Source organism: Bradyrhizobium sp. CCGB20 (genome assembly GCF_024199855.1).
Lineage (GTDB): Bacteria > Pseudomonadota > Alphaproteobacteria > Rhizobiales > Xanthobacteraceae > Bradyrhizobium.
The window spans coordinates 8,756,305-8,870,009 of record NZ_JANADN010000001.1; the positions used below are offsets into that span (position 1 = coordinate 8,756,305).

The 113,705-nt window shown below is 65.1% G+C and carries 105 protein-coding genes, 1 tRNA gene and 1 other RNA gene (2 of these 107 only partly in view); 48 read left to right on the forward strand and 59 right to left on the reverse strand.

Going from position 1 to position 113,705, the window contains the following annotated elements:
• A protein-coding gene (locus NLM15_RS41295) for an aliphatic sulfonate ABC transporter substrate-binding protein (protein ID WP_254123727.1) crosses the window boundary here: on the reverse strand, positions 1-759 show its 5' portion. 195 nt of this gene lie to the left of the window's left edge; the window shows 759 of its 954 coding nt (coding positions 1-759); it begins with the start codon at positions 757-759; its stop codon lies beyond the left edge, outside the window.
• A 16-nt stretch (positions 760-775) separates the two neighbouring features.
• Positions 776-997: a hypothetical protein gene (locus tag NLM15_RS41300; RefSeq protein WP_254123728.1), complete on the reverse strand. Its 222-nt coding sequence runs from the start codon at positions 995-997 to the stop codon at positions 776-778.
• Positions 998-1,389: 392 nt separating this feature from the next.
• Here NLM15_RS41300 and NLM15_RS41305 point away from each other — a divergent pair, with 392 nt between their 5' ends.
• Entirely contained in the window at positions 1,390-2,121 is a 732-nt protein-coding gene (locus NLM15_RS41305) for an SDR family NAD(P)-dependent oxidoreductase (protein ID WP_254123729.1), read from the forward strand.
• Between the two features lie 178 nt (positions 2,122-2,299).
• Here NLM15_RS41305 and NLM15_RS41310 read toward each other — a convergent pair whose 3' ends face one another.
• Genes NLM15_RS41310 through phnG form a run of 9 tightly spaced genes read right to left on the reverse strand, consistent with a single transcriptional unit; the run spans position 2,300 to position 9,283 of the window.
• Positions 2,300-2,911, reverse strand: a complete 612-nt coding sequence (locus NLM15_RS41310; protein WP_254123730.1) for a pyridoxamine 5'-phosphate oxidase family protein — start codon at positions 2,909-2,911, stop codon at positions 2,300-2,302.
• 25 nt (positions 2,912-2,936) lie between these two features.
• A complete protein-coding gene (gene phnN, locus NLM15_RS41315) occupies positions 2,937-3,533 on the reverse strand; it encodes a phosphonate metabolism protein/1,5-bisphosphokinase (PRPP-forming) PhnN (RefSeq protein WP_254123731.1) in 597 nt (198 codons plus the stop codon).
• Positions 3,530-4,687, reverse strand: a complete 1,158-nt coding sequence (locus tag NLM15_RS41320; RefSeq protein ID WP_254123732.1) for an alpha-D-ribose 1-methylphosphonate 5-triphosphate diphosphatase — start codon at positions 4,685-4,687, stop codon at positions 3,530-3,532. The genes phnN and NLM15_RS41320 overlap by 4 nt, the downstream gene beginning before the upstream one ends.
• A gap of 12 nt (positions 4,688-4,699) precedes the next feature.
• Complete coding sequence (phnL, locus tag NLM15_RS41325; protein ID WP_254123733.1) at positions 4,700-5,398, reverse strand: phosphonate C-P lyase system protein PhnL; 699 nt, start codon at positions 5,396-5,398, stop codon at positions 4,700-4,702.
• A 22-nt stretch (positions 5,399-5,420) separates the two neighbouring features.
• Positions 5,421-6,218, reverse strand: coding sequence for a phosphonate C-P lyase system protein PhnK (gene phnK, locus NLM15_RS41330; RefSeq protein WP_254123734.1), 798 nt, complete (start codon positions 6,216-6,218; stop codon positions 5,421-5,423).
• Positions 6,211-7,101 (reverse strand): alpha-D-ribose 1-methylphosphonate 5-phosphate C-P-lyase PhnJ, encoded by an 891-nt coding sequence (locus NLM15_RS41335; RefSeq protein WP_254123735.1) that lies wholly within the window; start codon positions 7,099-7,101, stop codon positions 6,211-6,213. The genes phnK and NLM15_RS41335 overlap by 8 nt, the downstream gene beginning before the upstream one ends.
• Complete coding sequence (locus NLM15_RS41340) at positions 7,098-8,201, reverse strand: carbon-phosphorus lyase complex subunit PhnI (protein WP_254123736.1); 1,104 nt, start codon at positions 8,199-8,201, stop codon at positions 7,098-7,100. The genes NLM15_RS41335 and NLM15_RS41340 overlap by 4 nt, the downstream gene beginning before the upstream one ends.
• Positions 8,202-8,205: 4 nt before the next feature.
• Positions 8,206-8,814 carry a phosphonate C-P lyase system protein PhnH gene (phnH, locus tag NLM15_RS41345; protein ID WP_254123737.1) on the reverse strand — a complete coding sequence of 203 codons (609 nt, stop codon included), beginning with the start codon at positions 8,812-8,814 and terminating at the stop codon, positions 8,206-8,208.
• 4 nt (positions 8,815-8,818) lie between these two features.
• Positions 8,819-9,283, reverse strand: coding sequence for a phosphonate C-P lyase system protein PhnG (gene phnG / locus NLM15_RS41350; protein ID WP_254123738.1), 465 nt, complete (start codon positions 9,281-9,283; stop codon positions 8,819-8,821).
• Between the two features lie 119 nt (positions 9,284-9,402).
• Here phnG and phnF point away from each other — a divergent pair, with 119 nt between their 5' ends.
• Entirely contained in the window at positions 9,403-10,131 is a 729-nt protein-coding gene (gene phnF / locus NLM15_RS41355) for a phosphonate metabolism transcriptional regulator PhnF (protein WP_254123739.1), read from the forward strand.
• 133 nt (positions 10,132-10,264) lie between these two features.
• Here the strand turns inward: phnF and phnE (NLM15_RS41360) are convergent, their stop codons facing one another.
• From phnE (NLM15_RS41360) to phnC, 4 genes are all read right to left on the reverse strand, one after another.
• Positions 10,265-11,113: a phosphonate ABC transporter, permease protein PhnE gene (gene phnE / locus NLM15_RS41360; protein ID WP_254123740.1), complete on the reverse strand. Its 849-nt coding sequence runs from the start codon at positions 11,111-11,113 to the stop codon at positions 10,265-10,267.
• Positions 11,110-11,994, reverse strand: a complete 885-nt coding sequence (phnE, locus tag NLM15_RS41365; RefSeq protein ID WP_254123741.1) for a phosphonate ABC transporter, permease protein PhnE — start codon at positions 11,992-11,994, stop codon at positions 11,110-11,112. The genes phnE (NLM15_RS41360) and phnE (NLM15_RS41365) overlap by 4 nt, the downstream gene beginning before the upstream one ends.
• 78 nt (positions 11,995-12,072) lie before the next feature.
• Complete coding sequence (phnD, locus tag NLM15_RS41370) at positions 12,073-13,008, reverse strand: phosphonate ABC transporter substrate-binding protein (protein ID WP_254123742.1); 936 nt, start codon at positions 13,006-13,008, stop codon at positions 12,073-12,075.
• A gap of 57 nt (positions 13,009-13,065) precedes the next feature.
• Positions 13,066-13,875, reverse strand: a complete 810-nt coding sequence (gene phnC, locus NLM15_RS41375; RefSeq protein ID WP_254123743.1) for a phosphonate ABC transporter ATP-binding protein — start codon at positions 13,873-13,875, stop codon at positions 13,066-13,068.
• A gap of 174 nt (positions 13,876-14,049) precedes the next feature.
• Between phnC and NLM15_RS41380 the strand changes: the two genes are divergently transcribed.
• From NLM15_RS41380 to NLM15_RS41390, 3 genes are read left to right on the forward strand one after another with little or no spacing between them, the layout of a single operon-like run.
• Entirely contained in the window at positions 14,050-14,721 is a 672-nt protein-coding gene (locus NLM15_RS41380) for a chloramphenicol acetyltransferase (protein ID WP_254123744.1), read from the forward strand.
• A complete protein-coding gene (locus NLM15_RS41385; protein ID WP_254123745.1) occupies positions 14,718-15,911 on the forward strand; it encodes an alpha-D-ribose 1-methylphosphonate 5-triphosphate diphosphatase in 1,194 nt (397 codons plus the stop codon). The genes NLM15_RS41380 and NLM15_RS41385 overlap by 4 nt, the downstream gene beginning before the upstream one ends.
• Before the next feature lie 18 nt (positions 15,912-15,929).
• The gene (locus tag NLM15_RS41390) at positions 15,930-16,628 is read left to right on the forward strand and encodes a DUF1045 domain-containing protein (RefSeq protein ID WP_254123746.1); all 699 of its coding nucleotides are present in this window, start codon (positions 15,930-15,932) and stop codon (positions 16,626-16,628) included.
• Positions 16,629-16,631: 3 nt separating this feature from the next.
• Here NLM15_RS41390 and NLM15_RS41395 read toward each other — a convergent pair whose 3' ends face one another.
• The 7 genes from NLM15_RS41395 to NLM15_RS41425 all read right to left on the reverse strand — a co-directional run bounded on the left by NLM15_RS41395 (position 16,632) and on the right by NLM15_RS41425 (position 24,220).
• Positions 16,632-17,225 (reverse strand): hypothetical protein, encoded by a 594-nt coding sequence (locus NLM15_RS41395; protein WP_254124699.1) that lies wholly within the window; start codon positions 17,223-17,225, stop codon positions 16,632-16,634.
• An 83-nt stretch (positions 17,226-17,308) separates the two neighbouring features.
• A complete protein-coding gene (locus NLM15_RS41400; protein ID WP_254123747.1) occupies positions 17,309-18,709 on the reverse strand; it encodes a selenium-binding family protein in 1,401 nt (466 codons plus the stop codon).
• Positions 18,710-19,049: 340 nt separating this feature from the next.
• On the reverse strand, positions 19,050-19,991 hold the full coding sequence (locus NLM15_RS41405; protein WP_254123748.1) for a dihydrodipicolinate synthase family protein: 942 nt from the start codon (positions 19,989-19,991) through the stop codon (positions 19,050-19,052).
• Positions 19,992-20,118: 127 nt separating this feature from the next.
• Positions 20,119-22,200 carry a methyl-accepting chemotaxis protein gene (locus NLM15_RS41410; RefSeq protein WP_254123749.1) on the reverse strand — a complete coding sequence of 694 codons (2,082 nt, stop codon included), beginning with the start codon at positions 22,198-22,200 and terminating at the stop codon, positions 20,119-20,121.
• A gap of 121 nt (positions 22,201-22,321) precedes the next feature.
• Entirely contained in the window at positions 22,322-23,092 is a 771-nt protein-coding gene (locus NLM15_RS41415) for an enoyl-CoA hydratase (protein WP_254123750.1), read from the reverse strand.
• Between the two features lie 12 nt (positions 23,093-23,104).
• A complete protein-coding gene (locus NLM15_RS41420; RefSeq protein WP_254123751.1) occupies positions 23,105-23,566 on the reverse strand; it encodes a MarR family winged helix-turn-helix transcriptional regulator in 462 nt (153 codons plus the stop codon).
• Between the two features lie 45 nt (positions 23,567-23,611).
• Positions 23,612-24,220, reverse strand: a complete 609-nt coding sequence (locus tag NLM15_RS41425) for a TetR/AcrR family transcriptional regulator (RefSeq protein ID WP_375166918.1) — start codon at positions 24,218-24,220, stop codon at positions 23,612-23,614.
• 142 nt (positions 24,221-24,362) lie between these two features.
• Between NLM15_RS41425 and NLM15_RS41430 the strand changes: the two genes are divergently transcribed.
• A complete protein-coding gene (locus tag NLM15_RS41430) occupies positions 24,363-25,622 on the forward strand; it encodes an HlyD family secretion protein (protein WP_254123753.1) in 1,260 nt (419 codons plus the stop codon).
• Positions 25,570-27,183: an MDR family MFS transporter gene (locus NLM15_RS41435; protein ID WP_256565556.1), complete on the forward strand. Its 1,614-nt coding sequence runs from the start codon at positions 25,570-25,572 to the stop codon at positions 27,181-27,183. Before NLM15_RS41430 ends, NLM15_RS41435 begins: the two co-directional genes overlap by 53 nt.
• Before the next feature lie 38 nt (positions 27,184-27,221).
• Here the strand turns inward: NLM15_RS41435 and NLM15_RS41440 are convergent, their stop codons facing one another.
• From NLM15_RS41440 to NLM15_RS41460, 5 genes are all read right to left on the reverse strand, one after another.
• A complete protein-coding gene (locus NLM15_RS41440; protein ID WP_254124703.1) occupies positions 27,222-28,892 on the reverse strand; it encodes a tannase/feruloyl esterase family alpha/beta hydrolase in 1,671 nt (556 codons plus the stop codon).
• An 89-nt stretch (positions 28,893-28,981) separates the two neighbouring features.
• Positions 28,982-30,439 carry a GntP family permease gene (locus NLM15_RS41445; RefSeq protein WP_254123754.1) on the reverse strand — a complete coding sequence of 486 codons (1,458 nt, stop codon included), beginning with the start codon at positions 30,437-30,439 and terminating at the stop codon, positions 28,982-28,984.
• Positions 30,440-30,442: 3 nt separating this feature from the next.
• On the reverse strand, positions 30,443-31,462 hold the full coding sequence (locus tag NLM15_RS41450; protein WP_254123755.1) for a patatin-like phospholipase family protein: 1,020 nt from the start codon (positions 31,460-31,462) through the stop codon (positions 30,443-30,445).
• A 109-nt stretch (positions 31,463-31,571) separates the two neighbouring features.
• Positions 31,572-32,816 (reverse strand): phosphoglycerate dehydrogenase, encoded by a 1,245-nt coding sequence (gene serA / locus NLM15_RS41455; RefSeq protein ID WP_254123756.1) that lies wholly within the window; start codon positions 32,814-32,816, stop codon positions 31,572-31,574.
• 119 nt (positions 32,817-32,935) lie between these two features.
• A complete protein-coding gene (locus tag NLM15_RS41460) occupies positions 32,936-34,168 on the reverse strand; it encodes a rhodanese-like domain-containing protein (protein WP_254123757.1) in 1,233 nt (410 codons plus the stop codon).
• Positions 34,169-34,366: 198 nt separating this feature from the next.
• Here NLM15_RS41460 and NLM15_RS41465 point away from each other — a divergent pair, with 198 nt between their 5' ends.
• The gene (locus NLM15_RS41465) at positions 34,367-35,035 is read left to right on the forward strand and encodes a hypothetical protein (protein WP_254123758.1); all 669 of its coding nucleotides are present in this window, start codon (positions 34,367-34,369) and stop codon (positions 35,033-35,035) included.
• A 13-nt stretch (positions 35,036-35,048) separates the two neighbouring features.
• Here NLM15_RS41465 and NLM15_RS41470 read toward each other — a convergent pair whose 3' ends face one another.
• The 3 genes from NLM15_RS41470 to NLM15_RS41480 all read right to left on the reverse strand — a co-directional run bounded on the left by NLM15_RS41470 (position 35,049) and on the right by NLM15_RS41480 (position 39,714).
• Positions 35,049-36,230 carry a PepSY domain-containing protein gene (locus NLM15_RS41470; protein WP_254123759.1) on the reverse strand — a complete coding sequence of 394 codons (1,182 nt, stop codon included), beginning with the start codon at positions 36,228-36,230 and terminating at the stop codon, positions 35,049-35,051.
• Between the two features lie 63 nt (positions 36,231-36,293).
• Entirely contained in the window at positions 36,294-38,627 is a 2,334-nt protein-coding gene (locus tag NLM15_RS41475) for a TonB-dependent siderophore receptor (protein WP_254123760.1), read from the reverse strand.
• Between the two features lie 202 nt (positions 38,628-38,829).
• Positions 38,830-39,714 (reverse strand): dihydrodipicolinate synthase family protein, encoded by an 885-nt coding sequence (locus tag NLM15_RS41480; RefSeq protein ID WP_254123761.1) that lies wholly within the window; start codon positions 39,712-39,714, stop codon positions 38,830-38,832.
• Between the two features lie 180 nt (positions 39,715-39,894).
• On the opposite strand from NLM15_RS41480, the gene NLM15_RS41485 reads away from it, so the two are divergent.
• Together NLM15_RS41485 and NLM15_RS41490 are read left to right on the forward strand one after the other, a co-directional pair.
• Positions 39,895-41,307, forward strand: coding sequence for an FAD-binding oxidoreductase (locus tag NLM15_RS41485; protein WP_254123762.1), 1,413 nt, complete (start codon positions 39,895-39,897; stop codon positions 41,305-41,307).
• Positions 41,308-41,315: 8 nt separating this feature from the next.
• Entirely contained in the window at positions 41,316-41,981 is a 666-nt protein-coding gene (locus NLM15_RS41490; RefSeq protein ID WP_254123763.1) for a GntR family transcriptional regulator, read from the forward strand.
• Between the two features lie 65 nt (positions 41,982-42,046).
• On the opposite strand, the gene NLM15_RS41495 is transcribed toward NLM15_RS41490, so the two are convergent.
• Together NLM15_RS41495 and NLM15_RS41500 are read right to left on the reverse strand one after the other, a co-directional pair.
• Positions 42,047-42,211: a hypothetical protein gene (locus tag NLM15_RS41495; protein WP_254123764.1), complete on the reverse strand. Its 165-nt coding sequence runs from the start codon at positions 42,209-42,211 to the stop codon at positions 42,047-42,049.
• Between the two features lie 148 nt (positions 42,212-42,359).
• Complete coding sequence (locus NLM15_RS41500) at positions 42,360-43,316, reverse strand: DMT family transporter (RefSeq protein ID WP_254123765.1); 957 nt, start codon at positions 43,314-43,316, stop codon at positions 42,360-42,362.
• A 192-nt stretch (positions 43,317-43,508) separates the two neighbouring features.
• Between NLM15_RS41500 and NLM15_RS41505 the strand changes: the two genes are divergently transcribed.
• Positions 43,509-45,530: a YgiQ family radical SAM protein gene (locus NLM15_RS41505; protein WP_254123766.1), complete on the forward strand. Its 2,022-nt coding sequence runs from the start codon at positions 43,509-43,511 to the stop codon at positions 45,528-45,530.
• A gap of 17 nt (positions 45,531-45,547) precedes the next feature.
• On the opposite strand, the gene NLM15_RS41510 is transcribed toward NLM15_RS41505, so the two are convergent.
• Positions 45,548-45,841, reverse strand: coding sequence for a DUF718 domain-containing protein (locus NLM15_RS41510; protein WP_254123767.1), 294 nt, complete (start codon positions 45,839-45,841; stop codon positions 45,548-45,550).
• Positions 45,842-46,259: 418 nt separating this feature from the next.
• Between NLM15_RS41510 and NLM15_RS41515 the strand changes: the two genes are divergently transcribed.
• The gene (locus tag NLM15_RS41515) at positions 46,260-46,718 is read left to right on the forward strand and encodes an Rrf2 family transcriptional regulator (protein WP_254123768.1); all 459 of its coding nucleotides are present in this window, start codon (positions 46,260-46,262) and stop codon (positions 46,716-46,718) included.
• Positions 46,715-47,428, forward strand: coding sequence for a class I SAM-dependent methyltransferase (locus tag NLM15_RS41520; protein ID WP_254123769.1), 714 nt, complete (start codon positions 46,715-46,717; stop codon positions 47,426-47,428). Before NLM15_RS41515 ends, NLM15_RS41520 begins: the two co-directional genes overlap by 4 nt.
• Before the next feature lie 166 nt (positions 47,429-47,594).
• On the opposite strand, the gene NLM15_RS41525 is transcribed toward NLM15_RS41520, so the two are convergent.
• Entirely contained in the window at positions 47,595-48,224 is a 630-nt protein-coding gene (locus NLM15_RS41525) for a CPBP family intramembrane glutamic endopeptidase (protein ID WP_254123770.1), read from the reverse strand.
• A 421-nt stretch (positions 48,225-48,645) separates the two neighbouring features.
• Between NLM15_RS41525 and NLM15_RS41530 the strand changes: the two genes are divergently transcribed.
• Entirely contained in the window at positions 48,646-49,080 is a 435-nt protein-coding gene (locus NLM15_RS41530) for a hypothetical protein (RefSeq protein WP_254123771.1), read from the forward strand.
• Between the two features lie 159 nt (positions 49,081-49,239).
• Here NLM15_RS41530 and NLM15_RS41535 read toward each other — a convergent pair whose 3' ends face one another.
• Together NLM15_RS41535 and NLM15_RS41540 are read right to left on the reverse strand one after the other, a co-directional pair.
• A complete protein-coding gene (locus NLM15_RS41535; RefSeq protein ID WP_254123772.1) occupies positions 49,240-49,737 on the reverse strand; it encodes an ABC transporter substrate binding protein in 498 nt (165 codons plus the stop codon).
• Between the two features lie 320 nt (positions 49,738-50,057).
• A complete protein-coding gene (locus NLM15_RS41540) occupies positions 50,058-50,255 on the reverse strand; it encodes a hypothetical protein (protein ID WP_254123773.1) in 198 nt (65 codons plus the stop codon).
• Between the two features lie 259 nt (positions 50,256-50,514).
• Here NLM15_RS41540 and NLM15_RS41545 point away from each other — a divergent pair, with 259 nt between their 5' ends.
• Both NLM15_RS41545 and NLM15_RS41550 read left to right on the forward strand, forming a co-directional pair.
• Positions 50,515-51,690: an AraC family transcriptional regulator gene (locus NLM15_RS41545; protein ID WP_254123774.1), complete on the forward strand. Its 1,176-nt coding sequence runs from the start codon at positions 50,515-50,517 to the stop codon at positions 51,688-51,690.
• 9 nt (positions 51,691-51,699) lie between these two features.
• On the forward strand, positions 51,700-52,722 hold the full coding sequence (locus NLM15_RS41550; protein WP_254123775.1) for an LLM class flavin-dependent oxidoreductase: 1,023 nt from the start codon (positions 51,700-51,702) through the stop codon (positions 52,720-52,722).
• Positions 52,723-52,747: 25 nt separating this feature from the next.
• On the opposite strand, the gene NLM15_RS41555 is transcribed toward NLM15_RS41550, so the two are convergent.
• From NLM15_RS41555 to NLM15_RS41580, 6 genes are all read right to left on the reverse strand, one after another.
• Positions 52,748-53,206 (reverse strand): hypothetical protein, encoded by a 459-nt coding sequence (locus tag NLM15_RS41555; protein ID WP_254123776.1) that lies wholly within the window; start codon positions 53,204-53,206, stop codon positions 52,748-52,750.
• A 10-nt stretch (positions 53,207-53,216) separates the two neighbouring features.
• Positions 53,217-53,435, reverse strand: a complete 219-nt coding sequence (locus tag NLM15_RS41560; RefSeq protein ID WP_254123777.1) for a hypothetical protein — start codon at positions 53,433-53,435, stop codon at positions 53,217-53,219.
• A gap of 226 nt (positions 53,436-53,661) precedes the next feature.
• Positions 53,662-55,224, reverse strand: a complete 1,563-nt coding sequence (locus tag NLM15_RS41565) for a hypothetical protein (RefSeq protein WP_254123778.1) — start codon at positions 55,222-55,224, stop codon at positions 53,662-53,664.
• A gap of 78 nt (positions 55,225-55,302) precedes the next feature.
• Complete coding sequence (locus tag NLM15_RS41570) at positions 55,303-56,448, reverse strand: glycoside hydrolase family 5 protein (protein ID WP_254123779.1); 1,146 nt, start codon at positions 56,446-56,448, stop codon at positions 55,303-55,305.
• 2 nt (positions 56,449-56,450) lie between these two features.
• Entirely contained in the window at positions 56,451-58,604 is a 2,154-nt protein-coding gene (locus NLM15_RS41575) for a GumC family protein (protein ID WP_254123780.1), read from the reverse strand.
• Positions 58,605-58,750: 146 nt separating this feature from the next.
• Positions 58,751-61,921, reverse strand: a complete 3,171-nt coding sequence (locus NLM15_RS41580) for an autotransporter outer membrane beta-barrel domain-containing protein (RefSeq protein ID WP_254123781.1) — start codon at positions 61,919-61,921, stop codon at positions 58,751-58,753.
• A gap of 379 nt (positions 61,922-62,300) precedes the next feature.
• Here NLM15_RS41580 and NLM15_RS41585 point away from each other — a divergent pair, with 379 nt between their 5' ends.
• From NLM15_RS41585 to NLM15_RS41610, 6 genes are all read left to right on the forward strand, one after another.
• The gene (locus NLM15_RS41585; protein ID WP_254123782.1) at positions 62,301-63,563 is read left to right on the forward strand and encodes a cation:proton antiporter; all 1,263 of its coding nucleotides are present in this window, start codon (positions 62,301-62,303) and stop codon (positions 63,561-63,563) included.
• A 337-nt stretch (positions 63,564-63,900) separates the two neighbouring features.
• Entirely contained in the window at positions 63,901-68,727 is a 4,827-nt protein-coding gene (locus NLM15_RS41590) for an NAD-glutamate dehydrogenase (protein ID WP_254123783.1), read from the forward strand.
• Positions 68,728-68,777: 50 nt separating this feature from the next.
• Complete coding sequence (locus NLM15_RS41595; RefSeq protein ID WP_254123784.1) at positions 68,778-69,098, forward strand: hypothetical protein; 321 nt, start codon at positions 68,778-68,780, stop codon at positions 69,096-69,098.
• 188 nt (positions 69,099-69,286) lie between these two features.
• Positions 69,287-69,757 (forward strand): aminoacyl-tRNA deacylase, encoded by a 471-nt coding sequence (locus tag NLM15_RS41600; protein WP_254123785.1) that lies wholly within the window; start codon positions 69,287-69,289, stop codon positions 69,755-69,757.
• Positions 69,758-69,870: 113 nt separating this feature from the next.
• The gene (locus NLM15_RS41605) at positions 69,871-70,290 is read left to right on the forward strand and encodes a CBS domain-containing protein (protein ID WP_254123786.1); all 420 of its coding nucleotides are present in this window, start codon (positions 69,871-69,873) and stop codon (positions 70,288-70,290) included.
• A 182-nt stretch (positions 70,291-70,472) separates the two neighbouring features.
• Entirely contained in the window at positions 70,473-71,501 is a 1,029-nt protein-coding gene (locus NLM15_RS41610; RefSeq protein WP_254123787.1) for an alpha/beta fold hydrolase, read from the forward strand.
• A 54-nt stretch (positions 71,502-71,555) separates the two neighbouring features.
• Here the strand turns inward: NLM15_RS41610 and NLM15_RS41615 are convergent, their stop codons facing one another.
• From NLM15_RS41615 to NLM15_RS41630, 4 genes are all read right to left on the reverse strand, one after another.
• Positions 71,556-71,930: a hypothetical protein gene (locus NLM15_RS41615; protein ID WP_254123788.1), complete on the reverse strand. Its 375-nt coding sequence runs from the start codon at positions 71,928-71,930 to the stop codon at positions 71,556-71,558.
• Between the two features lie 109 nt (positions 71,931-72,039).
• A complete protein-coding gene (locus tag NLM15_RS41620; RefSeq protein ID WP_254123789.1) occupies positions 72,040-72,822 on the reverse strand; it encodes an alpha/beta fold hydrolase in 783 nt (260 codons plus the stop codon).
• Between the two features lie 188 nt (positions 72,823-73,010).
• Positions 73,011-73,087 (reverse strand) — tRNA-Arg (locus NLM15_RS41625).
• 262 nt (positions 73,088-73,349) lie between these two features.
• Complete coding sequence (locus NLM15_RS41630; RefSeq protein WP_375166919.1) at positions 73,350-74,852, reverse strand: ATP-binding protein; 1,503 nt, start codon at positions 74,850-74,852, stop codon at positions 73,350-73,352.
• Between the two features lie 362 nt (positions 74,853-75,214).
• On the opposite strand from NLM15_RS41630, the gene rpmH reads away from it, so the two are divergent.
• The 12 genes from rpmH (at position 75,215) to NLM15_RS41690 (ending at position 86,095) form a co-directional block, all read left to right on the forward strand.
• Positions 75,215-75,349: a 50S ribosomal protein L34 gene (rpmH, locus tag NLM15_RS41635; protein WP_008542748.1), complete on the forward strand. Its 135-nt coding sequence runs from the start codon at positions 75,215-75,217 to the stop codon at positions 75,347-75,349.
• A gap of 28 nt (positions 75,350-75,377) precedes the next feature.
• Positions 75,378-75,794 carry a ribonuclease P protein component gene (rnpA, locus tag NLM15_RS41640; RefSeq protein ID WP_254123790.1) on the forward strand — a complete coding sequence of 139 codons (417 nt, stop codon included), beginning with the start codon at positions 75,378-75,380 and terminating at the stop codon, positions 75,792-75,794.
• Between the two features lie 16 nt (positions 75,795-75,810).
• Positions 75,811-77,652, forward strand: a complete 1,842-nt coding sequence (yidC, locus tag NLM15_RS41645) for a membrane protein insertase YidC (protein WP_254123791.1) — start codon at positions 75,811-75,813, stop codon at positions 77,650-77,652.
• 112 nt (positions 77,653-77,764) lie between these two features.
• Positions 77,765-78,418, forward strand: a complete 654-nt coding sequence (gene yihA, locus NLM15_RS41650) for a ribosome biogenesis GTP-binding protein YihA/YsxC (protein WP_254123792.1) — start codon at positions 77,765-77,767, stop codon at positions 78,416-78,418.
• Entirely contained in the window at positions 78,418-78,777 is a 360-nt protein-coding gene (locus NLM15_RS41655; protein WP_254124710.1) for a DUF423 domain-containing protein, read from the forward strand. The genes yihA and NLM15_RS41655 overlap by 1 nt, the downstream gene beginning before the upstream one ends.
• A 107-nt stretch (positions 78,778-78,884) precedes the next feature.
• A complete protein-coding gene (gene argB, locus NLM15_RS41660; RefSeq protein ID WP_188103057.1) occupies positions 78,885-79,772 on the forward strand; it encodes an acetylglutamate kinase in 888 nt (295 codons plus the stop codon).
• A gap of 68 nt (positions 79,773-79,840) precedes the next feature.
• Entirely contained in the window at positions 79,841-80,827 is a 987-nt protein-coding gene (locus NLM15_RS41665) for a DUF1036 domain-containing protein (RefSeq protein WP_309144959.1), read from the forward strand.
• A 207-nt stretch (positions 80,828-81,034) separates the two neighbouring features.
• Positions 81,035-81,724 carry a pyrimidine 5'-nucleotidase gene (locus NLM15_RS41670; RefSeq protein WP_254123794.1) on the forward strand — a complete coding sequence of 230 codons (690 nt, stop codon included), beginning with the start codon at positions 81,035-81,037 and terminating at the stop codon, positions 81,722-81,724.
• Between the two features lie 190 nt (positions 81,725-81,914).
• Complete coding sequence (dapD, locus tag NLM15_RS41675; protein ID WP_254123795.1) at positions 81,915-82,760, forward strand: 2,3,4,5-tetrahydropyridine-2,6-dicarboxylate N-succinyltransferase; 846 nt, start codon at positions 81,915-81,917, stop codon at positions 82,758-82,760.
• A 145-nt stretch (positions 82,761-82,905) separates the two neighbouring features.
• Complete coding sequence (locus NLM15_RS41680; protein ID WP_254123796.1) at positions 82,906-83,550, forward strand: DUF805 domain-containing protein; 645 nt, start codon at positions 82,906-82,908, stop codon at positions 83,548-83,550.
• Complete coding sequence (dapE, locus tag NLM15_RS41685) at positions 83,547-84,713, forward strand: succinyl-diaminopimelate desuccinylase (RefSeq protein ID WP_254123797.1); 1,167 nt, start codon at positions 83,547-83,549, stop codon at positions 84,711-84,713. Before NLM15_RS41680 ends, dapE begins: the two co-directional genes overlap by 4 nt.
• A gap of 206 nt (positions 84,714-84,919) precedes the next feature.
• A complete protein-coding gene (locus NLM15_RS41690) occupies positions 84,920-86,095 on the forward strand; it encodes an IS481 family transposase (protein WP_254116040.1) in 1,176 nt (391 codons plus the stop codon).
• A gap of 53 nt (positions 86,096-86,148) precedes the next feature.
• On the opposite strand, the gene truA is transcribed toward NLM15_RS41690, so the two are convergent.
• From truA to def, 3 genes are all read right to left on the reverse strand, one after another.
• Positions 86,149-86,886, reverse strand: coding sequence for a tRNA pseudouridine(38-40) synthase TruA (gene truA, locus NLM15_RS41695; RefSeq protein WP_254123798.1), 738 nt, complete (start codon positions 86,884-86,886; stop codon positions 86,149-86,151).
• Positions 86,886-87,809 (reverse strand): methionyl-tRNA formyltransferase, encoded by a 924-nt coding sequence (gene fmt / locus NLM15_RS41700; RefSeq protein WP_254123799.1) that lies wholly within the window; start codon positions 87,807-87,809, stop codon positions 86,886-86,888. The genes truA and fmt overlap by 1 nt, the downstream gene beginning before the upstream one ends.
• A gap of 144 nt (positions 87,810-87,953) precedes the next feature.
• A complete protein-coding gene (def, locus tag NLM15_RS41705; RefSeq protein WP_254123800.1) occupies positions 87,954-88,478 on the reverse strand; it encodes a peptide deformylase in 525 nt (174 codons plus the stop codon).
• 170 nt (positions 88,479-88,648) lie between these two features.
• Here def and NLM15_RS41710 point away from each other — a divergent pair, with 170 nt between their 5' ends.
• Together NLM15_RS41710 and NLM15_RS41715 are read left to right on the forward strand one after the other, a co-directional pair.
• On the forward strand, positions 88,649-89,848 hold the full coding sequence (locus NLM15_RS41710; protein ID WP_254123801.1) for a DNA recombination protein RmuC: 1,200 nt from the start codon (positions 88,649-88,651) through the stop codon (positions 89,846-89,848).
• A gap of 191 nt (positions 89,849-90,039) precedes the next feature.
• Positions 90,040-91,404, forward strand: a complete 1,365-nt coding sequence (locus tag NLM15_RS41715; protein ID WP_254123802.1) for an MFS transporter — start codon at positions 90,040-90,042, stop codon at positions 91,402-91,404.
• Between the two features lies 1 nt (position 91,405).
• Here the strand turns inward: NLM15_RS41715 and NLM15_RS41720 are convergent, their stop codons facing one another.
• From NLM15_RS41720 to ffs, 6 genes are all read right to left on the reverse strand, one after another.
• Positions 91,406-91,819 carry a hypothetical protein gene (locus NLM15_RS41720; RefSeq protein WP_254123803.1) on the reverse strand — a complete coding sequence of 138 codons (414 nt, stop codon included), beginning with the start codon at positions 91,817-91,819 and terminating at the stop codon, positions 91,406-91,408.
• Positions 91,820-91,889: 70 nt separating this feature from the next.
• Entirely contained in the window at positions 91,890-92,327 is a 438-nt protein-coding gene (locus NLM15_RS41725; RefSeq protein WP_254123804.1) for a hypothetical protein, read from the reverse strand.
• 26 nt (positions 92,328-92,353) lie between these two features.
• A complete protein-coding gene (gene recR / locus NLM15_RS41730; protein ID WP_254123805.1) occupies positions 92,354-92,956 on the reverse strand; it encodes a recombination mediator RecR in 603 nt (200 codons plus the stop codon).
• A 1-nt stretch (position 92,957) separates the two neighbouring features.
• Entirely contained in the window at positions 92,958-93,278 is a 321-nt protein-coding gene (locus NLM15_RS41735; protein WP_254123806.1) for a YbaB/EbfC family nucleoid-associated protein, read from the reverse strand.
• Between the two features lie 24 nt (positions 93,279-93,302).
• Positions 93,303-95,138 carry a DNA polymerase III subunit gamma/tau gene (locus NLM15_RS41740; protein WP_254123807.1) on the reverse strand — a complete coding sequence of 612 codons (1,836 nt, stop codon included), beginning with the start codon at positions 95,136-95,138 and terminating at the stop codon, positions 93,303-93,305.
• A 94-nt stretch (positions 95,139-95,232) separates the two neighbouring features.
• Positions 95,233-95,329, reverse strand: an RNA gene (gene ffs / locus NLM15_RS41745) — signal recognition particle sRNA small type.
• A gap of 184 nt (positions 95,330-95,513) precedes the next feature.
• On the opposite strand from ffs, the gene NLM15_RS41750 reads away from it, so the two are divergent.
• The 10 genes from NLM15_RS41750 (at position 95,514) to NLM15_RS41800 (ending at position 104,977) form a co-directional block, all read left to right on the forward strand.
• Positions 95,514-96,368, forward strand: coding sequence for a transporter substrate-binding domain-containing protein (locus NLM15_RS41750; RefSeq protein ID WP_254123808.1), 855 nt, complete (start codon positions 95,514-95,516; stop codon positions 96,366-96,368).
• Between the two features lie 133 nt (positions 96,369-96,501).
• A complete protein-coding gene (locus NLM15_RS41755) occupies positions 96,502-97,164 on the forward strand; it encodes an amino acid ABC transporter permease (protein ID WP_254123809.1) in 663 nt (220 codons plus the stop codon).
• Entirely contained in the window at positions 97,161-97,955 is a 795-nt protein-coding gene (locus tag NLM15_RS41760) for an amino acid ABC transporter ATP-binding protein (RefSeq protein WP_254123810.1), read from the forward strand. The genes NLM15_RS41755 and NLM15_RS41760 overlap by 4 nt, the downstream gene beginning before the upstream one ends.
• Complete coding sequence (locus NLM15_RS41765; protein ID WP_254123811.1) at positions 97,955-98,710, forward strand: SDR family NAD(P)-dependent oxidoreductase; 756 nt, start codon at positions 97,955-97,957, stop codon at positions 98,708-98,710. The genes NLM15_RS41760 and NLM15_RS41765 overlap by 1 nt, the downstream gene beginning before the upstream one ends.
• Positions 98,707-99,834 carry a muconate cycloisomerase family protein gene (locus tag NLM15_RS41770; RefSeq protein ID WP_254123812.1) on the forward strand — a complete coding sequence of 376 codons (1,128 nt, stop codon included), beginning with the start codon at positions 98,707-98,709 and terminating at the stop codon, positions 99,832-99,834. The genes NLM15_RS41765 and NLM15_RS41770 overlap by 4 nt, the downstream gene beginning before the upstream one ends.
• Positions 99,835-100,088: 254 nt before the next feature.
• The gene (locus NLM15_RS41775) at positions 100,089-100,508 is read left to right on the forward strand and encodes an HIT family protein (protein ID WP_254123813.1); all 420 of its coding nucleotides are present in this window, start codon (positions 100,089-100,091) and stop codon (positions 100,506-100,508) included.
• Positions 100,509-100,519: 11 nt separating this feature from the next.
• Entirely contained in the window at positions 100,520-101,464 is a 945-nt protein-coding gene (gene nudC, locus NLM15_RS41780; protein WP_254123814.1) for an NAD(+) diphosphatase, read from the forward strand.
• Between the two features lie 13 nt (positions 101,465-101,477).
• Positions 101,478-102,395, forward strand: a complete 918-nt coding sequence (locus NLM15_RS41785) for a sugar kinase (protein WP_254123815.1) — start codon at positions 101,478-101,480, stop codon at positions 102,393-102,395.
• Positions 102,396-102,492: 97 nt separating this feature from the next.
• Positions 102,493-103,002: an Lrp/AsnC family transcriptional regulator gene (locus NLM15_RS41790; protein ID WP_254123816.1), complete on the forward strand. Its 510-nt coding sequence runs from the start codon at positions 102,493-102,495 to the stop codon at positions 103,000-103,002.
• A gap of 505 nt (positions 103,003-103,507) precedes the next feature.
• On the forward strand, positions 103,508-104,977 hold the full coding sequence (locus tag NLM15_RS41800) for a methyl-accepting chemotaxis protein (protein ID WP_254123818.1): 1,470 nt from the start codon (positions 103,508-103,510) through the stop codon (positions 104,975-104,977).
• Between the two features lie 85 nt (positions 104,978-105,062).
• Here NLM15_RS41800 and NLM15_RS41805 read toward each other — a convergent pair whose 3' ends face one another.
• The 4 genes from NLM15_RS41805 to NLM15_RS41820 all read right to left on the reverse strand — a co-directional run bounded on the left by NLM15_RS41805 (position 105,063) and on the right by NLM15_RS41820 (position 111,352).
• A complete protein-coding gene (locus tag NLM15_RS41805; RefSeq protein ID WP_254123819.1) occupies positions 105,063-106,562 on the reverse strand; it encodes a phosphomannomutase/phosphoglucomutase in 1,500 nt (499 codons plus the stop codon).
• A gap of 201 nt (positions 106,563-106,763) precedes the next feature.
• Entirely contained in the window at positions 106,764-107,282 is a 519-nt protein-coding gene (locus NLM15_RS41810) for a TIGR02281 family clan AA aspartic protease (protein ID WP_254123820.1), read from the reverse strand.
• A 119-nt stretch (positions 107,283-107,401) separates the two neighbouring features.
• On the reverse strand, positions 107,402-109,879 hold the full coding sequence (gene hrpB, locus NLM15_RS41815) for an ATP-dependent helicase HrpB (RefSeq protein ID WP_254123821.1): 2,478 nt from the start codon (positions 109,877-109,879) through the stop codon (positions 107,402-107,404).
• Positions 109,880-110,032: 153 nt separating this feature from the next.
• Positions 110,033-111,352 (reverse strand): UDP-glucose/GDP-mannose dehydrogenase family protein, encoded by a 1,320-nt coding sequence (locus NLM15_RS41820; protein WP_254123822.1) that lies wholly within the window; start codon positions 111,350-111,352, stop codon positions 110,033-110,035.
• 193 nt (positions 111,353-111,545) lie between these two features.
• Here NLM15_RS41820 and NLM15_RS41825 point away from each other — a divergent pair, with 193 nt between their 5' ends.
• Both NLM15_RS41825 and polA read left to right on the forward strand, forming a co-directional pair.
• Positions 111,546-112,613, forward strand: coding sequence for an acyltransferase family protein (locus NLM15_RS41825; protein WP_254123823.1), 1,068 nt, complete (start codon positions 111,546-111,548; stop codon positions 112,611-112,613).
• A 186-nt stretch (positions 112,614-112,799) separates the two neighbouring features.
• Positions 112,800-113,705: the 5' portion of a DNA polymerase I gene (polA, locus tag NLM15_RS41830; RefSeq protein WP_254123824.1), read on the forward strand. Its footprint extends 2,163 nt past the window's final position; the window shows 906 of its 3,069 coding nt (coding positions 1-906); it begins with the start codon at positions 112,800-112,802; its stop codon lies off the right edge, out of view.

The following is a 113,705-nucleotide window of genomic DNA, read 5'->3' on the forward strand; positions in this document are numbered from 1 at the left end:
CGCTTTCGCGACCTCCTCGTGATGCGCTTCCGCCCACTTGCCTTCGGATGCAAACGTCGTGTTGAGCTTGGCGACCAGTGACGGATACTTCTCAACGAAATCCGTGTTGGCGATGTAATAGGCGTTCGGCTTGTGCACGTCCTTGTCGAAGGCGAGAACCCGCGCGTTCTCCTTCAATTCGGCGAGCGCCAGATACGGATCCCAGATCGACCAGGCGTCGACCGAACCCTTGACGAAGGCCGCCGTTGCATCAGCAGGCGCGAGCGGCGCCGGCGTGACGTCGGACCACGACAGCCCTGCCTTTTCGAGCGAGACGACCAGGAGATTGTGAGCGCTCGATCCCTTGCCGAAGGCGACGCGCTTGCCCTTGAGATCGGCCAACGTCCTGATCGGCGAGTCCTTCGGCACGATAATCGCCTGATTGTCGCCTTCGGACTTCACCGCCGCGACATAGCGGATCTTGGCCCCGCCCGCCTGGGCGAAGATCGGTGGGGTGTCGCCGACGAAGCCGAAATCGACGCTGCCGACATTGATGGCCTCCAGCAGCGGCGGACCGAACTGGAAGTCGATCCACTTGACCTCGATACCCAGCGGCTTGAAGGCATTCTCGAGCGTTTGACGCTGGCGCACCGCCGGGAAGAAGCCGCCCTTCTGCGTGCCGACGCGGATTTCGGCCGGCTTGTCCTCGGCGCGCGCGGGCGCGCCGACGGCGGTCGCGAGCAGGAGCGTCGTTGCGAGGATGTGTCGTCGAGTGATCATGTCGTGGTGCTCCGGGTCAGTTGGCGAAGAGTTGGGAATTCGCGCGGCGGCCCTTCTCGGACAGCAGGGCGCGTGCTGCGCGCTCGGCCTCGCGCGCCGAGCGGAACTGGCGGCCTTCGAGGCTGTCGAACAGGCGCTCGGAGGAGAAGAAGCGGAAGCCGCGCTCATCCCGCGTGATGATGCCGGCGGCGCGATCGTGGATTTCGATGATGTAGGCGTTCGATTGGGCTTGAGACATGTCTGCTCGCTCGCCGAAGTGCCGGCGTTCCTGTCTTGAGATTTGCTGTGCGGGAGTTGCTAGAAGGCGATCAGCAACAACAACAGGCGCCGGTGGCCGCCGAGAAACAGCGCCGCGTCATGCACGCTTGCATGTCGCCTCTGTTACGCTGGTGATCGGTTCTCATGTCGCGGCATCAAGCTCGAGGAGCGGTTTCGATGCTTCGAATATCGAGCGATTGACGCGATCGGTCAATGAAATGGCTATCCATATTTGGCTTTGGCGCGCTGGGGCGCTTCTCCCGCCGCAAGCGCTGACAGACGGATTCATCTCGCGATGAGTTCAACACGGATACGCGGCCTGCCGTGATACGCTACGGCAGCCACCAAGCGGACAATTCGGGAGTTCCATATATGGCGAATGATCTGAACGGGCGCACGGCGCTTGTGACCGGCGGCTCGCGCGGAATCGGTGCTGCCATCTGTCGCGCGCTGGCCGCATCAGGCGCGGCCGTTGCGATCAACTGCCGCGAGCAGATCGGGCAAGCCGAGCAGCTGGCAGGAGAGATCGTCAAGCAAGGCGGCCGTGCCGTCGTCGTTGCCGCCGACGTCTCGCAGCGCCAAGCCGTGGCCACAATGGTCGAGCGCGTTACGGCTGGACTCGGGCCGATCGACATCCTCGTCAACAATGCCGGCATCGCCATCACGCGCGGCGTCGACGATCTCACCGAGGACGATTTCGACCGGACGATGCTGGTCAATCTGAAGTCCGTCTTCCTGTGCACGCAGGCTGTGCTGCCGGAAATGCGTGCGAAGAGATGGGGCCGCATCGTCAACATCTCCTCGGGTGCCGCGCGCGGCGCCGGCTCGATCGGCCCGCACTACAACGCATCCAAGGCCGGCATGGAGGGCCTCACGCGCGGCTATGCGGCGCGGCTGGTGAAAGAAGGCATCACCGTCAACGCGGTGGCGCCCTCGCTGATCGAGACCGACATGATGAGCGGCCAGCCCCAGCTCGTCAGCCGCATTCCGCTCGGCCGCTTCGGCACGGCGGAGGAAGTGGCCAAAGCGGTGATGCTGCTGGTCGACAATGCCTACATGACCGGGCAGACAGTCGCGCTGAGCGGCGGGATGGCGTTTAACTAGAGCGCCTTGGCAGCGCGACGCTCTTTCTTCACCTCGCCCCGCTTGCGGGGAGAGGTCGACGCGCTCGCAGAGCGCGGCGGGTGAGGGGGTACAGGTCTCGCGACGATCTCACGTGCCGAGAGAAGCCCCTCACCCCGCCCTCTCCCCGCAAGAGCGGGGCGAGGGAGACGAGAGAGCGCTACCACATCGTCGCCGCTGCGCGCTCCGGCCAGATGCGGTCGTACTCTGCGCCGCCGACCTTGTTCTCGCTCATCTCGGCGAGGATCTGGCCGGGTGTCGGCAAGGTCTTCGGATCGATCCGCTTGTCGGGATTCCAGAGGTCGGAGCGCACGATGGCGCGGGCGCACTGGAAATAGATTTCGTCGACCGTCATCACCATGACGCTGCGCGGCGCCTTGCCCTCGACCTTGAACGAAGCCAGCAACTCGGGATCGACGGAGAGATGGGCACGGCCGTTGGCCCGCACCGCGTTGCCTGAACCGGGGATCAGGAACATCAGCGACACCCTGGGATCGCGCACGATGTTGCGCAAGGAATCGACCCGGTTGTTGCCGCGCCGATCCGGCAGCATCAGCGTCCTGGGATCGTGGATGCGGACGAAGCCGGGGAGATCGCCGCGCGGCGAGCAGTCGATGCCCTCGGGCCCGATGGTGGCAAGCGCGGCGAACGGCGCCTTCTCGATGAATATCCTGTAGAGCGGCGTGACGTGGTCGGCGACTTTCACGGTCGAAGCGTCACCGACGGCGCCGTAGATGGCTTCCAGCTGTTCGACCGTTTCGATCACCGACATTCCGTTCTCCTTGTTGTGCCGGCAGCTACTCCTGCCAGCCTTCATTCCTGATCGCACGCGCGAGCTGGCGGCTGTGATACTCCGCGCTGCCGGCATTGAGGATGGTGACATCGGCATCGGCCGATACGTCGTCGACGCTGCGCGCGAGGCGATCGGCGATATTGCCGTCGCTGTGCCGGGCGCGAGCGGCAAGCCGCTGTGCCAGCACGTCCGGCGGCGCCGTGATCGCAACCACGATGACGTTGGCATAGGCCTGGCGCAGCGCGCCGATCACCGTGCGCGAGACATTGGCGACGACCGCGCGACCGGCCCGGATATCGTCGTTGATTTCGAGCGGCAGGGCATAGGAATGCCCGTGCGCCTCCCAATGCACGGCGAAATCGCCATGCTCGCGTCCGCGACGGAAGTCGTCCTGGCTCACCGCAATGTTGTCCTCGTCGGCGGAGGATGCGCGGGTGACGACGCGGCGCGGAAAGACGACATCGCGGTCGTCCGCACAGGCCGCCTGCGCGAGCCGCAAAAGCGTGTCCTTGCCGGCGCCGCTCGGACCGACCACGAGCACGAGCCGCCCGGGTCCGATCCCGCCTGCCGCGTCCTCGGCCATGGCGCCGATCTCGCTCATGCGACGCGGTGTCCTTCGCGCCAGACGCTGCGGACCACGGGAACGTCGCCTGCGACATGCACACGGATCAGATCGGCGCGCTTGCCGGTCGCGACCTCGCCGCGGTCGGTAAGGCCAACCGCCTCGGCGGGCGCCTTCGTCACGGTGCGAACCGCCGCAGGAAGACTGATCGCCGGCACATGCTCCGGCAATTGCAGCGCGGCCATCAGCAGGCTGGACGGAATGTAGTCCGACGACAGGATGTCGAGCAGACCCTCGCGGGCGAGATCGACCGCGGCGATATTGCCGGAGTGCGAGCCGCCGCGCACGACGTTCGGTGCGCCCATCAGGATGTCGATGCCGGCCTGGTGCAGACCGCGCGCGGCCTCCAGCGTGGTCGGGAATTCCGCCACCGAAACGCGATCGCGCACGGCATCCGCGACGTTCTCCTCGGTGGTGTCGTCGTGGCTCGCGAGCGGGATCTTGTACTCGTGCGCCAGCGCCACGATCTCGCGCATGTTGGCCGCAGCATAAAGCTTCTGATACTCGAAGCGCTTTGCGAACAGCTCGTCGAGCTCGGCATCGGTCTTGCCGCCGCCCTTGCCGCGATAGTAGTCGCGCAGCTTGACCTCGTCGCGGAACTGGCGCTGGCCGGGGGTGTGGTCCATCAGCGACATCAGCTTGACGTCCGGACGGTCGATCAGCTCCTTGGCTTCCTCGACCACGCTCGGCATCGGGATTTCGCAGCGCAGATGCAGGAAGTGGTCGGCGCGCAGCAGGCTGGCGTCGCGCGCGGTCGTGATCGCGGCGGCGAGCACGCCGGCACGGCCATCGACTTCCTCGGCGCCGTCCTCGCGCCAGACCCGGAGCGAGTCGAACACGGTGGTGATGCCCGAGGTCGCGAGCTGGCCGTCATAGGAGATCACGGCCGCGACCGGATTCCAGAACACCTTTGGGCGCGGCACGTAGTGCGCTTCGAGATGGTCGGTGTGGAGCTCGATCAGGCCGGGCATGATCAAATCGCCGCCGGCGTCTTCTGCACCGGCAGGCGCCCTGCCCTCGCCGATCTCGGCGATGCGTCCGTCGGCAAGAGCGAGCCAGCCCTGCTCGATCACCCGGTCAGCCAGCACGATCCTGGCGTTGGTGATCACGGATTCCTTCGGCTTGGCGTTCATTTCCCTCTTCCTTCAGGCGGCGGCGGCAAAACTGGTGACGTCAACGATACGGTCGGCAATCAGATGGCGGATTTCGTCGTCATGGACAATGGCGACCATGGCGACCCCCTGGCGTTTCTTCTCGGCGACCAGCTCGACCACGACGGCGCGATTGGCCGCATCGAGCGAGGCGGTCGGCTCGTCGAGCAGCAGGATCGGCAGCTCCGAGATGAAGCCGCGCGCGATGTTGACGCGCTGCTGCTCGCCGCCCGAGAAGGTCGCGGGCGGAAGCTGCCACAGGCGCTCGGGAATGTTGAGACGGTGCAGCAACGCGCCCGCGCGCGCCTGCGCATCAGTACGGGCCATGCCGTTGACGATCAAAGGCTCGGCGACGACATCGATGGTCGCAACCCGCGGCACCGCGCGCAGGAACTGACTGACATAGCCGATGGTGGAACGGCGGATGTTCAGCACCTGCCGCGGCTCGGCGGTGGCGAGATCGACCACTGCGCCGCGATGACGGATGCCGATGCGGCCGGAGTCGCAGCGGTAATTGCCGAAGATCATCTTCAGGATCGACGATTTGCCGGCGCCTGATGGCCCCGACAGCACGACGCATTCGCCGGGATTGACGTGGAACGTCACGCCGCTGACGACGGGCAATTCGATGCCGCCTTGCAGGTGCATCGTAAAGGTCTTCTTCGCGGCGGCGATGTCGATCATGGCGGTCATTGCAAAGCTCATTTGGGAAAGCTCATGGCGGCAGAATCGAGGAGACGAGGAGTTGGGTGTAGGGCTCGCGGGGATCGTCGAGCACCTGGTCGGTGAGACCGGTTTCGATGACGCGGCCGCCCTTCATCACCATCACGCGATGCGACAGGAGGCGTGCCACCGCGAGATCGTGGGTCACGATGATGACGGCGAGATGCAGCTCGGCGACGAGGCTGCGCACGAGGTCGAGCAGGCGCGCCTGCACGGAGACGTCAAGACCGCCGGTCGGCTCGTCCATGAACACCAGCCGCGGCTCGGTGACGAGATTGCGCGCGATCTGAAGACGCTGGCGCATGCCGCCGGAATAGGTGCGCGGCGCATCGTCGATGCGGGCGATGTCGATCTCGACGCGCGTCAGCCAGTCCGACGCGGTATCGCGGATGCGGCCGTAGTGATTCCAGCCCACCGCCATCAGCCGTTCGCCGACATTGGCGCCGGCCGAGACCGCCATGCGCAGGCCTTGCGCGGGATCCTGGTGCACATAGCCCCAATCGGTGCGGAACAGGAAGCGCCGCTCGGCTTCGCCCAAGGTCGTGAGATCGCGGGTGATGCCGTCGCGCATTCGATAGGAGACGTGGCCGGCGCTCGGCGCGAGCTGGCCCGACAGCATTTGCAAGAGCGTCGACTTGCCCGAACCGGATTCGCCGACGATCGCCAGCACCTCGCCGGGGTAGAGCGAGAACGACACGTCGCGGCACGCGGCAATGCGGCCGTAGGATTTGCTGAGGGACTCCGCGACCAGCAGCGGCTGGTCGTTTTCGAGCATGTCTTGATCAACCATGGGAACCCGACTTCTCCTTGTACGGCGCGGCGCTGAGGCTGCCGTGATGGCCGGCGGCCTGGCGGCCCTCGCAGTAATCGGTGTCGGAGCAGACGAACATCCGCCCGCCCTTGTCGTCGGTGACGATCTCGTCGAGATAGGAATTCTCGGCGGCGCACAGCGCGCAGGGCGCGTTGAAGCGATACGGCTCGAACGGGTGATCCTCGAAATCGAGCGACACCACCTGCGTATAAGGCGGGATCGCGTAGATGCGCTTCTCGCGGCCGGCGCCGAACAATTGCAGCGCGGGGCAATTGTCCATCTTGGGATTGTCGAATTTTGGCGTCGGCGACGGATCCATCACATAGCGCGCGTTCACCTTGACCGGATAGGCGTAGGCGGTCGCGATGTGACCGAAGCGGGCGATGTCCTCGTAGAGCTTGACATGCATCAGGCCGTATTCGGCGAGCGCATGCATGCGCCGCGTCTCGGTCTCGCGCGGCTCGAGGAAGCGCAGGGGCTCGGGGATCGGCACCTGATAGACCAGCACCTGGTTTTCGTGCAGCGACGTCTCGGGAATGCGGTGACGGGTCTGGATCACGGTTGCATCGATCGTCGACGTCGTCGTGGCGACGCCCGCGGTCTTGGCGAAGAACTTGCGGATCGAGATCGCGTTCGTGGTGTCGTCCGAACCCTGGTCGATGACTTTCAGCGTGTCTTGCGGACCAAGGATCGCAGCGGTCACCTGCACGCCGCCGGTGCCCCAGCCATAGGGCATCGGCATTTCACGGCTGGCGAACGGCACCTGATAGCCGGGAATCGCGATCGCTTTCAGGATCGCGCGGCGGATCATCCGCTTGGTCTGTTCGTCGAGATAGGCGAAATTGTAGGCGGGCGCGTTCATTCCGCGGCCTCCTTCATGGCATCGGGCGCATTGGCCTCGGCAAATTCCTGGCGCAGCTTGCGCAGCAGACCGAGCTCGGACTGGAAGTCGACATAATGCGGCAGCTTCAGATGCTCGACGAAGCCGGTCGCCTGGACGTTGTCCGAATGCGACATCATGAATTCTTCATCTTGCGCCGGGGCGACGGCCTCTTCGCCGAACTCGCGGGCGCGCAGCGCGCGGTCCACCAGCGCCATCGACATGGTCTTGCGCTCGCTCTGGCCGAAGGCGAGGCCATAGCCGCGGGTGAAGCACGGCGCCTCCGTCGCGGAGCCCTTGAACTGGTTGACCATCTGGCATTCTGTCAGCTCGATCGAGCCGAGCGGCACGGCGAAGCCGACGTCTTCCGCAGAGAATTCGACCTCGACCTCGCCGAAGCGGATCTCGCCGGCGAAGGGATGGTTGCGGCCATAGCCGCGCTGGGTGGAATAACCCATCGCCAGCAGGAAGCCCTCGTCGCCGCGCGCAAGATTTTGCAGGCGCAGATCACGGTCCGCCGGAAAGTTCAGCGGCTCGCGCGTGAGGTCGCCGACGCTGGCGCCGTCTTCCGCCTGCGGCGAGGATTCGATCAGTCCGTCGCGGCCGAGAATGTCGGTCACGCGCGGCGTGGCCGCGGTCGAGGCCTCGGCGGTTGCCGGCGCTTCCGGCACAAAGCCTTCAGCGAGGGTCGGATCGAGCAGGCGATGCGTATAGTCGAAGGTCGGCCCGAGGATCTGCCCGCCGGGAATGTCCTTGAAGGTCGACGACACCCGCCGCTGCACCCGCATGGCGCCGGTGTCGACCGGCTCGCTCGCGCCGAAGCGCGGCAGCGTGGCGCGGAAGGCGCGGACCAGGAAGATCGCCTCAATCAGATCGCCGCGCGCCTGCTTGATGGCGAGCGCAGCGAGCTCGCGATCATAGAGCGAGCCTTCGCTCATGACACGGTCCACGGCGAGGCCAAGCTGTTCCGAGATCTGGTCGAGCGTGACTTCCGGAACGCTTTTGTCGCCGCGCCGCGCATTGGCGAGCAGGCGATGGGCGTTGTCGATGGCGCGCTCGCCGCCTTTGACTGCGACATACATGCGACTAGCTTCCCTTGTTCACGACACGCGTGGTGCGCGGGATCGCAACCACGGCGTCATCGGCGACCAGCACCACATCGATGCCGCGCGGAAACAATGCCTCGTTGAACCGCAGGCGCTCGAACAGGTCGAAAGGCTTGATCGACGCCTGAAGCGTCGCGACACCATCGATGCCGGGGCCGCGCAGCTCGAAACTGCGCCCTGCATCGAGGTGATCGACCTGGAGGATGACTGTGGTCGAGCGATCCGGATATTCGTTCGTGCCGAGCGCGAAGCGCTCGAGCACCGGCAGCGCCGTGCCGTCGCTGATCAGAGCGAAACTCGCGATCGACGAGTCCTGCACGACCGGCGCGCCGGTGTGGAACTTGAGCCATTTTGTCACGTCGGAGCTTTCCGACATGCGCGCATCGAGCCAGAGCGGTGTGTCATGGTCGAACAGCGTCAGCGCGATCGCGGCGGTGCCGCGCATCATCGGTCCGGGCGCCCCTGCCATCGGCACGATGCGCTGGACCGAGCCCGGCCGCGCCATCGCGTCCATGACCGAACGAAAGGTCGATTGCGCCGACAACACCTTGTCGGCGAACCCCGGCGGCAGTTCCGCAATCGTGGTCATGGCCTCACCCCTCACCGCGCACCATGGTGTAGAAATCAACCTTCGTCGCGGCGGTCTCGGCCGCCGCCCGCGCGCGCTCAAGCATAAGCTGCTCGCGCAACGGCGCGATAACGTCACGCTCCACCGCCTCGCCGAATTCACCGGACTGCACCAGCGCATCGCACAGCGCGATCAGCCGCGCCTTCTCGCCGTCGCGTCCCAGCGTGTAGCCGAAGCCGACCTCGCCGCTCGCGAGCCGGACCGCCGCGCGCGACACCGTCGCTTCGCCGAGATTGAACGGCGCGCCATCGCCGCCGACCCGGCCGCGCAGCATGACGAGGCCGTTTTCCGGCGCACGCAGCTCCTGATGTGCCGGCAGGACGAGAGCGCGGAGGCGAGCGGCGATCTCGCCCGCCTCCGCGTGCGCCAGCACGGCCATCGCGGCCTTGCGCTGGGCTTGCTGGTTGTTGTGCTGGGTCACCAAATCCACCGAGCTTTTGACAGAACTTGCCGAATCCAAGTTGTCTATGATAATAGACAACTTGATACGGAAGCGCCATGACTGTTTCGTGACAAACGTGTGATTTCTGAAGTAGGCTTCGCGGCAACATGAGCATGCAGGACACAGCCTCTTCGGGCGTCGCGCTGTGGCGCCTCGTTGCCGATGGCATCGAGCGCGGCATCGCCGACGGGCGCTTTGCGGCCGGCGACAAGCTGCCGGGCGAGATGGAAATCGCCGAAACCTATCGGGTGAACCGCCACACCGTGCGGCGCGCGCTCGCCGCGCTTGCCGAGCGCGGCATCGTGCGTGCCGAACGCGGCAGCGGAACCTATGTCGAGGCGCAGCGCCTCGCCTATCCGCTGCGCTCGCGCACCCGCTTTTCCGAGATCGTCGGCGCCGACGGCCGCGAGCCGCATGGCCGTTTGATCGAGGCGTCCGAAGACGTCGCGACCCGCGAGCTGGCGCGGGAACTGGGATTGAAGGCCGGCGCGCCGCTGGTCCGGATCGAGGCGATCCGGCTTGCCGACCGCACGCCGATCTGCGTCTCCACCACCTGGCTGTCGGCGGAATTGTTCCCGGGCGCGGGCAACGTGTTCGCCGCGACGCGTTCGATGACGAAACTGCTCGAGCACTACGGCGTCCGCGACTACAGCCGCGGCGCGACCCGGATCACCGCCGGCATCGTCGACGCGACCGACGCCGCGCGGCTGGATCTGCCGCTCGGACGGCCGATCCTGGTGGTCGACGCGACCGACCACGATCTCCAGGGCAAGCCGCTGGTGACGAAGCATTCGCGGTTTGCGGCGGAACGGGTGGAGTTCCTGGTGGAGTCGTAGGGGCGGCTCTCTCTCCGCGAATCCGGAATCGTAGGGTGGGCAAAGGCGCATTTGCGCCGTGCCCACGTCTTTCTCAATATCTCGATCGAAATGGTGGGCACGCTGCGCTTTGCCTACCCTACGGCAGCTGTGACTACGCCACAGCCCTTCGCCCGATGATCGCAAAACGCAGCTTGCCCGAGATGAAATCGATCGCGGCAACCGCGACCAGGATCATCAGGATCAGGAACGACACCTTCTGCCATTCCAGCACGCGGATCTGCTCGGCGAGCTGGAGCCCGATGCCGCCGGCGCCGACGATGCCGATGATGGTGGCCGAGCGGGTGTTGGATTCGATGAAATAGAGCACCTGGCCGGCGATGACGGGCAGGACCTGCGGCAGCAGGCCGAAGCGGATCTCGTGCAATGCGCTGCCGCCGGAGGCGCGGATGCCTTCGACCTGTTTCTGGTCCGCGCCCTCGATCGCCTCCGAGAACAGCTTGCCGAACGCGCCGAAATCCGACACGGCGATGGCGAGCACGCCGGCGAACGGGCCAAGCCCGACGACGTTGATCCACACCAGCGCCCAGATCAACGTGTCGACGCCGCGGATCGAATCCAGGAAACGTCGGACGGGGAAGCGCAGGATCTTCGACGGCACCACGTTGCGCGCGGCCAGCAGGCTGACCGGAAGCGCGAAGACGGCGGCCAGCGTCGTGCCGAGCAGCGCGATCGACAGCGTCTCGCCCAGCGCCTTCAGATAGATCGGCAACGAGGAGCCGGGATCTGGCGGGATCATCATCAGGCTGATCCAGCCGAGCTGGTTCAGCCCTGCGAAAAAGCGCGACGGCGAGAAGTCGAGATCGACGAGGCCGTAAACCAGGATCGCGAACGCCGCGACGATCATCGCCGGCATAGCGAGCCGCGCCGAGGCCGGCCGGTCGAACACATCGGGGTAGCGCGCGCGAATCCGCGCGGTGTCGATCTCCTGCGGCCCCGTCACGTCCGCGCCTCCTTGCCGAACAGGCGGCCGCGCAGCCAGCCCGTGGTGATGTCGATGATGAAGACGGTGAGGATGATGGTGAGCAGGATGGCGCTGACGTCGGAGTAATAGAACTTGCGGATGGCGACGACGAGCTCCTGGCCAATGCCGCCGGCGCCGACGAAACCCATGACGGAGGCTTCGCGGACGTTGATCTCGAAGCGCAGCAGCGCGTAGCTGGCATAGCCCGCGGTCACCTGCGGCACCACGGCAAAGCGCATGCAGGACAGCCAGCTCGCGCCGGTTGAGCGGATGCCCTCGACCGGCTTCATGTCGGCATTCTCGACGATCTCCGAGAACAACTTTCCGAGCGCGCCGGTGGAGTGGATCGCGATCGCGAGCACGCCGGCCATCGGCCCGAGCCCGAAAGCGATCACGAAGATCAGCGCGAAGACGATGCCCGGCACGGTGCGGGCAAATTCGAGCAGGCGACGCACCACGAAGCGCAGCCAGGGCGACGGCGACGTGTTCTCGGCCGCCAGGAAATTCAGGGCGAAGGCGAAGGTCGCGCCGATCAGCGTGCCCACATAGGAGATCAGCAGCGTCTCGCCCAGCATTTTCAGCCATTTGCGCCAGCCCCAGAGCCACTCGCCGACATCGGTCCAGACCCGCTGGCCGCTGTCGAGCGTGAGGATGCGGTCGAAATAGCTGATGAAGTTGCCGAAATAGGTGAACAGCGTGCGCAGATTCACTTCCGCGCCGATCGCGGCGAGAACCAGCGCTCCCGCGAAGATCACTGCTCCCAGCAGAAGGCGGAGCCGCCTGCGCGCGACCGCCTGGTTGTAGGCGGCGTTCAGCGCGGCCAATTGCTGCTCGGGGAGGATCGAAACCGCGACGGTCATAGGGTCAGGGAGAGTGGATGGTCAAAAGAGAAAGAGCCGGGTCCATCGACCCGGCTCCAGTGGCGTCGTCCCGAAAGCTCAGGACGCCTTCTTTTTGCGCAGCGCATCGACGAACTTGATCAGCTCGATCGTGCCATCCCAGTCCTTGGTGGTGGCGTGATTAAAACCCTTCTTCTGGCCGTCCTGGAGCCGATCGAACGCCGCCTTGTCCTTCGCCGGCGCGTCGAAGAAGGCCTTGGCGATGGCCGCCTTGGCGTCGTCCGGCAGATCCGAGTTGTAGGCGTAGGGGCCGTTGATGATCGGCGCCGACTTGTGGATGATGCGGAAGTCGCCCTTCTTCATCGCCGAGCCGTCGGCATTCTTCAGCATGCCCTTGGTCAGCATCTGCGCCAGCGTCGAATCGTCGTCGGTGGTCCACTGGTTGGCCGCGACGTCGACCGTGCCCTGCGCCAGCGCCAGCATCGCGTTCTCGTGGCTGCCGGTGAAGACGACCTTGCTGAAATAGGTGTCGGCATCCGGGATGCCCATCTTGTCGAGCTCGAAGCGCGGCACGTTGTTGCCCGACGTCGAGTTCGGATCGACGAGGCCGAGGTTCTTGCCCTTGAGGTCGTCGATCTTCTTGTAGGCACTGCTCGCCTTGACGAAGAACACCGAATAATAGCCGGTCGAGCCGTCGGCGTTGATGTCGTTGGCGAAAGCGTCGGTCTTGACGCCGGTCAGGCGGGCGCGGGCGAACGAAGCCGAGCCGTAGCTGGCGATATGGATGTTGCCGGCGCGCTGGCCTTCGATGACAGCGGCGTAGTCGTTGGCGATGCGCAGCGTGACCTTCACGCCCAGTTCCTTGGAGAGATAGCTCATGAACGGCGCCCAGCGCTCGGTGACGCCGGAGGCGTTCTCGGCCGGGACGACCGCAAAGGTCAGCTCGGGATATTTGGCTTTCCAGTCCTCGGCGGACGCCGACGATGCGAAAGCGAGCGCGGCGGCGCCGGCAAGGATTAATCTGCGAGTGATCATGATACCCTCTTCATAGGTTGGGGTCGGTTGACGCAAAACTGGCAATAAACGTTCGACTCAGGCCGCCGCGGCGGTTCCGAGCGCCGGAACGCCCTCGGGCGCCGGGACAGGCATGCCGCCCATGACGTCGGCGGCTTCAAGATCGTAGAGCTCGCGTGCAACATGGTCGGTGAGTTCGGACGGCACGCCGTCGAACACCACGCGGCCGGCGGCCATACCGATCAGGCGGTCGCAATAGGTGCGGGCGAGATCGAGCGAATGCAGGTTGCAGAGCACGGTGATGCCGAAGTGCTTGTTGATGCGCAGCAACGCATCCATGACGATCTTGGTGTTGCGCGGATCGAGCGAGGCGATCGGCTCGTCGGCGAGGATGATGTCGGGCTGTTGCACCAGCGCGCGCGCGATCGCAACACGCTGTTGCTGGCCGCCGGAGAGCTGGTCAGCGCGCTGGGCAGCGAGCGAGGCGATGTCGAACTGCTCGAGCGCCGACATCGCCAGCGCCTTGTCCTGCTCGGGCCAGGTCTGCGTCAGCGAGCGCCAGGCCGGCATGGTCGCGAGCCGTCCCATCAGCACATTGGTAAGAACATCGAGCCGGCCGACCAGATTGAACTGCTGGAAGATCATGGCCGAACGCGCCCGCCACTGCCGCAGCTCCTTGCCGCGCAACGCAGTGACATCGAGACCGTCGAACAGGATTCGGCCCTGCGTCGGCGTCGCGAGGCGGTTGATCATGCGCAGCATGGTCGACTTGCCGGCGCCGGAGCGCCCGATCACACCGACGAAGCCGCCGGGGGAGATTTGAAACGAAGCGTCGTCCACCGCGGCCTTTGCGCCGAAGCGACACGTCAGACCTTCAACCACCAGCATGCAGGGCTCCAGAGTAGCTGGGACCCACCGCTAACGCCGGCGCTTGACACTTGTGTGACACTCGCGTTGCGGTGCGGCGATCCTACACACCTCATCCCCTGTCATCGCTTCGTCATGACTTTGTCATCAGCCCGCTCGAAGAGGTACGCCCGCCCTCGATCAATCGGATGCAGCATGGCCGGCAAAACGCTCTCGGTCCAACCGACCATCGACCCTTCGGCAAAGCTCCATGAGACCAGGCTCGGCAGCTATACCGAAGTCGGCGCGCGCACCATCCTGCATGAAGTCACGATGGGCGATTACTCCTATGTCGTGAACGACGCCCAGATCACCTACACCACCATCGGAAAGTTCTGCTCGATCGCGGCGATGACGCGCATCAATCCCGGCAACCATCCGATGCACCGCGCGACGCAGGCGCATTTCACCTATCGTTCCAGCGCCTATTTCCCCGGCGAGAGCGACGACGCCGAGTTCTTCGACTGGCGGCGCCAGCATCATGTTCATATCGGCCACGACGTCTGGATCGGCCATGGCGCCATCGTGCTGCCGGGCCGCAACATCGGCACCGGCGCGGTGATCGCCGCGGGCGCCATCGTCACCAAGGACGTGCCGGCTTACACCATCGTCGCCGGCAATCCGGCGCGCGTCGTGCGGCGGCGGTTCTCGGAAGAGATCGCCGGCCGGCTCGCCAGGCTCGCCTGGTGGGAATGGGATCACGACAAATTGCGTGAAGCATTGCCCGATTTCCGCAAGCTCGGGATTGAAGATTTCCTCTCGACATATGAAGCACAGGCAAGCTCCCTCACCAGTTCTCCTGCCAGCAAACGAAGCGCGGTCGCGTGACAGACATATTCCTCGAGGGCGGCCGGGCCCTGATCGGCTCCGAGCTCGTCGAAACTTCCTTTCTCGTGTCCGGAACGGACATTGCCGGGGTCGATGCCTCGCGTGGCCGGGCGCGGCTGGCGATCGATGCGCGCGACCTGCTGGTGTTGCCCGGCATCGTCGATCTGCATGGTGATGCCTTCGAGCGGCAGATGATGCCGCGCGCCGGCGTCGACTTCCCGATCGACGTCGCGCTCGCCGACAGTGACCGCCAGGCGATCAGCAACGGCATCACCACCGTGTTCCACGCCACGACCTGCTCGTGGGAGCCGGGCCTGCGCAGTGCCGACAATGCGCGCGGGCTGATGGAAGCAATCGAGCGGCAGCGCCCGCAATTCGCTGCCGACACCCGCTTCCATCTCCGGCACGAGACCTACAATCTCGAGGCCGAGACCGAGATCGGCCAGTGGCTCGCCGAGGGCCGCGTCGACCTGTTCGCGTTCAACGACCACATGGACGGCACGGTTGGCGACATGGCCAAGCCGCGCAAGCGCAACCGCATGGTGGAGCGCACCGGCCTGTCGGGCGAGGAATTCGACCGGCTGGTCGAGCGTGTGCTTTCGCGCGCCGGTGAAGTGCCGGCTTCCGTGTCGCGGCTTGCGGCGACTGCCCGCGCCGCCGAGGTGCGGATACTCTCGCATGACGATGCGACGCCGGCGATGCGCGAGGCGTATCGCGAGCTGGGCGCTGACATCGCGGAGTTTCCGATCAACGAGGAGACGGCGCGGGCGGCAGCAAGCCACGGTGATGCCATCGTCTACGGCGCGCCGAACGTCGTGCGGGGCGGCAGCCACACCGGCTGGACCAAGGCGTCCGACATGATCGCCAAGGGGCTCTGCTCCGTGCTGGCGTCGGACTATTACTATCCCGCGCAGCTTCTCGCGGCGTTCCGGCTCGCCGCGGATGGCGTGGTGCCACTGACGCAGGCCTGGGATCTGGTCTCCGCGGGACCGGCCCGCGCGACCGGCCTCACCGATCGCGGCGTGCTCGCGGAAGGACGCCGCGCCGACATTCTGCTCGTGGACGACAGCGCGCCGCTGCGGCCGCGGCTCATCGCCGTGATCGCGGGCGGCAAGCTCGTGCATCTCACCGATGCGACACGGCTGCTCGCCGCGGCGACGATGCCGCGCGAGGCTGTCGTCGCGGCATAAACCGGTTATGTTCGGACGATGACAGGTTTTCCCCGCTACGCGATCTATTTTGCGGCCGGCGCCGACAGCGCCCTCTCCCGCTTCGGTGCCGAGCTGCTCGGCTATGATGCCTATACCGGTGACGAACTGCCCTTTCCGGCCGACGCATTGCGCGTCGCGCCGGACTGGCGCGACGTCAGCGCCGATCCCCGCAAATACGGCTTTCATGCCACGCTGAAGGCGCCGATGGCACTGGCGCCCGGCAAAACCGAGGCCGAGCTCGTCGCAGCCTGCGCGACATTCGCCGGCAAGGCGCGGCCGATCCCGTCAATCCGCCCGGTGGTCGATTCCATCAGCGGCTTCATTGCGGTGATCCCGGCCGAGCCGGTCGGTGCGCTCCAGCAGCTTGCCGCCGATTGTGTCCGCGAATTCGACTGCTTTCGCACCGTGCTGACGGCGGAAGACCGCGCGCGGCGCAAGCCCGAACGGCTACCCGAGCGACAGCGCGACTATCTCGACCGCTGGGGTTACCCTTACGTGATGGAAGAATTCCGCTTCCACATGACGCTGACGGGGCGGCTGGATGCGGAGCGGCGCGGACCGATACTGGAGATGCTGCGCGCGAGATTTGCGACGCTCGATCTCGACACGCTGGCAATCGATCGCATCGCGCTGTTCAAGCAGGATGATGCCGAGGCGCGCTTCCGCATCATCGGCGAGTGGGCCTTGGCGCGGTAGACCTCAGCGCCAGCTCGCAAGATTGAAGGCGAGCGCCACCGCGCCGACCAGAACGAGGCTGGCTGCCCAGACCGCATCCAGATTGAACCAGCTTCGCGAGACGAACTTCAGTCCCAGATAACGGTAGACCAGCCACGCCAGACATCCGCCGGCGCTGACCATGGCGATAACGTGCACCAGGGACACCAGCACCGCCATCCCGAGACTTGCCTTCATCAGCGCCCCGGCGGCTTCATGGCCGGCATCGAGCTCGAAGGCCTGGCAGAGCCCGAGATAGATCGGCACGAGCATCAGGGCGGCGCCGTGAGCAATGGCGACCGCAAACGACCAGAGCGCCAATTGCGTCGGCGGAATTCGTGCCAGCGCGCGGGGATGGCGCCGCGCAATCAGCCGATAGACGCCGAAGCCGATGACGAGAAGGCTCGCGCCGAGCTGGATGGGACGCTGCCACGCGGCCAGTACGAGCAGGAACGCGAATGGCAGCAGCACAAAAAGTGTTGCCAGCAGATGCCCGGCCGCCAGAGCCCACAACGCACGGAACAGCGCGCGCGGGCTCTTGTCCATGAGCCCGGCCGAAACGGCGAGCGGCCATCCCATTCCGGGGTTGACCCCGTGATAGAGACCGCTCGCGACAAGCGCGAGCCACAGCCAGCCAAGCGCCGGGCTCGCGTGTCCCCAATCTAGACCGACGGGTAGCAAAAAGAGTCCGTCGAACAATCGCCGCCCTCGAGCCTGATCTGGTGCGCGCGATATCCGTCGGGGAAGCTCACGAAATAGTTCTTGTCGAGTTCGAGACCGCCGTTGCGACCGACATTGGCCATGACCTCTACGCCCGGAACCCCATCGGGATAGAACTGGTCGTCCCAGGTGGAGTAGAGCGAATTGGTCCAGTACACGCGCTTGCCGTCGCGGCTGATCTCGACCATCTGCGGGCCACCTGCGTACGCCTTGCCGTTCGGATGCGGCGCGCGGCGCACGATGCCTCCGGTATGCACCGAACCCGCAAGCTTGGGCTTTCTGGGATCGCTGACATCGTACTGGCGCATCTCGCCGGTGCCCCAACAGGAGACGTAGAGGAATCTATCGTCCATCGACAGGTCGATGTCGGTCACCAGCGGCGGCACGGCGCCAAAGCCCTGCAACAGCGGCGGAAGCTTCTCCTTGGCTGCGGGCTCTGGCGGAATGGTCGCCGTCTTCTCGGCATGGAATTTCCCGCCCTCGCGCCACCAGGTCCAGATCGAACCTTCGAGGTTGGTGGTGTCAACCACCACGCCGGCAAAACCGTATTCGCGAACCGGATCGTGCGCCGGCCGCACCTCCAGCGCCATCTGGTGATTGGCGCCGAGGTCGATGGTCTGCACATTGCGCCGGGCGCGGAGATCCCAGAAGTGGAGACGATGGCCATATTTGTTCGACAGCAGATCCTCGGGGACGATCCCGTTCTCGAACTGCGGCGGCAACGCCCATTCGCTCGTCACCATGTAGTCGCGCGGCAGATTCCACCAGAAATCATAATGCAGCGTCTGCGGACCGCGGTCGATCTCCCAGCGTCCCAGGACCTCGAACGTCTCGCAATCCATGATGAAGACGCCTGGAGGTCCGCTGGTGCCGTCCTTGCCGCCGCCGCCCAGCGTGCTCACGTAGATGCCGTCCGGCCCGCAATGGATGGTGTGCGGCCGCGAGTAGCCAGTCTTCTTGAAGATTTCCTCGGGCTCGATGATCTTGTGGATCTTGGCCTGGATCGGATGGGGCTTGGTGTCGATGATGTAGATCCGCGACGAGCGTATCCCGGGGATGATGAGATAGCGCCGCTCGATGAAGGCGTGTCCGGCGAGCGGCGACAAGGCTGAGGAGCAGGCATTCCAGCCGAAGTGATGAAACTCATCGCCCTTGTTGGGCATCGTCACGGTGTGGACGATCTGGCTGTAGGTCGGCGATCCCGGCTTGACGTCGATGACCGCGAGAGCATCCGGCTTTGAGAAATCCGGACTGAGCAGCAACGTGTAGGCAAAGTTCTCCGCAGGTGCTTCCATCGCAAGCTTGGGCGATGCGTGAAAGGTGGGATCCGGCCTCATCGTCATGGCACTGCCTCCCTGTTCTGTCGGTTCGTGCCAACCTGGCTCGGGATAGCGGCATAATGAAGTTGTTGCGCGATGTCTCGAAACGCTCCGTAGGTCCAGTTGGCGAGCGTACAATATGTCATCGCCGGGCTGCGGGGAACCGCCCGAACCGCGCTAATTCGACGCCTTCAGCCGAGATGGGGGGCCGTCGCCTCGCGCGCTTGTCCGGGACGACGGTGTGGAGGGAGATTGGCTCAACTGGTTCCGTCATTGCGAGCGGAGCGAAGCAATCCAGACTTTTTCCACGGAGAATGTCTGGATTGCTTCGTCGCTCCGCTCCTCGCAATGACGGTGGAGAGACCTACTTCCCCCACCGCAGCGCCAGCGCATCGCGCTCCTCGGCCAGCTCCAGCAGGCCCGCCCGCGTCGCCGGGTGCAGCGGCTGCAGCGGATGCCGCACGGCGTCCGACTTGATCACGCCGCCGGCCTGCATCATCGCCTTGCAGGCGATCAGGCCGCATTGGCGGTTCTCGTAATTGATCAGCGGCAGCCAGCGCTCGTAGGCGGCTTTCGCTTCCTCGCGCTTGCCGGCGAAATAGGGATCGATGATCTGGCGGATACCGTCGGGATAGCCGCCGCCGGTCATCGCGCCGGTCGCGCCCGCATCGAGATCGGCGAGCAATGTGATGGCTTCCTCGCCATCCCACGGGCCCTCGATGTCCTTGCCGCCCGCCTCGATCAGGCTGCGCAGCTTTGCAGCGGCGCCGGCCACCTCGATCTTGAAGTAACGGATGTTGGAGAAGTCGCGCGCCAGCCGCGCGAGCAGCTCGACCGACAGCGGCGTGCCGGCCACCGGCGCGTCCTGGATCATGATGGGAATGTTGATGGCGCCCGACAGCACCTTGAAGAATTCGACGATGCCCTTCTCGGGCACGCGGAAGGTCGCTCCGTGATAGGGCGGCATCACCATCACCATGGCGGCACCCGCGGCTTCTGCCTGCTGGCTGCGCGCGGCACAGACGGCGGAGCTGAAATGCGTGGTGGTGACGATCACGGGAACCCGACCCGCGACGTGCTCCAGTACCGCGTGCATCACGGCTTCGCGCTCTGCATCGGTGAGTACGAACTGCTCGGAGAAATTGGCGAGGATGCAGAGGCCATTCGAGCCGGCGTCGATCATGAAGTCGATGCAGCGGCGCTGGCCCTCGAGGTCGAGCTCGCCGCGCTCGTCGAAGATGGTGGGCGCGACCGGGAACACGCCGCGATAGGGGCGCTGGGTCTTGTTGTGTGGCGTGGCCGGCATCGAACTCTCCATCCCTGATGCACTCTTACATCTGCAACGCACGCGTGGCGCGGCGTCACAGATGTACTCGCCGCGCGAGACGACGGCAATGCCGTTCGCACGACGCCGGGATGGATGAGAAACGAACTTACGCGGTCTTCACGGCTCCCAGGAAGCCCTCGACCGCGACGCGGAGACGATCGGCGTCGGCCGACATCTTCTTCACGGAATCGGACAGCACCGTGCCGGCATTGCCGGTCTCCTGGTTGAGTTTTGCAACGCTGCCGATGGTGTCGGTCACCTCGCGGGTGCCTTGGGCTGCCTGCTGGAAGTTGCGCGAGATCTCGGTGGTGGCCGCGCGCTGCTGCTCGACGGCGGCAGCGATCGCCGTCATCTTCTCGTCGATGCCGCTGATGGCGCCGCCGATCGAGCGGATGGCGGTCACGGCCTCACCCGTCGCACCCTGGATCTCCTCGACCTGGCGCGAGATTTCTTCAGTCGCGGTCGCGGTCTGCGCGGCGAGGCTCTTGACCTCGCCGGCGACCACGGCAAAGCCGCGGCCGGCCTCGCCTGCGCGCGCGGCCTCGATGGTGGCGTTCAGCGCCAGGAGATTGGTCTGGCCGGCAATGGCGTTGATCATCTTCACGACCTCGCCGATGCGGCTGGCGGTCTGATCGAGGATCTCGACCGTCGCGTTGGTCCGCTCGGCCTGCGAGACGGCCTCGCGGGCCTCGCGCGCGCTCGACTGCACCTGTGCGGAGATCTCGCCGACGGACGCGGAGAGTTCCTCGGTCGCGGCCGCGATGGTCTCGAGATTGTTGGTGGCCTGCTCGGCCGCGGAGGAGACTGCCGCGGTCTGGCTGGTCGATTCTGATACCAGCGTGCGCACATCGGTCGCCGTCGCATCGAGCTCCCGCGCGGACGCGGCGACGCTGTGGATCACCGCCTGCACGGTGTCGTCGAAGCTGCGGCATGCGTCGTCCACGGTACCGGAGCGGGCCAGTTGCAGCGCCTGCTGCGATTCGCGTTCCTGGCCCAGACGCTCTGCGGTCGCCGCGCTCTCACGCAGGCTTTCGAGCGCGGCGGCCATGGTGCCGAACTCGTCGGGATATTTCGACTGCGGCACCGGCGTGGCGTAATCGCGCGCGCCAATGCGTGCGATGGCATCCAGGATGGCGCGAACCGGGCGCATCAGGCGATTGCGCACCACGTACACGCCGGCGAGGGTCACGGCGAGCGCGAGCAGAAACGCGAGCGACTGCACGATGAGGTTGGTGAGCGCCTTGGCCTGCACGGCCTCGGCACGCGCGATCGACTGGTCCAGCGCCTTGTTTGCGACCCCGACGATGAGGGCGAAAGGCGACTGGCAGAGCGTGTTCCACTCCGCGGCGGGCATCGCGGGCTTGCCGCTGCCGTCGAGATTCCTGGTGAGCTCGCCGATCTGCTTGAGGACGCCGTCGGTCTTGGCCTTCGCGTCCGTCGCGGCCGTCACCAGCTCCGCCGTCACGTCGGGCGCAGCCAGCAGCTCGGCCATGCCCGCCCAGCCGGAGGTGATGGTGCCGTCCCATTGCGCCACGGACCGCTTCTGGGCATCGTCGAGCGGCTTGCTGGTGTTGACGTTCGAGCGAAGCGACGAGCAATGGATTCCGTAACGGTCCCGCACCTGCCAGGCGAAGCGGCGAACCTGGATCATGCGGGCGATGTAGGGGTCGTTCATCCAGGCGCGGTTCGACACTGCGGTGGAGGCGAGGTTGGCCGTGTCGATGACCTTGGTGACGGCATCGTACCAGGAATTGGTCCGCTCGATCTTGCGCTCGGCGCGCGGACGCTTGGCCTCGTCGTAGAACAACTGGAATTGCGGCGCGGCATCGCTCCAGCGCTGCTTCAGCGTGCTGGCGAGCTCGTCGCGGCGGGCGAATTCAATGGTGGCAAGCGCGGCATTGATCCCGTCAAAGCCACCCTGCTCGGCTTTCTCCGCCGCTTCGAGCTTGGCCCGCGGATCGTCCTCGCCGAGGATGGCGCTTTGGGCATCGCCGCGATTGTTGCGCAGCGCGAGCACCCCGTGGAAGATCGCCTTGTCGGCGGCGGCAAGCCGCGCGGTCTCTAGACTGTCGCTGTAGCGACCGAAGGCGCCGACCATCTGGAACGCCGTCGACGCGAGTGCACCGGCGGCCAACAAGGCCATCAGCGTCAGGAGAAGCGAACTTACCGATTTCTTGAACATTGCCATGGGGTCAGGGGGCCTGCTTGGTACTGCTGGCCACCCTGCATCGCGACATGCCAAGGATCGGTTAAGGCTTTAGTCAAATTGCCGGGAACTCCCGGCCTGCCCAAGCTTTCCGCTAGCGAAATCAGGCAACCTTGGTGAAATCGGGCGGACGGCGTTCCGCAAACGCCGTGAACGCTTCGCGCGCCTCGGCGGTGCGCAGGCGCTGTCCGAACTGCTCACCTTCGGCCTGCATCTGGGCGACCAGCGCCTCGCCATTGCGCATCAGTTTCTTGGTGGCGGTGAGCGCGCCGGCCGGCTGGCGGGCAAGCCGCTGGGCCAGCGCGAGCGCTTCGGCATCGAGCCTGTCGAGCGGCACCACACGGTTGGCAAGGCCCCATTCCAGCGCGGACTTGGCCGGTACGGTCTCACCCAGCGCGAACATCTCGTAGGCGCGGGCATAGCCGATGCGCGCCGGCATCAGCAGGCTGGAGGCGGCCTCCGGCACCAGCGCGAGACTGACGAAGGGTGTCGACAATTGTGCATTGTCGGCGAGCACGACGAGGTCGCAATGCAGCAGCATCGTGGTGCCGACGCCGACGGCGCGACCCTGCACGGCCGCGACCAGCGGCCGGGTGCAGCGCGCCAGCGACTGGATGAAGCGCACGACGTTGCGGCTTCCCTCGGACTTGCCGGCTGCGACGGCAGCGAATTCGCCGACATCGTTGCCGGCGGTGAACATGTCACCCTCGCCGCGGATCAGGACCACGCGGGCGGACGGATCGAACTCGGCGGATTCGATGGTGTCGGCGAGCTTGCCGTACATCGCATCCGTCAGCGCGTTCTTCTTGTCGGGGCGCGCCAGGGTCAGCGTGAGAATTCCGCCGTTGTTCTCGATTCGGACGTGCTCGGTCATGGGTCTCTCCTCTTAGTCCTCTGGGTCTCTTGAAAAATCTCTTGGAAACTTGTCCTGAATGCTGGTCAGCCAGCGCGCGACGATGTCGATCTCCGCGCTGGTAAATCCCTCCGTCAACGCCGCGTTGATTTGCGCCGCATCGGTCTTCGCCTGCGCCAGCGCGGTGCGCCCCTTCGGCGTCAGCCACACGCGCCAGGCCCGACCATCCTCGCGATCGGCCCGCCGCTCGACCAGCCTCGCCGCAGCACTGCGATCGACGAGCCCCGAGATGCCGGCCGGCCCCATGTCGAGCGCCGCGCCCGCCTCGCCCATCAGGACGCCGTCCTGCTTGCCGAGGATGAACAGCAGCCCCGCCTGCGCGGGCGTCACCTCGCTCGCGGGCTGCGCCGCCATCCAGCGCTGCAATCGCCGCTGCGCAACGCTCAGCAGGTAGATCAGCCGGTGATGCCTCGCTGCGGTCGAATTATTTCGCATGCGAAGTAGATAGCCGGGCCAAACGGGATTGTCAAAGGATAGCCGCTAGGGCGATTTGGCGCGGCAGCCGTCGAGGAACAGGGCCGCACAGGTCTGCACCCGGCGCTCGATCTGCTTGCGTGACGGCAGCGGCATGCCGCCATAGATCGCCGCACGCTGCGGCGCCGAAGCGACCATGCCGATCAGCATGCCGGCGACTTCCTCCGCATCGTCGATGGCGATGCGCTTGCGCTTGACCTGGACGCGCAGCCAACCGGCGAGCGCCCTGGCGGTGCGGGAAATGCCGTTGTTGTAGAAGTTGGCGGCGAGCTCGGGGAACGCAGCCGATTCCTGCAGCACCATGCGCTGGAGCGCCACGACTTCGGGATCGAGCGCAAGATCGGCGCAGGCCATCAGCGCGGCGCGCAGGCCCGTTTCGATGTCGACCGCGTCGCTGGCCTGGAGATCGACGGCGGACAGCAGCCGTTCGAGCCGGTCGGCGCACATCGCCTCGAACAGCGCGGCCTTGCCGGGAAAGAGACGATAGAGCGTCTTCGTCGAGATGCCGGCACGGCGCGCGAGCTCTTCCGTGCTGGTCGCGGCGTAGCCGTCGACCGCGAAGGCGTGGCGCGCGGTGTCGAGGACGATCTGCTTCGTCTCCTCATCGCTGCGCAATTGGGGCCGCCCGCGGGGACGGCATTCGCCTGATGGTTTTGCCTGAGCCATGCTTTTAAATGACGCCTGTCATTCCATTGACAATTCCAAAGCTAGTCTCATTTTGGAAATTATCAAGTTTCCTAATTCAGGGGAGCCGGCCATGACCGTCCACACCGCCCCATCTGCTGCCACCCAAACCGCCATTCCCGCGACCGCGCTGGAGGGCGTCCTGCCCGCCGCGCCGACCGGCGTCCGCCGGCAAAAGCTCAACCTTCGCAAGCTATTGCTGATGGGTGCGGCGCTCGTAGCGCTGGTCGGGACAAGCTGGTACGGCTACGACTACTGGACTGTCGGGCAGTACCTCGTCTCCACCGATGACGCCTATGTGAAGGCCGACAACACGACGATCGCGCCGAAGGTCAGCGGCTATCTCGACCGCGTCATGGTCGGCGATAACGAGCATGTGAAGACCGGCCAGGTGCTGGCCAGGATCGACGATCGCGACTTCCGCGTCGCGCTCGACCAGGCCAGGGCCGACGTCGCCGCCGCGAATGCGACGGTGACGAGCAAGGAAGCGCAGCTCGAGGTTCAGCAGGCGGTGATCGCGGCCGCAAAGGCGACCATCGACGTCGACACCGCCGCGAAGACCTTCGCAAGCCAGGAAAACAAGCGCTACACCGACCTCGCCGCGACGGGCTACGGCAGCGTGCAGAATGCGCAGCAGGCGCAGGCGCGCAACGCCGGCGCCGACGCCGCAATCGCGCGCGACAACGCCAACCTCGCCTCTGCGTTGAAGCAGATCGACCTCTTGAAGGCCGAGATCTTGCAGGCCAGGGCCGCCGCCGCGCGCGCGGCCGCACTCCAGCGTCAGGCCGAGCTCAATCTCGGCTACACCACGATCGTCTCCCCGATCGACGGCGTGGTCGGCAACCGCTCCTTGCGTATCGGACAGTTCGTGCAGGCCGGCACTCAGCTGATGGCGATCGTGCCGACTGACGGCGCCTATGTCGTCGCCAATTTCAAGGAGACGCAGCTCACCCACGTGCAGCCGGGCCAGACCGTCGATATCGAGGTCGACACCTTCCCGGGCCAGGTGGTTCACGGCCACGTCGATTCCATCGCGCCGGCCAGCGGCCAGGAGTTCGCGCTGCTGCCGCCGGATAATGCCACCGGCAATTTCACCAAGGTGGTGCAGCGCATCCCGGTCAAGATCGCGCTCGACGCCGCGCATGGACCCGCAATCGCGCTGCGACCCGGCATGTCCGTGATCCCGACCATTGCCACACGTTCGACCGCGCTGACCGCGAATGCGACCGACGCACCCCATGCAAAGCCCAAGGCAAAGCTCGTTTCCGGAGGGTCGTGCCATGTCAAACAGCCTCTCACTTTCGACGCACGCAACACCGGCCGCGACGTCTGATCGCGCCGCCGCGGACCCCAACAGGGCCAGCGCCGCGGTCTGGATTGCCGTGCTCGCCGCCATGATCGGCTCGTTCATGGCGATCCTGAACATCCAGATCACCAACGCGTCGCTGGCCAACATCGAGGGTGGCATCGGCACCGGTGCCGACAACGGCTCCTGGATCTCGACGTCGTATCTGATCGGCGAGATCATCGTGATCCCGCTGACCGATTACCTCAGCCGCGTGTTCTCGTTCCGCCGCTACATGCTGGCGAGCGCGACGCTGTTCGCGGCGTTCTCGGTCGCCTGCGCCTTCACGCATGACCTGCCCTCGATGATCGCGATGCGCGGCCTGCAAGGCTTTGCCGGTGGCGTGCTGATCCCGATGGCGTTCACGCTGGTGCTGACCAAGCTGCCGAAGCCGCAGCAACCGGTGGGGCTCGCGATCTTCGCGCTGTCCGTCACCTTTGCCCCCGCGATCGGCCCGACCATCGGCGGCTATCTCACGGAAAACTACGGCTGGCGCACCATCTTCTTCGTCAACGTCATTCCGACCGCGGTGATGGTGGCCGCGCTCTATCTGACGCTGGAGCGGCAGAAGATGCAGCTTGGCTTGTTGAAGGAAGGCGACTGGGCCGGCATTGTCACCATGGCGATCGGGCTGTCCGCGCTGCAAGCCGTGCTCGAGGAAGGCAACAAGGACGACTGGTTCTCCTCGCCGTTCATCGTCAAGCTCGCCGTCATCGCGGCCGTCAGTCTCACGCTGTTCGTCACGATCGAACTCTCGATCGAGAAGCCGCTGATCCGGCTGCGTCTGCTGACGCAGCGCAATTTCGGCTTCGGCACCATCGCCATGACCATGGTCGGCTTCGCGCTGTTTGGCTCGGTCTATATCCTGCCGGCCTATCTCGGCCAGGCGCAGGGCTACAATGCCGAGCAGATCGGCAACGTGCTGGCCTGGACCGGCCTGCCGCAGCTGGTGCTGATCCCGCTGATCCCGAAACTGATGCAGCGCTTCGACACCCGCTACATCGCGATCACCGGCCTTCTGATCTTCGCTTACAGCTGCTTCATGAACACGGCGATGTCGCCGGACTATGCCGGCGACCAACTCTGGATTCCGAACATCGTGCGCGCCGTGGGCCAGGCCATGGTGCTGACGCCGCTGACCTCGGTGCTGACGGGCGGCATCGCGCCGCAGGACGCCGCCGCGGCGTCCGGCATCAGCAACATGTTCCGCAATCTCGGCGGCGCAATCGGCACGGCAACGCTCGCCACGATCATCACCAAGCGGGAGCAATTCCACTCCAACATCATCGGCCAGTCAGTCACGCTCGGCCGCGAGGAGGTCCGCGCCCGCATCGCGCAGATGACAAACTACTTCATGGCCCACGGCGTGCCCGACCCCCACGCCGCGCGCGAGCAGGCCATCATCGCGCTCGGCAAGACGGTGAAACGCCAGGCGCTAGTGATGGGCTATTCCGACGCCTTTGCCGTGATCGGCGCCGTGCTGGTGATCGCCGCGATCGCGGTGCTGTTGACAAGGCGGGTGAAGGCGGCCGGCGGGCCGGCGCATTAGTTACTCTCCCTCTCCCGCAAGCGGGACGAGGTAAGAACTCACGGCGCGCAGGTAAAGCTTGCGGCCTCAGTCACCGGCCCCGTCTTGTAATGCGGCCAGGATGGCCAGCGGCACAGCGGCATCGCGCGCAACACCGCAAACGACGGCGCCTCCACCTTCTGCTCGGTGACCTCGAGGTCGCCGGGCGACTTGCCGTTCTCGACCCAGTCGACCAGCGCACTCAGCATGTCGACATTGGCCGGCGCGCCGGAGCCGACATGGTCGACACCGGGCGCGGTGTAGAGCCGCGCGAACTCCGCGGTCTCGGCCTTGCCGAGCTTGCGCTCGACGCTCTCGAAATAGCGGATGCCGGCATAGGGGCTCTGCGCGTAGTCCGCCATGTGCTCGAGCATGATCAGCCGGCCGCCGCGGGCGCGGAAGCGGCTGAGGTCGGGATCGGTTGAATCCATCAGCTTCGAGACTTCGAGCAGCCGCGCCTTGTGCTCCTCCGCCTTGTAGGTGGTGACATCGAGTTTCGGATCACGCGCGAACACATATTGAATGCCGCCGGCGCCGTAGATCCAGGCGATGCCGTTGTTGGGCGCAGGCGGCTGTGCCGGCGGCGCCGTGCCGAGCCACCACGCGACCCAGCCGCCGGTCGGGCCGATCGCCGGCGTGTCCTCACCCGAGACGCCCCAGCCCGGATAATCATCGAGACCGTTGGCGAGCGCGAACGGGAATTTGAAAGTCCCATGCAGCGTGTTGACGGCCTTGATCTGCGCCTCGGTGAGGCACTGATCGCCGCTCTGGCCAGCCGCACAGCGCAGCGTCTCGACCTTGAACGCCGCCTTGCAGGCCACGGGATCCTGCACCAGCGCGTCGTCGGAGCCATCGGCCTTGTCGCAAGCCTGCCGCACGGCGTCGGCTACGAGCTTCACCTGCGCCGGGTTGATCCAGCCCTCGCCCATGGTCGCGAGCCCCGAGCGCGTGCCGGAATGCTGCAGGCCGACCCAGTTGATCACGGGCACGCGCGCGAAGATGCCGTCGAAATCATCGGGATAGCGCTGCGCCATGGTGAGGCCTTCGCGGCCGCCTTCTGACGAGCCCATGAAGTACATTTTTTCCGGCTTCTTGCCGTAGGCGCGTTCCATCAGCGTGACGGCAGCATCGCGCACCCTCTTGTAGGCGCGATGGGCGAAATTCTCGAACGCCTCATCATTGAGCGCGAAAAGCTGCGGCGGCTCGCCCGGTTTGGATTCATGACCGGAGTCCGTGCCATAGGTGACGAAGCCGCGCGCCAGCGGCGACGGCTTGTCGAACGGATAGGCCGGCGGCAGCGCAAGGCCGGTGATCAGCACGCCATTGAAGCCGCCGCCGCCATATTGCAGCGAGCGGCCGTTCCATTCGACCGGAAGGTTGACCTGGAATTTGATCGGCGGCGCCTTGGGGTCAACGGGATCGATATGGCCGAGCACCTTGCAGTAGCCGGGATTGGCCGGCGTGATGCGCCCCGACGGTGTCGGCCCGCGCTCGGCGACGGCGATCTGCGACGGCGCCAGCAACGTCGCGGAATCGATCTTGACGGCATCGGCGCCGCCGATGAGACCCTTGCAGACCGTATCCGCATCGCCGGCCAGCGTCGCCGCCGACGCAGCGCTCGCGCTCAGCGCAACTGCTGTCCCCACGAGCAACGCATACAACTTCGCTCCGTTTCCCGTCATCGTTTCCATCCCGGCCTTCTTGATCGTGTTGCGTTCGACAGATGGCGGCATTCAATGCAACCTTCACCCTTCCGTCAATCGCTGAGGCCAGCTTTCGATCAGAACGATCCCAGCGCCTCGCCCAACGCGATGACCATGACCAGCGCCAGCAGCGACGACACGATGCCGACCATCACGATGTCGAAATAGCTGTCGCGATGCGTCAAGCCGCAGATCGCAAGCAGGCTGACCACGGCGCCGTTGTGCGGCAGGATATCCAGCGTGCCGGAGCCGATCACTGCGACGCGATGCATCAGCCCGAGATCGATGCCGGCGCGCGCGGCGAGTTCGACATAGGTCGGGCCGAGCGCGTCGAGCGCGATGGTCAGGCCGCCCGAAGCCGACCCCGTCAACGCGGCCAGGATGTTGGTCGCGACCGCGAGCGACACCAGTGGGCCGCCTTCGATCGCGAGCACCCAGTCGCGCACGAGCGCGAACGCCGGCAGCGAGGCGACCACCGCGCCGAACCCGACGAGGCTCGCGACGCTCAACGCCGGCAGCACCGAGGCATTGGCGCCCGCATCCATGGTCTGCCGTAGCGCCGGCAGCCGGGACCAGTTCAGCACGATGGTCGCGAGGATCGCGGCCGCCAATGCGACCGCGACCGACCAGACCCCCGCGACCGCTGCCAGCGACGTGTTGCCGAAGCGAGGCTCCGCGAGATAGCCGACGTCGAGCCGCGGCAGAATCACGAGCGACATCAGGAGATTGACGGCCACGACGACGATCAGCGGCACGAGTGAGCTCACGATCGGCGACGGTGCGCTGCTGCGATGTCCGTGCTGCAGCTCGGCCGGATCGAACTCCCGCGCCGTCGTCGCACGCTCGCGCACCAACTCGTCGGCAGCAGCGCGCTCCGTCGCATCCTCCGCGTCCCCATCACCATAGCCCTCCCCGGTGCGGCGGGCTTTCGCTTCGGCGCGATGCAGCCACCACAATCCCGCGCCGAGCATGATGAGGGAGGCAAGAATGCCGAGACCCGGCGCGGCAAAGGGCGTCGTGCCGAAGAACGGCATCGGGATCGCATTCTGGATCGACGGCGTGCCGGGTAGAGCCGACATGGTGAAGGTCGAGGTCCCCAGCACGATCGCGGCCGGGATCAGCCGGCGCGGGATCGCGGCGGCGCGAAACAGCGACCTGGCCATGGGAACGATGACGAAGAACGCGACGAACAGGCTGACGCCGCCATAGGTCACCATCGCACCAGCGAGCACGACGGCCAGAATGACGCGGCGCTCGCCGAGACGTTGCGCCATGAAGCCCGCGACCGAGGTAACCGCGCCGCTGTCGTCCATCAGCTTGCCGAAGACGGCACCGAGCAGGAAGATCGGGAAGAACTGCGCCAAAAATCCTGCCGCGTTCACCATGAAAACCTGGGTCAGATTTGCAAGCAGCGGTTCGCCGCCGAACAGCGCGGCCACCAGTGCGGCGAACGGCGCAAGCAGCAGGACACTCCAGCCGCGGAAGGCGAACAGAACGAGCAGGCCGAGCCCGACGAGCAGGCCGAGAAGACCCATGCCTCAGCACTCCGCCAGAAGGACATCGAGATCGGCGGTCGAGCGCCGGCCGATATCGTCGCCATGCTCGTCGAGAAACACTTGCGCCGCCGAGCGCCCTTCGGCGCGCAGCATCGAGACGAACTCCCATTCGGCGTTGAGCTTGGATGATGCGCCGAACTTCGCCAGCATGTCGCTCTTGACGCGGTGGGTCCGCATCTTCGCCCAGCGCGCGCCCTCACCGCTGCCGGGGTCGGCGGCCTGCCGCAGCAGCGCGATCATGCGCAGCTCCTTCATCAGCGGCGAGTTGAAGGAAATCTCGTTGAGCCGATTGAGGATCTCGGCAGCCGTCCGCGGCTCATCGAGCGTTTCGGTCGGATTGATCTGCACCAGAATCGTGTCGTGCGCGTCGCTCTCGCGCACGAGCGGCGTGATCGTCGGGTTGCCGGCGAAGCCGCCGTCCCAGTAGGGCTCGCCGTCGATCTCGATCGCGCGAAACATGGTCGGCAGGCACGCCGACGCCAGCAGCACATCGGCCGTGATCTCGGCGTTGCGGAAGATGCGTCCGCGCCCGGTGCGCACCCGCGTCGCGGTGACGAACAGCTGAATCGGCGAGCGCGCAAGGCGTGCAAAATCGATACTTTCGGCCAACACCGCGCGCAGCGGATTGTAACCGGTTGGATTGAGATCGTAGGGGGACAACACCCGCGACATCAGGTCGGTCAGGATGTAGGCGGGCGAGGTGTCGAGCGTCCAGCGCCCCATCAGCCGATCCAGCGGCGAGCGCTGCAACGGACTGAAGGCCGCGGCCTTCGAGACGCGGTGCCAGTATTGATCGAGCGCGGCACGCGCGCCAGCGGCGCCCCCGGCTGTCCACCCGTCCGCCAGCACGGCCGCGTTCATCGCGCCTGCGGAGGTTCCGGAGATCGCGGCAATGCTGAGCCACTCCTCCTCGAGCAGGCGGTCGAGCACGCCCCAGGTGAAGGCGCCGTGCGAACCGCCGCCCTGAAGCGCAAGATCGATCAGTACGGCGTCCCGTTCCATCGGTGCCTCCGCAACTGAAACTCAAATTCGACGCGATTTGTACCTCGCCGAAGATGACGGCAGTTTAGTGAGCCGTAGCCGCACAATGCAACCGGAACGTGACGAACATCTAGTGCTCGAACACCAGCCGTGCGCCGACCGTGCCTTCGAGGGCCCGGATCTGCTGCAGCAGCGCCGCGGAATCCTGGCCGCCGAGGTCGGCATCGAGCACGACGTAGCCGAGGTCGCCGGCGGTCTCCAGATATTGCGCGACGATGTTGATATCGCGCTGGAGGAAGACCTCGTTCAGGCGCCGCAGCATGCCCGGCACGTTGCGATGGACGTGGCTGAAGCGCGCGCCAGCGGGCCGCAGATGCAGTTGCACCTCCGGGAAATTCACCGCGCCCATGGTCGACCCCGTGATGAAATAGTCGACCAGCTTGCGCGCGACCTCGCCGCCGATGCGCTCCTGCGCCTCCTCGGTCGAGCCGCCGATATGCGGGGTGAGGATGACGTTCTCGAGGCCCTGCACCGGGCTCTTGAAGCGATCGGAGTTCGACGACGGCTCGACCGGAAACACGTCGATGGCCGCTCCCGCGAGATGACCGTCGCGCAAGGCGCCAGCCAGCGCATCGAGATCGACCACGGTGCCGCGGCTGTTGTTGATCAGGAACGAGCCCGGCTTCATCGCCCGCAGCTCCTTCTCGCCGATCATGCCCGCGGTCTCCGGCGTCTCCGGGACGTGCAGGCTGACGACGTCGCTCTGCGCCAGCAGATCTTCCAGTCTCTCGACCGGCTCGGTGTTGCCGTGACGGAGCTTGTCGGTGCGATCGAAATAGATCACGCGCATGCCGATGGCTTCGGCCAGCGTCGAGAGCTGCGAGCCGATATTGCCGTAGCCGATGATGCCAAGAGTGCGGCCGCGCACCTCGCGGCTGCCGGTCGCCGACTTGTCCCAGCCGCCGTCATGGGCCGAGACCGAGCGCGGAAAAATCCGCCGCAACAGCATCACGATCTCGCCGATCACGAGCTCGGCGACGCTGCGCGTGTTGGAGAACGGCGCATTGAACACGGGAATGCCGCGCTTGCGCGCCGCCAAGAGATCGACCTGGTTGGTGCCGACGCTGAAGCAGCCGACCGCGAGCAGCTGGTCGGCAGCCCCAAGCACGTCGTCGGTGATCTGGGTGCGCGAGCGGATGCCGAGCAGCGACACCCCCTTGAGCGCGCGCCGCAGGTCCTCGCCGTCCAGCGCCTTGGTCAGCCGCTCGACATTGGTGAAGCCCGCGCTCCTGAACAGGTCCACGGCGCTGTCATTGACGCCTTCGAGCAACAGCGCCTTCGCGTTCCGCTCGGGGCTTTGGCCTGGGGCTGACATGGAATCTCCGTAAATAGCAGCTTTGCCGCAGCTCATAGACCGCGGAGGAGACGCAGCACAATAGGGTTTGGATATGGGGAGAAGATGGCGGGGCAGGAGTGTTTACGGCAAGCGCCCCGTCAAATCACATAAAACCCGTGCGTACCGTCAAGGCGGAGCTGCTCGACCAGGCCATACTCCCAGTCGAGATAGGCCTGCATCGCACGCTCGGCGACATCGGTGCCTTCATAGGGACGGCGATACCGGTGGGCAGGGTCGGGCTTGGGCAGCACGCGCGGCGGGCCGATCTCGAGCGCAGCGTCATAGCCGCCTTCGAGCACATAGGCCTCCCAGCCCATCTGCGCGAGCCAGGATGCCGTCATGTCGGCGCGCACGCCCTTGTCGTCGGCCAGGAGGATGCGCGCACCGCGCACCGGCGCGGCCATGTCGGTCTCCTGGACGAGCTGACCGCCCGGATAATGGCGGAAGCCCGGCAGATGGCCGGCGGCATATTCCTCCGCATCGCGCACGTCGAAGCGGTAGAGCGTACGATCCGTCTGCGCGACAAGCGCAGCCATCTCGCTCGCGCCGATCGTGCGAACGCCGGCGCGATAGGCGACGTCGCGTGCATTGGCCGGACCGCCCTCGAACGGCCCGATCGCACCGCGCCGGTCGGCGCCGTGATTGAGCGTGTGCCGTGCCAGCGTCCAGCCGATGGTACCGTTGCGCAGCGCCCGCACCTTGTTGGGCACGCCGGCATTGATCAGCGACTGGGTGCCGATGATCGAGCGCGTGCGGCCGGCGCAGTTGACGATGATAGTCGTTTCAGGATCGGGCGCGGCCTGCCCTGCCCGCAGCACCAGCTCCGCCCCGGGCACGCTGACCGAGCCCGGAATGTTCATGGTCGCGTATTCGTCGAAGCGGCGGACATCGAGGATGGCGATGTTGGCCTTGTCCGCGATGAGTTTTGCCACCTCGTCGGCACTGAACGACGGCGTATGGCGGCGTGCCTCGACCAGCTCGCCAAAGGCCTTGGAGTAGGAATTGACGTCCTCGAACACCTCATAGCCCGCCGCGCGCCAGGCTTTCAGGCCGCCATCGAGCGCGCTGACGTTGGTGTAGCCGAGCGCCGCCAGCCGCTCGGCACCCGTAGCAACCAGCCCCTCGCCGTCATCATAGAGCACGATCGCCACGTCCTTGCGCGGCAGCCTCACCTCGGCCTCGATCGCGATCCGGTCCGCGGCCATGTTGGCGGCAAACAGCGGATGGCCCGTGGCAAAGCCGGCCTCGTATCTGAGATCAAGCAGCGCGATCTCCTCGCGCAGCAGCAGCGCGCGGCGGATGTCGGCAGGGGTGACGGTCGGGAGCTTCATGTCAGGCAACCTTGGGAGACTTGAACGGGAGGGTTTTTGAATGATTGCGGTCCGGTTGACCAGCCCGATCGGGGCCTGGCCTCCCGCCCGGCAACGCCGCAAACCCTGGCCCTTGCAGAAAACTGGCCCCTTGCAGAAAAATCGTGTCGTAGGGCGCACAGGAGGCTAGAGTTCCGAATCGTCTTGGGGGGGCGCAACATGAGAATCGTGAAATTTCTGGTGGTGTTTCTGGCGCTTCCTGGTGTCGCCATGGCCGCGCTCACAAACGCCGAACGCAAGTCCCAATTCGAGCGGGCAATGGCCTCCATCATCGCAGCATCGACCCCGACCGTGTTCGGCTACGTCCGCGACACGCTGATCAAGGACTATCTCGCCTGCAAGCCCAACAAGGGACAGGCCGTGGAGCTTGTCCACGCAAGCTACTTCCGTACCTGCGAACAGGACGACGCTTCGGTGACGGGAGACCGCGCACTGGAAGCCTGTCAGCTCCGATACGGCAAGCCCTGCGCCCTGCTGGCGGTCAACGAGGAGATCGTCGCCGAAGGCGAGTTGACGTCGAAGGACATGCCGCGGCTGCACCATGCAGGCAAGTACGACCCGTCCGGGATTCCGATCATCCGGCGGATCACGCGGCAGCGCGCTGACGTGCAGAACTACGACAAGGCCATGGAGCCCAAGGCGATGGCAATCCATCCGTGGGGCAAGCTGTTCATCTCGGCGGGGGATCCGAGCCTGAAGGAGGCCCAAACCTCTGCGCTGGCGAAATGCAACAGCGATCCCGCGCGGAACGGCCGGGATGGCGGCTGCTTCGTCTACGCTGTCAACAACGACGTCGTCATCGACGAACGGCGCATGCTGGCGAAGTGAAGCGGTTGTCCGCTCACTCGCCCGGAACGAGCCGCCCGAGCGGCGGCTGCGCCGGGCGCCGCAGCTTGCGGCGCGACAGATAAAGCAAAACGCCGGTGACTGCGAACAGCGGCATCAGCGCCGCGGCGATCATGAAGGCGAGCTTGCCGGGCCAGCCCAGGAACGCGCCGCGGTGGATGTCGAGCACGTTGGCGATGATCTTCTCGCCGAACGTCTTGTCGGCATAGCGTTCCGCAGAGACCACCTGACCGGTGACGGCGTCGACGCGGAATTCGTCGCGCGTGGTGTCGAGCGTCGAATCCTTGCCCCACGACCGGATCCGCATCACCGTGCCCGGGCTGGCCGGCAGCGTCAGCAACGCCCTGGAGAAGCGACCGCCCTCCTCGCGCTGGAACGTCGTCCATGCCTGATCGAACCCGATCGGCTGAGCCGGCTCCGCACGGCCAGCCGTACGCGGCGCCTTCGGCTGCATTTTTGCGGCGGCGACCTGCGGGCGCGATAGCAGCCAGACCACGCCATCCTTGTACCAGTCGAACGAGTACCAGAGCCCGGTCAGGGTCATCACCAGATAGACCGGAAGGACCCAGGTGCCGATGACGGCATGCAGCGACCGGTGCAGGCCGCGTCCGCCGAGCCCGAGATTGGGTTTCAGCCACATCTTGACGCTGCTGGCGCGGCGCGGCCAGCGCAGCACCAGGCCCGAGATGAGCATGACGATCAGGCCGAGCGCGGCCACGCCGGTGATCTGACGTCCCCAGCCCTTGGCGTCGCCGGGAATCAGCAGCCAGCGATGCAGCCGGCGCACGGTCGCGAAGAATTCCTCGCCCCGCGGCGAGCCCAGCACGCTTGCGTCGTAGGGATCGACATAGAGCGAGGCGGGCCGCCCGCCCTGCTCGTCGCGGCCGAACCGGACATGCACCGCCGCCGTCGGATCGCTCGACAATCTCACGGCCGCAACCTTGCCGACGTCCTGCGTCGCCTTCAGCCGGGCGACCAGCTCGTCCGGCATCAGCGCCGGCGTCTGACGCGGCGCGACCTGCATCAGGCCGGCGTTGAGATGATCGACGATCTCGTCCTCAAAGCTCATGATCGAGCCGGTCAGCGCGATCAGGGCAAGCAGCAGCGCAAGCACGAGGCCCGCAATGGAATGGACCTCGAATAGTACGCGCTTGATGTGGTGCCCCGCCCTACGCATCGAAGCCGACCATCATGATCGGGACGATCAGCAGATCGGCGTGGGTGGACCGCACCGCCATCGCTAGAACTTCACCGTTGCCGACAGAGACACCCGCCGCGCGTCACCGATCGCGACGTTCAAGGCGTTGCCGGTGGTGGAAGTATAGTAGAGCTTGTCGAACAGGTTCTTGACGTTGAACTGATAGGTCACCGGCAGGTTGTCGACCTTCGTGTCGTAGGTCGCAAAGATGTCCGCGACGGTATAGGCCGGCATGAAGAACGTGTTGGCGGCGTCGCCCGGCCGGTCGCCGACATAGTGCGCGCCGCCGCCGAGCCGCAGGCGTCCGGGAAGGGCGTCGCCGAAATCATAGACGAGATAGAGCGAAGCCGTGTTCATCGCGACGTTCAGCAATTTTGCGTTGCCGGCGACGGGATCGTTGATCAGGCGTGCGTCGGTATAGCCGTAACTTCCGATCATGCTCCATTGATCGCTCAGCCTGCCGGTCACATCCAGCTCCACGCCGCGCGACCGGGCTGCGCCCGACGTGCGCGCTGCCGACTTGCCGCCGCCGATATCATCCAGCACCAGCACGTTCTTCTTCTCGATGTCGTAGAACGCCAAGGTGCCCGACAGCCGTTTATTGACGTCGAACTTCAGACCGGTCTCCCACTGCGTTCCCTCTTCGGGCGCAATGGTGGAGTCGACGACAAAGCCGGTGGTGAACGCTGCGATGACCGATGTCGGCTTCAGCGACTGCGTGTAGCTCACGTAATAGGAGAGCTGATCGTTCAGCTTGAAGATGACGCCGCCGAGCGGCAGCACCTTGTCGCCGGCCAGGTTGGTGTTCGTGATGAAGTTGGGCCGGCCTTTTCCCGCGAGTTGCTCGTACTCCATCCAGCGCACGCCCCCGACCACCGACAGCCAGTTGGTCAGATGGAACGTGTCCTGGGCGAAGAAGCTGCGGGTGCCGAGCTTGTCGGTCTGCTCGCTGTCCACCGCCGAAACGGTCGTGCCCGGCACGATCAGCCCATAGTTGGGGTTGTAGAAATTGAAGCTCGGGGTCGCCTGGCGGATCAAATCGTGGCGATCGATCGTGCGATACAGCGCCTCCCCGCCGAACAGGATCTCGTTGCGGAAACCGCCCACCCAGACGTCGCCCTGGAGGTATGAGGTGCCGTAGCTGGCGTTGCTCAGCGAGTTGCGGGTGCCGTCATTGCTGCGGGTCTCGACACCGGTCGTGGCGTTGACGCCGGTGATGCGAAGCTGGTTGGCGCTGAAGGTCTCGGTGTTATAGCTGTAGGCTGCCGTGACCTTCCAATTGTCGTCCAGCTTCTGCTCGACCGAGGCCTGCACGAGGTCGGAAGTGCCCCACATGTTGTTGAAGGGCTCGTCGAGCCGGCGTGTCTTCGGAATCGCCAGCGGAGCGCCTTTGACGAAGGCCGTGCCGCGATCGAACGGATAGATGAACTCGCGGTGCTCATAGGTGAGCTGGACCGTCGTGGTGTCGCCGTACCAGGCAAGCGAGGGATTCACCAGCATCTCGCGGTGCCGGCCAAAATTGCGCCAATAGTCCTCGCTGACACCGTAGCCGATGAAGCGGTAGGCCAGGCCCTGGTCGCCGATCGGACCGGTGACGTCGAGCAGGCCGTCGGCACCGCTGCGGTTGTTGGCGTAGGTCGAGCCGAGCAGCGTGACCGAACCGTGCTGATAGAGTTCGGGACGCTTGCTGATGGTGTTGACGATGCCGCCGGGATCCATGATGCCGTAGAGCAGCGAGGCTGGCCCCTTCAGCACCTCGACGCTGTCGACCGCGGCATTGAGGCTGCGCCCCTGCACCAGCGGCATGCCGTTACGCATGATCGAGCCGTCGCGGTTGTCGCCGAAGCCGCGGCGGATGACGGCGTCCTGGGTACCGGCGAGCGTGTTGGTCTGGGTGATCCCGCTGATGTTGACCAGCGCGTCGTCGATGTTGCGCGGAAGCTGGTCCTTCAACACCTGCGCAGGCACGACGTTGACCGTCTGCGAGGTGTCGAGCGGTGAGGCGCCGCTGCGCAGCGTGGTCGAACTCGGCATCGCGCGATAGCCGAGCTTGGCGGCTTGCTGCGCGGCGGCCGCAGCGGCGGCGCGCTCCGAGAGCGTCGGCGCTGCGGGTGCGGGATTGGCGTTGCGCTGGCGCGCAATGGTCTGCGCACGGCGTTGCGACTGGCCCGACGCGCGTGTCGGCTTCGGCCGCTGCACCGGCGCATCCACCGTCACCGGCGGTAGCGCCGATTGCGCCTGCGCAGTCGTCGTGTTGGAGGGAGATTCGGCGAGCAGTACGGCTGCGCCAATGAGAAGACCTGCACGGCTCTTGCCGGCACGATGACGACGATGGCCGCTGACACGCTGGCCATCCACGAAGGCACGCACTTTCATTCCACTTCAAGTCACGAACATTGAAGTGTGCGCCTGTAACAGCCGCTGGACGTGAGGAGAACCGTAAGGGGAGTTGAATTGCTCTAGTGTTGAGTGGTTCTAAGCGCGGAATAGCACTGAACGGCAATCAACGATTGATGTCGCGGCGAGCGCAACACGCTGCGCGCGAATTCGCGGCAGCGTGTCACGGAATTTTCACATCTCACGCAATGGCGGGCGTGATCAGCTCGTCGAGCTTCCGCTTGAGCGCGGCGCCATCGGACAAGGCGCGGATCGGCGGACGCACGCGCAGCCAGCCTGCATCGCCGGTCTGGGCCGCCAGGATCGCCTTCAGCGTCGCGAGGAACGACGGCGTGTTCAGCACGACGTCGATCGCGGCTTTCATGCGTGCCTCGACATCCTTGCCCTCGACCATGCCCTTGACCAGCTCTGGCACGACGTTGGCCATGCCGCAGATGGTACCTGCGCCGCCGGCGGCGATCGCGCGGGTGATGTCGGCTTCGTTGCCGACGGTGATGGCGAGCTCGGGAGCTGCGGCACGGAAGGCCTGGAACTGCTTGAAGTCGCCGCTGGAGTCTTTCAGACCCGCGACGATCTTGCCGTAGCGCTTGCGCAGGTTGGCGGCGACCGTCGTCGGGATCGCAACGCCCGACACCTGCGGGATGTGATAGAGCGAAGCACGCAGCCGATCGTCGGCGACGCCATCGATGATCGCGGCAAAAGCGTCCTCGATACCTTCAGGGGTGACGCTGCGATCGAAGTAGGGCGGCAGATACAGCACGTGCCGCAGTCCGAGGCCGAGCACAGCGCGCGTCAATGCGATGCTGTCGGAGATCGCGGGAAAGCCGCCGCCGATGCCGATGCGCTCCGGCGCGACGCCGGCCTTGAGCACGGCTTCGATGGTCGCGACACGTTCGGTGACATTGAACGAGGTGCCCTCGCCGGTGGTGCCGAACAGCACGACGCCGTCGACGCCTTTGCCGAAGAGCTGCCTGGCGTGAGCCGCGAGCTTTGCGGAGTCCACGCTGCCGTCCGCCGCCAGCGGCGTTGCCGACGCCACCCAGAACCCGCGAATTACCTCCGTCATCTCACCACCCGTTGCTGCGGCCCCGGACTAAGCCTTTGATCTCGAAGGATCTTAGGGCGCAGTGTCGGACCTTGTTTTTGCTTTACTTTTTCTCTTGTACCTTACATACAAGACGGACGCAAATCCTTTCCGCCATCATCATGCGCCATAGGCGCAAACCAGATCCTGAGGAGGTCTCGCATGAACATGGTGACCCCCATCGAGCGTCCCGACCAGGTGCTCGGCGCGCTGCGCGACAAGCTCGGCGCAGCCGCGGTGCTGATCGGCACCGACGTGCCCGCGCGCAATTGCAACGACTGGAGCGCGAGCCTGCCGCAAACCCCGCTGGCGGTGATCCGGCCGGTCGATGCGCAAGGCGTTGCCGATGCGATTGCAACCTGCCGGCAGGCGCGCTTGCCCTTCGTGCCGCAAGGCGGCCTGACCGGGCTGTGCCGCGGTGCCTCGCCTGAAGCAGGCTGGGTCGCGATCTCGCTCGAGCGCATGACCGGCATCGAGGAGATCGATCGTGCGTCGGCGACGATGACGGTGAAATCAGGCACGCCGCTGGAGGCAATCCAGAAGGCCGCCGACGAAGCCGGCTTCTTCTTTCCGCTCGACCTCGGCTCGCGCGGCTCCTGCGCGATCGGCGGCAACCTCTCGACCAATGCCGGCGGCAACCGCGTGATCCGCTACGGCATGACGCGCGAACTGGTGCTCGGCCTCGAAGTGGTGCTGCCCGACGGCACCATCATCACCAGCCTCAACAAGCTGATGAAGAACAACGCGGGCTACGATTTGAAGCATCTCTTCATCGGCTCCGAAGGCACGCTCGGGATCATCACTCGCGTGGTGCTAAAACTGTTCCCGAAGCCGCGCTCGACCATGGCGGCGCTGTGCGCGCTGAAGGACTATGCCGCGGTGATCGCCCTGCTCGACGCAGCGCGAAGCGGGCTCGGCCCGCTGCTGTCGGCATTCGAGGTGATGTGGCCGGACTATTGGGACGTGATCACGAATCGCGCCGGGGTGAAGCCTCCAGTCGCGGCAGGCCACGGTCTCTACGTGCTCGTCGAAGCCCAAGGCACCGACGAAAGCCTGGATGCACCGCGCTTCCAGAACTGGCTCGAAGAGTTGATGGAGCGCGGGCTGCTGGCCGATGCCGCCGTGGCGCAATCGCTGGCACAAACGCAGGCGTTCTGGCGCGTGCGCGACATCTGCGCCGAGTTCGGCCAGGTGCTGGGGCCGCACATCTCCTACGACATCGGGCTTGCGGTGGCGCGGATGGACGAGTTCGTCATCCGCTGCAAGGCGGCGCTCGCTGATGGCATCAAGGGCTGCGAGAGCGTCTATTACGGCCATATCGGCGACGGCAATCTGCATCTCGTCTCATGGGTCACCGGTCTTTCCGTCGAGCAGCAGCCGAAGGAAGAGATGGACGCGATCATCTACGGCCTCGTGCGCGAGCTGGGCGGCAGCGTCTCCGCCGAGCACGGCATCGGCACGCTGAAGAAGAAGTGGCTGGGTCACGCCCGCAGCGATGCCGAGATCGCGCTGATGCGGACGCTGAAGGCCGCGCTCGATCCCGATCATCTGCTCAATCCCGGCAAGGTGATCTGAGAGAGCCGATGCGCTCCTTGAGGCTCGATACGCCGAAATCGCTGTCGCAGCGGGTGGTGCTGCGGCTGCGCCAGGCCATCATCGACGGCGAGTTCGCGCTCGGCGCCGCGATCTCCGAGGAGATGGTGGCGAACTCCTTCGGCGTCAGCCGCACGCCGGTGCGCGAGGCGATGGGCCAGTTGCAGGCGCAGGGGCTCGTCGTGATCCGGCCGCAGGTCGGCAGCTTCGTGTTCACGCCGAGCGCGGAGGACATCAATGCGCTCTGCACCTTCAGGATCGCACTTGAGCCCAAAGCCGCCGAGCTCGCCTTCCGCCACGATCGCGACGGTGCGGTCACGACGATGAGCGAGGCGATCGCGGCGATGGAGCCGGCGCTCGCGGCAAAGGACAATATCGGCTATGGCCGCGCCGATGCCGCCTTTCACGAGGGGCTGTTCGCGCATTGCGGCAACCGCTATCTCATCGAGTCCTATCAGCTCGTCTCCGGCCGCGTCGCCGCGCTGCGCACCAATTTGACCTCGCCGATCGACGTGCGCACCCGCTCGTCCTTCGAGGAGCATCGCAAGCTGCTCGATTTGTTCACGCGCGGCGAGTTCGCCGCCTTCGAAGCGCTGATGACCACGCACATCACCAATTCGGGCGTGGTCTACGCCAAAGCATTAAAAGTGGATTGAGCGCTTCAGATTTTGTTTGAGCATGATCTCTCCGGAAAACCGTTTCACACTTTTCTGGTCATGCTCTACCGCGCGTCGTTCGATCCCGGTCTGTCCAGGAAATCCAGTGCGGTGTTGATCTGCTCGAGCTGATGCTCGATCCTGTCGCGGTCCTCGACCGACGGCGCCTTCTCGAGCTGTTCGACGAGGCTCTGCTTTCGCAACAGCAAGTTCTCTATGACCGTACTCACAACTTCCCCATCGCCAGAGGCGAACATCGAGGCAATATCAACACCCCGGACGTGAGCGCGCGCGGCAGGGCTCCGCGCAGGCCCTCCATCAGAATGTTCACGGAGACAGATGGTTCCTGCGGGTGAGCCACAACGCATGCGGATGGAACTATCGCCGCAAGCTGGCCCAGACGCCGCCCAGGATCAGCAAGCCGCCGAGAAGGTGGATCAACTTCGGCGGCTCGCCCAGAATCGCAAAGGACAGCAGCGCGCTCGCGATCGGCCCGAGATAGAGCACGAGCGAGGTCCGCACCGAGCCGAACTTGCCGCCGAGCCAGGCAAAGCCGGCATAGGCGAGCAGGCCGGGAACGACCCCGGCGAAGACATAGGCCGAGAGCGCCTTGGTGCTGAAGACCTGGGCCGGCATCGCCCACATCTCCATGACCGCGAGCGGCAGCGAGAACAAGGCGCCGGCGCCCGAGAACAGGCTGATGCGCGCAAGCAGGGACGCCTTCGGTGCGGCGCGCGATTGCAGCAGGGTGTAGCCGGACCAGCCGAGCATCGCGATCACGACGAGGCCGTCGCCCGAGGCTGTCTCCAGTTCGATCAGCGTCTGCGGATGGCCGCCGGAAATGATGAGCAATGCACCTGATAGCGCGAGTGCCGTGCCGAGCCATTGCAGCAGGCCGACGCGCTCCATACCGCGCATGGCAGAGATCAACAGCACGGTGATCGGCGACAGCGCCATGATCAACGCGATATGGATCGCCGTTGTCGAGACGCCCGCGGCGTAGACCGGACCGCCGCACAGGAACATGCCCATGAAGCCGGCGGCAAGAACCGGCCAGATGTTCTTGCCGAGCGGCACGCGGCCGTCGCGGATCTTGGCAAGCGCAATCGGCGCGAGTCCGACGGCGACGATGCTCCAGCGAAAGAAGGCGAGCGCGAAGGGCGGCACAGAGCCCGCGAGCCCGCGCGCCAGAATCTGGTTGGAGGCCTGCGCGGTCGCCACCAGGACGAAGCCGATCAGCGCGATCGCGCCGAGCCAGGCGCCTGCGGACGATGCCGCGCCGGCGCTCGCTTTATGTCCGTCTTCAGACGTTCCTTCAAATGTCCCCTGGCCCATGAACCAATCGAATATCCGATGCGTGCTCCGGTGAGAACCCGGAAGACGGCTTGCTTATGGGCATATGCGGCGGTTGCAATGCTCCCCCGGTCGAGATGATGCCCGCGAGCCCGGATTGCCGTTAGGGGAACCGCAATCTTTCACGCGTCCGTCGGTTGTATTCGCGGCCCCGCAGCCCTATGCGTAGGCGCCATGGACACCCAGATCATCACCGCCGAGAAGCCCCTGATGGCGCAGGCGCGCCCGCGCAAGCCGGCGCCGTTCCTCCCCATGAGCCGCGCCGAGATGGATGCGCTCGGCTGGGACGCCTGCGACATCGTGCTGGTGACCGGGGACGCCTATGTCGACCATCCGAGCTTCGGCATGGCGATCATCGGCCGGCTGCTGGAGGCGCAAGGCTTTCGGGTCGGCATCATCTCGCAGCCGGACTGGCATTCGGCCGAGCCGTTCAAGGCACTGGGCAAGCCAAAGGTGTTCTTCGGCGTCACCGGCGGCAACATGGACTCCATGGTGAACCGCTACACCGCGGACCGCCGCCTGCGCCATGACGACGCCTACACGGCGGGCGGCGAAGGCGGCAAGCGGCCGGACCGCTGCACCGTCGTTTACGCCCAGCGCTGCCGCGAGGCGTTCAAGGACGTGCCGATCGTGCTCGGCGGCATCGAGGCCTCGCTGCGCCGGATCGCACATTACGACTACTGGTCCGACAAGGTGCGCCGCTCGGTGCTGGCCGACGCCAAGGCGGACCTCTTGCTTTATGGCAATGCCGAGCGCGCCGTCGTCGAAGTCGCGCAGCGGCTCGCCGCCGGCGAGGCACCGCGCGAGCTGAACGACATCCGCGGCGTCGCGCTGTTCCGCCGTGTGCCCGAGGACTATGCCGAGCTGCATGCCGACGATCTCGATTCCGCCGACGAGGGCGCAACGCGCCAGAAGGGCTCGACCGTCATCCGGCTGCCGGCACTGGAGCAGGTCGAGCAGGACAAGGACGCCTATGCCCGCGCCTCGCGCGTGCTGCACCGTGAAAGCAACCCCGGCAATGCGCGGCCGCTGGTGCAGCGCCACGGCGACCGTGATCTCTGGCTCAACCCACCGCCGATCCCGCTGACCAGCGACGAGATGGACGCGGTCTACGACCTGCCTTACGCCCGCGCGCCGCATCCGTCCTATGGCGACGCCAAGATTCCCGCCTGGGACATGATCAAGTTCTCCGTGACGATCATGCGCGGTTGTTTCGGCGGCTGCACCTTCTGCTCGATCACCGAGCACGAGGGCCGCATCATCCAGAACCGCTCCGAAGGCTCGATCCTGCGCGAGATCGAGAAGATCCGCGACAAGACGCCGGGCTTCACCGGCGTGATCTCCGACATCGGCGGCCCCACTGCCAACATGTACCGGATGGCGTGCAAGGATCCGAAGGTCGAGGCCGCGTGCCGCCGGCCGTCCTGCGTCTTCCCCGAGATCTGCCCGAACCTCAACACCTCGCATGACGACCTGATCCGGCTCTATCGCAAGGTGCGCGAGACCAAGGGCATCAAGAAGGTGATGGTCGCCTCCGGCGTGCGCTACGACCTCGCGGTCGAGAGCCCCGAATACATCAAGGAGCTCGTCACCCATCACGTCGGCGGCTACCTGAAGATTGCGCCCGAGCACACCGAGCGCGGTCCGCTCGACAAGATGATGAAGCCGGGCATCGGCGCCTACAACAAATTCAAGCGGATGTTCGATGAAGCGGCCGAGCGGGCCGGCAAGAAATACTATCTCATCCCCTATTTCATCGCGGCGCATCCGGGCACGACCGACGAGGACATGATGAACCTCGCGCTCTGGCTCAAGAAGAACCGCTATCGCGCCGACCAGGTGCAGACCTTCCTGCCCTCGCCGATGGCGACCGCAACCGCGATGTACCACACCGGCGTCAATCCCTTGCGCGGCGTGCGCCGCGGCGGCAGCGACAAGGTCGAGGCGATCAAGGGCCTGCGCCAGCGCCGCCTGCACAAGGCGTTCCTGCGCTATCACGACCCCGACAATTGGCCCGTGCTGCGCGAGGCCTTGATCGAGATGGGTCGCCGCGACCTGATCGGCTCGCGTCCCGATCAGCTCGTGCCGGCGCACCAGCCGCCCGGCACCGGCAAGGCTGCCGGCACGAAGCGGCCGATGCGTCCGGGCGGCAAGACGCAGCGGTTCACGACCAAGGGCGTGCGGGTGATGAAGTAGCGGGCGCTGCTCGCTTGCTAGAGATCAAGCACCACCTCTCCCGAAACGGCATCGGTGACGCCGCGTCCGTTGCCCTGGTCCTCGAGCACCGACCTGAAACTGTCGAGCGTCTTGATCATCGCCGCGCGTGCCGCAACCAGCGCGTCCTGGCTGGACCACGTGCCGATGAGGCAGAAGGTCTGCTTGCCGGTCTGGATGATGATTCCGCGCTCGAGACCTGGCCATTTGGCCTTGCCGTTCCGGTGCGCGTCGAGGAAGGCGGCTTCCTCGCCCTGCTTCACCTTGAACTTCACCACATTATAAACTTGCATAATGCGCCTCCGAAAAATGGATTGATGAAAGCGGGCACCGAGGTCGCGGCGAAAGGTGCAGATGGCCACCCGGCGATTGTTGCCCTCGCACGCAGCGCCGTCACCGTGACAAATCATCATGGCGACCGGGAAACGGCGCGCTGGCGAGACGCAGTGCGTCCAAAACAAAAATGTCGAAAACAACCCCATGCACAGTAGACGGCATGTGCGAGATCAATGGGTTACGCGCTTTGCGGAGAACGTTGACCCGTCGGGCAAAACAGGCGCATGATGGCATTATCGGCCGCGTGGGATAACGCGGGCCCGTACAGCTACTCCGTATCAATATTCTCCAGCTTTATACCGCGTCCGGCGCCCAGGCTGTTCGACGCGCCGACGCCGGTTGACCTTTGCCCCATCATGTAACATATAGAGTTACATGAAACGAGATAGCCGTTTATCCGGCGTGCTCCACGTGCTGCTGCACATGGCGCAACAGCCGGGCCCCTTCACGTCCGAGACCCTGGCGAAGGCGATGGACACGAATCCCGTCGTGATCCGCCGCATCATGGCGGGCCTGCGGGACCTCGGTTATGTCCGATCCGAGAAGGGACATGGCGGCGGCTGGACGCTGGCCTGCGACCTTTCGAAGGTGACGCTGCGCGACGTCTACATCGCGCTCGGCAGCCCCGCGCTGCTGGCCATGGGCAACAGGACGGAAGCGCCCGGCTGCCTCGTCGAGCAGGCCGTCAATGCCGCGCTCGAGAAGGCATTTCACGATGCGGAGGCGCTGCTGCTGGCGCGCCTTGGTGAAGTGACGCTGGCGATGCTGGGCGACGATCTGAGCAAGCGCCTCGGATCCCGAAAACTCCAAGGCATGAGCGCGCATCACGCGTGATCAGCTCCATTCAACAGGACGACATCGTGACCGACATTCAAAACGCGTTCGTCGATCCGCAAATGGTGGCGAAATACACGGAAGGACCGCCGCGGTTCGTGCCCGGCTACAATTCCATGCTGTCCATGGCGGCGATTCTTCTGGCGGAGCGTGCACGAGAGGATGCGCGTATCCTCGTCCTCGGCGCCGGCGGTGGCCTGGAGCTGACGGCTTTCGCGCAAGCGCAGCCGCGCTGGAGCTTCGACGGCGTGGACCCGTCGGCGGCGATGCTCGATCTCGCGAAACAAACGCTGGGATCGTTCGCTTCACGCGCGCGTCTGCATCAAGGCTATATCGACGATGCGCCGGAGGGGCCGTTCGGCGGCGCCACGTGCCTGCTGACCCTGCATTTCGTCGATGTCGAGGAACGGCGTCGCATAGCCTCCGAAATCCGCCGCCGCCTCATGCCGGGCGCGCCGTTCGTGACGGCCCATTTCAGCATCCCCGGCGACGACGACCAGCGGCCGCTTTGGTTCTCACGCTATTCCGCGTTCCTGGCATTCTCCGGCGTCGAGCCGGAGAAGGCAGCAGCCGCGCGGAACGCCGTCACCAACCATCTGGAAATCCTCACGCCCGCGCAGGATGAGGCGATCCTGCGCGAGGCTGGGTTCTCCGAGCCAAGCCTGTTCTATACCGGCTTCACCTTCCGCGGCTGGGTGGCCTACGCGTGAGACGCCACGGCTTCGTCAACACGCCGGGCATTCATGCAAAGCCGGTTACGCCAGGGCGTGCAGTCATCATTCGTAGCTCGCGACAGAGGTCGCGTCCGCTCTGCCCTCAAAACCGGACATCGCCAGTTCGCGCCTGCGAATCGGAAAAGGGCCAAAAGGCGACCTTTCAAAACGCGAAGTTCGCTATGTCAGCCAGGTAGTGTCCAAGAACTGCAGGCCAAAGTGCCCCGGATCGGCGGTACAAGATCATCAACAAGCCACCTGTCACCACAGCCGCGCCAATATTCCCGAAACCCGTCCACCAGTGATAGGCGCCAAACAAAAAAGTTGTTGCGAGAACCAAGGCATAGCCGTCATCCAAATAGCTCTGGAGCAGATGACGCGCACAGCGGCGGAATACGATCTCCTCACTAAAGGCAACTAGCCCAAGACCAAAAAAGGTATCGACGACATGTAGCCAGCCTTGCGCTTCAGGATATGCCCCGAGCACTGTTGCAGGTAGGACTCCATTAATGGTTCGTCGCATCCAACCACCCAAATAGTGGTCCGCGAGGACAATGCCGACAATCCAGATGGTCACTTCCCATCGCGCTATTCGAAGTGGTTCAAATCGGAAGGCTATCGTCCGGGCAGCAGGTATGGCGCTCAGAACTGCCAAAGCCCCGAGGCGGCCTGCGTAATCCCAAACGATCCATGCTGCCGGATCGGATTGTTGCAGTCTTACAATTTGCGACACAACCATTGGGAAAAGGGCCGCCGCGAACCAGAGAGGCGTGGGTATCGAGCGAGCCATCATCAGGTATCTTTAGCGCGGCTAATAGATTCACCGCAATGCGGCCTAGCGAGCAGGGCACGTCCGCTATGGGTCAAAAGCAGCTGTCAGCCAATCAGTCAGGCGGCGTCCGGCTTCTCTCAAGGAGCAGGCATGACGATGGTCTCGTGGTGTTCAGTTCAGGACCTAGCAGACCATCTTCCGTGACCAGATACGGTCTGCGCACGGAAACCACAGTTGAGCGGCGGCCTTCTCGGTACGTGGGGGAGCATCACCGGCGTTAACCCTGTCGGCAAATGAATCGCCATGGGTCGGCAGCCGTCGACAAGTTGCCTTATTGGCGCGGACAATTTTCAGCGGCACTAACCGAGGTTAGAGGCGCATTATGCTGAGAATGGCGTTGCTGGGCCTCCTTATCCTGCTGAGTGTAGGAGTGCTGTCAGCAATGGAGCTGAGAGCCCCACCGCGTCGCGCAGTCGCGATCGTTCAGCCACCTGCCGAGCAGGACGCAGGCATTTCCGCTTCACATGGCGCGCTGGCGAAGGCCGATCGCCTCGAAGTTGTTGCTGTAAGCCGCGAGATGCCGACACAGGCTGCTTTGGTCGAGGACCGCGTTGCTCTGCCAGAAGGCATCCATATCGGTAATACCGGTTCGTCCGAGCCGAAGCCTGTCGCCCGTCATCGGCACAATTCGAAGAAGATCGCGACCGCTGAGCATCCAAAACCCAGGCCCAAGCCCACGCCGAAACCAAAGGCAACCGTCGCCAAGCGAACTGACAATGTCCGGAGTTCAAAGGTTGCCAGCGATACCGAGCCCTGTCGGCTCAAGGCGTTTGGTGGCTTGCGCAAGGCATTGAATTCGACCGGTTGCGAAATCTGAGGACGCCTCTGCGCCTGGCAGATCGAATGATCTGAGCTCGTGGTCCGCTGCAGGGCAGAAGCACCATCCAGTTCGCTTGCTTCGAGCATCCTGTCTGCTCCGCCCAGCAGACCCATCGTGGCACGATCTCAACGTCGCTTTCGGGGTCAGAAGCGGAAGTTAGACTATTCGATCACCTCGTCCGCAAACGCCAGAAGGGCGGAGGATTTCGAGACGTTTCGCGCCGAAGTCATCGCGAACCATGGTTGCAACACCCGTCATGTTGCCGCTTGGTCGCGACAGGCTTTGCACGAGGCCGAGCCCCACGGGATCGGCGACAGCCACGAAAACAATCGGAATGATGGAGGTTGCTGATTTCAGGGCTTGCGCGGCCAGCGGTCCCGGGGCGACGAGCACATCGGGAGTTAAGGCGATGAGCTCGGCGGCTAAAGCTGACGTGCGATCCGGGGCGTAACGATATTCGACGAGCAGGTTCTTGCCCTCGATCCAACCCTTCTCCCTTAACCCGCTGAGCCATGCGGCGTGAACGGCGTCGCGCGCCGGATCATCTGCCCAAATGCCAAGGAAACTCATCCGCCGAGGCTTCCCTTGTGCATGCAAATGCCTCGGCTGAACCAGCAGCGCCGCAGTGCCCGCCAGGAACTCCCGCCGCTTCATTCGATCCTCATCGCAGATTGAGGACGACGGGACGCAGAGTATCACGTCTCGATAGTTGCTGCACTCGCAGCGGGCGGGTACGGTCGTATGGGCGGAGGACCGGTACGGGTCACCGAACGACCTAACGTGAGCAAATCCGGTACGCCATGCCTTGACTGAACGGACCTCAGCGGGTGGGTCGCCACTTCCCAGATGGGGCTCAAGCCGTCCAACCGTGGGGCCTAATCTGCTTCTCACTGGGGAGCGGCACTTGCGGGGACAGCCTTCCATGCTGCCATCTTCGCGAAGGGGGGCCGGGTGAACGCCGCAATTTCCGACCTTCAGAGTTCGCCGACGGCACAGAGCGACGACATTTCCGCAAGACGGCTCGCTTGCGAAGCAAAATCCTCGAAGGCTGCGACCGCGTCGCGCATGTTGTGGCAGCCGCGACTGTCGAGCGACGAGTCGACGCGAAGGTCGAACAGCTCCATCCAGAACAACGGGCTGTCAGGCAAGCCGGCTCCCAGCGCTTCGAACATGCTGATCTCGCAATCCCCGACCCGTTCGAGTGCAACCGTCCGGGAACCATGGGCGATATGAGGAATTCCGAGCAACTTTCCGTAGCCTCGCAGTATCTTCACGTTGATGGGCGGCGTGGCGCCGTCACTGCTGGACATCAAGGCCTTCGATATTCTTGGAGAGGATGGGGGTGCCCCCGAGGACAAAACACCAGTCTCAGGGCAGGCGACTGATTTAAGTCACACGGCACCGGCATTCTTGTTATCTTGAGCCAATAACTTGATTTTGCGTGCCGCGATCGCGCTCCCAACAACAGAACGACGAAAAGGGTTCGCTGTGCCTGCTGCCCGTTCGCCTCAGTTCCAATCGCTGCCCAGTGCCACCGGCGCGATCGCACGCCTGGTCTGGGCCCGCCTGCTGGAGGTCGGCATCCAGGCGGACAGTCTGTTGTCCAGGGTCGGATTGACGCGCGCGCAGATCGAAGATCGCAAGGCGCGCCTTGGCGCTGAAAGCCAGATCCGATTTGTGGAGCTTGGTGCCGAGGCGCTGCAGGACGACACGCTCGGATTTCATCTGGCACGGGACTTCGACCTGCGAGAAATCGGCCTGCTTTACTATGTCACCGCGTCCTCCGGCACGGTCGCCGAAGCCTTGTCCAAAGCGGAGCGCTATTGCCACCTCGCCAATGAAGGGGTTTCGCTGCGATTCGCCGCGAAGGAGATGAAAATTGCGCTGAGATATGTCGGCATGGATCGGCGATCGGACCGGCACCAGATCGAATTCTGGCTGACCACCATCATTCGAATCAACCGCGTCCTGACCAACCGCCGGCTGGTCCCGAGCCAGGTCCGGGTCGCCCATCGCCGCCGCACGACACCCGCGGACGTCAAGTCGTTCATGGGGTGCGAGATCGAGTTCGGTTGCGACGTCGACGAGATCATCTTCCCTCAATCAACGGGCCTCATCCCGATCGAGAGCGCTGACCACTATCTGAACGATCTGCTGGTCGCCTATTGCGAAGAGGCGCTGGCGCACCGCAAGTCGCGCGCGACCTCGCTCAGATCGAGCGTCGAAAATGCGATCGCCCCCCTGCTCCCGCATCGCGAGGCACGGGTCGAAGAGATCGCCCGCCGCTTAGGCATGAGCCATCGCACGCTGGTGCGGCGCCTCGCTTTGGAGGGATTGACCTTCAGCGGCGTCCTTGACGAGATGAAGATCGATCTCGCCAAGAGCTATCTGAAGAACGACGAACTGCCTATTTCGCAAACCGCCTGGCTGCTCGGCTACGGAGAAGTCAGCGCGTTCACCCACGCCTTCAAGCGCTGGACCGGAATGACGCCAAGGCAATGGCGTGCCCTGGACACCCCCAAACCGGACCACGACGCAGGCGACGGGCCCGCTCGTGACCCGGTTTCCTCCGAGATGCCCATCGCAAATCGCCGAGACCATCCTTAAATTGCCCCCATGAAGAAAATCGGATTCCTGTCCTTCGGACACTGGACGCCCTCGCCGCAGTCGCAGACCCGCTCGGCCGCGGACACGCTGCTGCAATCCATCGAGCTTGCCGTCGCGGCGGAGCAGTTAGGGGCGGACGGCGCTTACTTCCGTGTGCATCATTTCGCACGCCAGCTCGCCTCGCCCTTTCCGCTGCTCGCCGCGGTCGGTGCGAAAACCAGCAAGATCGAGATCGGCACCGCCGTCATCGACATGCGCTACGAGAACCCGCTCTACATGGTGGAGGATGCCGGCAGCGCCGATCTCATCGCCGGCGGGCGGCTCCAGCTCGGCATCAGCCGCGGCTCGCCCGAGCAGGTGATCGACGGCTGGCGCTACTTTGGTTATCGCCCGGCCGACGGCCAGAGCGATGCCGACATGGGCCGGCGCCATGCAGAGGTCTTCCTCGATCTGCTCCGCGGCGAAGGCTTTGCCGAGCCCAATCCGCAGCCGATGTTTCCGAACCCGCCGGGCCTGTTGCGCCTGGAGCCGCATGCCGCGGGCCTGCGCGAACGGATCTGGTGGGGCGCCGGCTCGAACGCCACCGCGGTGTGGGCGGCGAAGCTCGGCATGAACTTGCAGAGCTCGACGCTGAAGAACGACGAGACCGGCGAAGCCTTTCACGTGCAGCAGGCCGCCCAGATCCGTAGCTTTCGCGCCGCGTGGAAGGAAGCCGGCCACACGCGTGAACCTCGCGTGTCCGTCAGCCGCAGCATCTTCGCGCTGATGAACGATCGCGACCGCGCCTATTTCGGCGGCGAGCGCGGCGGCGAGGACCAAATCGGCTTCATCGACCCGCAAACCCGCGCGATCTTTGGCCGGAGTTATGCGTCCGAGCCGGACGCACTGATCGAGCAGCTCCGGCAGGACGAGGCGATTGCGGAGGCGGACACGTTGCTGCTGACGATCCCCAATCAGCTCGGCGTTGACTACTGCGCGCATGCGATCGAGGCGATCCTCACGCAGGTGGCGCCGGCGCTGGGGTGGCGGTGAGGCATTAGCCACACGCGGCCCCGATTCAGTCGGCACCCAGGCTGTGGCTGATCCGCGTCACGACGCCATCCCATTGCCGCTTCTCGTCCGCGGGATAATTGATCAGCACGCAATGCACGTAGCGCTGCGAGAAATTGCAGCGATCATACCAGATCTTGTCGCGCTTGACGCTGGAGACCACGAAGAAGCTCGGGGTGATCCGCTTGTAGACGATTCCGGATGGAGGATTCTTCCTGGCCAGGAATTCGGCTGGCGAGAGCCCCTGGTTCGGAACGGCCTGCACGGTGAGATCGGCGCGGCCATCCGACGTGCGAAATTGCTGGCCGTATCCGTCAGGCTTCCCGGCAAGCTCCGAGAAGAGCGAAGCGGGGATTTCGACCGAGGTGCCGGACTCGGGAATGCGGTAGCCGGTCCAGCTCTCTGCGCGGGCACCAGCGGAGAATGCCGCAAAGAGCGCAATGACGACAGCGGCTGTTGTCTTCATGTCGACCTCATCAAGTGCGTGGCGCCAGTTGCAGCTCCATCAAGGCGATCCTCTTCAGGTTCGCCACATCGCGCTCCCCAGCACCGGCCGTGCGCAGGATGGATTCGGCGAGCGCACTGACATGTGAGGCATGCACCGGCTCCGGCAGCGTCGCCACCGCTGCTTCCAGGGCGGCGGTCATCAACTCGATCACTTCGGGCGAAAATTCGGCGTTGGAAAGGTTCTTCATCTCGCGCTGCCGGCTGCTTTTGCAGGCCGCTAACCCAACGCCGGGAAAAAATGGAAGTTCCTGCGCGGGCGGCAAAAGCTCGCCATCAATTCGAAGGCGACGCGCTGAACAGCGGCGAGACGGCCCACCTACGTCGTGCCGGCGTTTGGTGGCGCTGCGGCCGGCGATATGCCCCCGGCCCCGCGCGCGTTCACGGGAAATATTTCGCGCCGGCAACCCGATGAGCTCAAGTCGCGGCCTGGTAGTGCGTGAGCGACGCCGGCTCTGCGCTCTGCACGACCACCGTCTGCATCCTGATCTGGCTTCCGATCACGAGCCCGGTGAGCGAGAGCATGAGGCCCAGCGCCGGCGGCGCGAACAGGGCCTCTTCCTGGAACATGCCGTTGAGCAGCACGACCATGACGCCGAAGCCTGCGAGGCCCTGCGTCAGATATCCCGATGATGCGTAGAGGCGCCATGCCCTGAGCGCCATCGCGAAATAGAAGCCAAGCGGCACGAGGGCGGCGATGCCCATCTGGTAGATCAGCACGCCGATCGCGCTCTCGACCGCGCCCTCGGTCGTTCCGGCCTGCTGTGCTGCGCTCCAGTCGATCGAGAAATAACCCTCCGACAGGTTTCCGCCAACTCCGAGACCCCGGCCAAACGGCTTTTCCAGAAATCCGTTCAAGCCCCCCATGAGACCAAGAACGTGATAATCGCCGATCTGCAAGCCGACACGAATCGCAGCGACGGCAAACACGGTCAAGGCCACGAAGCCGAGCAATAGCGTCACCATGGCGCCGAGCAGACGGGTCGCCATCCAGGCTGCGGCGACGAACACCACCACGATCAGCGCCCCCTTCACGCTGCAAAAGATCAGGAGAGGCAACGCAACGAAGGCCAGAAACGGGCGCCCGACCGAAAACAGGAACAGCCCGAAGAAGGCGATGCCATACCCGAAGCTGATCGGGTGCATGTTCGGGCCGTGGATGCGCAGGATCTTCGACAGCCCGAAGCCTTCGAGCAGGGGCGTATTCAGGAAGTCGAAACTGAAACGATCCTTGAGGTCGACAGGCACGTTTCCGGTGGCGCGCATCTCGGCTTCCCATACTCCCGAACGGGTCGCCTTGAGCTCGTCGAAACCCCAGAACGTATAGCCGTTCGTAATCGCCAGCCAGAAATCCCGGAACGCAAACTCGACGTAGCCGCAAATGATGAGAATGACGGCGAGCGTCACCAGGAACGATGTCGCGCGAACTTCATAGGTCGCCGCCGTCAGCAACGAGAGCTGGAACAGAAACAGCGGAAGCACGATGTTGCGCAAATAGACCGTTGCCGCCTGGCCGTCCTGGACGAAGCCGATCGCGAAATAGAGCGCGACCACGGCGAGGGTGACGACGCCCCAGCGCATGATCTGGTTCACCTCGGCCGATCGATTCCTTTGGCCGAACACGTAGAGGCCGAACGTCGTCAGCCACATCACGGAGCAGACGAGGAAATTGTAGCCCTTGATGAAGTCGAGATCGGACGGAGCCGGGACCAGTGGCGACAGGATGGAGACGAACAGGTTCTGGAAGAACAGGACGAAGATCGCGATGGCCGGCGCGTAGGTCGGCACCGTGACGATGATTGCGATTGCGATCAGGACCTCGACGGTCAGGGACAGGACCGGGCTCGCCACGTGCAGCACCGGAACAAAGCCGATCGTTGCGATGGCGATGCACAGCGTCGGGATCACCTCGCGCAACGGCGACGGCCCGGCAATGCCGGCCTGCACGGCGTGAAGCTGCGGTGAGTCCCCGCCACTCATGGGTCGTCCTTTGGCGTAGCGCGGAGGCCACGATAGCGGCGGGATATGTAAGGTTTCGTTAACGATGGCGAACCGGGATCAGCGCCGGCCCGGCTTCGCCGCGCCCAATAGCGCACGCATCACGTCGGGATCGGGCTTGCCCGTGCTGCTGTCGACAAGGCCGAACCCCTGCGCCAGCTCCCAATGCGCCCAGCCCCAGCAATGCGCCCGCGCATAATCGGTCACGGCCGCGAGCCAGCGCAGGCGGCTGTCGCGGGGCGCGCTGGCTTTCAGCACGCCGAACTCGTTGACGATGATCGGCCGTGAAAACTGCTGCTGCCATGCGACGGCGGGCGCGAGCCATTGATCGACATCAGGCTTGTCCCTGGCGACAGCAATCGCCGTGACGAGCATGGCAAGCGCCCTCGTCGCGCCTCTCATCTGCAAATCCTGGCGGAGCGCCTGAACCTTGGGATCGCCGGCATTGATCGGGTAAGGCAGATCGATGATGTCGTGCAGCGGATCCTGCGCATCCCAATGGCCCTGATGTGTGAACACCATGGGATCATAGAAATGGATGGCGTAGACGACGTTGGGATCCGACAGCGGACGAAAGCGTGGCAGTGAGTCCGCGCGCTGCCAGTTGACCGGACCGACGATCAGGGTCGTGGCGGGAAGCAATTGGCGAACGGAGGCGGCGAGCGCTTCGACCTCCGTTTGCCACCTGTCGGCGTCGATATCGGGCTCGTTGAGCAGTTCGGCGAAGACGCGGTCGGCCGGAAAAGACCGAATGACCTGCGCGAGCGCGCTCCAGGCATCCTGCATCTCGCGCGACGCCGCGTCGGGATCATCCTTGTGCAGGCGATTGAAACGCTCGCCGGGATGGAGATCGACGGAGACGGAATAGCCGAGCGAGGTGAGTTGCTTCAGCGCCCTGTCGAGCGCGCGCAACGTCTCGTCGCGCTCCGCCTTCGCGGTGAAACGGAGCATCACGCGCTCGGCGGGCACCGGCAGCCGCACATGGCTCATGCCCGCCTTGCGCAACTGCTGGAGCAGCTCGCGGCCTGGGGCTGCGGATTTCTCGCCGTTGATCCAGCCGTCGGCGTTGAAGCCGCGCGACAGCGCGGCAAGCCTCTCCGGCGCGACCGTTTGCGGCACGGGCACGCAAGTGTCCGCAGATGCCGGCGCGCCGAATGGGATCGACAGCAAGATCGCGGCAACGAGCAGACGACCGCGCGACGTCATCGTCAAACCGCCCGGCTTAACGCGCCGCCGTCAGGATGGGGTGCCGCGGAGCCCGCGGGCGCATGATTGACGACGAGACCGGTCGGCACGGTGTTGTATCGCGACAGTGCCGCGGTCACCCGCCGCATCGCCGCCGAACCGAGCTCGCCGGCGCGCACCACCGGGATGATCAGATCCGCGTGCGCGGCCAGTGCGAGCGCGTCGGGCTGCAATGCGAGATTGCTCGCATGGATGACGATCAGGTCGAACTCCGAACGAATATCGTCTTCCAGCCGCGCATCGGCCTTCCTGCCGGCACTCAGCAACTCGATGATCGACTGAAGGCCCGCCGTGGTCGAGCCGTCCTGCCATTCGGTCACCGGTGGCTGGGCGCCCGCGAATTCCGGCTGGAGCCGGATCAGCACGCTCATCATGCCGCGATTGACGGCCGCGCGATTGAGGGAGCGCGCAACGGTGTTGCCGCCGGCGCTCTTGCCGACCGACAGCACGAGGGCGACCTTGCAGCCACGCACCGGCGTGCGGTCGATCCGCTCGAGCAGCGGACGCAGATAGGCGCCGAGATCAATCTCGGCCGTCGGCGCAATCGGCCGTTGCCAGACGGTGTTCGTCGCGGCTCCCGACGCCAGTTCGGGAATGCGGGCCCAGACCGGGAGGTTCGGCATCGCCTCGGGTGGAGGCGCAACAGGCGCTGGAGGCTGGACTTGCCGGCTTTGCGTGACTTCCGCCTTCGCCCGCGCGGGCGTTCGCGCCGGAGCCTCTACGGGATCGGGCCGGTCGGACACGCTTTCCATCGCCGCAACGGCGGCGGTCGACGCCAGCAGCGAGCCGATCGTGAGCGCGGCGAGCAGCAAGGCCAGCGGCGGACGCGTCGAGCGCAGCGGCGGAATTGCGGGCGAAGCGATCTTGGTCTGCGAGCTCTGCAGCTGACGCTGCTCGTTGGTCGTCTTGAACCGCGACAAAAACTGCTCGTAGATGTTCTTGTTGGCATCGGCGTCGCGCTGCAGCTCCTGCAGCTTCACGAGCGCCTGACCGTCGACCAGCATCTGCGTCTCGACCGCCTTCAGCTGCTTTTCCAGCGCATTCTGCTGCTCCAGCTGCGCCTCATATTCGGACTTCGCGGTGTCGATGTTCTTCTTCCGCTCGACCTCGATCTGCCGGTTGAGATCGGCGAGCTGGCTGTAGGAGATCGCAAGATCGGGATGACGGTCGCCGTAGACCGCCTTCTTCTGCGCAATCTGGTCGTTCAGGGTCGAACGCTGCGCGCGCAGCATGCTCAGGAGGTCCTGCTTCACCGGGCCTTCGACATTGGCCTTGAGGTCGCGCTGCACCTGCTCGTAGCGCGCCTTGGCTTCCTCGGTGCGAAGACGCGCGGCCGAGACCTGCTGATTGATGTCGGTTACCCGCAATTGCTGGGTGGTGGAATCCTTGCCGGCATTGAGGATCTTGTGCTCGAACCTGAAGGCCGCGACGGCATCCTCCGATGCGCGCAGGCGCTCGTTCAATGCCTTCAGCCGGTCCTTGAGCCAGTCGGCCGCCTCGTCCGTAGCCTCGGTGCGAACACGGCCCTGGCTGGCGACGAACGCCTCGGCGATGGCGTTGGCGTATTGCGCCGCCCGTTCCGCGCTGTTCGAGGTGAACGAGATCGCAATGACGTAGGTGAGCCCGCGGCGGGAGATATCGAGGCGGGCGCGGAATTTCTCGAGCAGGCGCGTCATGTCGGTATGACCGCCCGCGATATCCGCGTCGTCGGCGATCTTGAGCTTCTCGATCAGGGGCCGGAGAAAACCGTCCGATTTGGCGATCTCGATCTGGCTCTGAAGCGCGGCGGCGTCCTGGCCGATGCCCGGCAGCACGTCCTGATCCGAGGTCACGCGTAGCTCGCGAGGATCGAGGACGACCAGGGCCGTCGCGGCATACCGGACCGGCAGGACCATCAGGACAACGACGCCGAGGGCGAACAGCGCCAATGCCAGCGTCAGGATGCGCCGGCCATTCTCGCGCAGGAAAGCGAGCGCGCCGGTGACGGTCAGCGATCCCTTGATCAGCGCGGGCGAGGCGCTGTCAGGCTTCGCCGCAGCAGCCCGCGGCGCTTCCCACGAAGCCGCAGGCTCCGTCGGGGCGATGCTTCGCGGAGATGCGCTTCGACCGAACGCCATGGGATTGGACTCGAAATCAACTGACAGGCACAGCCTGGAGGCTTGCTACACCGTAAATATCCATGGTTAACCGGCGGTTACGGCTGCCCCGCGACGGCTGGTTACCAATTGGTGAATGAGATGGCTCTCGTGGCTATGGCGGCGGCTCACCAATTGATGCGGACACCGACCTTGCCGGCATAGGCAAAGCCGCCGCCGTCGAACCGGCTCTGGTAGGACGCATTCGCGTAGAGCGTCGTGGCCGCATTCACCTGACCGCTCACGCCAGTGTTGATCTCGCCCCACAGGCCACCCAGGCTGGCGTAAAACGGAACGGGTCCGGCTTCCGACGAAAACAACGTCGTCGGGTTGCCCAGAAATTCGTTCCACAGATTGGGACGAACCCATGCTGTGATCGTCTGCGGGCCGTTGTCGATCGACCAGGTTCTGCCGAACCTCGCACCGATCCGGGCCGCCAGCGAGTCCACGTCAGTGAAACGGATTTGCGCAGCCGTATCGCTGGCACCGTTGATGTGGATGTTTTGATAGACGAGTTGCGCCTGGGGTTCGATGAAATAGCCGCCGCCGAGCGTGAAGGGATAGCCACCCTCGATCGACGCGGCGCCGCCCTGGGCGCCGGTCTTCAGCGCCGGAAGGTCCTGGTTGGCCGTGCTGCGAATGTCATAGAACGTGCCCTGGGTGATCGCATCGATGTACCAGCCGGCCGGACCAAAATGGGTCCAGTAGCCCCCGAGCGTGTAGGCGGCGAAAGTGCTGTCACCGATCTGGCCGTCGTAGTGAGCAACTCGTCCCTGTGCACCGCCGATCGCGAAGTAGGCACCGGCCTGATCGCGCGAGCCGTCGGGATTGTCGTGCCGATAGACATCCATGCCGCCCTGGAGCGCCTGGAAATTGTAGGAGAAATGAGGGCCGGCCGAGCCGCCAAGAACACCGAGGCTGTCGCCCTGTTGCGTTCCATTGACGCCAATCACACGGGCCCAGCCGACCCTGGCGTTCTCGGGACTGGCGCGAAAACGCTGATCTTCCTGCTCGCCCATCCGCTCATGCAGGGAGTCGAGCAGATTGCGACCGTACAAAAGCGCCATCGCCGGGATGGCCGCATAGAGTGAGGTCTCCGGCCTGAAGTCGGGCGTATCGTCGCCGCCACCACCACCGCCGCCTCCACCACCACCTCCTCCGCCACAGATGGACAGGTCGGGATGATTGGCACAGAAGCCGCCACCTCCGCCGCCGCGACAACCGGGCAACTCCGGGTGGCGCAAGCAGTCGAGGTTTGAGCGCAGGTACCAGGCTTCAGGGTTGCTGGCATCAACGCTCGCGCGGAACAACGAATATCGGTAAGGGCCGGCGAGGACCGACCGGGACAGACTGAAAGCATCGGGCGCCGTCGTCGCGCCGTTGACCGCATCAACTACGAGGATTCCATTGCCGGTCGTGAGCGCACCGGCGCCAACGGTATTGGTGATCCTCAAGAACGAGTTGCCGGTTGCTGTGCCGCCATTGACAACGAGCCTGTCCGATGGCGAGCCATCGGTTCCTAGAAACGTGTTGAGCCCGATGGTGCCGCTTCCGCCCACATAGTTCACCACCGTCAAGGTCTTGTAGCTCGACAACTGAGTCGGATCGCCGGCAGGCGGTGTGAACTGGATGAAGCTCGAGGTGTTGGTGAGGTTGGTGACGTTGGAGCTGCCGGTCATGGTCCATTGCGTGCCGCCCCTCAGCGTGACATTCGACGTGCTGCCCGCGTCGGTGAGTGCCGCGCCCTGCAGGGTCGATCCGTCCGAGACGAGATTGAGCGTGGAGCCGCCGCCGACGGTCAGCCATTGGCCATTGTTCACCACCGCCTCGATGCCGGACAGGTTCACATTGCTCGTGCCGCCGGTCGCGGCAATCGACGCTCCGTTCGGACTTGTCAGGATGGATACCGTCAGCGAGGCATCGCCGCCGCTGACGTTGAGGGCGTTCGAGCCGGCGCCATTGGCGGTCAGATCCGCGGTGCTGGTGAGCGAGCCGCCACCGGTCACCGCAGCCGCAGCCGCGTTCGCCCCCGTTGTCGTGACTATGCCCCCAATCACACTAACGGACGAGTTGGCTCCGGTTGCCAGCAAGCCGCTCGCCGCCGCGCCTGATGTCGTGACGGTGGCGTTCTGAAGCGCAACGTTACCCGCGTTATCTGCCTGGACACCCACTGCATTGTCACCGCTGGTGCTGGCGGCGGTCCCGATGCCGGTCACGGAGCTGCCGGCTCCCGTTGCCTGAACCGCGATGGCGGAGTTGCCGCCGGTGGTGACGCTGCTTTGATTCAGCACGATGGCGCCCGAAGAAATTGCCTGCGCGCCTGTGCCGCTGCTGCTGTTCGGAACGGTGACCGACAGGCTCGTCGCAGTGATCGTACTGCCGGAACCGCTCGACTGCAGGCCGATTTCGCCGCCGCTGCCGCCGGGAGCCGAGACGCTGCCTCCGCTCAGCGTGATCGTCGCGCCGTCCAAGGCCTTCGCCCCGACGTCTCCACCGCTGCCGGACAGAGTGACCGCCGTGTTCGTCGCCTTGATCGAGCTTCCGGTCGATTGCGCCAGCAGGCCGGTCTCGCCGCCACCATTGCCCTGAACGGTGATCGTATTGTCGATGAGCGTGACGGTTCCGGTGGCGTCCGCGCGAACGCCGACGTCACCGCCGCCACCGCCGGGCATCGAGAGCGTTGTGCCCGTCGACGTGATCCGGCTGCCGGCACCATTGGCCCAAAGGCCCGTATTGCCACCGCCGCCTGCGGCGTAAGCGACCGAGCTGTTGAGCAGATCGATCGAGGCGCCGTTTGTCGCCTTCGCCGCGACGTTGTTGCCGGCGCTGTTGAGGTTGATCGCAAGGCCTGTGGCGTTGATCAGGCTGCTCGATCCATCGGACTGGAGCGCGATTCCGCCGCCCCCGAAAGCCGGATTGATAGCCGAGCCCGGCTGAAAGACGATCTGGCCACCGCTTTGCGCCGACGCGGCGATGCTCCAGTTGCCGTTGATGCTCGATCCGGCGCTGAAGATGATGACGCCGAAGGTGTCCGCGAGACCGCCGACGCTGCCGCCGTTGAAGGGATTGATGGTGACGTTGTTGGTGACGATCTCCGCGTTCGAGCTGGCGTGAACGGCGGGCGTGCCGGTCAGCGTGGTGTTCGGGGCGATCGAGCAACTCGTGCTGCTGGTGGAGAATGTAACCGTCGAGTCGGGCGCCACCGTGCAGGTTTGGGCTGCGGCCTCATCAACGAAGGAACCGGCCAGGAGCCCGACGCAAACGGCAAGGCAGACTCGCCTTTGATTGATTGAAATCATCGCGCCACTCCCTGAACGTGCCTGCCGTCAATTCTGACAAAACGAAGGGCAGAGACGCCGTTCTGGCGCGAAGATGCGTAAAATCGATTCTATCTGAGATCGAAAATCATGGTCTCATCAATCCCGCTTGAGCTCGGCGTGATTGTGGCGACGACCAGGTGCAGGCATAATTGGTCTCGACATGTCGCCGACCGGCAACAAAAGGGACAGCAGTTCTGACAATGTAGTCCCGGCCCTGGGGCGCAGAGCGCTCGATCGTCACGAGGCGCTTCAGCTCGACTTTACCCTGCCCATCCGGCACCCCGCCCGATCCGGTTCCACCTGCGGATAAATTGTACTATCGTCGTCATGCGCCTAGCGCGGTCGAAGGGGGAGCCGCTTGGAGTTCTTTTCGCACCTTCCAATTCTCACATCGTTCGCTCTGACCTTGATGCTGACGCTGGTGTTTCCGAGCCTGATGGAACGCCTGCATCTTCCCCGTCCGGTCGGATACATCCTGGCGGGCATCATCCTTGGTCCGAGCGTCCTTTCCGTCCTCAATCCCGAGGGCAAGGTCGTCACTTTCTTCGCGGAACTCGGCAAGCTGCTGCTGATGTTCTTCGCCGGCTTCGAGGTCAACATCGCGAAGTTCAACGAAGCCAGACACAGGGCGGCGACGTTCGGCCTGCTCACCTTCTCATGGCCCTTTGCGCTTGCGATCGCGATTGCGGCCTCCATCGGTTACTCCGCGAATTCGTGTGCAGTGATTGGCGCAATTCTCGCGTCCCACACCTTGCTCGGGCTGCCCATCGTCAAGGAGAAAGGTCTCATCGATCACGAAGTCGCCGTCGTCACGGTCGGAGCGACACTGTTTACCGACATGCTCTCGATTCTCGTGCTGGCGCTCTGCGTGCCAATCCACGTTCGCGGGTTCGACCCGGCCGGGGTTCTGGTCACGCTGCTCTGGCTGGCGATCTACGTGCCGGGCGTGCTGATCGGATTGAGCTGGCTCGTCAAGCGCCTCCTGGCCGTGTTCGGGACAAGCCGGGTCTCGAGCGCGCTGATCATGTTGCTGGTGATGGCCATTGCCGCACAGGTCGCGGAATGGATCGGCATGGAAGGCATCATCGGGGCCTTTCTGGCGGGCGTGAGCCTGAAGCGCGCTTTCGGCGAGATCAAAGGTGATGACTCGCTCGAGATCATGAGCCAGGCCCTGTTCATTCCCGTCTTTTTCATCGCCGCCGGCTTTCTGGTCGACTTCAAGATCTTCCTTGCGACGTTGCGCGACCAGCCGTGGCTGGTGCTGGGCGTGCTCGCAGCCCTGTTCGGCGGCAAATGGCTGGCCGCAGCCTGTACTGCGCGGCTTTTCGGCTACGGCAAGCCTGAGCGCGATCTGATGTTTGCGCTGACAGTGCCGCAGGTCGCGGCAACGCTGGCTGTGGCGCTCGTTGCTTATGGGACAAAAAATGCGGCCGGTGAACGGCTGATCGACCAACCGATGCTGAACGCGACCGTGGTCCTCGTCATCGTGTCGTCGCTGGTCGGACTGGTCCTCACCGAACGCGCGGCCGGACAGATGAAGCAGGCGCCTCCAGCGCCGGGACCTGCGGGCACAGCAAGTGGCTTGCCGGAAGCCGCGCCGGGACTTCAATCGGAGTCCTGACTGGCGTCACCCCCGCGCCGGCTCCAGCGCAATCGGAATGGAGTTCCGGCGCGCCATTCAGATAAAACAACGAACTCATACATATCTGAAATTGCTCGTGATTTTTTCACCGCAATGATCCAGCCGTCGGCGCCGACCTCGGCCCGCCCGCTGCCGTAGGGAATTTCGGCACGCCTCACGACAGCGTGCGCCTTTCGCTCCGGGATCGTAGTATTGTCGTTGGAAGCCGCCGACGCACGAGACCGAGGATCTTGCGTATCCACTCGATCGCGGCGCTCGACGAGATGCACTCCAGAATCAGGCTGATGATCGCGACTGCGGTCGGACGGCGCAGCAAATGGAGGACATGATGGCGTGGCGTGACGACAAGGCCCGGGCAACCCTGATCCGCGATGCAGCCGGCAGCGTGGCGCCGGGCAAGAGCCCCCAGGCCTTTGCCGAGCCCCTGTTCGGCTACAGCAACATCGAGGATCTCGACAATTACGACGCCGCCTCGCTCGCCCTCCTGGCGGAGCACGCCTGGGAGCATGTGCAGCGGCGTACGTCGGGCAGCGCCGATATCCGCGTGGTCAATCCGACGTTGCCGAACGGGCGCGAGATTTCCGTGCTCGAGATTCTCAACGACAACATGCCTTTCCTGTACGACTCCACGATGGCGGAACTCGCCGAGCAGGGCATCGAAGTCACCCTCGTCGCCCACCCGATCATCGCCGTGGAGCGCGATGCCGAGGGCAAGCTGCTGCGGTTCTACGGCGAGACACTGCCGGAGGGAGCGAGAGGCGCCCGCGAAAGCCTGATTCACCTCCACATCACCCGCCTGGACGCCGACGCCGATCGCCAGAAGCTGGTCGATGGACTGACCAGGGCATTGAACAACGTCCGCGCCTGCGTCACCGACTGGCGCGCCATGCGTGATCGCGTCGAGGAAGCAATCAAGACGTTCTCTTCCAATCCGCCGCCGCTGCCGATCGACGAGGTCGCCGAAGCCAATCAGTTCCTGCAATGGCTCTGCACGGACAATTTCACTTTCCTCGGCGTGCGCGAATATCGCTTCTCACCCGACGGCGATGCGTCGGACGATATTACAACCGGCGAAGGCCTCGGCATCCTGCGCGATCCGGATGTGAAGGTCCTGCGCCGCGGCAATGAAATGGTGGTGATGACGTCGGAAATTCGCGAGTTCATGCACGAGCCGACCCTGCTGATCGTCATCAAGGCCAATGTCTCGAGCCTCGTCCATCGGCGCATCCGGATGGATTATGTGGGCATCAAGCTCTACGCACCCGACGGCCGGCTCGAAGGCGAATTGCGCGTCGTCGGCCTGTTTACCTCCGGCGCCTATACCCGCTCGGTGCGGCAGATCCCTTATGTGCGCCACAAGGTTTCGCGGGTCCTGCAGCGCGCCGGCTTCGACCCGAACGGCCATTCGGGCAAGGCGCTCATGCATATCCTCGAAGATTATCCGCGTGACGAGCTGTTCCAGATCGACGTCGATACGCTCTACAACTTCGTCATCGAAGTCCTCATCCTCTATGAACGCCCGCGCGTCCGGGCGCTGGCGCGGGTCGACAAGTTCGATCGCTTCGTCTCCATCCTCACCTTCATTCCGCGCGACAAATACGACACCGACGTCCGCACGCGCGTCGGAGCCTTCCTGTCGCAGGTCTACAAGGGAACCCTGTCGGCTTCCTACGTATCATTCCCCGAAGGCGCGCTTGCGCGCGTCCATTTCATCGTCGGGCGCTATGAAGGCAAGACGCCCGTCGTCGAGCGCGCCACGCTCGAAGCCGGCATCAGCGCCATTGCCGCGACCTGGATCGACAAGCTGAAGGCCGCGCTCACCGCGACGACCGACGGCATGCGGGCGCGCATGATCGCCAATCGTTATGCCCAAGCCTTTAGCGGCGGCTATACCGAGGTTTTCACGGCGGAGCAGGCCATCGCCGATATCGCCACCATCGAAAGGCTGACGCCAGCCCGCCCAGTGACGATTTCGGTGCACCGCGACAAGGACGAGGACGATCTCCGGCGCTTCGGCCTGAAGGTGTTCTCCGACGCCGCACCGCTATCGCTGTCCTATCGCGTCCCGGTGATCGAAAATCACGGCCTGCGCGTGGTCAACGAACGCACCTATCAGATCGTGCCCGGCAACAGGCCGGAGCCGGTCTGGCTGCACGACATGACGATCGAGACCAGTGACGGCCGGCCGATCGAGACCGACCCGGAATTCAGCCGTCGCCTGGAAGCCTCGATCATGGCGGTGGTCACAGATCGCGCCGAATCCGATGGATATAACGCCCTGATCCTGCGCACCGCCCTGGGCTGGCGCGAGGTCTCGACCATCCGTGCCCTGTCGCGCTATCTGCACCAGATCCGCGCTCCGTTCACCCAGGATTACATGTGGGAGACCTTGCGCAAGAACGCCGCGATCACGGCCAACCTTGTTGCACTGTTCCAGACCCGCCTCGATCCACGCCTCGTCCTGACGGATCGCGAGCGTTTGGCGCGCGAGACGACGCTGCTTGCCGAGATCGAGGAGCAGCTCAAATCCGTCGCCTCGCTCGATGAAGACCGCATCCTGCGCCGCTTCACCAATCTGGTGCAGTCGACCATCCGCACCAATCTGTGGCAGATCGGCGAAGACGGACATCCGCGTCCGGTCATCTCCTTCAAGTTCGACGCGCGGCGGATCGACGATTTGCCGGCGCCGCGACCTCTCTACGAGATCTTCGTCTATTCGCCGCGGGTCGAAGGCATTCACCTGCGCTTCGGCAAGGTCGCGCGCGGCGGCTTGCGCTGGTCCGACCGGCCGCAGGATTTCCGCACCGAGATCCTGGGCCTCGTGAAGGCGCAGCAGGTCAAGAACGCCGTGATCGTGCCGGTCGGCGCCAAGGGCGGTTTCGTGCCCAAGCGCCTGCCGCCGCCGTCCAATCGCGACGCCTGGCTCGCGGAAGGCACGGAGGCCTATCGCATCTTCGTGCGCTCGCTGCTCGAACTCACCGACAATCTCGACGGCGACGTCGTCGTGCCGCCCGACTCAACCATGCGCCACGACGGCGACGACCCCTACCTCGTGGTCGCCGCCGACAAGGGCACCGCCACCTTCTCCGATGTCGCCAACGCGATCTCGGCCGAGAAGAACCATTGGCTCGGCGATGCCTTCGCATCCGGCGGCAGCCAGGGCTACGACCACAAGAAGATGGGGATCACGGCGCGCGGCGCCTGGGAGGCGGTCAAGCGCCACTTCCGCGAGCTCGGCACCGACATTCAGACCATGCCGTTCACCGTTGCCGGCGTCGGCGACATGTCCGGCGACGTCTTCGGCAACGGCATGCTGCTCTCGCCGGCGACAAGGCTCGTGGCCGCCTTCGATCACCGCGACATCTTCATCGATCCTTCGCCCGACCTTTCGACCAGCTTCGCCGAGCGCAAGCGTCTGTTCGACCTGCCGCGATCGAGCTGGCAGGACTACGACAAGTCGCTGATCTCGCAGGGCGGCGGCGTGTTCCCGCGCACGCTCAAGGCGATCCCGCTCGCACCGGAAGTACGCAGCCTGCTCGATCTCGACAAGGAGCAGGCCACGCCGTTCGAGGTGATGACGGCGATCCTGAAAGCGCGCACGGACCTGTTGTGGTTTGGCGGCATCGGCACCTATATCCGCGCATCGGCGGAGAGCGACGATCAGGCCGGCGACCGCGCCAACGATCCGATCCGCATCGCAGGCGCCGATGTTCGCGCCCGGGTGATCGGCGAAGGCGCCAATCTCGGCGTCACCCAGCGCGGCCGCATCGAAGCGGCGCAGAAGGGTGTCAAGCTCAACACCGACGCCATCGACAATTCGGCCGGCGTCAACACCTCCGACGTCGAGGTCAATATCAAGGTCGCGCTGGCGCGCCCCGAACGCGAGGGACGCCTCAGCTTCGCGGACCGCAACAGCCTGCTTGCCGCGATGACCGACGAGGTCGGCACGCTGGTGCTGCGCAACAACTATCTGCAGACGCTGGCGCTCTCGCTCGCCGAACGCAAGGGCGTGGCCGAGACCGGCTTCCTCACCCGCCTGATGCAGTCGCTCGAGCGGCGCGGCCTGCTCAGCCGCGCGGTGGAGTTCTTGCCCGACGACGCAGCGCTCGCCGAGCGTACACGGCGCGGCCAGGCCCTGACGCGGCCCGAGCTTGCCGTGCTGCTCGCCTACGCCAAGCTGACGCTCTACGAGGACCTGCTCGTCACCAGCGTGCCGGACGATCCTTATCTCGCCCGCAGACTGTCCCTGTATTTTCCGCGCGAAGTTCCCGATAAATTCCGGACCGCGGTCGAGCTCCATCGCCTGCGACGCGAGATCATCGCGACCAGTCTCGTCAATGCCGTGATCAACCGCGGCGGCCCGGCGTGTGTCGTGCGCCTGACCGACGAGACCGACGCCGATATCTCCACCATCGTCATGGCGCAGGTGGCGGTCGACGCGATCTACGAGCTCAGGCGGCTCAATGACGCGATCGACGCGCTCGACACCCGCATCGACGGGCAGTTGCAGCTCGGCCTCTACGCGACGGTCCAGGATCTTTTGATTTCCCGCATGGTCTGGTACGTGCGCAATGTCGATTTCAAGGACGGCCTCGAGGCGGTGATCGGACGTTTTGGCCCGGGTATCCGCGAGATCGCGGCCTCCCTCGACACCACCCTGCCGCCGGACCTGCAGGCCGCGCGCGGCAAGCGGCGCCAGGAACTCACCGATGCCGGCGTCCCGGTCGGCCTCGCCGGCGAGCTCGCCGATCTCGACGCGCTGATCGCGGCACCCGATATCGTGACGATTGCCGAGCGCACCTCCCGCGCCATCGGCGATGCCGCCGCAACCTTCTTCGCCGCCGAGGCGAATTTCCGTCTCGACCGCATCATCGCGGCCGCGCGTAGCGTGCCGGCAAACGATTATTTCGACCGCATGGCGATCGATCGCGCCGTTGAGCAGATCGCCAGCGCCGAAAGAAGACTGGCCGCAGATATGCTGGCAACCGGCCAGTCCGGCCAGCAGGCCGTCGAGACCTGGCTTGCGGCTCACCCCGAAGCGGCGCGCATCCGTCGCTCGGTCGAGGAGATTGCTGCCAGCGGCCTGACGCTCGCCAAGCTGACAGTGGCGGCGAACCTGCTGGGGGATCTGGTCAAAGTCTGAGAGCGTGCGAGGCAGCGATGTGAAACCTAGCCGGCGAACGGAGGAACCCCATGATCCACGCCACTTGCCATACCGCCGATAATGTCCGCTGCATCGAGTTCGATGCCACACCGTGGTTCAGCGAGGCCGACGCTCCGAGCATCATCGATCTGGCCCGACGAGACTGGACCAGCACCGCGATTGCGGAGTCCCTCGAGCACCGACGAGGATACGAAGGCCTGCACGACCTCGTTGAGTATGCGGCGAAGCGACTGCAATCGGAATCCCTGGAGGACCCAACCTGGGAAACCTTCGCGTGTGTCGTCGATGGCCCCGAGGCCGTTGCCTGGCTCAAGAAGAACCGGCCGGGCGTTGTGGCAAGGATTTCGTAAGCCACGGGACATCGGCGGCATCGCAAACGAAGCCGGAATGGCGCGCCCGGACGGATTCGCCCCCCGACCCGATTGCGGCATTCGAGGGTGAGGCCTATGCTGCCGTCCGGCAATCACGCGGCCGCCCATCGTGCGGCGGAGGCAGCCTCACGATGGATGGTTCGCATAGCCATCCGAAAGGCCACGCCATGACCATTGCCCCCACGCTCCACCGATACCTGGCTGCTGAGAAGATCCAGTATGCCGAGATCCCGCACGTTTTCACCATGTCATCCGCGCACACGGCGGAGGCCTGCCACGTCTCGGGCGATCGTTTCGCCAAGGCCGTCGTGCTGCGGCATGACGGCGGCTATATGCTCGCGATCCTTCCGGCCTCGCACCATCTCAACCTGCCGGACCTGAAGGAGAGGCTTGGCTCGGATCTCGTGATGGCGAACGAAACCGAGATCAACCGGCTGTTCGCGGACTGCGCGCATGGAGCTGTTCCGGCGGTAGGCCGGTGCTACGGGCTCGATCTCATCGTCGATGACAGCATCCGGGCGCAGCCCGAGATCTATATCGAAGCCGGCGACCACGAGACGCTGCTCCAGTTGACGCATGCGCAGTTCGAGCGGCTGACGGCCAATGCGCCGCATGGACGCTTCAGCAGGCACGATTGACGCAGCATGGCGGCGGGATGAATTCCGTACGCCTTGTCGCGGCGCGCGTGCGGTCGCGTCCGGTTCGTAGTATAATCGCGTCACGGGGGCTGCGTTCGCAACGGAGGTCCTCCATGAAGGTCAAGGACGTGATGCACAAGGGCGTCGACTGGGTCAGCCCCGACACCCCGATCACCGAGATCGCGAAGCTGATGCAAGGGCACGACATCGGCTGCATTCCGATCGGCGATGACGACCATCTGATCGGGATGGTGACCGATCGCGACATCGTCTGCAAAGGCCTCGCGAGCAAGAGCTTCAACGCCGCGCGCATGACGGCGCGGGACGTGATGACCGAAGGCATCCATTGCTGCCGGGAAGACGACGATCTGGCGAAAGCCGTGCATCACATGGAGACACTGAAAATCCGCAGGCTGCCCGTGATCAACAAGAGCAAGCGGATGGTCGGCATGATCAGCCTGGGTGATGTCGGCCAATTCGCCACCGTTGATCTGTTGACCCAGTGCGTCAAGGGCGTGTCGGCCCATCATTGATGGCAACCGCCACCCCGGCGCCGGAACTTCGTCGCATCGCTCGCAGGCCCCCGCTGCCGGCGAGCGCGGACGTCATGACTGCGACCTGCCACGAAGCTGCTCCGCCGTCTTCTCGCCCCCATTGTCATTCAGGGAGCTAGGCGGGGCGGCGGTATGGTGGGCAAAGTTCCCAAAGGTTCCGTGTGATCGTCCGACATCCTCTGCAACGCTGCACTCATCATTCTCTTTCGCGCCGCGCGCTCCTGCGCGGGCTTGCGTCGGCAGGCAGCGCACTCGCGCTCGGCGGATGCGCAGGCCTGGGCGCGACCGGCGCGCGCTACGACGCCTCGTCGCTCTCCGTTGACCCCACATTGCTCATCACCACCACGCGCAAGCCCGTGAAGGGTGGTCGCACCAAACCCTGGTTCGGGCCGGAGCGCGCGACGACAATGACGGTCGCGCGGGCGAAGCTGGTGGCGCCGGATGAGAGCCGACTTTCCCTCGCCTCGGTCGGACTGGCCGATTGGCGCCTCGATCAGGTGGAACCGGTGCAGGCTGACATCGGCGATCTCCTTGCGCAGGGCGGCGGGGGAGGAGACGTGCTGATCTATGTGCACGGCTTCAAGCAGACATTCGAAACGGCCGCGCTCGATGCCGCCCATCTCTCCGACGGGATCAAGTTCCGCGGCCGGACCATGGTGTTCTCCTGGCCCTCCAAGGCAGGACTGTTCGACTATGCCTACGACCGCGACAGCGCGATGTATTCTCGCGACGATTTCGAACGCGTGCTCTCCTCCCTCGTGTCGGCGTCAGGCGGCGGCCGCGTGCACATCGTTGCGCACAGCATGGGAACCATGCTGACGCTCGAGAGCCTGCGTCAGCTCTATGCGCGATACGGCGACACCGTCACGAGCAAGATCGGCGCGGTCGTGTTTGCCGCGCCCGATATCGACATGGACGTGTTCACGTCGACGATCCACCGCATCGGTCCGCTTGCCGGCAAGATCACCGTGATCGCCGCGACGAACGATCGCGCGCTGGCGCTATCGGGACAGCTCGCAGGTGGAATGACCAGGGTCGGCGCCGCCGAGAAGGCTGTCATCCAGCAACTCGGCGTGCGCGTGGTCGATGCATCCCAGGAAGGCTGGAGCATCATCAATCACGATCTGTTTCTATCGAGCGCGGAAGTGCAGCGGGAGATCCGCCGCTCGATCGGCGGTACGACCGCGTAAGAGCGCGCAGTTGCGCAACTCATTCCCGAACTAGTTCTTGTCCTAATCCTTGTACTAGTTCTTGGCGTTCCGCATCTTGCTCGCGCCCCTGAGCGGGGCCGCCGGTTGAGGAGCCGGATTGGCCCAGCCTGCCATCTGCAGACAGGTGAGCAGATCGACGTAGCTTTGTATTCCCGCGGCCGCAGCCTCGCCTTCGCAACTTTCGCGCATGGGACCGGGAACAGTCAGCCAGGTCGAGCTCAGCTGCTGCCGCGCAAGCGTCTCATCGCGCGTGCACTCGCCGGCGTCCTGCGCCAGGGCGAGCCCCGACGCCTTGTCGTCAGCGGAAACGTCCCTGCACATGGCTTCCACGTTGAAGACGGGTACGCGATCTGAAACCGGCATCGCGGGCTGGCCAAGAAGCGACAGTGCCAAAAGCGCTGCTTTCATGAGATCCTCCCTCAAATGGGGTTGGACGGGCCAATTTGGATGAGGCTAGGCTTGGTTCCTCCGGCCGGCAAACGGTTTCGTCCTTGCCCGCAACGGCCCATGACGAAGCCTACCCGGGTCTTCGCACGTAGAGCGAGATGAACCGGTCGATCATCGGGTTGATCTGCTCCGGCACTTCCAGCGACAGGAAATGCCCGGAGCCAACGGCCTTGGCCGTGACCAGTTGCGGGCACAGTGCCGCAAAACGATCCAGATCCGCGAGCCGGTGGGCCGCTTCGATGTAGAGCACCGGGACCCGGCACGCCTGGGCGCACTCACGCGCGCGATGCACATCCCAGGGGAACAGACTCGTAAACGTAGACACCAGCACGTGTTGTGGCGTCGCCAGAAAGGTCTGTTCAACATGGGCGCGGCATCTGTCGGTCGGCAGACAGGAGTCCGCCACGATTTTCCGTGCCTCGTTCGCAAAATCCGCGCCCTTCAAGCCCTCCAGATACCCGGCGAACACCGTCCCTGCCGAGGCGGGAAAGAGCACCCCTGAATCGAGCAGCACCAGGCCTGCAGGAAAGTCCGGATAGCGGGCGGCGATTTCGAGCGCCATGTTGCCACCCATGCTTTGACCCACGATGACCGGCCGTGTGATCTGCTGTTGGTTGCACAGCCAGACGAGATCATCGGCGAAGCCTTCGATCGAATACGCCTGTTGCGGCTTGTCGCTCTCGCCATGCCCCCGCAGCTCGGCATTCAACGCCCGACCTTGACGGGCGAAATACGCCATCTGCGGCGCGAAATGCGTGCGATCCCCGCCCAGGCCATGGACGAACAGGAATTGAAGCGGTCCCTCCCCGGCGATGTCGAAGGACAGCTGGATTCCGTCATGCGCGAGCTTCATGGGCCATCTCCGTATTCACCGACATGTCCAAGGCGTCTCTGGCGAGCCCTCAGTCTAGCTGGCGCACCACGGCCGATGAAGATGGGCACGACTGCTTCGCCGCGGCGCGAGCCGGGCGGCCACGCACACGGATCGCTGCGTTCAACGGAAAATCGGCAGGTTTTGGAGTGCCTGGTTTTGTACCGAAATGGCGCGCCCGGAACGATTCGAACGTCCGACCCTCAGATTCGTAGTCTGATGCTCTATCCAGCTGAGCTACGGGCGCGTGTTTCGCAAACAGCGCGGGGGTGGCCCGCGACGCATCTCCCGGAGGCCGGGAGGGGTGCGAAAGAGCGCTTTGACTAACCGCTCTTGTCCCGATTGGCAAGGTCCGGGTTGGGGAGATTTTGCAGGGAGATGACGGTTTCTACCCCGTCATTCCGGGGCTCGCGAAGCGAGAACCCGGAATCTCGTGCCCAAAACCTCGGGATTCCGGGGTCGTCGCGTTGCGACGCTCCGGAATGACAACGTACTCGGCCTCTGGCCGACTACGCCCTCTGCCGCTCGTTGCGGATGGAGAGGAGTTCCACGGGGCGGTCGGGGATCACGATCCGGAAGGTGGCGCCGATGGTGCCCTCGACCAGGTGGATCTGGCCGCCATGGGCGCGGACCAGCTCGGCGGCGATGGCAAGGCCGAGACCGCTGCCGCCGGGGCGGCCAGAGGTCTGGAAGGCCTCGAACAGATGGTCCCGGGTCTTCTGGGGGACGCCGGGGCCGGTGTCGGAAACCTCCAGGATGGCGACGGCGCCCTCGCGTTTGCCGGTGATCCGGATCTGCTGCGCCCCGCCGCCCTCGCCCGATGCATGGCTTTCCAGCGCCTGGGCGGCGTTGCGGACGAGGTTGAGCAGCACGCGGAAGAGCTGGTCGGGATCGGCATCGATCGCGAGCCCGCGCTCGATGGCGGCGACCCAGGCGATCGAGGCATCGCTGGCGAGGCCCGCGGTCTCGCGCACCTCCAGCACCACGGGCTCGATCAGGATCATGCGGCGGTCGGGCGCCGCTTCCTGGGCGCGGCCATAGGACAGCGTCGACTGGCAGAAGGCGATCGCGCGCTCGAGCGAGCGCACCAGCTTCGGCGCAAAACGCTGCACCCGCGGATCCGGCACGCTGGCGAGCTGGTCGGACAAAAGCTGGGCCGAAGCCAGCAGATTGCGCAGATCGTGGTTGATCTTGGACACGGCGAGGCCGAGGGCGGCGAGCCGGCTCTTCTGATGCAGCATCGACATCAGATCGCGCTGCATGTCCGACAATTCGCGCTCGGCGACGCCTATTTCGTCGCTGCGCTGGCTCGGGACGATGATGCGCGCCGAGCTTTCTGGGTTTTCGTGGAAGCCGACCAGGCTCGCCGTGAGCCGCCGCATCGGGCGCACGAAGAGATAATGGAGCGCGAGATAGACGAGGCCCGCGGTCAGCACCGCGATGATCAGCGCGACCACCACGACGTTGCGGGAGAAGCGGTACATCGACTGCCGCAGCGGCAATTCGTCGGTCACGATCTCGATGAACTGGGCATTGCCGACGCCGGGCCCGACGATGCGGATGGCCTGGTTGCCGGTCTCCAGCATCATCCGGAACGAGCCGGTGATCGCCTCCCACACCGTCATGTCGCGCAGGTCGATGTCGTGCTCGATGGCCGTGGGCAGGTTGTCGCTGGCGAGCAGCCGGCGCTGCTGTCCCATCTTGATGGCGACGGCGCGGGCATTGATGCTTTTCAGGATCTGGCGCGACAGCGAATCGGGGACCATGCCGAGCGGCGCGGCGTCGAGCACCAGTGCCGCCGTGTTGGCCGCCGCCACGCGGTCATTGAGCCGGTTGACCCAGAAGTTGGCGATCGCGGGCACGTAGAGCAGGACGGCGGCGATCATCACCAGGGGGACGGTGAGCAGCAGCAGCTTGCCGGACAGACCGAGCCCGCGCGCCCCACGGGGCCGCATCGCCGGTTGGCCCGGCTGATCCGTATCCTGGACCGGCTGGAGGTCTGTCGCTGCCACGAAATCTGCCCCTGTTGGCCTTGTAATAGAGCCTGGCTGATGGAGGATGCGACCCGCCCGGGGGCCGGGTCAAATTACGGATCGCTAATCTCCCGAGGTGGGATGTAAGCGCGGATATCGCGAGTCGCTACCTCAAGGGTTAAAAACCCCGCACAAACAGCGATATTCACCGGAATCGTGCGCTCTTGCGACGTTGACGAAAACAAGACGCTCCCTTATAAGCCGCGCAAATTGTCCGCGATGACCCGGTGTGACGCCGGGAGCGGCTCTCTTGGGGCCGAAAACGGTCCGTTTTGGGCCGCATCTTCCGGACTTTACCATCAATTCTACAGGCAAATTGCCCGGTCAGCGGAGAAAAACCCGTGAAGCGGACTTATCAACCCAGCAAACTGGTGCGCAAGCGCCGTCACGGCTTCCGTGCTCGTCTCGCCACTGCCGGCGGCCGCAAGGTTCTCGCCGCCCGCCGCGCCCGCGGCCGCAAGCGTCTGAGCGCCTGAGCCGGACCCCCATTTTTGGGATTTCATCATGGATCGGCTGAGGCAGCGGGCGGATTTCCTCGCCGTTGCCAATGGCGCGCGGGCGAATAGTCCCGCGTTCGTCCTGCAAAGCCGTGGCCGCGACGACAACGGCCCGATCCGGATCGGCTTCACCGTCACCAAAAAGAACGGCAACGCCCCCGAGCGCAATCGCATCCGGCGCCGGCTTCGCGAATTGGTGAAGCGGCTCGATCCGGTGTCGATGCAACCCCATCATGATTATGTGCTGGTTGGCCGAAGGGACGCGCTCTCGCGCGACTTCACGACCATGCTCGACGATCTGCGCATAGCGTTCACGAAGCCCGCGCGGCATACGCACAAGAGACGCGGTCCAAAAATCGACGGCTCAAGAACCGACGGCTCAAGGCCCGGCCCTGTTCCTGCGACCAGCCGCAAACCGGATTGATGACGAGACCATAGTGATGACCGACAATCGCAATACCATCCTCGCCGTCATTCTCTCCGGCCTGGTGCTGATCGCCTGGCAGTATTTCTACAACGTGCCGCAGATGGAGAAGCAGCGCGCCCAGCAACAGGCGCAGGCCGAGCTCCAGAAGAGCACGCCGCAGCCGACGGCGTCCGCGACGCCGGGCGCCGCGCCGCAGCCCGGCGGCGCAGCCCAGCCGTCGACACCGGCCGCGAACCAGGCCCAGCCGGTCGTCGCCCGCGACACCGCGATTGCAGCCGGCCCGCGCGTGAAGATCGACACGCCGCGACTTGCCGGCAGCGTCTCGCTGAAGGGCGGCCGCATCGACGACCTCGCGCTGGTGCAATACCGCGAAACGGTCGACCCGAAATCGCCGCCGATCGTGCTCTATTCCCCCTCGGGCACCGCAGAACCCTATTACGCCGAGTTCGGCTGGGTGCCGGCGACCGGCGTGACGGCCAAGCTGCCGGACGCCCAGACCGTCTGGCAGCAGGACGGCAGCGGCAGCCTGACGCCGACGACGCCGGTGGTGCTGAAGTGGGACAATGGCGAAGGCCTCAGCTTCCGCCGCACCATCTCGGTCGACGACCACTATCTCTTCACCGTCAAGGACGAGGTGAGCAATGTCGGCAATGCGCCGGTCACGCTCTATCCGTTCGCGCTGATCTCGCGCCACGGCACACCGCAGGTCTCAGGCTATTACATCCTGCATGAGGGCCTGATCGGCTATCTCGATGGCCTGCAGGAATACGCCTACAAGAAGATCGACGAAGCCAAGTCGGTGAACTTCAAGGCCACCAATGGCTGGCTCGGCATGACCGACAAGTACTGGGCCTCGGCGCTGCTGCCGGATACCAGTGCGCAGCTTCAGGCGCGCTTCTCGTCGAATCCCGTCGGTAACGTCCACACCTACCAGACCGACTACCTGCTCGATCCCGTCACCGTCGCGATCGGCGGCAGCGCGACCGCGAATGCGCGACTGTTCGCCGGTGCCAAGGAAGCCGGCGTCGTCGGCGTGTTCCCGTTCGCCGGCCTCGGCGGCTACAACAAGGAGCTCGGCCTCAACCATTTCGATCTGTTGATCGACTGGGGCTGGTTCTACTTCATCACCAAGCCGATGTTCCTCGGCCTCGACTTCTTCTACCGCTTCTTCGGCAATTTCGGCATCTCGATCCTGCTCGTGACCGTGATCGTGAAGCTCTTGTTCTTCCCGCTGGCGAACAAGTCCTACGCCTCGATGGCGAAGATGAAGTCGATCCAGCCGCAGCTTCAGGCGCTGAAGGAGCGCTATCCCGACGACAAGGTGAAGCAGCAGCAGGAGATGATGGAGATCTACCGCAAGGAGAAGATCAATCCGGTCGCCGGCTGTCTTCCCGTCGTGATCCAAATCCCGGTGTTCTTCTCGCTCTACAAGGTGCTGTTCGTCACCATCGAGATGCGGCACGCGCCGTTCTACGGCTGGATCAAGGACCTCTCCGCGCCGGATCCGACCAACCTCTTCACGCTGTTCGGGCTGATCCCGTTCGATCCGACGACGATTCCCGTGTTCGGCCACTACCTCGCGCTCGGCATCTGGCCGATCATCATGGGCATCACGATGTGGTTCCAGATGAAGCTGAACCCGACGCCGCCGGATCCGACCCAGCAGCTGATCTTCAACTGGATGCCGCTGATCTTCACCTTCATGCTGGCGGGCTTCCCGGCGGGCCTCGTGATCTACTGGGCCTGGAACAACACGCTCTCGGTGCTCCAGCAGAGCTTCATCATGCGCCGCAACGGCGTGAAGGTGGAGCTGTTCGACAATCTCAAGGCGACGTTCGCGAAGAAGGCGACGTAGCTCCCGTCATCGCGAGGAGCAAAGCGACGAAGCCATCCAGACTATTTCCACGGAGAAAGTCTGGATTGCTTCGCTTCGCTCGCAATGACGTAAGGAAACAGCGAGCCTTCGCATGACCGACGACAAAGATGCGAAGCTGATCGAGACCGGGCGAAAGCTGTTCGCGCGCGACTGGCAGTTCATCTGGGCCTCGCCCTCGATTGCGACGCTGCCGCCGATGGATGGGCTGGAGATCGCCTTTGCCGGCCGCTCGAATGTCGGCAAGTCCAGCCTGATCAACGCGCTCACGGGGCGCAACGCGCTGGCGCGCACCTCGCATACGCCGGGACGCACCCAGGAGCTGATCTTCTTCGAGGTCCCCGGGAAAAAAGACCTGCGCCTCGTCGACATGCCCGGCTATGGCTACGCCAAGGCGCCGAAGAGCCAGGTCGCGTCCTGGACCGAGCTGATCCACAAATTCCTGCTGGGGCGTGCCTCGCTCGCGCGCGTCTACGTGCTGATCGACGCGCGGCACGGGCTCAAGGACGTCGATCTCGAAATCCTCGGGACGCTCGACCGCTCCGCCGTCAGCTACCAGATCGTGCTGACCAAGGCCGACCAGGTGAAGGCCTCCGAGCTTCAGTCCCGGATCGCCGAGACCGAGGCCGCTTTGGCAAAACATCCGGCGGCGTTCCCGAACGTGCTCGCGACCTCGTCGCGGAGCTCGACCGGCATGGCCGAGCTGCGCGCCGCGATGGCGAAGCTGCTGGAAGAGCGAAGCTCGTGATGGTTCGCCTGTTGCTTGGGCTTGCCGGTTTGATGGGCGCTGCCGGCGTCGCGCTGGCCGCGGCCTCCGCCCACGGCGCCGACGCGAGCCGGCTTGCCTCCGCAAGCGCCATGCTGCTGTTTCATGCAACTGCCATACTCGCGACCGTCGCCCTGCTCGCGCGCGGCCTTCTGCACGGCGGAATTGGCCTCATCGCGGCGTTCGGCTTCGTCATCGGCGCCGCGCTGTTCGCGGGCGACCTGACCTTGCGGCAATTTGCGGGGCACTCGCTGTTTCCGTATGCGGCACCGACCGGCGGAACGATGATGATTGCGAGCTGGCTGGCCGTGACGCTGGCGGCGGTGGTGGCGCGGAAATAGTGCTCTCTTCCTTCTCCCCTTGTGGGAGAAGGTAACACCAACACTTTGCGCTGCTCCCGCCAATCGGATAGAACGCGGCCGAGTATCCCGCCAGCGAGATCCGCCTCATGACCGACATCTCCCCGCTCGACCAGGCCCGCATCCTGTCCGAAGCGCTGCCGCACATGCAGCAGTATGACGAGGAAACCATCGTCATCAAATATGGCGGCCATGCCATGGGCGACGAGGAGACCGCGAAGAACTTTGCCCGCGACATCGTGCTGCTCGAGCAGACCGCGATCAATCCGGTGGTGGTGCATGGCGGCGGTCCGCAGATCGCGACCATGCTCAAGCGCCTCGGCATCGTCTCGGAATTCGCCGCAGGGCTCCGCATCACCGACGCCGCAACCATCGAGATCGTCGAGATGGTGCTCGCCGGCTCCGTCAACAAGCAGATCGTCGGCTACATCAACGAGGCCGGCGGCAAGGCCGTGGGACTGTCCGGCAAGGACGGCAACATGGTGAAGGCGTCGAAGACGACGCGGACCATCATCGATCCGGACTCGCACATCGAGAAGGCGGTCGATCTCGGCTTCGTCGGCGATCCCGAGAAGGTCGACCTCACGCTGCTCAACCAGCTGATCGGCTACGAGCTGATCCCGGTGCTGGCGCCGCTCGCGACCTCCAAGGAAGGCCAGACGCTGAACGTCAACGCCGACACCTTTGCCGGTGCCGTTGCCGGTGCTCTGAAGGCCAAGCGCCTCTTGCTGCTCACCGACGTGCCCGGCGTGCTCGACAAGTCGAAGAAGCTGATCCCGCAGCTTTCGGTCAAGGACGCGCGAAAGCTGATCGCCGACGGCACCATTTCCGGCGGCATGATCCCGAAGGTCGAGACCTGCATCTACGCGCTCGAACAGGGCGTCGAGGGCGTCGTCATCATCGACGGCAAGATGCAGCACGCGGTGCTGCTCGAGCTCTTCACCAACCAGGGCACGGGCACGCTGATCCACAAGTGATGAGCGCGCGGCCAGGAACAGAGCTGGGAGAGCGGCGGCCTCGCCGCTCTCCCCTCGCGCGCTTGCTGATGACGCTGCCTGCCGCAGCCGTCTCGTTCTTCTTCTCCTCCGCCCCGGCCTTTGCCGATCTGAAAATCTGCAACCGCATGTCCTATGTGGTCGAGGCCGCGATCGGCATCGACGACAAGGCGGCGACCGCGACGCGGGGCTGGTTCAGGATCGACCCCGCCACCTGCCGCGTGGTGGTGCAGGGCACGCTGACCGCCGACCGCATCCTGCTCAACGCCCGCGCGCTCGGCGTCTACGGCGCCTCGCCGATCCCGCAGAACGGCAGCGACATGCTGTGCGTGGCGCAGGACAATTTCGTCATTGCGGCGGCGCGGCAGTGCCGCAGTGGCCAGACGCAAGTCCCCTTCACCCAGATCACCCCCACGCAGGCAGCGGACGGCAATTTCACGGCCTACCTCGCCGAGGATTCCGAATATGACGACGAGCAGGCGCGCCTTGCCGGCATCCAGCGGCTGCTGGTGATCGCCGGCTATGACGCAGCTCCCATCGACGGCGTCGACGGGCCGAAGACGCAAGCCGCACTGGCCGCCTTCCTGAAGAGCCGCGGACTGGCGGCGGACATCCTGGCCTCGCCAAACTTCTTCAAGACCATGGTCGACGCCGTGCAGACGCCGTCCGCGACGGGCCTGACCTGGTGCAACGACACGCCGCACAAGGTGATGGCGGCGGTCGCCACCGACGACGGCAAGTCGGTGACCAGCCGCGGCTGGTATCGCATCGATCCCAGGACGTGCCTGCACCCCGATGTGACCGGCCAGCCCAAGCAGATCTTCAGCTTCGCGGAAGCCATCGACGCCGACAACCGGATCATCAAGCTGAAGGACAAGCCGCTGAACTGGGGCGGCGACAGGCAGCTCTGCACGCGCGAGACCAAGTTCGAGACCAACGAGCAGACCGACTGCGGCGCGCGCGGTTTCGCGGCGACGGGTTTCGGTGCGGTCGACATGTCGAGCGGCGGCAAGACGCTGCGCTTTGCGATGCCGTGAGTTGACCATGGTGGCGCAACATTTGCCGGTGTCGTCCCTGCGAACGCAGGGACCCATAGCCACGGGCAGCGGTTGCGAGGCGAGATGTCACCAGGATCCCGCAAACGATTCCTCCCTGTGGTTATGGGTCCCGGATCTGCGCTGCGCTTGTCCGGGACGACACCGGAGGATCGGACGGCGATTGTGTTTGAAGGATAGAGAGCCACAATGACCTCCCCCCGCACCTTTGCCCACGTCGACACCTGGGTGTTCGACCTCGACAACACGCTCTATCCGCATCACGTCAATCTGTGGCAGCAGGTCGATGCGCGGATCGGGGAGTTCGTTTGCAGCTGGCTGAACGTGACGCCCGAGGAGGCGCGCAAGATCCAGAAGGACTATTACCGGCGCTTCGGCACCACCATGCGCGGCATGATGACCATGCATGGCGTGCGCGCCGACGACTACCTCGCCTACGTCCACAAGATCGACCATTCGCCGCTGGAGCCGAACCCGGCGCTCGGCGAAGCCATCGCAAAACTGTCCGGGCGCAAGCTGATCCTGACCAACGGCTCGGTCGACCATGTCGACGCGGTGCTGGCGCGGCTCGGCCTCGTCGGCCATTTCGACGGTGTATTCGACATCATCGCGGCCGGCTTCGAGCCGAAGCCGGCGGAGCAGACCTATCGAAAATTCCTCTCAGACCATGCGGTGGACCCGACCAAAGCCGCGATGTTCGAGGACCTCTCCCGCAACCTCACCGTCCCGCACGCGCTCGGCATGACCACGGTGCTGGTGGTGCCCGACGGCACGAAAGAGGTGGTGCGCGAGGACTGGGAGCTGGAAGGCCGGGACGCCGCCCATGTCGACCACGTCACGGATGATCTGACGGGGTTCTTGGCCCGACTGCCGCGGTAAGCCCGTAGCCCGGATGGAGCGCAGCGAAATCCGGGGCCTCTCGCCGCGGAGAGACTTTCCCGGATTGCGCTTCGCTCCATCCGGGCTACGGAGGCCGGGACGACGGCGGACTATGCCTTGACTCCGCCCCCCCAAATCCCGAAAAAGCGCCCCAATCCGTCAAAATTCACGTTCCGAAGAGGAAATCCCGATGTCCCTCCAAGCCCTCGAATCCACCATCAACAGCGCCTTCGACGCGCGCGACGGCGTCTCGACCTCGACCAAGGGCGAGGTGCGCGAGGCCGTGGACCAGGCGCTGGAGATTCTGGACAAGGGCGAGGCGCGCGTCGCCGAGCGCGGGGCCGACGGCAAGTGGAAGGTCAATCAGTGGCTGAAGAAGGCCGTGCTGCTCTCCTTCCGCCTCAACGACATGGGCGTCATTCCCGGCGGGTCCGGCAAGGCGACCTGGTGGGACAAGGTGCCCTCGAAGTTCGAAGGCTGGGGCGAGAACCGCTTTCGCGATGCCGGCTTCCGCGCCGTGCCCGGCTCGGTGGTGCGCCGCTCGGCCTTCATCGCCAAGAACGTCGTGCTGATGCCGTCCTTCGTCAATCTCGGCGCCTATGTCGATGAGAGCACCATGGTCGACACCTGGGCGACCGTCGGCTCCTGCGCGCAGATCGGCAAGCGCGTGCACATCTCCGGCGGCGCCGGCATCGGCGGCGTGCTCGAGCCGCTCCAGGCCGAGCCCGTCATCGTCGAGGACGATTGCTTCATTGGCGCGCGCTCCGAGGTCGCCGAAGGCGTGATCGTGCGCAAGGGCGCGGTGCTGGCGATGGGCGTGTTCCTGGGCGCCTCGACCAAGATCGTCGACCGCGAGACCGGCGAGGTCTTCATCGGCGAAGTGCCTGAGTATTCGGTGGTGGTGCCCGGCGCGCTGCCCGGCAAGCCCATGAAGAACGGCCAGATCGGCCCGAGCACCGCCTGCGCCGTGATCGTCAAGCGCGTCGACGAGCGCACGCGCTCGAAGACCAGCATCAACGAGCTGCTGCGGGATTGATGTCGGGCGAATAGCGAATCGCCGGTGGCGAATGGGGCCTGCGCCCTACCGCCATCCGCTGCTCACCATTCGCTCCGAAATCGAACCCACCCTCCCTCCATCGCGACCAATATCCGGGCGGCCTCGACCGCCCGGAGCCTCTCGCATGGACTGGACCTGGTATCTCTTCCGCTTCGACGGCCGCATCAATCGCGCTCTGCTGTGGCAGGCCCTGCTGATCGTCGCGGTGCTGGCGGCCTTGCTGGGAGTGGTCGGTCAGGTGCTTCACCTCCTCAACGCCGAGGGATCGTTAAAGCTATCCATCAAGCTCGATTTCGACTTCGGCCTCGACGACCTCTTCAAGCTGGTCGATCCCCGGGCCTACCGCTCGCTGGCATCCTTTGATCGCACGGATCTGATCCTGAAGGCGTCTGGCCTGACGCTGTTCTCATGGATTTTCCTGGCGACGGCCATCAAGCGGCTGCACGACCGCGACAGGAGCGGCTGGTGGATCGTAGCGTTCTTCGTCGTGCCCGGCCTGTTCAGCCAGTTCTCGGACCTTTTCCCTGACTCCAACTGGATGCTTCCGTTCAGCCTCTCGGCTTCAAGCCTGTGGCTGTGGGGCTTCGTCGAAATGTTCTGTGTGCCCGGCAGCGTGGGCGACAACCGGTTCGGCGCCGATCCGCTGGCCGACATCGAGGACAGCGCCGCCGAACGCCGTGCCAAGGACTGGGACCAGCAGAGCGAGATCGAATTTGTCCCGCCCAGTGCTAGCCCACCCGGCGGCATGCATGTTAAGCGGGGCGCATGACCGATGCTCTTTCGATTGCCCGTGATCTCATCCGCTGCCCCTCGGTAACTCCGGCCGATGCCGGTGCTCTCGGGGTGCTTGAAAAGGCGCTCACCGCTGCCGGCTTCACCTGCCACCGCGTGACGTTCAGCGAGGAAGGCACGGCCGACGTCGACAATCTCTATGCGCGGATCGGCACTGACGGGCCGCACATCACCTTCGCCGGCCACACCGACGTGGTGCCGCCGGGCGACGAGAGCGCCTGGAGCGTCGGCGCGTTCTCCGGTGAGGTGAAAGACGGCTTTCTGCACGGCCGCGGCGCGGTCGACATGAAGGGCGGCATCGCCTGCTCGGTCGCCGCGGTGCTGGAGCATCTCGCCACCAGCGGCGGCAAGCCGCGCGCGGACGGGAAGGGCTCGATCTCGTTCCTGATCACGGGCGACGAGGAAGACGTCTCGATCAACGGCACCATCAAGCTGCTCAAATGGGCCGCCGAGCGCGGCGAAAAATTCGACCATTGCGTGCTGGGCGAGCCCTCCAATGTCGAGACGCTCGGCGACACCATCAAGGTCGGCCGCCGCGGCTCGCAATCCGGCACGCTTCTGGTCGACGGCGTGCAGGGCCATGTCGCCTATCCGCATCGCGCCTCCAATCCGGTGCCTGATATCTCGCGGCTGATCGTGGCGATCTCCGACGAGCCGCTCGATCACGGCAGCGCGCAGTTCCAGGCGTCCAATCTCGAATTCACCTCGGTGGACGTCGGCAACAAGGCCAGCAACGTCATCCCCGGCGAGGCCCGCGCCAGGTTCAACATCCGCTACAACGACAACCACACCCAGGCGAGCCTGCGCGAGCTGGTCGAGACGCGGCTGACGAACGCCTGCGGCAACCGCATCCGCGCCCGCATCGTCTGGGATCCCTCGAACTCCAACGTGTTCGTCACCAAGCCCGGCCCGTTCACCGATCTCGCGGTGTCCGCGATCGAGGAGGTGACGGGCCGCAAGCCGGAGCTGTCGACCTCAGGCGGCACCTCGGATGCGCGCTTCATCTCGAGCTATTGCCCCGTGATCGAGTTCGGGCTGGTCGGCCAGACCATGCACCAGGTCAACGAGCGCGTGCCGGTGACGGATCTGGAGAAGCTGACGCAGGTGTATCGCGGGATTTTGGCAAGGTATTTTGTTTGAGGGCGCTCTGCCTCTCCGCTCTCCGCCGTCATCGCCCGACTTGATCGAGCGATCCAGTACTCCGAGACGACAGTGATTCCTCGAGAGGCCGCGGCGTACTGGATGCCCCGGTCAAGTGTTTAGCCCGGACAGATCACTGACGGGTGTTCGGAGACATAGCTGACACATCAACATTGGCTGGATTGGTCCGATTCGGGAGGCCGTCCATGCCTTGGAATGAGGTGTCAGTAATGGATCAGCGCCACGAGTTTGTGCGGCTTGCTTTGCAAGAGGGAGCCAATCGGCGCGAGCTCTGCCGCCGGTTCAACATCAGTCCTGATGTTGGCTACAAGTGGCTGGCGCGCTGGCAGGCCGGTGATCGGGAGCTGGCCGACCGCTCGCGGCGCCCGCACGCGATGCCCAGGCGGAGTGAGCCCGCGGTCGAGACGCAGGTTCTGGCTGTGCGCGACAAGCATCCGGCCTGGGGAGCGCGGAAGATCGCCCATTGCCTGAAGCGGGGCGGGCAGACGGTGCCTGTGCCGTCAACGGTGCACCAGATCCTGTGCCGGAACGGCCGGGTCAGCCCCAGCGAGAATGCACCGCCAAATCCGGGGCACCGCTTCGAGAAGGAAGCTCCCAACCTGCTGTGGCAGATGGACTTCAAGGGGCACCTGCCGCTCGCCAACGGAACGCGCTGCCATCCGCTCACAATCGTCGACGATCACTCGCGCTATGTTCTGTGCCTGAAGGCCTGTGCCGACGAGCAGCGTCTGACCGTGCAGGATCACCTGACGGCGACGTTCCGCTGCTATGGCCTGCCGGAGGCCTTCTACACCGACAACGGCTCACCCTGGGGCGACACGTCCGGCATTCGTTGGACCGGACTGAAGGTGTGGCTGCTCAAGCTTGGCGTCAGGGTGGTCCATGCCAGGCCGTGCCATCCACAGGCCCGCGGCAAGAACGAACGCTTCCATCGCACCCTGAAGGCCGAGGTCTTTGCCATGCGCCGCTTCCGCACCCTCCCGGAAGTCCAGCGTGCCTTCGATGCCTGGCGGCCGGTCTACAATCTGGAGCGTCCCCACGAGGGCCTGGATATGCACGTCCCTGCCGATCGCTTCCGGCCAAGTGCCCGTACCATGCCGGCCCGCGTTCCGAACGTCGCGTATGACAGCGGCGAGATCGTGCGCAGGGTCTCATCGACCAGACCCTACATCTCCTTCAAGGGGCGCTTCTGGAAAGTTCCCCAGGCTTTCGCACGCGAACGCCTTGCCATCCGACCGCTGGATCGTGACGGCCACTACGGAATCTTCTTCGCCAGCTGGCAGGTCGCATCCATCGACTTGACCAACGCCCAACCCGTCAGTGATGTGTCCGAACAGGTGTCAGCTATGTCTCCGGACTAAACATCAAGCCGGGACATGACACCGATGATGGGGCAAGGACGTCTGCCTCTCGTCTAATACTCCACCTTCACCAGATACAGCCCCTCCGGCGGGGCGACGATCCCACACGCTGCGCGGTTGCGGGCTTCGAGGGCTGCGGAGAGATCGTCCGCGGTCCAGCGGCCCTCGCCGACCCAGACCAGCGAGCCCACCATCGAACGCACCTGGCTGTGCAGGAACGAGCGCGCCGAGGTGAGAATGGTGATCTCGCGACCGTCGCGCAGTACGTCGAGCTGGTCGAGCGTCTTCTCCGGCGATTTGGCCTGGCATTCAGTGTCGCGGAAGGTCGTGAAGTCGTGCTTGCCGAGCAAACGCTGCGCGGCCGCATGCATCGCATCGGCGTCGAGCCGTCGCGGCACGCGCCAGGCATGGCCGACATCGAGCGCGAGATTGGCGCGGGTGTTGATGACGCGATAGCGGTAGTGGCGCTTCACCGCCGAGAAGCGCGCCTCGAACGTGTCGGGGACGATCTCGGCCTCCAGCACCGCCACCGGATGCGGCCGCAGATGCGCGTTGAGCCCGTCGCGAAAGCGGCCGGGCGGAAACTGCTTGTCGACATCGACATGCGCGACCTGTCCGCGCGCGTGCACGCCGGCATCGGTGCGGCCGGCGCCGTGGACCCGCAGATCCGCACCGGTCATCGCCTTCACGGCCGCTTCGAGCGCGCCCTGCACCGACGGCAGCGTCTCCTGCACCTGCCAGCCGAAGAACGGCGCGCCGTCATATTCGATGGTGAGCTTGTAGCGGGGCATCAACCGAACCGCATCGGCGGCTTGACGGGCACGCCGCGCAGGAAGTCGGTGGCCTGCATCCGGGCCTTGCCTTCGCGCTGCAGCTCGATGATGCGGATCGCGCCCTCGCCGCAGGCGATGGTGAGGAGGTCGTCGAGCACCTCGCCCGGCGCGCCCGCGCCCTTCGCCAGCTCGCAGCGCAGGATTTTGACGCGCGCATTCTCAAGCTCGGCCCATGCGCCGGGAAACGGCGACAGGCCGTGGATGTGGCGCAGCACCTCGCGCGCCGGCTTGCTCCAGTCGATCCGCGCCTCGGCCTTGTCGATCTTGGCGGCATAGGTGACGCCGTCCTCGCTCTGCTTTTTGAGCTGGAGCCCGCCGCGCCCGAGCGCCGCCATGGCGCGTACCATCAGATCGGCGCCGAGCCGGGAGAGCCGGTCGTGCAGATCGATCGCGGTCATGTTGTCGGTGATCGGAAGGCGCTCGGCCATCGCGACGTCGCCGGTGTCGAGGCCGACGTCCATCTTCATCACCATGACGCCGCTCTCGGCGTCGCCCGCCATGATCGCGCGGTTGATGGGGGCGGCACCGCGCCAGCGCGGCAAGAGCGAAGCATGCAGATTGTAGCAGCCGAGCTTTGGCGCATCGAGAATGGCCTGTGGCAGGATCATGCCGTAGGCGACGACGACGGCAGCATCGGCGTCGAAGGCGCTGAACTCATCGAGCGCTTCCGCGGTCTTCAACGTCTTCGGCGTCAGCACGGGCACGCCGAGCTTTCGCGCCGCTTCCTCGACCGGGGTCGGCTGCAATTGCAGGCCGCGCCGCCCGCCGGGCTTCGGCGCGCGGGTGTAGACCGCCGCGATCTCGTGGCCGTGCGAGACCAGCTCGAGCAGCGTCGGCACGGAGAAATCGGGCGTGCCCATGAAGATCAGGCGGAGGGGCATTGGAAAAAACCTGCGAAGGACGCAATTCCAGTAACAGTCATTCCGGGGCGGCTCGAAGAGCCGAACTACGGTGCGCAATTGCGCACCTGAGAATCTCGAGATTCCGGGTTCGATGCTGCGTATCGCCCCGGAATGACGGGAACCTCACTCCGCGCGCTTGGCGGCTTTCTCGAACTTCTTCATCACGCGGTCGCGCTTGAGCTTCGACAGATAGTCGACGAACAGGACGCCGTTGAGATGGTCGATCTCGTGCTGGATGCAGGTGGCGTAGAGGCCTTCGGCGTCCTCCTCGTGCACCTTGCCGTCGAGATCGGTGAAGCGCACGCGCACCTTCGCAGGCCGCTCGACCTCCTCGTAATATTCGGGGATCGACAGGCAGCCTTCCTCGTAGATCGACAGATCCTCGGAGGATGCGATGATCTCGGGGTTGATGAAGACGCGCGGCTCCGGATTGGTCTCTCCGTTCTCGTCGCGCTTGGCGAGGTCCATGGTGATCAGCCGCAGCGGCTGCGCGATCTGGATCGCCGCGAGCCCGATACCGGGCGCGTCGTACATGGTCTCGAACATGTCGTCGGCAAGCTTGCGGATCTCCGGCGTGACCTTCTCGATCGGCTTGGAGACCAGACGCAGCTGCTTGTCGGGCAGGATGATGATTTCTCGTAGGGCCATGGCGGCGATTTAAGCCGCGCGCCGGATGCGGTCAATGCGGCCAGGAACTCCGTTAACGATCCGCTAACCATAAAACTTCAGGTTTCGTTAACCATAAAAATTAGGGGGCTGTTAACCGCCCACGTTCCCTCTTCGTTCGCTTGGGTGCGCGAATCGGCTAGAAGGGCGCCATGAACGAGATCATTTTCATGCTGGGCGACTGGCCGGTGCGAGTCATCGATGCGCTGATCGGCTTCGGCGCCCTCGTCCTCATCCTGCTGGTGGTGATTGCCGTCGTGATCGGGCGATCCGGGCGGCGCGGCGCGGAACTCGCGATGGCGCACGCGATCCGGGCCGACGAGCTCGAGGAACGCCTCAGCCAGGTGCTGCACGCCCAGAGCGAGGCCTCGGGCCGGGTGGATGCCATGACCCAGGCGCTGGCCGGCCGCCAGGCCGAGATGGCGCGGGCGGTCAACGAGCGGCTGGATTCGGTGACCCATCGTGTCGGCCAGTCGATGGAACACTCGACCCGCAACACCATGGAGAGCCTGCGCGCGCTGCACGAGCGGCTCGGCATCATCGACAGCGCGCACAAGAACCTGACCGATCTCACCACGCAGGTGACGACCCTGCGCGACGTGCTCGCCAACAAGCAGTCGCGCGGCGCCTTCGGCCAGGCGCGGATGGAGGCGATCGTCCAGGACGGCCTGCCAAAAGGCTCCTACGAGTTCCAGTTCACGCTCTCGACGGGCAAGCGGCCGGATTGCGTGGTGTTCCTGCCCGACCAGCGACCGCTCTGCATCGACGCAAAATTTCCACTGGAGGCGATGACCGCGCTGCACGATGCGCGCACCGACGAGGAGCGGCGCATCGCCACGCAGCGGCTGCGCGGCGACGTGATGAAGCATGTCAGCGACATCGCCGAAAAATACCTCGTCACCGGCGAGACCCAGGAGATGGCGCTGATGTTCGTGCCGTCGGAATCGGTCTACGCCGAAATCCATGACGGATTCGACGACGTGATCCAGAAGGCCTACCGCGCCCGCGTCGTGCTGGTGTCGCCTTCGCTGCTGATGCTCGCGATCCAGGTGATGCAGCAGATCATGAAGGACGCGCGCATGCGCGATGCCGCCGACCAGATCCAGACCGAGGTGATCAAGCTCGGCGACGATCTCGGCCGCCTGCGCGACCGCGTGGTCAAATTGCAGAAGCACTTTGCCGACGCGAACGAGGACGTCCGCCAGATCCTGATCTCCGCCGACAAGATCGAGAAGCGCGCGGGCCGAATCGAGGAGCTCGATTTCAGCAAGACCGAAGCGCCGGATGGCCCGCATCTGGTGGCGACCGGTGCGCCGGAGCTGTTTCCAAGGAAGCTCCAGGCTGGGGAGTAGGATTTAAGGCACACTGTCATGCCCCGCGAAGGCAGGGCATCCAGTACGCCGCGGCGATCGTTGTTGAGTCGAGGTGCTGGTGATTACTGGATCGTCCGCCTTCGCGGACGATGACACTGAAAGTGTCGAAGCCATTCCCGCCTCACCGGCTACCGCGAGTCTTTTCCCCCAGAATCTGCTAACACCTCCCCATGACCGCACCCGACGCGACATCCCCCGCCGCGACCTCCGCCCCTGCGACCTCCTGGCGCGACGGCCTGGCCGTTTACCTGCAACCGCGGGTGCTGATCGTGCTGTTCCTCGGCTTCTCGTCCGGGCTGCCGCTGGCGCTGTCGGGCTCGACGCTGCTGGTGTGGATGCGCGAGGCGGGCGTCGATCTGAAAACCATCGGGCTTTTTGCGCTGGTCGGCACGCCCTACACGCTGAAATTCTTGTGGGCGCCGCTGGTGGACGCGCTGCATGTGCCGCTGTTCACCCGCGCGTTCGGGCGGCGGCGCGGCTGGCTGCTGTTCTCGCAATTGCTGCTGATCATTGCGATCCTGCTGCTGGCGATGACCGACCCCGCTCGCTCGCCTTTCTATGTTGCGCTGGGCGCGCTGCTGGTGGCGACGACCTCCTCGACGCAGGACATCGTGGTCGACGCCTTCCGCGTCGAGAGCCTGCCGGAAAGCGAGCAGGCCGCCGGCATGGCGGCTTACGTCGCGGCCTATCGCATCGGCATGCTGGTCTCGACCGCGGGCGCGCTGTTCATCGTCTCGGGCTTCGAGGGCACCGGCATTCCGCGCTCGTCGGCCTGGATGTGGGGCTATGTGGTGATGGCGGCGATGGTGCTGATCGGAACGATCACGGCGCTGGCCGCGACCGAGCCCGGACAATCGGTGCGGGCGGAAGCTGCGACGCAAACCGAGACCGCGTTCGCGCGGGTGCTGCACGCCGCGATCGGCGCCTTCTCGGAATTCCTGTCGCGCAAGGACGCGCTCGCCGCGCTCGCCTTCGTCGTGCTGTTCAAGTTCACCGATGCGTTCTCCGGCACGATGACCGCGCCGTTCGTGATCGACCTCGGCTTCACCCGCAACGACTACGCGGCGATCGTGAAGGGCGTTGGCCTCGCTGCGACGCTGATCGGCGGTTTTGCCGGCGGTTTTCTCGCGCGGCGGTACTCGCTGGCAACATCACTCTGGATCGGCGGCGTGGTGCAGGCGCTGGCCAACCTGACCTTCTCCTGGCTCGCGGTGGTCGGCACCAATCAATGGGCACTGGCGCTCGCCATCTGCGCCGAGAATTTCACCAGCGCGATCGGCACCGTGATCTTCGTCGCCTATCTCTCCGCGCTGTGCCAGAACCCGCTGCACACGGCGACGCAATATGCGCTGCTCACCGCGCTTGCGGCGGTGGGGCGCACGTATCTCTCGTCAGGCGCCGGCTTCGTGGCCGACATGACCGGCTGGCCGATGTTCTTCGTGATCTGCGTGCTGGTGGCGATCCCGAGCCTGATCCTGCTGGCCTGGCTGCAGAAGCGCGGGCACTTCGAGGCGCTGGGGCCGGTGCGGGTCTAGGCTAGCGCTGCATCTCTTTCCGGACTCGGCCGTTGAGCATCTCGAAATCGGCAACGAGCGCATCGCAAGCGGCCTTGGACGCTTCGCACAGCACGTTCATCCGGATGACGACGTCATTTCCTTCCTGCACGGCACGGCGCTGGATGGCTGCCGGATAGGCCGGATGGCCGGCCGGCGGGAACGACCACAGGCTCAGCGTGGCCTCATCCTCGATCACGGTCCAGCCGGACCGGATGGACGTCTTCAGCCCCGGCTTGGCGCGCAGCGACTCGAGCGCAGCGGCGGCCGTCGGATAGGAGGTCGTGTCCGGTGCGGCCAAGACCGGTGAAGGAGTTGCACCGGCCAAGGCCAGCAGGACAGCAAGGCATATTTCACGCACGGCCGAGCGACCTTCCGAAAATTCGATCGCTTGCACTATGCGTGAAGCACAACCGGAGATCAAGGCGCAGTGACCATCTGCTCCGGCACGGCGACGTCGCGCCCCCCTACTGCTTCCTGATCAGGCTCCACTTCGTGATCACGGCCTCGCTCATCTGGCCGGCATCGCTGGCGCAGGCGATTTCGTCGACCTTGACCGAGATTTCCTTGCCGACGAACGATTTCAGCTGCGTGGCCTGCGCGTCGCTGGAGGTGACGAGCTGGAAGGTCTCAGGCCCGGTCTCGAGATTGCACAACCCGTTCGGCGCAGGCAGGCGGCGCGGCTCGGAGGTGATCTGGTACATCGCGATCCGCTTTCCGGCGTTCTTGACGTCGCGCACCTTCATTGCGTTCAGTTCGCCCGAGAGCACGTCGCCGGTGTTGATCGGCTTGCCGGGCTTCGACGGCGGCGGCGCCCCGTCGTCCTGCTGCGCGGCGATGGCCGGTGTCACCAGCAAGAACATCGTCGCGGCCAAAGCCAGGCGTGTGGCGAATCGTTTCGTCATGTCGTCCGTTCCGTAAGTCTGGATGGCTAGAAAAGAGTCCGCTGCCGCATCGCGGCCGAAAGCGTCCCCTCATCGAGATAATCAAGCTCGCCGCCGACCGGCACACCATGGGCGAGGCGGGTTACTTTTACGTTGGCGTCCTGAAGCAGGTCAGTGATGTAGTGCGCCGTGGTCTGGCCGTCGACCGTCGCATTCAGCGCAAGGATGATCTCGTGCACCTCTTCGGCGTGGGCCCGCGCGACCAGGGCATCTATGGTGAGGTCCTGCGGGCCGACGCCGTCGAGCGGCGACAAGGTCGCGCCGAGCACGTGATAGCGCCCCTGGGTGGCATTGGCCCGCTCCAGCGCCCAGAGGTCGGCGACATCGGCGACGACGACGATGATGGCGCCATCGCGCTTCGGATCGGTGCAGACCGTGCAGGGATTTTGCGTGTCGATGTTGCCGCAGGTCTTGCAGACCTGGACCTTGTCGAGCGCAACCTGCAAGGCCGACGACAGCGGCATCATCAGCGCTTCGCGCTTCTTGATCAGGTGCAACGCCGCACGCCGCGCCGAGCGCGGGCCGAGGCCCGGCAGCCGCGCGAGGAGCTGGACCAGCCGCTCGATTTCGGGACCTGCAACCGAACCCATCTTATTGGCCGAACATACCCGGCGGCAGGCTGAGCCCGCCCGTGAGCGCCTGCATCTTCTCCTGCATGGCCGTCTCGGCCTTGCGGCGGGCATCGCCGAGGGCGGTCACGAGCAGGTCCTCGAGCACCTCGCGCTCTTCCGGCTTCATCAGCGAGGGATCGATCCTGATGCCCTTCACGTCCATCTTCGCGGTCATGCGCACGGCGACGAGACCGCCTCCGGAGATGCCTTCGACCTCGACGTTGGAGAGCTGGTCCTGCATCTCCTGCATCTTGGATTGCAGTTGCTGCGCCTGCTTCATCATGCCGAATATATCGACCATCGGTGCTATCCTTGGAAAATCGGCTCAGAGATCGTCGTCGCCGTCGGAACCATCGGGCGGATCGTCACTGCCATAGTCCGCATTCATATTGGTTTCCGGCGTCTCGGGGGCAAGCCTGCGGACCTCGACGACCTTCGCACCGGGGAAACGCGACAGCACCTCCTGCACGCGCGGATCGGCTTCGGCGGAACGCGCATGTTCCTGCTTTGCCGCCTGGTTCACCGAGCGCAGCGTCGGCTGGCCCTGCTCGTTGGAGACGATCACGGTCCAGCGGCGGCCGGTCCACTGCTCGAACTTGCGCGCGAGCTCGGAGATCATGGTCTTGGAGGCGTTGGGCTCGAGCGCGACTTCCAGCCGGCCCTCCTCGAAACGGACCAGGCGCATGTCGCCTTCGAGCGCGCCCTTGGTCATGACGTCGCGCTTCTGGCTGGCAAGCGCGACGAGCTGGGTGAAGCTCGTGATGCGCAGCTGGGGTGCGGCACCTTGCGGATCCGGCGCGGGCGCCACCATCTGCGGCCGGGCGCCACCACCGCCGAACGCTGACGGCGCTGAGCGCATGGGCGCAGCCGAAGCAACCGGCGCCGCGGAGGCCATCGGCGCACCCGGCGCGCCGCTGCGCGCGGCGCTTCCGCCGCTCGCGACCGGCGAGCCGCCGCCGTTCTGCTCCAGCATCCTGATCGCCTCGTCCGGCGTCGGCAGGTCCGCGACATAGGCGATGCGCACCAGCACCATCTCGGCGGCCGCCGCGGGGCGCGTCGCGGCCTGCACCTCGGTGATGCCCTTGAGCAGCATCTGCCACATCCGCGACAGCACCCGCATCGAGATTTTCGAGGCGAACTCCCGCGCGCGCACGCGCTCGGTCTCGCCATAGGCGACGTTGTCGGCTGTCGCCGGCACGATCTTCACGCGGGTGACGAAGTTTACGAATTCGGCAAGGTCCGAGAGCACGACGATCGGATCGGCGCCGACATCGTACTGGTCGCGGAACTCCTTGAAGGCGCTTGCGATGTCGCCGCGCGCCAGCGAATCAAAGAGGTCGATGACGCGGGTGCGGTCGGCGAGGCCCAGCATCTGCCTGACCGCGTCGGCCTTCACCTGGCCCGCCGCATGCGCGATCGCCTGGTCGAGCAGCGACAGCGAATCGCGCACCGACCCTTCGGCAGCGCGCGCGATGATGCCGAGCGCTTCGGGCTCGATCTCGACGCCCTCCTTCGCCGCGATATTGGCAAGGTGCTTCATCAGCACGTCGGCCTCGACGCGGCGCAGGTCGAAACGCTGGCAGCGCGACAGCACCGTGACCGGAACCTTGCGAATCTCCGTCGTGGCGAACACGAACTTGGCGTGCTCCGGCGGTTCCTCCAGCGTCTTCAGGAAGGCGTTGAACGCCGCCGTCGACAGCATGTGGACTTCGTCGATGATGTAGACCTTGTAGCGGGCGCTGGCCGGCGCGTAGCGCACGCTGTCATTGATCTGGCGGACGTCATCAACGCCGGTGTGCGAGGCGGCGTCCATCTCCAGCACGTCCATGTGCCGGCTTTCCATGATCGCCTGGCAATGCACGCCCAGGGTCGGCATGTGGATGGTCGGGCCCTTCACCGACCCATCCGGCATCTCGTAGTTGAGCGCACGGGCCAGAATACGCGCAGTGGTGGTCTTGCCGACGCCCCGGACGCCGGTGAGGATCCAAGCCTGCGGAATGCGCCCGGTCTCGAACGCATTGGAGACGGTGCGGACCACGGCCTCCTGTCCGATCAGATCGTCGAATGAGGAGGGACGGTATTTGCGCGCCAGAACCCGGTAAGGCGCGTTGCCGGCCTGGCCGGCGCTGTCAGGGTCGGGAGGGGCGCCAGCGTCGGTCATCGGTCGATCCGCAATGGAATTTCTTTCGGCCGGATTTTGCGGAAAGGAGCGCGCTGGCGGGGGGCCCGCCGGCGCAATTCGCTCGGAAAAACAGGTAGGAGACTGACGAGCGACCCGATCCGGACCTCGTTAGGGCTGCTTCCTTCCGGACCTGACCCGGTTGGCGAGTGGCTCGTCCACCGCCAATCTCCCGGTCCCTATTTGGGGCCAAAAGGCTGGGAAAGCAAGCGGGCATCATCTTGAAAGGCTTGATCTTGCCCAGCATCCGGGCAATTCCGGTTCTGCCCAGCCGATAGGCTGTGCTTTCGCTGCCGGAGACGCCTTGGTATGAACGCTGCCGGAGCTCCACTTCAACCAGAAAAGCGATTGATCCCAATGGTTACACGTCGTGATGTTGCATCGATTGTCGGGCTTGGCGCCATCGGCGCGGTGACCGCGGGCGCGCTGGCCTCTCCGGCCGTGGCCCAGGCGGCCGATCCGAACGAATCGACCTTCGCCCGCATCCGCCGCACCAAAAAGATGCGGATCGGCGCGGTCGGCGGCGGCGCGCCCTATTACATGAAGGATCTCGCCAGCGGCCAGTGGAAGGGATTCTACATCGACATCGCCAAGGGGCTTGCCGATGACATGGAGGCCGAGCTCGAGATCACCGAGACCACCTGGGGCAATTCGGTGCTCGATCTGCAGTCCAACAAGATCGACATCTTCTTCGGCCTCAACCCGACCCCGAAGCGCGCGCTGGTGGTCGACTTCTCGGTGCCGGTCTTCAACAACGCCTTCGGCATCCTCTGCAAGAAGGACTTCAAGCCGAAGAGCTGGGCCGAGCTGAACTCGCCCGACGTCAAGATCGCGGTCGACCAGGGCTCCTCGCACGACCAGGTCGTCAGCCGCCTGACGCCGAAGGCGCAGATCTCGCGGCTGAAGACCGCCGACGATGCCACCGCCGCACTGCAGACCGGCCGCGTCGACGCGCAGTGCCTGATCACCATGCTGTCGCTGACTGTGCTGAAGAAGAACCCGTCGCTCGGCCAGTTCGTGCTGCCGACGCCGATCTTCGCGACCACGTCGAACGCCGGCTTCCGCCGCGAGAACGACAAGACCTTCCGCGACTACGTCAACACCTGGATCGACTTCAACAAGGGGCTCGGCTTCATCCGCAACGCCATCATCACCAACATGGAGCTGGTGGGCGTGACCGAGGCGGACATTCCGCCGGGCGTTTCGCTGTAAGCTTCCACTGGTCATTCCGGAGCTCGCGAAGCGAGAACCCGGAATCTCGCGCTACAATCTCGAGATTCCGGGTTCGCCCTTCGGGCGCCCCGGAATGACGGTGCTAACGGCACCCACGACGAGTTAAACACGCATGTATCAGTGGGACTTCGGCATCCTCTGGAGCTATCGCTGGCTCTTTCTCAACGGACTCGGCGTCACCGTCGGCTTCACCGTGGTGATCGTGCTGCTCGGCCTCGTCTTCGGCCTGTTCGGGGCGTTCGGCAGCCTGTCGCGCTTCAAGGCGGTGCGTCTCGTCGCCCTCACCTTCATCGAAGCGTTCCGCTGCACGCCGATCCTGGTGCAGCTGATCTGGTTCTATTACGCACTGCCGATCCTCGCCGGCGTCGAGATGACGCCGATCACGGCCTCGGCGCTGGCGCTCTCGCTCTATGGCGGCTCGTTCTATTCCGAGATCATCCGCGGCGGTATCATCTCGATCGACAAGGGCCAGTCGGAAGCCGGCGCCGCGCTCGGCATGACGCCGGGCCAGAGCATGCGGCGCATCGTGCTGCCGCAGGCGATCAAACGCATGATCCCGGCGCTGATGAACCAGTCGATCATCCAGTTCAAGAACACTTCGCTGGTCTCGGTGCTCGCCGTGCCCGACCTCGTTTACCAAAGCCAGGTCGCCGCCCATGACAGCTACAGGCCGCTGGAGACCTACACCGCGGTTGCGGTCGCCTATGCGGCGATCCTGATCCCGCTCACCATCATCGTCCGCCGCGGCGAGAAGCGACTGGCGGTCAGCGAATGAGCGAGACGTCGAAAATCGAGATCCGCGGCCTGCGCAAGAGCTTTGGCAGCAACGAGGTTTTGAAGAACATCAATCTCGACGTCGCCAAGGGCGGTGTCGTGGCGCTGATCGGCCCATCCGGCTCCGGCAAATCGACGCTGCTCCGCTGCATCAATCTGCTGGTCGTGCCCGATGGCGGCAGCGTCCGCGTCGGCGACACGCGCTTTTCATTCGGCGACGGCGCCAAACTGCCGGACGTGAAGACGCTGGCGAAATTCCGCGCCACCACCGGCATGGTGTTCCAGCACTTCAATCTGTTCCCGCACATGACGACGCTCCAGAACGTCATGGAGGGACCGGTCACGGTGCGGCGCATGGCCAAGGCCGACGCCGAGAAGCTCGCGCGCGCGCAGCTCGCCAAGGTGGGCCTTGCGGAAAAGGCCGACCAATATCCGGCGACGCTGTCCGGCGGCCAGAAGCAGCGCGTCGCGATTGCGCGTGCGCTGGCGATGGAGCCGGACGTGATGCTGTTCGATGAAGCCACCTCCGCGCTCGACCCTGAATTGGTCGGCGAGGTGCTGAACGTAATCCAGCAGCTCGCGTCCGAGGGCATGACCATGGTGATCGTGACCCACGAGATCGCGTTTGCCCGCGAAGTCGCCGACCGTCTCATCTTCATGCGCGACGGTATCGTCGTCGAGGAAGGCCCCGCACGGCAGGTGATCGACAATCCGCAGGAAGCCGCGACGCGCGCCTTCCTCAGCCATTTCCACCGCACCGGCGCGTTGCCGCCGGCCAACGCAGCCTCGTGATGCCTGAGATCAACCGCGTCTATCTCGTCACCGGTGCCGCCAGCGGCATCGGCCGCGCCACCGCAAAACTGCTCGCAGCTCCGGGCACCGGGCTGCTGCTGCACACGCGCTCGAACGCAGAAGGTCTCGACGCCACGGCTGCGGACGCCGAAGCAAGAGGTGCTGTGGTCGCAAAATGCCTCGGCGATCTCGCCGAGGCAGCAGCCGTCACCGACGCCATCGCCGCTGCGCAACGCGCATTCGGTCGGCTCGACGGCTTGATCCTGGTCGGCGGACATGCCCGCCGCGGCAGCGCGATCGGCACGCCGGCGGATCAATTCCGGCAGGCGATGGATGAGTCCGCGCTGGCGTTCACGCGCATGGTCGAGGCCGCACTGCCGCTGCTGCGCACGGGGCAGGACGCGCGGATCGTGGCGGTGTCGTCGTTCGTGGCGCACGCGATCCGCCCGGAATTCGCGCCCTTCGCTGCGACGGCCGCGAGCCGCTCAGCGCTGGAAGCGCTGGTCCGCCTGACCGCGATCGAGCTCGCCCAGGACGGCATCACCGTCAACGCGGTTGCGCCGGGCCTCATCGTCAAGGACAAGCCGAGCGAGAGCCGGCTGTCGCCCGAGCAGATCGCCGCGACCGAGGCGCTGATCCCGATGCACCGCCGCGGACGGCCGGAAGAAGTGGCCGAGATCATCGCCTTCCTGGCATCACCCAAAGCATCCTACGTCACCGGCCAGGTCTGGCACGTCAATGGAGGCCTGACATGACCGAAACGACCGTCGAACGCATCAGGCTGTTCCTGATCGAGAGCCCGATCAAGATGGCGCGCCTGCAGGGCGTCGGCAACGTCAAGGGCACGGTCAAGCGCGTGCTGCTCGAGCTGACGTCCAGCGACGGCGTGGTCGGCTGGGGCGAGGCGGCGCCGTGGGAGGTGTTCACGGGAACGCCGGAAGCGGCGTTCTCCGCGCTCGATATCTATCTGCGGCCGATCGTGCTCGGCAAACCGGTGCGCCGCATCCGCGCGCTGATGGCCGAGCTCGACCGTGCGCTGGTCGGACACGCGGAAGCAAAAGTCGCGATCGAGATGGCGCTGCTCGACATCGTCGGCAAATCGTCGGGGTTGTCTGTCGCGGACCTGCTCGGCGGCCGCGTGCGCGACACGATCCCGCTGTCGTTCTCGATCGCCGATCCGGATTTCGCCGCCGATCTCGAGCGCATGCGAAAAATGGTTCCGGACGGCAACGTCATCTACAAGGTCAAGACCGGCGTGAAGCCGCATCGCGAGGACCTCGATCATCTCGAAGCGATCCGCAAGGAGTTCGGCGACAAGGTCGATCTGCGCGTCGACTACAACCAGGCGCTGGCGCCGTTCGGCGCCATCAAGATCCTGCGCGATGTCGAGGAGTTCGCACCGACCTTCATCGAGCAGCCGGTGCCGCGCAAATATCTCGACGTGATGGCGCAGCTCACCGCAGCGCTGGAGACGCCCGTGCTCGCCGACGAAAGCTGCTTCGACCGCCGCGACATGATGGAGGTGGTGCGCCGCGAGGCCGCCGATGCCGTCTCGATCAAGCTGATGAAGGCCGGCGGCCTGTTCGAGGCGCAGGCGATCATGGCGATCGCCGACATCGCCGGCCTGCCCGGCTATGGCGGCACGCTGTGGGAGGGCGGCATTGGGCTGGCCGCCGGCACGCAGCTGATCGCTGCAACGCCGGGCATCTCGCTCGGCTGCGAATTCTACATGCCGCATCACGTGCTGACCGAGGACGTGCTGGAAGAGCGCGTCGTCAACCGCGCCGGTCATGTGGTCGTGCCGGATGGCCCCGGCCTCGGCATCCGCGTCAGCGAAGCCTCGATCCGCGCCAATGCGCGGGTGCTCGCGGAGGCGTGATTCCTGTCATTCCGGGGCGCGCGCAGCGCGAGCCCGGAATCCATAACCACAGCGCCGTGTTTGGCGAGGTCTGGCAACTCCGAGTCTTCGCCAAACTACTCCCTGTGGTTATGGGTCCCGGATCTTCGCTTCGCTTGTCCGGGACGACGAGCGAGTATGCAGAAGCAGCTGAGCCCTAACCTTCCCCTCGCCAAATCCGTATCGTATGGTCGGACCATACAAGCCCGAACCCACCGGGCCACTCGGAAACGCATATGCCCGAACCCGCCTGGTCGCTGCACTCCCGCCTGAAAGAGGACACCATCGACATCGGCGATTTGCCGCTGTCGAAGGTGCTGGTCATCAAGGACGCGCATTATCCCTGGCTGCTGCTGGTGCCGCGGCGGCCTGATGCGGTCGAGATCATCGATCTCGACGAGGTGCAGCAGGCGCAACTCATGACGGAGATCTCCCGCGTCTCGCGCGCGCTGAAGGAGATCACCAAATGCGACAAACTCAATGTCGCCGCGCTAGGCAATCTCGTGCCGCAGCTTCACGTCCACATCATCGCACGCCGCACCGGTGACGCGGCCTGGCCGCGGCCGGTCTGGGGCGTGATGCCTCCCCTGGCGCATGACGCCACCGAGGTTCAGAATTTCATCAGCGCGCTTCGCCGAAAAATCTGGTTGGGTTGAAAGAACAAGAAATGTCAGCATTCGACGCATTTCCGCTGGGACAGCCGGCCTTCGTCACCAACGTCCTCGATCGCGCCGCGCATCTGCGCCGGGACGACGAAAAACTGTTCGCGATGGAGCAGAAGTCCTCATCGCGCGCCTATGTCGTCTACCGCGACTCGCTACTGGTGAAGCGCGAGGGCGACAAGGCGCGTGCACTGCTGTCGATCGACGAAGCGACGAAGTGCGGTGCCAATCCCGGCACGATCTTCCTGGGGCTTCGCGACGGCGCGGCGGTGTTCGGCATGGGGATGTCGCAGGCGGCAGCCGAGAAGCTGGTCGGCCGCGAGGACTACACCGTCACCGAGCTGCGCGGCATGGCGATGCAGGGCGCGATCCCGCCCGACGAGCTCTCGGCGATCGCGATGGCGAAATCGATGGTGAGCTGGCATCAGCGCCACGGCTATTGCGCCAATTGCGGCACGCGGAGCGCGATGAAGGAAGGCGGCTGGAAGCGCGACTGCCCCGCCTGCAAGGCCGAGCACTTTCCGCGCACCGATCCCGTCGTGATCATGCTGGTCGCCTCGGGCGAGAAGTGCCTGCTCGGCCGCCAGAAGCAGTTTCCGCCGGGGATGTATTCCTGCCTCGCCGGCTTCGTCGAGGCCGCCGAGACCATCGAAGACGCGGTACGCCGCGAGATTCTCGAAGAATCCGGGATCCGCTGCACCGACGTGCAATATTACATGACCCAGCCCTGGCCCTATCCGTCGTCGCTGATGATCGGCTGCAGCGCGCGCGCCCTGAACGAGGACGTCGTCGTCGATCACTCGGAGCTGGAGGATGCGCGCTGGTTCACGCGCGAGGAGGCCGCGCTGATGCTGGCGCGGACGCATCCGGACGGATACGCCGGTCCGCATCCGTTCGCCATCGCCCACCATCTGCTCGGCCGCTGGGTGCACGACAAGAGCGGCACTTGAGCTGAGACCGCCGATGGCCGGGACCGCGCCGCGCATTCTCTGCATCGGCATTCCCGTGCGCGACCTCACCTTTCGGGTCGAGGCAATGCCCGCGCGCGGCAGCAAGGCCAACGCGAACCATCTCGCGGAGATTTGTGGCGGCAACGCGCTGAACGCCGCCATCGCGGTGGCACGACTAGGCGGCCGCGTATCCTTTGCCGGGCCAATGGGCGACGCGGGCGAGACATCGAGCGGGTTCATTCTCGAGCGGATGGCGCAGGAGGGCATCGACACCAGCCGCGTCGTGCGCATGCCGGGCCTGACCACGCCCGTCTCGGCGATCATGATCGAGCCCTCGGGCGAGCGGACGCTCACGATCTATCGCGATCCCGCCCTGTGGAGCGTGAAGCTGCCCGACGCCGACGAGCTGCTCGCCGCGTGCCAAGCGGTCCTCGTCGAGAGCCGCTGCGGCGCCTTCTGCATCGATCTCTGCGCCGAGGCGCGACGGCGTGGCATTCCTGTCATCGTCGGCGTCGATCGCGCCATGGCGCTGACCGACAGCCTGCTCACGCGCGCCTCGCATCTGCTGTTCGCCAGCGAACAGGTGCAGGAGACCGCCGGGATCGCCGATGACGGCGACGCCCTGAGGCACCTCGCCGGACTGACGCCCGCCTTCCTCGCCGCCACGCGCGGCCCACGTGGCACGATCTGGCTGAACGCAGCGGGCGAGCCGGAGGAGACACCGGCCTTCCCCGTCGAGGCGGTCGACACGCTCGGCGCCGGCGACGTCTTCCATGGCGCCTTCACGCTTCGCCTCGCCGAAGGCGAGGAGGTGCGGGAGGCGCTGCGATTCGCCGCGGCCGCCGCAGCGCTGAAATGCACCCGCCACGGTGGCGGCCCGGCTGCCCCGCAACGTATTGAAGTTGAAAGGTTTTTACGAGACAGGTCCTAGAGCGATTCCAGGGGCGCGCCGAGATTATGGGCTTGCGATAGAAGATTTTTCTATATATCAGGGAAAGTAGCCCTCATATTGGAACAAAGTTCTTCAAATGACTGATGTCGCTGTCCAGCTCCCCGAGACCAGCCGCCGCCTCGATGCCATCGACCGCAAGATCCTGATGGTACTCCAGGAAGATGCCTCCCTGTCCGTCGCCGAGATCGGTGATCGCGTCGGGCTGTCTTCGACCCCTTGCTGGAAACGCATCCAGCGCCTCGAGGCCGACGGCGTGATCCTGAAGCGGGTCGCCCTGGTCGACCAGAACAAGATCGGGCTCGGTATCTCGGTGTTCGTGTCAGTCGAGAGCGCCGATCATTCGGACGCCTGGCTGAAGAAGTTCGCCGAGGCCGTCAGCGCCATGCCCGAGGTGATGGAGTTTTACCGCATGGCCGGCGACGTCGACTACATGCTGCGCGTCGTGGTCGCGGACATGCAAGCCTACGACGTGTTCTACAAGAAGCTGATCAGCGCCGTGCCGCTGAAGAACGTCACCTCGCGCTTCGCGATGGAGAAGATCAAGTCAGTCACCGCGCTGCCGATCCCGGCAGTGGTGGCGGCCTGAAGTCCAGCCATCAAGCTCGGCGGCAACTGGCCGCCGGCGTCCGTAGAGTCCCTGCCCCCGCCCGATTCGGTACCTCGGTAAGCAAGCATTTACCGAGAATTAGCTCCGTGCGCCTATCTATGCGGCATGGAGGGGAAAACGGCGATTCCGTCCCGGCGATGGCCTGCCTGGGCGAATGCGGCGACATTGCTCGTCGCAGGCTGGATCGCACTCGCTATCCTCACCTTACAGGTTCGTCCGGGCGCGACAGTCGTCGCGGTTGCGTTTCCGCCCTGGTGGAGCACGCAACAGGTTTTTCAGGCTGCGGGATCCGCGCAAGCGGCGATCGTCGGGGCAACTGCCCTTCCCACCCTCCTCGTCGTCCGCCCGGATGACCATGACGGACTGCGCCGCCTGCATGATGCGGGCGCCTGGTTCGTGATGGACGCGCAAGCGGTCTCAGCATGTTTTGGCAGATAGCCTTCTGGCGTGTAGCCACTCGGCTCGTAGTCCTGGAGAGGATGAAATGGTTGTCGAGAACGACGGTCTCGAATCGCTGCGCCAGACCACCAGCAAGATGCTCGTTGCAGCGCTCTGGCTGCACGTACCGATCAGCATGACGATCGGCCTTGCGCTCGGCAAGGCCTGGCTGATCCCCGCAATCTTCATGGCGATCTTCGCGCTCGCTGCGACCCTGTCCTGGCGCATGTCGGGCAATGGCCTCTCCACGCGCCTCGTTTTTGCCGTCGCGCTGATGAGCGGCGTGTCGATGTTCACCTACCAGTTCGAGGGACATCCCTGGCAGATCGACATGCACATGTACTTCTTCGCGGCGCTGGCCTGCACGGTCGCCTATTGCGACTACCGGCCGATCGTCGCCGCGACGGTCGCGGTCGCGCTGCATCACATCGCGCTGAATTTCCTGCTGCCCGCGGCGATCTATCCCGGCGGCTCCGATTTCGGCCGCGTCGTGCTGCATGCGGTGATCCTGCTGATCGAGGCCGGCGTGCTGATTGCACTGGCGCACAAGCTGCAGGAGCTGTTCGAGACCACGGCGGTGAAGACCGCCGAGGCGCAGGCCGCGATGGCGGCGGAAGCGCGCGCCAACAGCGAGCGCCACGACGTCGAGCAGCGCGCCAAGGACGAGCGCGAGGCGGCCAAGCAGCGGCTTGCCAGCAATTTCGAGCGCAGCATCGGCGGCATCGTGCATGCCGTCGCAGTTGCCGCCAGCGAAGTGCAGCAGCTGTCATCGGCGATGAGCAACAACAGCACCGACACCGCGCGGCAGACCGCCGCGGCGGCCGCAGCGTCGAACCAGGCGTCGAGCAATGTCGAGACGGTCGCGGCTGCGACCGAGGAGCTCACCGCATCCGTCACCAGCATCACGCAGCAGGTCGCCCGCTCCGCGGAGATCGCGGCCAAGGCCGCGGATGAGGCCCGCCGTACCAACGAGGTGGTCGAGGGCCTTGCCAGCGGCACGCAGAAGATCGGCGAGGTCGTCACACTGATCCAGAACATCGCGAGCCAGACCAATCTGCTCGCGCTGAACGCCACCATCGAGGCTGCGCGGGCCGGCGAGCACGGCAGGGGATTTGCGGTGGTCGCGAGCGAAGTGAAGGCGCTGGCGAACCAGACCGCGAAAGCCACCGAGGAAATCTCGGCGCAGGTCCAGAACATCCAGAGCGCGACCAACGATGCCGTCAATGCCATCCAGGCGATCGGCACGACGATCGCGGAGATCGACCAGATCTCCGGCCAGATCTCGAGCGCGGTCGATCAGCAGGGCCTGGCGACGCGCGAGATCGCCGGCAGCCTGCAACAGGCAGCCACCGGCACGCGCGAAGTCAACGACAACATCGTCGGCGTCAGCAAGGCCTCCGAACAGGCCGGCGCCGCCGCCACGAAGATGCACCAGGCCGCAGCCGGACTGTCATCGCAGTCCGACCGTCTCAAGTCCGAGGTTGACGGCTTCCTGGGCTCGCTGCGGACGGCGTAAGCGCCGTGTGACGCTGCTCCTTCACCTCTCCCCGTCAGAACGGGGCGAGGGAGCACACCGCCGATGACGCAGCGAATCGCCTCAATCAGATCTTCTGATTGTACTCGCCGACTTCGGGATGGGTGCGCAGCACGCTGTTCACCATCTCGAACATGTCGTGCATGCGCTGCTCGGAGACCGGGCTCTCGACCACGACGACGAGCTCGGGCTTGTTGGAGGAGGCGCGCACCAAACCCCAGCTGCCGTCCTCGACCGTAACGCGCACGCCGTTGACGGTGACGAGATCGCGGATCGCCTGCCCGCCGATCTTGGCGCCCTTGGCCTGCAAGCCCTCGAAGTGCTTCACCACTTGGTCGATGACGCCGTATTTGGTCTCGTCGGCGCAATGCGGCGACATGGTCGGCGACGACCAGGTCTTCGGCAGCGCGTTCTTCAGGTCGGCCATCGACTTGCCGGGGGCGCGATCGAGCATGTCGCAGATCGCGATCGCGGAGACGAGCCCGTCGTCATAGCCGCGTCCATAGGGCTTGTTGAAGAAGAAGTGGCCGGACTTCTCGAAGCCCGCGAGCGCGCCCGTCTCGTTGGTGCGGCGCTTCATGTAGGAATGGCCGGTCTTCCAATACGCGACCTTGGCGCCCTGCTTCTGCAGCACGGGATCGGTGACGAACAGGCCGGTCGACTTCACGTCGACGATGAACTGCGCATCCTTGTGGATCGCCGACATGTCGCGCGCCAGCATCACGCCGACCTTGTCGGCGAAGATCTCCTCGCCGGTGTTGTCGACGACGCCGCAGCGATCGCCGTCGCCGTCGAAGCCGAGGCCGACGTCGGCCTTGTGATGCAGCACCGCGTCGCGGATCGCGTGCAGCATTTCCATGTCTTCCGGATTCGGATTGTATTTCGGGAAGGTGTGGTCGAGCTCAGTGTCGAGCGGGATCACCTCGCAACCGATCGCCTCCAGCACCTGCGGCGCGAACGCGCCGGCGGTGCCGTTGCCGCACGCTGCAACCACCTTGAGCTTGCGCGTCAGCTTCGGACGGCCGGTGAGATCGGCGATGTAGCGCGCGGGATAGTTCTCGTGAAACTGGTAGGAGCCACCGGCCTTGTTCTTGAACTCGGCGCCCAGCACGATCTCCTTCAGCCGCGTCATCTCGTCGGGACCGAAGGTCAGCGGGCGGTTGGCGCCCATCTTCACGCCGGTCCAGCCATTATCGTTGTGCGAGGCCGTGACCATGGCGCAGCAGGGCACGTCGAGGTCGAACTGCGCGAAATAGGCCATCGGCGTCACCGCGAGCCCGATGTCGTGCACCTTGCAGCCCGCAGCCATCAGGCCGGAGATCAACGCATATTTGATCGAGGCCGAATAGCCGCGAAAGTCGTGGCCGGTGACGATCTCCTGCTTGACGCCGAGCTCGGCAATCAGCGCACCCAGCCCCATGCCGAGCGCCTGGATTCCCATCAGGTTGATTTCCTTCTGGAACAACCAGCGCGCGTCATATTCGCGAAAACCCGTGGCCTTCACCATCGGCTCGGATTCATAGGCGTAGGTGTTGGGCAGCAAGACGGATTTCGGCTTGGGAAACATTGAGACGGTCTCATGAAAAGGGCAGGAATTGATGCAGCCTTAGCGAATGCCGGGCCGCAGCGGAAGGCGGGATTGGCGCCTTATGGATGATAATTGCGGCAGTTTGGTAACGGCAAAGCAGGGCCTGGCGGGAGTTTCATCCGCTCCGGCCGTCCTGAAAAATTCATGCGAACGACGGTTCGTCAGCGCGCGTGGAGCGGCTTACTGCTCCAGCACCATCTGGCCGTTGGCGTATTCGAAGCGCTTGAGGCGGGACAGGAAGGAGAGGCCGAGCAGGTTCTCCGAGAGGGCCTCGTCCGGCAGCACCATGGCGTCGACGTCGCGCACGACGAGGCCGCCGACATCGAGCATGGCGATGCGGGTGCGCGCGGCCTTGATGGTGCCGTTGGCGGTGGAGACGGTGGCGTTGTACTCGCCGCGCGAGGGACGCAGGCCGAAACGCGCGGCCGAGGTCTCGTTCAGCGCCACCACGGACGCGCCGGTGTCGACCATGAAGCCGATGCGCTGGCCGTCGATCCGGCCATCTGTCTGGAAATGGCCGCGACCATCGCGGGGGATGCTGAGGCTGCGACCGCCGGCCGGCGCCGCCGTCGTCGTCGCAGCTGCGAGCGCCGTGCGCGGCACCGACGTGGCCGAGGCAGAGCTCATCTTGTCCGCCATCTGCGCCATGAAAGTACCGAGGCCGATCATGATGGCCGCGAAGATCACAATGTTACGCATCACACCACTTCCGAGCCGGAAAGCCCGATTTCATCACGCGCCACGGCCATCCGCGAGCGACGCCGCCGCCGGGCCGGTGTCATTTTGACGAAAAGGATGAGCGAACGGTTAATGGCTTCTCACGTCCCGCGCGGCTTCGCCCGCCGGGTCGGCAATGCGCTGGCCGGATCGTCCGGCCAGGGATGGCGCGGATAGCGGCCGCGCAGGTCGGAGCGCACCGCGGCGTAGCTGCCGCGCCAGAAGCCGGGGAGATCGCGCGTCACCTGCACCGGACGCTGCGCCGGCGACAGCAATTCCAGCACCAGCGGTACCTTGCCGGCGGCGATCGACGGGTGGGTGTTGAGCCCGAACAACTCCTGGAGCCGCACCGCAATGGTCGGCCCCTGCTCGGCCTCGTAGTCGATCGCGAGCATGCTTCCGGTCGGTGCCTCGAAATGCGTCGGCGCCTCGCGATCGAGCCTTGCGCGCATCTCCCAGGGCAACAGCGCCATCAGCGCGTCGGAGAGATCGCCGGCGGAGACCTCTTTCAGTGCAATCTTGTCGTAGAGCGCGGGCACCAGCCAATCGTCGCGCCGCGCGACCAGCCCGCCGTCTGACAGGTCGGGCCAGCTGTCGCCCTCGGCCTTGCGCAGGAACATCACGCGGTCGCGCCATTGCTTTGCGGCCTTGGACCAGGGCAACCGGTCGAGGCCAGCCGCGATCAGGCCATCGGCGAAAATTCGCGCGGTGTCCTCCGAGGGCGACACGGCAAGTGTAGCCTCGGAGAGCGTGATCGCATGCAGCGCGCGCTTGCGCCGCGCGCGCAGCGCCATCGCGCCGCGATCGAAGGAAATCTCGTCGACGGTCTCGATATGCTCGGCGAAATGCCGCTCGATGTCGTCCTCGCTGATCGGCGCCGCCAGCAGGATACGGCCGCTCGCCGCCGTGCCCGTCATCTCGCCGATCGCGATATAGGGCGCGCGGGCGAGCGAGGAGGTCTGCTCCACCGCGGCGCCGCGACCATTGGCGAGCACGAAGCTGCCATTGCCGCGATTGCGCGCGACGCGGTCCGGGAAGGCGTAGGCGAGCATCAGGCCGGTCGAGAGATCATCCTGTCCGGATGCGACCTTCTCCGACGCTGCGACCTGCGAAGCCCAGCGCCGGGCGAGATCGCGCGCGCTCGCGGCGCGCGGCGAGCGGTCGCGGCGGAACTGGTCGCGCCGGTATTCGAGATCGACGCTGTCGCCGCCGAGCCCGCGCTCGGTGATGATGGCTGCGATCTCGGCGGCAGCTTCGCCGCTGCCGACGCGATGCGAATCCACGATCATGCGCGCCAGCCGCGGCGGCAGCGCCAGCGCACGCAGGCTCCTGCCTTCCGCGGTGATGCGGCCGTCGCCGTCGAGCGCGTTGAGCTCTTCGAGCAGGCTTTTGGCTTCCTTCCAGGCCGGCTGAGGCGGCGGATCGAGGAACGACAGGGCCGCGGGATCGGCAACGCCCCATTGCGCGAGGTCGAGCACCAGCGAGGACAGGTCGGCGCTCAAAATTTCCGGCTGGGTGTAAGGCGCGAGCGAGGCCGTCTGCGGCTCGTCCCAGAGCCGGTAGCAGACCCCGGGCTCGGTGCGGCCGGCACGGCCGCGGCGCTGATCCACTGCCGCACGCGCAGCGCGCACGGTCTCGAGCCGCGTCAGCCCGATGTCGGGCTCGTAGCGCGGCACGCGGGCGAGACCGGAATCGACGACGATGCGCACGCCTTCGATGGTCAGCGAGGTCTCCGCGATCGAGGTCGCCAGCACCACCTTGCGCGTACCCTTCGGCGCGGGCGCGATCGCGCGATCCTGCACGGCAGCATCGAGCGCGCCGAACAGCGGCACGATCTCGATGGAGGCATCCTGGACGCGCTCGCTGAGGAAATTCTGGGTGCGGCGGATCTCGGCGGCGCCCGGGAGGAACGCCAGCACCGAACCGCTATCGGCGCGGAGGGCAGACGCGATCGCATCTGCCATCTGCCGCTCCACCGGCGCATCTGCCTTGCGGCCGAGATAGCGCGTCTCGACCGGAAAGGCGCGACCCTCGCTTTCGACGACGGGGGCATCGCCGAGCAGCTTTGCTACGCGCGCACCGTCGAGCGTTGCCGACATCACGAGGATGCGCAGATCCTCGCGCAGGCCGGTTTGCGCATCGCGCGCCAGGGCAAGGCCCATGTCGGCGTCAAGCGAACGCTCGTGGAATTCGTCGAACAGGATTGCGGCAACGCCCGAGAGCTCTGGATCGTCGAGAATCTGGCGGGTGAAGATGCCCTCGGTCACCACCTCGATGCGCGTCGCGCGCGAGATCTTGGAGCCGAAGCGCACGCGGTAGCCGACGGTTTCGCCGGCCCGCTCGCCGAGCGATTTGGCCATGCGGTCGGCGCTGGCCCGCGCAGCGATGCGCCGCGGCTCCAGCACGATGATCTTCTTGCCTGCGGCCCAGGGCGCATCGAGCAGCGCCAGCGGCACGCGCGTCGTCTTGCCGGCCCCCGGCGGGGCCACCAGCACAGCGGCGTTATGCGCCTCCAGCGTGCGCGAGAGGTCGTCGAGCACGGCATCGATCGGAAGGGGCGTGTCGAAGCTGCGGGGCAAGTATCTATCCGTTCGTCATGCCCGGGCAAAAGCGCGAAGCGCGTCTTCGCACAAGAGTCCCCGGCATTCACGTTCTCATACGACGAAGCAAACAAAACGTGGACGGCCGGGACAAGCCCGGCCTTGACGAATTTAGCGGATAATCAGTCCGTATCAGCCCTGCTGCACCGGCGGACGTCCAACGCTCTCATAGACGAACCCGGCGGCTTCCATGTCTTCGGGACGATAGATGTTGCGCAGATCGACGACGACGGGCTGGGTCATGGTCGTCTTCAGCCGGTCGAGATCGAGCGCGCGGAACTGCACCCATTCGGTGACGATGACGAGCGCATCGGCACCTTCAGCGCAGGAATAGGCGTCCTCGCAATAAATGATGTTCGGCAGCTCGCCCTTGGCCTGCTCCATGCCGACGGGATCGAAGGCCTTGACCGTCGCGCCCATGTCGATCAGGCCGGTGACGAGCGGGATCGACGGCGCATCGCGCATGTCGTCGGTGTCGGGCTTGAAGGTGAGGCCGAGCACGGCGATGGTCTTGCCGCGCAAGCTACCGCCGAGCGCCTGGCCGACCTTGCGCGCCATCGCGCGCTTGCGGTTCTCGTTGACCGCCAGCACGGATTCGACGATGCGCAGCGAGACGTCGTAGTCCTGCGCGATCTTGATCAGCGCCTTGGTGTCCTTCGGGAAGCACGAGCCGCCGAAGCCGGGACCGGCATGCAGGAACTTGGTGCCGATGCGGTTGTCGAGGCCAATGCCGCGCGCGACCTCCTGGACGTTGGCGCCGACCTTTTCGGAGAGATCCGCGATCTCGTTGATGAAGGTGATCTTGGTCGCGAGGAACGCGTTCGCGGCGTATTTGATCATCTCGGCGGTGCGGCGCGCGGTGAACATCAGCGGTGCCTGGTTCAGCGACAGCGGGCGATAGACGTCGCCCATCACCTTGCGGCCGCGCTCGTCGGAGGTGCCGACCACGATGCGATCGGGATATTTGAAGTCGCGGATCGCCGCGCCCTCGCGCAGGAATTCGGGATTGGAGGCGACGACGACATCGGCCGACGGATTGGCCTCGCGGATGATGCGCTCGACCTCGTCGCCGGTGCCGACCGGAACGGTCGATTTGGTCACGACCACCGTGAAGCCCGACAGCGACTGCGCGATCTCTTTCGCGGCGGCGTAGACATAGGACAGGTCGGCGTGACCGTCGCCGCGGCGCGACGGCGTGCCGACCGCAATGAAGACGGCATCGGCATCCGCGACCGGCTTCGACAGGTCGGTGGTGAAGTCGAGCCGCTTCGCCTTCACATTGGTCGCGACCAGCTCGTCGAGGCCGGGCTCGTAGATCGGGATCTCGCCGCGATGGAGCGCTGCGATCTTCTTCTCGTCCTTGTCGACGCAGGTGACGTCGTGACCGAAATCCGCAAAGCAGGCTCCGGACACCAGCCCCACATAGCCCGTTCCGATCATCGCGATTCGCATGAAAGACCCTGTTCCAGCTTGGTTAACGAAACCCCAATCCAGGCCGGTTTAGCATTTTCCTGAGGGGAGGGAACAGTCCGCATGTAAAAACCGGCACGCGAATTGTACCGGTAAAGAAATCGTAAACCGCAAGGCTCCACACTGCGCCACGCCCGCACAGAGCCGGGCGGATCGCGCCTCGAAAAGGGACACCATGGCACTATCAGGGACAATCGCCGCGGGCGGGCTTTCCAAGGCCCCTTCTGCGGCGCGTGTCGACTGGGTCGACTATGCCAAGGGCATCTGCATCGTCATGGTCGTGATGATGCATTCGGTGCTGGGGGTGGAGCTCGCCGCCGGCAAGACCGGCTTCATGCATGTCGCCGTGGCGTTCGCAAAGCCGTTCCGGATGCCGGACTTCTTCCTGATCTCGGGCCTGTTCCTGCCATTGGTGATTGATCGGGACTGGCGAACCTATCTCGACCGCAAGGTGGTGCATTTCGCCTATTTCTATGTCGTCTGGGTGACAATCCAGTTCGGCTTCAAGGCGCCCGCATTCGCCGCGGAGACGAGCTGGCGCGACGCCGGCCTCCTGTATCTGGAATCCTTCATCGAGCCGTTCGGCACGCTCTGGTTCATCTATCTGCTGCCGATCTTCTTCGTCGTCACAAAATTGACACGGCGAGTCCCGCCGCTGGCGATCTGGCTCGTCGCCGCCGCGCTGGAGACGGCGCGCATCTCGACCGGATGGACGGCGATCGACGAATTCTGCGCACGCTTCGTGTATTTCTATTCGGGCTACCTGTTCGCGCCTTACGTGTTCGCGCTGTCCGATCGCGCGCGCGGCCGCCCCGCGCTTGCGCTGGCAGCGCTCGCGACCTGGGCGCTGGTCAATGCGGGCCTCGTCGCGTGCGGCGCCAGCGAATGGAAGATCGTCTCACTCGCGCTCGGCTTCGCCGGCGCCTGCGCCATCATCACGGCCGGCGCGCTGCTCGCGCGCGCGCACTGGCTGAACTTCTTCCGCTTCTGCGGTGAGCATTCGATCGTGATCTACCTCGCCTTCTTCCTGCCGATGGCGACGACACGAACGCTGCTGCTGCGCACCGGCATCATTGCCGACATCGGCACGGTGTCGCTGATCGTCACCATTGTCGGCGTGCTCGGCGCGCTGGCGATCTGGCAGGCCGCGCTGCGGCTCAATGCGCACTTCCTGTTCGAACGGCCGGATAATTTCTGGATTGCGCCGAAGAAGGCGGGCGCGCAGTTGCAGGCGGCGGAGTAGCGGTGTCGTCGCCCGGCTTGACCGGGCGACCCAGTATTCCAGAGACAGTCATTGTCGACCGATAGGCCGCGGCGTACTGGATTCCCCGGTCAAGCCGGGGAATGACAGTGGGGATAGCGGCGCCAGCAAGCCAAAAATCCCCCTCCCAAGGCTGTCAAAGCCCGCAAAAATTCATACATTGCGGCCATGCCCAAGACATCCCCGAAGACCACCGCCAAAGCTGACACCAAAGCTGCTGCGCCCAAGGCCGCCGACACCAAACCCGCTGCGCCAGCTGCTGCCAAACCGGTCGCGGCGAAGGCCGCGGGCAAGGGCGACCACATCTTCCTGGTCGACGGTTCCGGCTATATCTTCCGCGCCTATCATGCGCTGCCGCCGCTGAACCGCAAATCCGACGGCCTGCAGGTCAACGCCGTGCTCGGCTTCTGCAACATGCTGTGGAAGCTGCTTCGCGACATGCCCGCCGACAACCGGCCGACGCATCTGGCCATCGTGTTCGACAAGTCGGAAGTCACGTTCCGCAACAAGATCTACCCGGAGTACAAGGCCCACCGGCCGCCGGCGCCTGACGATCTCATTCCGCAGTTCGCGCTGATCCGCGAGGCGGTGCGCGCCTTCGACCTGCCCTGCCTGGAGCAAGGCGGCTTCGAGGCCGACGATCTCATCGCGACCTATGCGCGGCAGGCCAGCGAACGCGGCGCCACCACGACCATCGTGTCCTCCGACAAGGATCTGATGCAGCTCGTGAACGACAAGATCACCATGTACGACACCATGAAGGATCGCCGCATCGGCATCCCCGAGGTGATCGAGAAGTTCGGCGTGCCGCCGGAGAAGGTGGTCGAGGTGCAGGCACTGGCCGGCGATTCCACCGACAACGTGCCGGGCGTGCCCGGCATCGGCATCAAGACCGCAGCGCAATTGATCGTCGAATATGGCGACCTCGATCAGCTCCTGTTCCGCGCCACCGAGATCAAGCAGCCGAAGCGGCGCGAGGCGCTGATCGAGAACGCCGAGAAGGCACGGATCTCGCGTCAGCTGGTGCTGCTCGACGACAAGGTCGAGCTGGACGTACCGCTGGACGATCTCGCC

Bases quoted from the DNA above. Each gene is read 5' to 3' on its own strand.
- NLM15_RS41555 (WP_254123776.1), bottom strand. From the start codon at position 53,206: ATGAAGACAACAGCCGCTGTCGTCATTGCGCTCTTTGCGGCATTCTCC.
- NLM15_RS41580 (WP_254123781.1), bottom strand. From the start codon at position 61,921: ATGATTTCAATCAATCAAAGGCGAGTCTGCCTTGCCGTTTGCGTCGGG.
- NLM15_RS41415 (WP_254123750.1), bottom strand. From the start codon at position 23,092: ATGACCGAGCACGTCCGAATCGAGAACAACGGCGGAATTCTCACGCTG.
- NLM15_RS41765 (WP_254123811.1), top strand. From the start codon at position 97,955: ATGCCTGAGATCAACCGCGTCTATCTCGTCACCGGTGCCGCCAGCGGC.
- NLM15_RS41530 (WP_254123771.1), top strand. From the start codon at position 48,646: ATGGAGCTGAGAGCCCCACCGCGTCGCGCAGTCGCGATCGTTCAGCCA.
- NLM15_RS41380 (WP_254123744.1), top strand. From the start codon at position 14,050: ATGGCCGGCAAAACGCTCTCGGTCCAACCGACCATCGACCCTTCGGCA.
- NLM15_RS41420 (WP_254123751.1), bottom strand. From the start codon at position 23,566: ATGCGAAATAATTCGACCGCAGCGAGGCATCACCGGCTGATCTACCTG.
- NLM15_RS41750 (WP_254123808.1), top strand. From the start codon at position 95,514: ATGGTTACACGTCGTGATGTTGCATCGATTGTCGGGCTTGGCGCCATC.
- NLM15_RS41390 (WP_254123746.1), top strand. From the start codon at position 15,930: ATGACAGGTTTTCCCCGCTACGCGATCTATTTTGCGGCCGGCGCCGAC.
- NLM15_RS41560 (WP_254123777.1), bottom strand. From the start codon at position 53,435: ATGAAGAACCTTTCCAACGCCGAATTTTCGCCCGAAGTGATCGAGTTG.
- NLM15_RS41570 (WP_254123779.1), bottom strand. From the start codon at position 56,448: ATGACGTCGCGCGGTCGTCTGCTCGTTGCCGCGATCTTGCTGTCGATC.
- NLM15_RS41735 (WP_254123806.1), bottom strand. From the start codon at position 93,278: ATGGTCGATATATTCGGCATGATGAAGCAGGCGCAGCAACTGCAATCC.
- NLM15_RS41505 (WP_254123766.1), top strand. From the start codon at position 43,509: ATGGACACCCAGATCATCACCGCCGAGAAGCCCCTGATGGCGCAGGCG.
- NLM15_RS41335 (WP_254123735.1), bottom strand. From the start codon at position 7,101: ATGAACGCGCCCGCCTACAATTTCGCCTATCTCGACGAACAGACCAAG.
- NLM15_RS41760 (WP_254123810.1), top strand. From the start codon at position 97,161: ATGAGCGAGACGTCGAAAATCGAGATCCGCGGCCTGCGCAAGAGCTTT.
- fmt (WP_254123799.1), bottom strand. From the start codon at position 87,809: ATGCCCCTCCGCCTGATCTTCATGGGCACGCCCGATTTCTCCGTGCCG.
- NLM15_RS41565 (WP_254123778.1), bottom strand. From the start codon at position 55,224: ATGAGTGGCGGGGACTCACCGCAGCTTCACGCCGTGCAGGCCGGCATT.
- NLM15_RS41755 (WP_254123809.1), top strand. From the start codon at position 96,502: ATGTATCAGTGGGACTTCGGCATCCTCTGGAGCTATCGCTGGCTCTTT.
- NLM15_RS41810 (WP_254123820.1), bottom strand. From the start codon at position 107,282: ATGCGTAACATTGTGATCTTCGCGGCCATCATGATCGGCCTCGGTACT.
- NLM15_RS41475 (WP_254123760.1), bottom strand. From the start codon at position 38,627: ATGAAAGTGCGTGCCTTCGTGGATGGCCAGCGTGTCAGCGGCCATCGT.
- NLM15_RS41465 (WP_254123758.1), top strand. From the start codon at position 34,367: ATGAGAATCGTGAAATTTCTGGTGGTGTTTCTGGCGCTTCCTGGTGTC.
- NLM15_RS41310 (WP_254123730.1), bottom strand. From the start codon at position 2,911: ATGTCGGTGATCGAAACGGTCGAACAGCTGGAAGCCATCTACGGCGCC.
- truA (WP_254123798.1), bottom strand. From the start codon at position 86,886: ATGCCCCGCTACAAGCTCACCATCGAATATGACGGCGCGCCGTTCTTC.
- NLM15_RS41820 (WP_254123822.1), bottom strand. From the start codon at position 111,352: ATGCGAATCGCGATGATCGGAACGGGCTATGTGGGGCTGGTGTCCGGA.
- NLM15_RS41305 (WP_254123729.1), top strand. From the start codon at position 1,390: ATGGCGAATGATCTGAACGGGCGCACGGCGCTTGTGACCGGCGGCTCG.
- nudC (WP_254123814.1), top strand. From the start codon at position 100,520: ATGTCAGCATTCGACGCATTTCCGCTGGGACAGCCGGCCTTCGTCACC.
- NLM15_RS41450 (WP_254123755.1), bottom strand. From the start codon at position 31,462: ATGGAACGGGACGCCGTACTGATCGATCTTGCGCTTCAGGGCGGCGGT.
- phnF (WP_254123739.1), top strand. From the start codon at position 9,403: ATGAGCATGCAGGACACAGCCTCTTCGGGCGTCGCGCTGTGGCGCCTC.
- def (WP_254123800.1), bottom strand. From the start codon at position 88,478: ATGGCCCTACGAGAAATCATCATCCTGCCCGACAAGCAGCTGCGTCTG.
- NLM15_RS41785 (WP_254123815.1), top strand. From the start codon at position 101,478: ATGGCCGGGACCGCGCCGCGCATTCTCTGCATCGGCATTCCCGTGCGC.
- NLM15_RS41770 (WP_254123812.1), top strand. From the start codon at position 98,707: ATGACCGAAACGACCGTCGAACGCATCAGGCTGTTCCTGATCGAGAGC.
- NLM15_RS41470 (WP_254123759.1), bottom strand. From the start codon at position 36,230: ATGCGTAGGGCGGGGCACCACATCAAGCGCGTACTATTCGAGGTCCAT.
- NLM15_RS41670 (WP_254123794.1), top strand. From the start codon at position 81,035: ATGACCTCCCCCCGCACCTTTGCCCACGTCGACACCTGGGTGTTCGAC.
- NLM15_RS41725 (WP_254123804.1), bottom strand. From the start codon at position 92,327: ATGACGAAACGATTCGCCACACGCCTGGCTTTGGCCGCGACGATGTTC.
- dapE (WP_254123797.1), top strand. From the start codon at position 83,547: ATGACCGATGCTCTTTCGATTGCCCGTGATCTCATCCGCTGCCCCTCG.
- NLM15_RS41620 (WP_254123789.1), bottom strand. From the start codon at position 72,822: ATGAAGCTCGCGCATGACGGAATCCAGCTGTCCTTCGACATCGCCGGG.
- NLM15_RS41710 (WP_254123801.1), top strand. From the start codon at position 88,649: ATGAACGAGATCATTTTCATGCTGGGCGACTGGCCGGTGCGAGTCATC.
- NLM15_RS41790 (WP_254123816.1), top strand. From the start codon at position 102,493: ATGACTGATGTCGCTGTCCAGCTCCCCGAGACCAGCCGCCGCCTCGAT.
- NLM15_RS41800 (WP_254123818.1), top strand. From the start codon at position 103,508: ATGGTTGTCGAGAACGACGGTCTCGAATCGCTGCGCCAGACCACCAGC.
- NLM15_RS41440 (WP_254124703.1), bottom strand. From the start codon at position 28,892: ATGGAAACGATGACGGGAAACGGAGCGAAGTTGTATGCGTTGCTCGTG.
- NLM15_RS41400 (WP_254123747.1), bottom strand. From the start codon at position 18,709: ATGACGATGAGGCCGGATCCCACCTTTCACGCATCGCCCAAGCTTGCG.
- serA (WP_254123756.1), bottom strand. From the start codon at position 32,816: ATGTCAGCCCCAGGCCAAAGCCCCGAGCGGAACGCGAAGGCGCTGTTG.
- NLM15_RS41395 (WP_254124699.1), bottom strand. From the start codon at position 17,225: ATGGGATGGCCGCTCGCCGTTTCGGCCGGGCTCATGGACAAGAGCCCG.
- phnK (WP_254123734.1), bottom strand. From the start codon at position 6,218: ATGGTTGATCAAGACATGCTCGAAAACGACCAGCCGCTGCTGGTCGCG.
- NLM15_RS41805 (WP_254123819.1), bottom strand. From the start codon at position 106,562: ATGTTTCCCAAGCCGAAATCCGTCTTGCTGCCCAACACCTACGCCTAT.
- NLM15_RS41680 (WP_254123796.1), top strand. From the start codon at position 82,906: ATGGACTGGACCTGGTATCTCTTCCGCTTCGACGGCCGCATCAATCGC.
- NLM15_RS41575 (WP_254123780.1), bottom strand. From the start codon at position 58,604: ATGGCGTTCGGTCGAAGCGCATCTCCGCGAAGCATCGCCCCGACGGAG.
- NLM15_RS41510 (WP_254123767.1), bottom strand. From the start codon at position 45,841: ATGCAAGTTTATAATGTGGTGAAGTTCAAGGTGAAGCAGGGCGAGGAA.
- NLM15_RS41665 (WP_309144959.1), top strand. From the start codon at position 79,841: ATGACGCTGCCTGCCGCAGCCGTCTCGTTCTTCTTCTCCTCCGCCCCG.
- NLM15_RS41435 (WP_256565556.1), top strand. From the start codon at position 25,570: ATGTCAAACAGCCTCTCACTTTCGACGCACGCAACACCGGCCGCGACG.
- yidC (WP_254123791.1), top strand. From the start codon at position 75,811: ATGACCGACAATCGCAATACCATCCTCGCCGTCATTCTCTCCGGCCTG.
- NLM15_RS41540 (WP_254123773.1), bottom strand. From the start codon at position 50,255: ATGTTCGAAGCGCTGGGAGCCGGCTTGCCTGACAGCCCGTTGTTCTGG.
- NLM15_RS41605 (WP_254123786.1), top strand. From the start codon at position 69,871: ATGAAGGTCAAGGACGTGATGCACAAGGGCGTCGACTGGGTCAGCCCC.
- NLM15_RS41655 (WP_254124710.1), top strand. From the start codon at position 78,418: ATGGTTCGCCTGTTGCTTGGGCTTGCCGGTTTGATGGGCGCTGCCGGC.
- NLM15_RS41445 (WP_254123754.1), bottom strand. From the start codon at position 30,439: ATGGGTCTTCTCGGCCTGCTCGTCGGGCTCGGCCTGCTCGTTCTGTTC.
- NLM15_RS41550 (WP_254123775.1), top strand. From the start codon at position 51,700: ATGAAGAAAATCGGATTCCTGTCCTTCGGACACTGGACGCCCTCGCCG.
- phnE (WP_254123741.1), bottom strand. From the start codon at position 11,994: ATGACCGTCGCGGTTTCGATCCTCCCCGAGCAGCAATTGGCCGCGCTG.
- argB (WP_188103057.1), top strand. From the start codon at position 78,885: ATGACCGACATCTCCCCGCTCGACCAGGCCCGCATCCTGTCCGAAGCG.
- rnpA (WP_254123790.1), top strand. From the start codon at position 75,378: ATGGATCGGCTGAGGCAGCGGGCGGATTTCCTCGCCGTTGCCAATGGC.
- NLM15_RS41480 (WP_254123761.1), bottom strand. From the start codon at position 39,714: ATGACGGAGGTAATTCGCGGGTTCTGGGTGGCGTCGGCAACGCCGCTG.
- dapD (WP_254123795.1), top strand. From the start codon at position 81,915: ATGTCCCTCCAAGCCCTCGAATCCACCATCAACAGCGCCTTCGACGCG.
- NLM15_RS41460 (WP_254123757.1), bottom strand. From the start codon at position 34,168: ATGAAGCTCCCGACCGTCACCCCTGCCGACATCCGCCGCGCGCTGCTG.
- NLM15_RS41615 (WP_254123788.1), bottom strand. From the start codon at position 71,930: ATGAAAGCAGCGCTTTTGGCACTGTCGCTTCTTGGCCAGCCCGCGATG.
- NLM15_RS41430 (WP_254123753.1), top strand. From the start codon at position 24,363: ATGACCGTCCACACCGCCCCATCTGCTGCCACCCAAACCGCCATTCCC.
- recR (WP_254123805.1), bottom strand. From the start codon at position 92,956: ATGGGTTCGGTTGCAGGTCCCGAAATCGAGCGGCTGGTCCAGCTCCTC.
- NLM15_RS41535 (WP_254123772.1), bottom strand. From the start codon at position 49,737: ATGAAGCGGCGGGAGTTCCTGGCGGGCACTGCGGCGCTGCTGGTTCAG.
- phnC (WP_254123743.1), bottom strand. From the start codon at position 13,875: ATGCTGGTGGTTGAAGGTCTGACGTGTCGCTTCGGCGCAAAGGCCGCG.
- NLM15_RS41300 (WP_254123728.1), bottom strand. From the start codon at position 997: ATGTCTCAAGCCCAATCGAACGCCTACATCATCGAAATCCACGATCGC.
- phnL (WP_254123733.1), bottom strand. From the start codon at position 5,398: ATGACCGCCATGATCGACATCGCCGCCGCGAAGAAGACCTTTACGATG.
- NLM15_RS41340 (WP_254123736.1), bottom strand. From the start codon at position 8,201: ATGTATGTCGCAGTCAAAGGCGGCGAGCGCGCCATCGACAACGCCCAT.
- NLM15_RS41500 (WP_254123765.1), bottom strand. From the start codon at position 43,316: ATGGGCCAGGGGACATTTGAAGGAACGTCTGAAGACGGACATAAAGCG.
- NLM15_RS41740 (WP_254123807.1), bottom strand. From the start codon at position 95,138: ATGACCGACGCTGGCGCCCCTCCCGACCCTGACAGCGCCGGCCAGGCC.
- NLM15_RS41410 (WP_254123749.1), bottom strand. From the start codon at position 22,200: ATGGCAATGTTCAAGAAATCGGTAAGTTCGCTTCTCCTGACGCTGATG.
- NLM15_RS41405 (WP_254123748.1), bottom strand. From the start codon at position 19,991: ATGCCGGCCACGCCACACAACAAGACCCAGCGCCCCTATCGCGGCGTG.
- phnD (WP_254123742.1), bottom strand. From the start codon at position 13,008: ATGATCACTCGCAGATTAATCCTTGCCGGCGCCGCCGCGCTCGCTTTC.
- NLM15_RS41485 (WP_254123762.1), top strand. From the start codon at position 39,895: ATGAACATGGTGACCCCCATCGAGCGTCCCGACCAGGTGCTCGGCGCG.
- NLM15_RS41690 (WP_254116040.1), top strand. From the start codon at position 84,920: ATGCCTTGGAATGAGGTGTCAGTAATGGATCAGCGCCACGAGTTTGTG.
- phnN (WP_254123731.1), bottom strand. From the start codon at position 3,533: ATGAGCGAGATCGGCGCCATGGCCGAGGACGCGGCAGGCGGGATCGGA.
- phnH (WP_254123737.1), bottom strand. From the start codon at position 8,814: ATGACCACGATTGCGGAACTGCCGCCGGGGTTCGCCGACAAGGTGTTG.
- NLM15_RS41595 (WP_254123784.1), top strand. From the start codon at position 68,778: ATGATCCACGCCACTTGCCATACCGCCGATAATGTCCGCTGCATCGAG.
- NLM15_RS41775 (WP_254123813.1), top strand. From the start codon at position 100,089: ATGCCCGAACCCGCCTGGTCGCTGCACTCCCGCCTGAAAGAGGACACC.
- NLM15_RS41515 (WP_254123768.1), top strand. From the start codon at position 46,260: ATGAAACGAGATAGCCGTTTATCCGGCGTGCTCCACGTGCTGCTGCAC.
- NLM15_RS41825 (WP_254123823.1), top strand. From the start codon at position 111,546: ATGGCACTATCAGGGACAATCGCCGCGGGCGGGCTTTCCAAGGCCCCT.
- NLM15_RS41490 (WP_254123763.1), top strand. From the start codon at position 41,316: ATGCGCTCCTTGAGGCTCGATACGCCGAAATCGCTGTCGCAGCGGGTG.
- NLM15_RS41590 (WP_254123783.1), top strand. From the start codon at position 63,901: ATGGAGGACATGATGGCGTGGCGTGACGACAAGGCCCGGGCAACCCTG.
- NLM15_RS41600 (WP_254123785.1), top strand. From the start codon at position 69,287: ATGACCATTGCCCCCACGCTCCACCGATACCTGGCTGCTGAGAAGATC.
- NLM15_RS41715 (WP_254123802.1), top strand. From the start codon at position 90,040: ATGACCGCACCCGACGCGACATCCCCCGCCGCGACCTCCGCCCCTGCG.
- NLM15_RS41320 (WP_254123732.1), bottom strand. From the start codon at position 4,687: ATGAACGCCAAGCCGAAGGAATCCGTGATCACCAACGCCAGGATCGTG.
- yihA (WP_254123792.1), top strand. From the start codon at position 77,765: ATGACCGACGACAAAGATGCGAAGCTGATCGAGACCGGGCGAAAGCTG.
- NLM15_RS41525 (WP_254123770.1), bottom strand. From the start codon at position 48,224: ATGATGGCTCGCTCGATACCCACGCCTCTCTGGTTCGCGGCGGCCCTT.